Source organism: Desmospora activa DSM 45169 (assembly GCF_003046315.1).
Classification (GTDB): domain Bacteria; phylum Bacillota; class Bacilli; order Thermoactinomycetales; family DSM-45169; genus Desmospora; species Desmospora activa.
This window is the reverse complement of the sequence record NZ_PZZP01000001.1, coordinates 2,477,018-2,592,360: the sequence shown is the minus strand read 5'-3', so window position 1 is coordinate 2,592,360 and position 115,343 is coordinate 2,477,018. Positions and strand designations below refer to the sequence as shown.

The 115,343-nt window shown below is 49.8% G+C and carries 113 protein-coding genes, 1 tRNA gene, 1 riboswitch and 1 other annotated feature (2 of these 116 running past the window's edge); of the genes, 86 read left to right on the top strand and 28 right to left on the bottom strand.

What is annotated here, in order from left to right; genetic code table 11:
* The 4 genes from C8J48_RS12475 to C8J48_RS12460 form a co-directional block, all read left to right on the top strand.
* Positions 1-520 carry the end of an aminopeptidase gene (locus C8J48_RS12475; protein ID WP_107727300.1) on the top strand. The gene continues 596 nt to the left of window position 1, outside the view, so 520 of the gene's 1,116 nt are visible here — the last part of the coding sequence; the start codon falls outside the window, past its left edge; the stop codon is at positions 518-520.
* Positions 521-890: 370 nt separating this feature from the next.
* On the top strand, positions 891-1,145 hold the full coding sequence (locus tag C8J48_RS12470; protein WP_107727298.1) for an AbrB/MazE/SpoVT family DNA-binding domain-containing protein: 255 nt from the start codon (positions 891-893) through the stop codon (positions 1,143-1,145).
* Positions 1,146-1,441: 296 nt separating this feature from the next.
* Positions 1,442-2,494: a M42 family metallopeptidase gene (locus C8J48_RS12465; RefSeq protein WP_107727297.1), complete on the top strand. Its 1,053-nt coding sequence runs from the start codon at positions 1,442-1,444 to the stop codon at positions 2,492-2,494.
* 34 nt (positions 2,495-2,528) lie between these two features.
* A complete protein-coding gene (locus C8J48_RS12460) occupies positions 2,529-3,011 on the top strand; it encodes a PaaI family thioesterase (protein WP_107727295.1) in 483 nt (160 codons plus the stop codon).
* 68 nt (positions 3,012-3,079) lie between these two features.
* Here C8J48_RS12460 and C8J48_RS12455 read toward each other — a convergent pair whose 3' ends face one another.
* On the bottom strand, positions 3,080-3,445 hold the full coding sequence (locus tag C8J48_RS12455) for a hypothetical protein (RefSeq protein WP_107727293.1): 366 nt from the start codon (positions 3,443-3,445) through the stop codon (positions 3,080-3,082).
* A 117-nt stretch (positions 3,446-3,562) separates the two neighbouring features.
* On the opposite strand from C8J48_RS12455, the gene glsA reads away from it, so the two are divergent.
* Together glsA and C8J48_RS12445 are read left to right on the top strand one after the other, a co-directional pair.
* Complete coding sequence (gene glsA / locus C8J48_RS12450; protein ID WP_107727291.1) at positions 3,563-4,474, top strand: glutaminase A; 912 nt, start codon at positions 3,563-3,565, stop codon at positions 4,472-4,474.
* A gap of 193 nt (positions 4,475-4,667) precedes the next feature.
* Positions 4,668-4,982 carry an Fpa/YlaN family protein gene (locus C8J48_RS12445; RefSeq protein WP_107727289.1) on the top strand — a complete coding sequence of 105 codons (315 nt, stop codon included), beginning with the start codon at positions 4,668-4,670 and terminating at the stop codon, positions 4,980-4,982.
* Positions 4,983-5,038: 56 nt separating this feature from the next.
* On the opposite strand, the gene C8J48_RS12440 is transcribed toward C8J48_RS12445, so the two are convergent.
* Entirely contained in the window at positions 5,039-5,929 is an 891-nt protein-coding gene (locus tag C8J48_RS12440) for a LysR family transcriptional regulator (RefSeq protein ID WP_107727287.1), read from the bottom strand.
* Between the two features lie 105 nt (positions 5,930-6,034).
* On the opposite strand from C8J48_RS12440, the gene C8J48_RS12435 reads away from it, so the two are divergent.
* The 3 genes from C8J48_RS12435 (at position 6,035) to C8J48_RS12425 (ending at position 8,815) form a co-directional block, all read left to right on the top strand.
* Complete coding sequence (locus tag C8J48_RS12435; RefSeq protein WP_107727285.1) at positions 6,035-7,135, top strand: citrate synthase/methylcitrate synthase; 1,101 nt, start codon at positions 6,035-6,037, stop codon at positions 7,133-7,135.
* Positions 7,136-7,541: 406 nt separating this feature from the next.
* Positions 7,542-8,357, top strand: a complete 816-nt coding sequence (locus tag C8J48_RS12430; protein WP_107727283.1) for an NYN domain-containing protein — start codon at positions 7,542-7,544, stop codon at positions 8,355-8,357.
* An 83-nt stretch (positions 8,358-8,440) separates the two neighbouring features.
* Positions 8,441-8,815: an Asp23/Gls24 family envelope stress response protein gene (locus C8J48_RS12425; protein ID WP_107727280.1), complete on the top strand. Its 375-nt coding sequence runs from the start codon at positions 8,441-8,443 to the stop codon at positions 8,813-8,815.
* An 84-nt stretch (positions 8,816-8,899) separates the two neighbouring features.
* Here the strand turns inward: C8J48_RS12425 and C8J48_RS12420 are convergent, their stop codons facing one another.
* Positions 8,900-9,241 carry a YugN family protein gene (locus C8J48_RS12420; protein ID WP_107727278.1) on the bottom strand — a complete coding sequence of 114 codons (342 nt, stop codon included), beginning with the start codon at positions 9,239-9,241 and terminating at the stop codon, positions 8,900-8,902.
* Between the two features lie 141 nt (positions 9,242-9,382).
* Here C8J48_RS12420 and C8J48_RS12415 point away from each other — a divergent pair, with 141 nt between their 5' ends.
* The 7 genes from C8J48_RS12415 to C8J48_RS12385 all read left to right on the top strand — a co-directional run bounded on the left by C8J48_RS12415 (position 9,383) and on the right by C8J48_RS12385 (position 15,782).
* Positions 9,383-10,585: a M20 metallopeptidase family protein gene (locus C8J48_RS12415; RefSeq protein ID WP_107727276.1), complete on the top strand. Its 1,203-nt coding sequence runs from the start codon at positions 9,383-9,385 to the stop codon at positions 10,583-10,585.
* A 138-nt stretch (positions 10,586-10,723) separates the two neighbouring features.
* Positions 10,724-11,191, top strand: a complete 468-nt coding sequence (locus C8J48_RS12410) for an SRPBCC family protein (protein WP_107727274.1) — start codon at positions 10,724-10,726, stop codon at positions 11,189-11,191.
* 166 nt (positions 11,192-11,357) lie between these two features.
* Complete coding sequence (locus tag C8J48_RS12405) at positions 11,358-11,888, top strand: class I SAM-dependent methyltransferase (protein ID WP_170105455.1); 531 nt, start codon at positions 11,358-11,360, stop codon at positions 11,886-11,888.
* A 298-nt stretch (positions 11,889-12,186) separates the two neighbouring features.
* Entirely contained in the window at positions 12,187-13,068 is an 882-nt protein-coding gene (locus C8J48_RS12400) for a phosphotransferase family protein (protein ID WP_170105453.1), read from the top strand.
* Between the two features lie 160 nt (positions 13,069-13,228).
* On the top strand, positions 13,229-13,771 hold the full coding sequence (locus C8J48_RS12395; protein WP_107727268.1) for a GNAT family N-acetyltransferase: 543 nt from the start codon (positions 13,229-13,231) through the stop codon (positions 13,769-13,771).
* A gap of 147 nt (positions 13,772-13,918) precedes the next feature.
* Complete coding sequence (locus tag C8J48_RS12390) at positions 13,919-14,785, top strand: aminoglycoside 6-adenylyltransferase (protein ID WP_107727266.1); 867 nt, start codon at positions 13,919-13,921, stop codon at positions 14,783-14,785.
* Positions 14,786-14,921: 136 nt separating this feature from the next.
* Positions 14,922-15,782, top strand: a complete 861-nt coding sequence (locus C8J48_RS12385) for an aminoglycoside 6-adenylyltransferase (RefSeq protein ID WP_107727264.1) — start codon at positions 14,922-14,924, stop codon at positions 15,780-15,782.
* Positions 15,783-15,906: 124 nt separating this feature from the next.
* Here C8J48_RS12385 and C8J48_RS12380 read toward each other — a convergent pair whose 3' ends face one another.
* Both C8J48_RS12380 and C8J48_RS12375 read right to left on the bottom strand, forming a co-directional pair.
* The gene (locus C8J48_RS12380; RefSeq protein ID WP_107727262.1) at positions 15,907-16,860 is read right to left on the bottom strand and encodes an ABC transporter permease; all 954 of its coding nucleotides are present in this window, start codon (positions 16,858-16,860) and stop codon (positions 15,907-15,909) included.
* Positions 16,853-17,785, bottom strand: coding sequence for an ABC transporter ATP-binding protein (locus C8J48_RS12375; RefSeq protein WP_107727259.1), 933 nt, complete (start codon positions 17,783-17,785; stop codon positions 16,853-16,855). Before C8J48_RS12375 ends, C8J48_RS12380 begins: the two co-directional genes overlap by 8 nt.
* A gap of 286 nt (positions 17,786-18,071) precedes the next feature.
* Here C8J48_RS12375 and C8J48_RS12370 point away from each other — a divergent pair, with 286 nt between their 5' ends.
* From C8J48_RS12370 to C8J48_RS12330, 8 genes are all read left to right on the top strand, one after another.
* Positions 18,072-18,503 carry a CBS domain-containing protein gene (locus tag C8J48_RS12370; protein ID WP_107727257.1) on the top strand — a complete coding sequence of 144 codons (432 nt, stop codon included), beginning with the start codon at positions 18,072-18,074 and terminating at the stop codon, positions 18,501-18,503.
* A 115-nt stretch (positions 18,504-18,618) separates the two neighbouring features.
* Positions 18,619-19,017 carry a YhjD family protein gene (locus tag C8J48_RS12365; RefSeq protein WP_107727256.1) on the top strand — a complete coding sequence of 133 codons (399 nt, stop codon included), beginning with the start codon at positions 18,619-18,621 and terminating at the stop codon, positions 19,015-19,017.
* Between the two features lie 39 nt (positions 19,018-19,056).
* The gene (locus C8J48_RS12360; RefSeq protein WP_107727253.1) at positions 19,057-19,251 is read left to right on the top strand and encodes a hypothetical protein; all 195 of its coding nucleotides are present in this window, start codon (positions 19,057-19,059) and stop codon (positions 19,249-19,251) included.
* A gap of 261 nt (positions 19,252-19,512) precedes the next feature.
* Positions 19,513-19,989 (top strand): stage V sporulation protein AC, encoded by a 477-nt coding sequence (gene spoVAC, locus C8J48_RS12355; protein ID WP_107727251.1) that lies wholly within the window; start codon positions 19,513-19,515, stop codon positions 19,987-19,989.
* A 10-nt stretch (positions 19,990-19,999) separates the two neighbouring features.
* Positions 20,000-21,034, top strand: a complete 1,035-nt coding sequence (gene spoVAD, locus C8J48_RS12350; protein WP_107727249.1) for a stage V sporulation protein AD — start codon at positions 20,000-20,002, stop codon at positions 21,032-21,034.
* Positions 21,031-21,681, top strand: a complete 651-nt coding sequence (locus tag C8J48_RS12345) for an SGNH/GDSL hydrolase family protein (RefSeq protein WP_107727247.1) — start codon at positions 21,031-21,033, stop codon at positions 21,679-21,681. Before spoVAD ends, C8J48_RS12345 begins: the two co-directional genes overlap by 4 nt.
* A gap of 81 nt (positions 21,682-21,762) precedes the next feature.
* Positions 21,763-22,003: a binding site (T-box leader), on the top strand.
* 42 nt (positions 22,004-22,045) lie between these two features.
* On the top strand, positions 22,046-23,056 hold the full coding sequence (gene aroF / locus C8J48_RS12335) for a 3-deoxy-7-phosphoheptulonate synthase (protein ID WP_107727243.1): 1,011 nt from the start codon (positions 22,046-22,048) through the stop codon (positions 23,054-23,056).
* A 73-nt stretch (positions 23,057-23,129) separates the two neighbouring features.
* Positions 23,130-23,582: a DUF2642 domain-containing protein gene (locus C8J48_RS12330; RefSeq protein ID WP_107727241.1), complete on the top strand. Its 453-nt coding sequence runs from the start codon at positions 23,130-23,132 to the stop codon at positions 23,580-23,582.
* Between the two features lie 106 nt (positions 23,583-23,688).
* Here the strand turns inward: C8J48_RS12330 and C8J48_RS12325 are convergent, their stop codons facing one another.
* The 5 genes from C8J48_RS12325 to C8J48_RS12305 form a co-directional block, all read right to left on the bottom strand.
* On the bottom strand, positions 23,689-24,774 hold the full coding sequence (locus tag C8J48_RS12325; RefSeq protein ID WP_107727239.1) for an ABC transporter ATP-binding protein: 1,086 nt from the start codon (positions 24,772-24,774) through the stop codon (positions 23,689-23,691).
* A gap of 12 nt (positions 24,775-24,786) precedes the next feature.
* A complete protein-coding gene (locus C8J48_RS12320; RefSeq protein ID WP_107727237.1) occupies positions 24,787-26,442 on the bottom strand; it encodes an ABC transporter permease in 1,656 nt (551 codons plus the stop codon).
* Between the two features lie 156 nt (positions 26,443-26,598).
* Positions 26,599-27,642, bottom strand: coding sequence for an extracellular solute-binding protein (locus C8J48_RS12315; RefSeq protein ID WP_245891143.1), 1,044 nt, complete (start codon positions 27,640-27,642; stop codon positions 26,599-26,601).
* 175 nt (positions 27,643-27,817) lie between these two features.
* Positions 27,818-28,912, bottom strand: a complete 1,095-nt coding sequence (locus C8J48_RS12310) for a HupE/UreJ family protein (protein WP_107727235.1) — start codon at positions 28,910-28,912, stop codon at positions 27,818-27,820.
* 113 nt (positions 28,913-29,025) lie between these two features.
* Positions 29,026-30,381, bottom strand: coding sequence for a purple acid phosphatase family protein (locus C8J48_RS12305; RefSeq protein ID WP_170105451.1), 1,356 nt, complete (start codon positions 30,379-30,381; stop codon positions 29,026-29,028).
* 178 nt (positions 30,382-30,559) lie between these two features.
* Here C8J48_RS12305 and C8J48_RS12300 point away from each other — a divergent pair, with 178 nt between their 5' ends.
* The gene (locus tag C8J48_RS12300; RefSeq protein WP_170105449.1) at positions 30,560-31,633 is read left to right on the top strand and encodes a S8 family peptidase; all 1,074 of its coding nucleotides are present in this window, start codon (positions 30,560-30,562) and stop codon (positions 31,631-31,633) included.
* A gap of 77 nt (positions 31,634-31,710) precedes the next feature.
* Here C8J48_RS12300 and C8J48_RS12295 read toward each other — a convergent pair whose 3' ends face one another.
* Positions 31,711-32,640, bottom strand: a complete 930-nt coding sequence (locus C8J48_RS12295) for an RluA family pseudouridine synthase (protein ID WP_107727229.1) — start codon at positions 32,638-32,640, stop codon at positions 31,711-31,713.
* A 637-nt stretch (positions 32,641-33,277) separates the two neighbouring features.
* Here C8J48_RS12295 and C8J48_RS12285 point away from each other — a divergent pair.
* The 7 genes from C8J48_RS12285 (at position 33,278) to yfkAB (ending at position 38,952) form a co-directional block, all read left to right on the top strand.
* Positions 33,278-34,000: a DsbA family protein gene (locus C8J48_RS12285; protein ID WP_170105447.1), complete on the top strand. Its 723-nt coding sequence runs from the start codon at positions 33,278-33,280 to the stop codon at positions 33,998-34,000.
* 13 nt (positions 34,001-34,013) lie between these two features.
* Positions 34,014-34,430, top strand: a complete 417-nt coding sequence (locus C8J48_RS12280) for a disulfide oxidoreductase (protein WP_107727222.1) — start codon at positions 34,014-34,016, stop codon at positions 34,428-34,430.
* A gap of 181 nt (positions 34,431-34,611) precedes the next feature.
* On the top strand, positions 34,612-35,706 hold the full coding sequence (locus C8J48_RS12275) for a hypothetical protein (protein ID WP_107727220.1): 1,095 nt from the start codon (positions 34,612-34,614) through the stop codon (positions 35,704-35,706).
* 195 nt (positions 35,707-35,901) lie between these two features.
* Complete coding sequence (locus C8J48_RS12270) at positions 35,902-36,201, top strand: helix-turn-helix domain-containing protein (protein WP_170105445.1); 300 nt, start codon at positions 35,902-35,904, stop codon at positions 36,199-36,201.
* A complete protein-coding gene (locus C8J48_RS12265) occupies positions 36,188-37,414 on the top strand; it encodes an MFS transporter (protein WP_107727216.1) in 1,227 nt (408 codons plus the stop codon). Before C8J48_RS12270 ends, C8J48_RS12265 begins: the two co-directional genes overlap by 14 nt.
* 12 nt (positions 37,415-37,426) lie before the next feature.
* A complete protein-coding gene (locus tag C8J48_RS12260; protein ID WP_107727214.1) occupies positions 37,427-37,777 on the top strand; it encodes a hypothetical protein in 351 nt (116 codons plus the stop codon).
* A gap of 32 nt (positions 37,778-37,809) precedes the next feature.
* Entirely contained in the window at positions 37,810-38,952 is a 1,143-nt protein-coding gene (gene yfkAB, locus C8J48_RS12255; RefSeq protein ID WP_342748247.1) for a radical SAM/CxCxxxxC motif protein YfkAB, read from the top strand.
* Between the two features lie 86 nt (positions 38,953-39,038).
* On the opposite strand, the gene C8J48_RS18945 is transcribed toward yfkAB, so the two are convergent.
* The gene (locus C8J48_RS18945) at positions 39,039-39,374 is read right to left on the bottom strand and encodes a hypothetical protein (RefSeq protein ID WP_211316623.1); all 336 of its coding nucleotides are present in this window, start codon (positions 39,372-39,374) and stop codon (positions 39,039-39,041) included.
* Between the two features lie 163 nt (positions 39,375-39,537).
* Here C8J48_RS18945 and C8J48_RS12245 point away from each other — a divergent pair, with 163 nt between their 5' ends.
* The 19 genes from C8J48_RS12245 to C8J48_RS12160 all read left to right on the top strand — a co-directional run bounded on the left by C8J48_RS12245 (position 39,538) and on the right by C8J48_RS12160 (position 57,857).
* Positions 39,538-40,236 carry a DUF3891 family protein gene (locus C8J48_RS12245; protein ID WP_170105443.1) on the top strand — a complete coding sequence of 233 codons (699 nt, stop codon included), beginning with the start codon at positions 39,538-39,540 and terminating at the stop codon, positions 40,234-40,236.
* 25 nt (positions 40,237-40,261) lie between these two features.
* Positions 40,262-40,930, top strand: a complete 669-nt coding sequence (locus C8J48_RS12240) for an HAD family hydrolase (RefSeq protein WP_107727208.1) — start codon at positions 40,262-40,264, stop codon at positions 40,928-40,930.
* A complete protein-coding gene (locus C8J48_RS12235; RefSeq protein ID WP_107727206.1) occupies positions 40,927-41,319 on the top strand; it encodes a VOC family protein in 393 nt (130 codons plus the stop codon). The genes C8J48_RS12240 and C8J48_RS12235 overlap by 4 nt, the downstream gene beginning before the upstream one ends.
* A gap of 191 nt (positions 41,320-41,510) precedes the next feature.
* Positions 41,511-41,681, top strand: a complete 171-nt coding sequence (locus C8J48_RS18785) for a hypothetical protein (protein ID WP_170105441.1) — start codon at positions 41,511-41,513, stop codon at positions 41,679-41,681.
* 53 nt (positions 41,682-41,734) lie between these two features.
* A complete protein-coding gene (locus C8J48_RS12230; RefSeq protein WP_170105439.1) occupies positions 41,735-42,292 on the top strand; it encodes a GNAT family N-acetyltransferase in 558 nt (185 codons plus the stop codon).
* Positions 42,289-42,822: a GNAT family N-acetyltransferase gene (locus C8J48_RS12225; RefSeq protein WP_245891142.1), complete on the top strand. Its 534-nt coding sequence runs from the start codon at positions 42,289-42,291 to the stop codon at positions 42,820-42,822. Before C8J48_RS12230 ends, C8J48_RS12225 begins: the two co-directional genes overlap by 4 nt.
* Entirely contained in the window at positions 42,812-43,138 is a 327-nt protein-coding gene (locus C8J48_RS12220; RefSeq protein ID WP_107727202.1) for an antibiotic biosynthesis monooxygenase family protein, read from the top strand. Before C8J48_RS12225 ends, C8J48_RS12220 begins: the two co-directional genes overlap by 11 nt.
* A gap of 256 nt (positions 43,139-43,394) precedes the next feature.
* The gene (locus C8J48_RS12215; RefSeq protein ID WP_107727200.1) at positions 43,395-43,940 is read left to right on the top strand and encodes an RNA polymerase sigma factor; all 546 of its coding nucleotides are present in this window, start codon (positions 43,395-43,397) and stop codon (positions 43,938-43,940) included.
* A 269-nt stretch (positions 43,941-44,209) separates the two neighbouring features.
* Complete coding sequence (locus tag C8J48_RS12210; RefSeq protein WP_107727198.1) at positions 44,210-44,506, top strand: recombinase family protein; 297 nt, start codon at positions 44,210-44,212, stop codon at positions 44,504-44,506.
* Positions 44,490-45,647 (top strand): RNA-guided endonuclease InsQ/TnpB family protein, encoded by a 1,158-nt coding sequence (locus C8J48_RS12205; protein WP_107727196.1) that lies wholly within the window; start codon positions 44,490-44,492, stop codon positions 45,645-45,647. The genes C8J48_RS12210 and C8J48_RS12205 overlap by 17 nt, the downstream gene beginning before the upstream one ends.
* A gap of 134 nt (positions 45,648-45,781) precedes the next feature.
* Positions 45,782-46,417 (top strand): N-acetylmuramoyl-L-alanine amidase family protein, encoded by a 636-nt coding sequence (locus C8J48_RS12200; RefSeq protein WP_245891141.1) that lies wholly within the window; start codon positions 45,782-45,784, stop codon positions 46,415-46,417.
* A 548-nt stretch (positions 46,418-46,965) separates the two neighbouring features.
* Positions 46,966-48,660, top strand: a complete 1,695-nt coding sequence (locus C8J48_RS12195) for a choice-of-anchor I family protein (protein ID WP_107727194.1) — start codon at positions 46,966-46,968, stop codon at positions 48,658-48,660.
* Between the two features lie 637 nt (positions 48,661-49,297).
* Complete coding sequence (locus tag C8J48_RS12190; RefSeq protein ID WP_107727192.1) at positions 49,298-51,223, top strand: glycoside hydrolase family 127 protein; 1,926 nt, start codon at positions 49,298-49,300, stop codon at positions 51,221-51,223.
* A 28-nt stretch (positions 51,224-51,251) separates the two neighbouring features.
* Positions 51,252-54,395, top strand: a complete 3,144-nt coding sequence (lacZ, locus tag C8J48_RS12185; RefSeq protein WP_107727190.1) for a beta-galactosidase, LacZ type — start codon at positions 51,252-51,254, stop codon at positions 54,393-54,395.
* A 201-nt stretch (positions 54,396-54,596) separates the two neighbouring features.
* A complete protein-coding gene (locus tag C8J48_RS12180) occupies positions 54,597-56,087 on the top strand; it encodes an alpha-N-arabinofuranosidase (RefSeq protein WP_107727188.1) in 1,491 nt (496 codons plus the stop codon).
* Positions 56,088-56,100: 13 nt separating this feature from the next.
* Positions 56,101-56,370 carry a DUF6171 family protein gene (locus tag C8J48_RS12175; RefSeq protein WP_107727186.1) on the top strand — a complete coding sequence of 90 codons (270 nt, stop codon included), beginning with the start codon at positions 56,101-56,103 and terminating at the stop codon, positions 56,368-56,370.
* Between the two features lie 511 nt (positions 56,371-56,881).
* Positions 56,882-57,232: a VOC family protein gene (locus C8J48_RS12170; RefSeq protein WP_107727184.1), complete on the top strand. Its 351-nt coding sequence runs from the start codon at positions 56,882-56,884 to the stop codon at positions 57,230-57,232.
* A 149-nt stretch (positions 57,233-57,381) separates the two neighbouring features.
* Complete coding sequence (locus tag C8J48_RS12165) at positions 57,382-57,744, top strand: hypothetical protein (protein ID WP_107727181.1); 363 nt, start codon at positions 57,382-57,384, stop codon at positions 57,742-57,744.
* A 14-nt stretch (positions 57,745-57,758) separates the two neighbouring features.
* A complete protein-coding gene (locus C8J48_RS12160) occupies positions 57,759-57,857 on the top strand; it encodes a DUF4272 domain-containing protein (protein ID WP_107727179.1) in 99 nt (32 codons plus the stop codon).
* Positions 57,858-58,125: 268 nt separating this feature from the next.
* On the opposite strand, the gene C8J48_RS19225 is transcribed toward C8J48_RS12160, so the two are convergent.
* A complete protein-coding gene (locus C8J48_RS19225) occupies positions 58,126-58,248 on the bottom strand; it encodes a hypothetical protein (protein WP_281261208.1) in 123 nt (40 codons plus the stop codon).
* Positions 58,249-58,432: 184 nt separating this feature from the next.
* Between C8J48_RS19225 and C8J48_RS12155 the strand changes: the two genes are divergently transcribed.
* The 8 genes from C8J48_RS12155 (at position 58,433) to C8J48_RS12120 (ending at position 70,020) form a co-directional block, all read left to right on the top strand.
* A complete protein-coding gene (locus tag C8J48_RS12155) occupies positions 58,433-59,167 on the top strand; it encodes a YwaF family protein (protein WP_107727177.1) in 735 nt (244 codons plus the stop codon).
* A gap of 368 nt (positions 59,168-59,535) precedes the next feature.
* Positions 59,536-63,339, top strand: a complete 3,804-nt coding sequence (locus C8J48_RS12150) for an AAA domain-containing protein (RefSeq protein ID WP_107727176.1) — start codon at positions 59,536-59,538, stop codon at positions 63,337-63,339.
* A gap of 245 nt (positions 63,340-63,584) precedes the next feature.
* Positions 63,585-64,577: a beta-ketoacyl-ACP synthase III gene (locus tag C8J48_RS12145; RefSeq protein ID WP_107727175.1), complete on the top strand. Its 993-nt coding sequence runs from the start codon at positions 63,585-63,587 to the stop codon at positions 64,575-64,577.
* Positions 64,567-65,811 (top strand): ATP-grasp domain-containing protein, encoded by a 1,245-nt coding sequence (locus C8J48_RS12140; RefSeq protein WP_146160487.1) that lies wholly within the window; start codon positions 64,567-64,569, stop codon positions 65,809-65,811. Before C8J48_RS12145 ends, C8J48_RS12140 begins: the two co-directional genes overlap by 11 nt.
* Positions 65,714-66,700 (top strand): NAD-dependent epimerase/dehydratase family protein, encoded by a 987-nt coding sequence (locus tag C8J48_RS12135; protein ID WP_107727172.1) that lies wholly within the window; start codon positions 65,714-65,716, stop codon positions 66,698-66,700. Before C8J48_RS12140 ends, C8J48_RS12135 begins: the two co-directional genes overlap by 98 nt.
* On the top strand, positions 66,672-67,532 hold the full coding sequence (locus C8J48_RS12130) for an MBL fold metallo-hydrolase (RefSeq protein ID WP_107727170.1): 861 nt from the start codon (positions 66,672-66,674) through the stop codon (positions 67,530-67,532). The genes C8J48_RS12135 and C8J48_RS12130 overlap by 29 nt, the downstream gene beginning before the upstream one ends.
* Complete coding sequence (locus C8J48_RS12125; protein WP_107727168.1) at positions 67,529-68,872, top strand: F390 synthetase-related protein; 1,344 nt, start codon at positions 67,529-67,531, stop codon at positions 68,870-68,872. Before C8J48_RS12130 ends, C8J48_RS12125 begins: the two co-directional genes overlap by 4 nt.
* Complete coding sequence (locus C8J48_RS12120) at positions 68,860-70,020, top strand: hypothetical protein (protein WP_107727165.1); 1,161 nt, start codon at positions 68,860-68,862, stop codon at positions 70,018-70,020. The genes C8J48_RS12125 and C8J48_RS12120 overlap by 13 nt, the downstream gene beginning before the upstream one ends.
* A 4-nt stretch (positions 70,021-70,024) precedes the next feature.
* On the opposite strand, the gene C8J48_RS12115 is transcribed toward C8J48_RS12120, so the two are convergent.
* On the bottom strand, positions 70,025-70,912 hold the full coding sequence (locus C8J48_RS12115; RefSeq protein ID WP_107727163.1) for a hypothetical protein: 888 nt from the start codon (positions 70,910-70,912) through the stop codon (positions 70,025-70,027).
* Positions 70,913-71,383: 471 nt separating this feature from the next.
* Between C8J48_RS12115 and C8J48_RS12110 the strand changes: the two genes are divergently transcribed.
* On the top strand, positions 71,384-72,736 hold the full coding sequence (locus C8J48_RS12110) for a VWA domain-containing protein (protein ID WP_107727160.1): 1,353 nt from the start codon (positions 71,384-71,386) through the stop codon (positions 72,734-72,736).
* A gap of 186 nt (positions 72,737-72,922) precedes the next feature.
* Here C8J48_RS12110 and C8J48_RS12105 read toward each other — a convergent pair whose 3' ends face one another.
* Complete coding sequence (locus C8J48_RS12105; protein ID WP_107727158.1) at positions 72,923-75,064, bottom strand: ATP-dependent Clp protease ATP-binding subunit; 2,142 nt, start codon at positions 75,062-75,064, stop codon at positions 72,923-72,925.
* 262 nt (positions 75,065-75,326) lie between these two features.
* On the opposite strand from C8J48_RS12105, the gene C8J48_RS12100 reads away from it, so the two are divergent.
* Positions 75,327-75,605, top strand: coding sequence for a hypothetical protein (locus C8J48_RS12100; protein WP_107727156.1), 279 nt, complete (start codon positions 75,327-75,329; stop codon positions 75,603-75,605).
* Between the two features lie 327 nt (positions 75,606-75,932).
* On the opposite strand, the gene C8J48_RS12095 is transcribed toward C8J48_RS12100, so the two are convergent.
* A complete protein-coding gene (locus C8J48_RS12095) occupies positions 75,933-77,033 on the bottom strand; it encodes an SDR family NAD(P)-dependent oxidoreductase (protein ID WP_107727154.1) in 1,101 nt (366 codons plus the stop codon).
* A gap of 68 nt (positions 77,034-77,101) precedes the next feature.
* On the opposite strand from C8J48_RS12095, the gene C8J48_RS18780 reads away from it, so the two are divergent.
* Both C8J48_RS18780 and C8J48_RS12090 read left to right on the top strand, forming a co-directional pair.
* Positions 77,102-77,173 (top strand) — tRNA-Ala (locus C8J48_RS18780).
* Between the two features lie 226 nt (positions 77,174-77,399).
* The gene (locus tag C8J48_RS12090) at positions 77,400-78,653 is read left to right on the top strand and encodes an MDR family MFS transporter (RefSeq protein ID WP_107727151.1); all 1,254 of its coding nucleotides are present in this window, start codon (positions 77,400-77,402) and stop codon (positions 78,651-78,653) included.
* A gap of 83 nt (positions 78,654-78,736) precedes the next feature.
* Here the strand turns inward: C8J48_RS12090 and C8J48_RS12085 are convergent, their stop codons facing one another.
* Positions 78,737-79,150 carry an acyl-CoA thioesterase gene (locus tag C8J48_RS12085; protein WP_245891140.1) on the bottom strand — a complete coding sequence of 138 codons (414 nt, stop codon included), beginning with the start codon at positions 79,148-79,150 and terminating at the stop codon, positions 78,737-78,739.
* A gap of 132 nt (positions 79,151-79,282) precedes the next feature.
* Here C8J48_RS12085 and C8J48_RS12080 point away from each other — a divergent pair, with 132 nt between their 5' ends.
* Positions 79,283-79,720: a hypothetical protein gene (locus tag C8J48_RS12080; protein WP_107727147.1), complete on the top strand. Its 438-nt coding sequence runs from the start codon at positions 79,283-79,285 to the stop codon at positions 79,718-79,720.
* 129 nt (positions 79,721-79,849) lie between these two features.
* On the opposite strand, the gene C8J48_RS12075 is transcribed toward C8J48_RS12080, so the two are convergent.
* Positions 79,850-80,707: a LysR family transcriptional regulator gene (locus C8J48_RS12075; RefSeq protein WP_107727145.1), complete on the bottom strand. Its 858-nt coding sequence runs from the start codon at positions 80,705-80,707 to the stop codon at positions 79,850-79,852.
* A gap of 122 nt (positions 80,708-80,829) precedes the next feature.
* Here C8J48_RS12075 and C8J48_RS12070 point away from each other — a divergent pair, with 122 nt between their 5' ends.
* The gene (locus C8J48_RS12070; RefSeq protein WP_107727143.1) at positions 80,830-81,414 is read left to right on the top strand and encodes an NAD(P)H oxidoreductase; all 585 of its coding nucleotides are present in this window, start codon (positions 80,830-80,832) and stop codon (positions 81,412-81,414) included.
* A gap of 243 nt (positions 81,415-81,657) precedes the next feature.
* On the opposite strand, the gene thiC is transcribed toward C8J48_RS12070, so the two are convergent.
* A complete protein-coding gene (thiC, locus tag C8J48_RS12065) occupies positions 81,658-83,406 on the bottom strand; it encodes a phosphomethylpyrimidine synthase ThiC (RefSeq protein ID WP_107727141.1) in 1,749 nt (582 codons plus the stop codon).
* Positions 83,407-83,618: 212 nt separating this feature from the next.
* Positions 83,619-83,729, bottom strand: a riboswitch (TPP riboswitch).
* A gap of 227 nt (positions 83,730-83,956) precedes the next feature.
* On the opposite strand from thiC, the gene C8J48_RS12060 reads away from it, so the two are divergent.
* Positions 83,957-84,766, top strand: a complete 810-nt coding sequence (locus C8J48_RS12060) for an ABC transporter ATP-binding protein (protein WP_170105437.1) — start codon at positions 83,957-83,959, stop codon at positions 84,764-84,766.
* A 288-nt stretch (positions 84,767-85,054) separates the two neighbouring features.
* Positions 85,055-86,470, top strand: a complete 1,416-nt coding sequence (locus tag C8J48_RS12055; RefSeq protein ID WP_107727137.1) for a M28 family peptidase — start codon at positions 85,055-85,057, stop codon at positions 86,468-86,470.
* A gap of 280 nt (positions 86,471-86,750) precedes the next feature.
* Here the strand turns inward: C8J48_RS12055 and acnA are convergent, their stop codons facing one another.
* A complete protein-coding gene (gene acnA / locus C8J48_RS12050) occupies positions 86,751-89,468 on the bottom strand; it encodes an aconitate hydratase AcnA (protein ID WP_107727135.1) in 2,718 nt (905 codons plus the stop codon).
* A gap of 209 nt (positions 89,469-89,677) precedes the next feature.
* Here acnA and C8J48_RS12045 point away from each other — a divergent pair, with 209 nt between their 5' ends.
* Together C8J48_RS12045 and msrB are read left to right on the top strand one after the other, a co-directional pair.
* Entirely contained in the window at positions 89,678-90,421 is a 744-nt protein-coding gene (locus C8J48_RS12045) for an IclR family transcriptional regulator (protein ID WP_107727133.1), read from the top strand.
* Positions 90,422-90,437: 16 nt separating this feature from the next.
* Positions 90,438-90,896 carry a peptide-methionine (R)-S-oxide reductase MsrB gene (gene msrB / locus C8J48_RS12040; protein WP_107727131.1) on the top strand — a complete coding sequence of 153 codons (459 nt, stop codon included), beginning with the start codon at positions 90,438-90,440 and terminating at the stop codon, positions 90,894-90,896.
* 526 nt (positions 90,897-91,422) lie between these two features.
* Here the strand turns inward: msrB and ptsG are convergent.
* Both ptsG and C8J48_RS18775 read right to left on the bottom strand, forming a co-directional pair.
* Positions 91,423-93,369, bottom strand: a complete 1,947-nt coding sequence (ptsG, locus tag C8J48_RS12035) for a glucose-specific PTS transporter subunit IIBC (protein ID WP_107727128.1) — start codon at positions 93,367-93,369, stop codon at positions 91,423-91,425.
* A 240-nt stretch (positions 93,370-93,609) separates the two neighbouring features.
* Positions 93,610-93,906, bottom strand: a complete 297-nt coding sequence (locus C8J48_RS18775; RefSeq protein ID WP_170105435.1) for a cytochrome C oxidase subunit IV family protein — start codon at positions 93,904-93,906, stop codon at positions 93,610-93,612.
* A gap of 193 nt (positions 93,907-94,099) precedes the next feature.
* On the opposite strand from C8J48_RS18775, the gene C8J48_RS12025 reads away from it, so the two are divergent.
* A complete protein-coding gene (locus tag C8J48_RS12025; RefSeq protein ID WP_107727124.1) occupies positions 94,100-94,540 on the top strand; it encodes a BrxA/BrxB family bacilliredoxin in 441 nt (146 codons plus the stop codon).
* Positions 94,541-94,647: 107 nt separating this feature from the next.
* Here C8J48_RS12025 and C8J48_RS12020 read toward each other — a convergent pair whose 3' ends face one another.
* Positions 94,648-95,571, bottom strand: a complete 924-nt coding sequence (locus C8J48_RS12020; RefSeq protein WP_170105433.1) for an amidoligase family protein — start codon at positions 95,569-95,571, stop codon at positions 94,648-94,650.
* A gap of 466 nt (positions 95,572-96,037) precedes the next feature.
* The gene (locus C8J48_RS12015; protein ID WP_107727119.1) at positions 96,038-96,763 is read right to left on the bottom strand and encodes an alpha/beta hydrolase; all 726 of its coding nucleotides are present in this window, start codon (positions 96,761-96,763) and stop codon (positions 96,038-96,040) included.
* A gap of 123 nt (positions 96,764-96,886) precedes the next feature.
* Between C8J48_RS12015 and C8J48_RS12010 the strand changes: the two genes are divergently transcribed.
* The 11 genes from C8J48_RS12010 to C8J48_RS11960 all read left to right on the top strand — a co-directional run bounded on the left by C8J48_RS12010 (position 96,887) and on the right by C8J48_RS11960 (position 107,247).
* Positions 96,887-98,830, top strand: a complete 1,944-nt coding sequence (locus tag C8J48_RS12010) for an AMP-binding protein (protein WP_107727117.1) — start codon at positions 96,887-96,889, stop codon at positions 98,828-98,830.
* Positions 98,831-99,099: 269 nt separating this feature from the next.
* On the top strand, positions 99,100-99,915 hold the full coding sequence (sigI, locus tag C8J48_RS12005; protein ID WP_170105431.1) for an RNA polymerase sigma-I factor: 816 nt from the start codon (positions 99,100-99,102) through the stop codon (positions 99,913-99,915).
* Entirely contained in the window at positions 99,857-101,020 is a 1,164-nt protein-coding gene (locus tag C8J48_RS12000) for an anti-sigma factor domain-containing protein (RefSeq protein ID WP_107727112.1), read from the top strand. The genes sigI and C8J48_RS12000 overlap by 59 nt, the downstream gene beginning before the upstream one ends.
* Before the next feature lie 92 nt (positions 101,021-101,112).
* Positions 101,113-101,364: an AbrB/MazE/SpoVT family DNA-binding domain-containing protein gene (locus C8J48_RS11995; RefSeq protein WP_107727732.1), complete on the top strand. Its 252-nt coding sequence runs from the start codon at positions 101,113-101,115 to the stop codon at positions 101,362-101,364.
* Positions 101,365-101,520: 156 nt separating this feature from the next.
* Positions 101,521-101,730 (top strand): helix-turn-helix domain-containing protein, encoded by a 210-nt coding sequence (locus C8J48_RS19375; protein ID WP_107727110.1) that lies wholly within the window; start codon positions 101,521-101,523, stop codon positions 101,728-101,730.
* Positions 101,731-101,893: 163 nt separating this feature from the next.
* Complete coding sequence (locus C8J48_RS11985) at positions 101,894-103,039, top strand: Leu/Phe/Val dehydrogenase (protein ID WP_211316621.1); 1,146 nt, start codon at positions 101,894-101,896, stop codon at positions 103,037-103,039.
* 15 nt (positions 103,040-103,054) lie between these two features.
* Positions 103,055-104,122 (top strand): pyruvate dehydrogenase (acetyl-transferring) E1 component subunit alpha, encoded by a 1,068-nt coding sequence (gene pdhA / locus C8J48_RS11980; RefSeq protein ID WP_107727108.1) that lies wholly within the window; start codon positions 103,055-103,057, stop codon positions 104,120-104,122.
* The gene (locus tag C8J48_RS11975; RefSeq protein WP_211316620.1) at positions 104,115-105,092 is read left to right on the top strand and encodes an alpha-ketoacid dehydrogenase subunit beta; all 978 of its coding nucleotides are present in this window, start codon (positions 104,115-104,117) and stop codon (positions 105,090-105,092) included. Before pdhA ends, C8J48_RS11975 begins: the two co-directional genes overlap by 8 nt.
* 15 nt (positions 105,093-105,107) lie before the next feature.
* Positions 105,108-106,352 (top strand): dihydrolipoamide acetyltransferase family protein, encoded by a 1,245-nt coding sequence (locus C8J48_RS11970; protein ID WP_107727106.1) that lies wholly within the window; start codon positions 105,108-105,110, stop codon positions 106,350-106,352.
* 15 nt (positions 106,353-106,367) lie between these two features.
* Complete coding sequence (locus C8J48_RS11965; RefSeq protein WP_107727105.1) at positions 106,368-106,775, top strand: VOC family protein; 408 nt, start codon at positions 106,368-106,370, stop codon at positions 106,773-106,775.
* A gap of 160 nt (positions 106,776-106,935) precedes the next feature.
* On the top strand, positions 106,936-107,247 hold the full coding sequence (locus C8J48_RS11960; RefSeq protein ID WP_107727103.1) for a cytochrome C oxidase subunit IV family protein: 312 nt from the start codon (positions 106,936-106,938) through the stop codon (positions 107,245-107,247).
* Positions 107,248-107,347: 100 nt separating this feature from the next.
* Here the strand turns inward: C8J48_RS11960 and C8J48_RS11955 are convergent, their stop codons facing one another.
* The 3 genes from C8J48_RS11955 to C8J48_RS11945 form a co-directional block, all read right to left on the bottom strand.
* Positions 107,348-108,130: an undecaprenyl-diphosphate phosphatase gene (locus C8J48_RS11955; protein ID WP_107727729.1), complete on the bottom strand. Its 783-nt coding sequence runs from the start codon at positions 108,128-108,130 to the stop codon at positions 107,348-107,350.
* 30 nt (positions 108,131-108,160) lie between these two features.
* Positions 108,161-108,586 carry a TlpA family protein disulfide reductase gene (locus C8J48_RS11950; protein ID WP_107727101.1) on the bottom strand — a complete coding sequence of 142 codons (426 nt, stop codon included), beginning with the start codon at positions 108,584-108,586 and terminating at the stop codon, positions 108,161-108,163.
* A 133-nt stretch (positions 108,587-108,719) separates the two neighbouring features.
* Positions 108,720-109,586, bottom strand: a complete 867-nt coding sequence (locus C8J48_RS11945) for an EamA family transporter (protein WP_107727099.1) — start codon at positions 109,584-109,586, stop codon at positions 108,720-108,722.
* Positions 109,587-109,841: 255 nt separating this feature from the next.
* Between C8J48_RS11945 and C8J48_RS11940 the strand changes: the two genes are divergently transcribed.
* From C8J48_RS11940 to C8J48_RS11915, 5 genes are all read left to right on the top strand, one after another.
* Positions 109,842-110,021 carry a hypothetical protein gene (locus tag C8J48_RS11940; RefSeq protein WP_107727097.1) on the top strand — a complete coding sequence of 60 codons (180 nt, stop codon included), beginning with the start codon at positions 109,842-109,844 and terminating at the stop codon, positions 110,019-110,021.
* A gap of 114 nt (positions 110,022-110,135) precedes the next feature.
* Entirely contained in the window at positions 110,136-110,828 is a 693-nt protein-coding gene (locus C8J48_RS11935; RefSeq protein ID WP_107727095.1) for a hypothetical protein, read from the top strand.
* A 223-nt stretch (positions 110,829-111,051) separates the two neighbouring features.
* Positions 111,052-112,032 (top strand): NAD(P)H-quinone oxidoreductase, encoded by a 981-nt coding sequence (locus C8J48_RS11930; protein WP_107727093.1) that lies wholly within the window; start codon positions 111,052-111,054, stop codon positions 112,030-112,032.
* Between the two features lie 216 nt (positions 112,033-112,248).
* A complete protein-coding gene (locus C8J48_RS11920) occupies positions 112,249-114,042 on the top strand; it encodes a M3 family oligoendopeptidase (protein ID WP_107727089.1) in 1,794 nt (597 codons plus the stop codon).
* 142 nt (positions 114,043-114,184) lie between these two features.
* Positions 114,185-114,781, top strand: a complete 597-nt coding sequence (locus tag C8J48_RS11915; RefSeq protein WP_245891222.1) for an N-acetylmuramoyl-L-alanine amidase — start codon at positions 114,185-114,187, stop codon at positions 114,779-114,781.
* A gap of 266 nt (positions 114,782-115,047) precedes the next feature.
* Here C8J48_RS11915 and C8J48_RS11910 read toward each other — a convergent pair whose 3' ends face one another.
* On the bottom strand, positions 115,048-115,343 hold the 3' portion of the coding sequence (locus C8J48_RS11910; protein ID WP_107727085.1) for a 2-hydroxycarboxylate transporter family protein. The gene runs 1,027 nt beyond the window's last position; 296 of the gene's 1,323 nt are visible here — the last part of the coding sequence; the start codon falls outside the window, past its right edge — the gene reads right to left on this strand; it ends in the stop codon at positions 115,048-115,050.

The following is a 115,343-nucleotide window of genomic DNA, read 5'->3' as shown; positions in this document are numbered from 1 at the left end:
AGGAATGCCCGCCATCAAATGCGCAGGCGAGCACAACATCCCCGACGGCGAAGTGTTTACGGCGCCGGTTCGCAACTCCGTCAACGGTGTGCTCACTTATAATACGGCCAGCGTTTACCAAGGAACGACCTTTGAAAATATTCGCTTTGAATTTCAAGATGGAAAAATCATTAAGGCGACCGCCAATCAGACCGAGCGCCTCAACCAAATTTTGGACACTGACGAAGGCGCCCGCTATATCGGTGAATTCAGCCTAGGAGTAAATCCCTATATCAATCATCCGATGAAAGATACCCTGTTTGATGAAAAAATCAACGGCAGCTTTCATTTTACGCCGGGACGTGCTTACCAAGAGTGCAACAACGGCAACCAATCCGCCATCCATTGGGATATTGTCAATATTCAGCGGAGTGATTACGGTGGCGGTGAAATCTATTTTGACGGTGAATTGATCCGTAAAGACGGACGTTTTGTCGTTCCGGATCTGGAACCTCTCAACCCAGAGAATTTAAAGGGATAACGTTTAAATCAAATGTCTCGTTGTATCCGCTTTTACACAAGGGTACAGCGAGATATTTTTTGTGTATAGATGTGCTGTCGATGGCTGACGATCCTGGAATAATCCTTTCCGCTCTATCTGCCGGTGTAGCGGTGTGGGGGAAGCAGGAGCATGATCACCATCAATAATCAGTAAATATCAGTGAGAACACGCCAGTATTTCCAAAAAATTAAGCAGGATTACGGTTAAGCTACCCAGAATATAGAAAACAGTTATAAAGGGAGTTTATGCTAACAGGGTGTGTGGGTGGTTGCGATTGTTTTACGATTACGGAAGGAATAAAAGTGGTAACAGGAAAGTAGCAGTTCATTAATCAAACGGAGGTGTGACGATGAAAGCCACAGGTATTGTGCGCAAAGTGGACGAATTGGGGCGGATTGTATTGCCGGTTGAGCTGAGGCGCACCATGGACATCGATGTGAGGGATCCTCTGGAAATATATGTGGATGGGACAAACGTCATCCTAAAAAAATACAGTCCATCCTGCCTTTTTTGTGGTCAGGTGGAAAATGTGGTATCCTACCGCAATAAAAATGTGTGCGAAAATTGCCTGAGAGAATTGTCCTCGGCAATTGAACAGCCTTGATTTTTGATGAGATAACAGTACCAATCAGGAAATCCTAATCTTCTCTTTTCACTTTATTCGGTGAGCGACTTTGCTAATCGATGGCGATCCTTGAAGCCCAGCACGAGGGCTTCTCTTTTTTCTGTTTCCGCTTCACTTCTCCCGCATCTGCAGGTGCGGGATTCTTGCAGCAGCCTCCAATAGTTGGAGGGAGAATCACTCCCTTCCTCGTCCATCCCAACGAAGTTGGGTTTTCTCGCTCGTATTCTTTATAATGAAAAAGAATCATTTTTCGTATGTAGAAAGTGGTGATCCAGTTGCATACATGGCCTGAGAATAAAGTGATTGATACGTTGCTTGATTTGGTTCGTATCCCGTCCCCAACCGGATATACCGACTCCATCATTCAATACCTAGAGGCCCGCTTGCAAGCGGCAGGAGATCGGATTCGGCTGCGCCGTAATCATAAAGGGGGGCTTTTGGTCACCTTGCGCGGCGAACAACGGGCTCCTCAGCGATTGTTGACCGCCCATGTAGACACTCTCGGTGGAATGGTAAAAGAGATTAAATCAAACGGTCGGCTTCGTCTTACCCGTATCGGAGGCTATACCTGGAATTCGATTGAAGGGGTGTATTGCACAGTACATACCCGTAACGGAGACGAGATAAAAGGAACCGTTTTGCCGACACATACTTCTGTCCATGTTTACGATGATGCCGGTAAGCAAGAGAGAAATCAGGAAAATATGGAAATCCGCCTCGACCTGCCGCTGACAGATGCGGTAGGCGTTCGAGCTCATGGGATTGAGATCGGGGACTTTATTTCATTTGATCCCCGTGTGGAACGATTGCCCAGCGGTTATATTAAGGGGCGTCATATGGATGATAAAGCGAGTGCCGCGATATTGTTGGAGTTGATCTTGCAACAGGTGGCGAGGGGGGATCCAATTCCCTGCGACACCCATGTGATCTTTAGCACTTATGAAGAAGTGGGCTTCGGTGCCAACTCCAACATCCCGACCGGAGTAAAAGAGTTTCTGGCGGTGGATATGGGGGCGATCGGGAAGGGGCAAAACACCGATGAACATTGTGTGTCCATCTGTGTAAAAGATGCCAGCGGCCCGTACCATTATGGCTTTCGTAACCGTTTGGCGGATTTGGCTGAAAAAGAAGGCCTCTATTATAAACTGGATATCTATCCCCGTTATCAATCAGACGCTAGTGCGGCTGTCCGTGCCGGTTACGATCTGATCCACGGTTTAGTCGGCCCCGGTGTTGACGCCTCCCATGCATTTGAACGGACCCATCGGGATGCATTGGAAAATACGTACCGACTGTTACAACATTATATCCACAGTCCGCTGTTATAAGCGATCGTTTTATTATTTCCGCAGGAGGTGGACGATGTCACTACTAGAAGATTTAACCGCTGTTGTTCACAATGGGGCGGATGAGGAACGGGAAATCCTTGCCCTCGCGTTGCAGGCGATCCGGCAGAAACGGGAGCGCAACAGCGCTTATCCTTCCGGCTTTCTCGGCTTGTCGGGAGAGTTAACAGAGTCAAACGGTTACCGTTTTCGCGTTCCGATCACGCCTTATATGCTGAACCGAGCCGGAATGGTTCATGGTGGAATTACCGCTACCTTGATCGATTCCACCATGGGCTCCCTAGTAAATCGCCGCTTACCGGAAAACCGTTTTGCCGTAACGGCGGAAATGAAGGTACACTATTTGCTGCCCGGTTTAGGACAGGAATTGATCTCTACTGCCCACCTCTTACGGATGGGACATACATTGGCGGTGACGGAATGTCGGGTGGAAAACGAGCGCGGCAGTTTAATCGCCATGGCCACGGCTACCTTTTCCCTCCAGAAAAAGCGGTCGTGATAAAACTAAAACCCGGCTCAGCGCATTCCGCGTAGAGCCGGGTTTTAGTTGATTGATCGGAGAGATGATCAATGGATTTCCATCCGCTCGATATGGCCGATCGGATGATTTTGGTTGCTGCCGTCGGCTAAATACAAGAGAGCGGGTCCATCCGGCCGAATTGGTTTTCCATTGCGGGAAAATTGAAGAACCGCTGACATGGCTTGCTCTATAGAGAGGAGTACCGGACTTCCTTCGCGACGGTGAAGTACCACTCTAGATGCGTCCGGGTTTGGACGGGCGTGTTCCAAAAACGGAGCCAGCTCCATGCCTAAACCATCCACACCGGTGAAACGCTCTTGCATATCAAAACGCCGGTCATCAAAAATCCAGATGGTTGGGTCTAAGTTGATTTGAAACGTGACGTTGCCACTGATTAGAATAACATCATTCATTTGTAAGCCCCTTCAACTCATCATTCCTTTCCATTATACAGAAGGAGTCGATTGAGAAAAATAGAAAAAGCGATGCTTTCCAGGTGCTCGCAATTTCCATTTGATAGGAGAATATTGATGCAGACGATGTTGGAGGAAATGGTCGAGAAATACCGGGAGGTGGGCCATCAAGGAAAGTTGGCTGATTATATCCCTGAGTTGGCTAAGCAGGATCCATTGTCCCTCGGGATTGCCATTCGCACGGTGGATGGAGAAGAATATTCCGCCGGCGACTGCCCGCTCACTTTTACATTACAGAGCATTTCTAAGGTGATCACCTTGATCCTGGCGTTGATGGACCATGGTGAAGACGTCGTTTTTAGTCGGGTCGGGATGGAACCGACTGGGGATCCCTTTAATGCCATCTATAAGCTGGAGATGTATTCACCGGGAAAGCCACTCAATCCAATGATCAATGCGGGTGCTTTGGTCGTCAGTTCCTTGATCGGGGGCAATACGGTTGATCAGCGGTTACAGCGGGTGCTTGCCTTGGTGCGAGATATGGCGGATAATCCCAAGATTGAAATCAATACCGCCGTCTACCATTCGGAACGGGCGACGGGACATCGGAATCGCGCGATGGCTCATTTTTTAAAAGAATTTGGTATGATCGATGATGTGGAATCCACGTTGGAGTTGTATTTTCAACAATGTTCCATCGCGGTCAATTGCCGCGATTTGGCTCGCATGGGATTATGTTTAGCCCAATATGGAGTCAATCAATCCGGAAAACAAGTGATTCCCCAGGAGTTGGCCCGCCTGGTAAAAACGTTTATGGTCACTTGCGGCATGTATAACGCCTCGGGTGAGTTTGCCATCTATGCTGGTATACCGGCTAAAAGTGGCGTCTCAGGAGGCATTCTGGCATCAGTTCCGGATAAGATGGGGATCGGTGTATTTGGTCCTGCCCTGGACGAGAAGGGAAACAGCATCGCTGGTAGTGCCCTATTAAAAGGGTTAAGTCGCTCGTACAATCTCTCCATTTTTTAGTGTTCTCAAAACTGAGGTGATTGCGCCAGGTCGGCTCCTTCTTCATTGCAAACAGCAAGAGCGGGCAGCCTTAAAAATCCCCTCCCCCCTTCATACGATAGCTAATCGATGAGCTTGTGCGCCGGATTCCTTTGCAAATGCGCGGAGCTCGTGTTACACTTGGGTTGATGTAAGTTGATCCGAGGATTTGCTAATGGGGATTGGGGGGGTTCCATTGTCTACGCCGACTCAGCTTGAATTAACCCAGCGCGCTGAACAATTGTTGCGGGAAGACGCTAAAAAAATTGAGCAATTGATTGCAGTCCAGCTGGATAACTTGACGGCGCCCAAATGCCCTCTCTATGAGGAAGTGTTGGATACCCAGATGTTCGGCCTATCCCGGGAGATCGATTTTGCCGTACGTGCCGGGTTGATAACCCGTGAGCAGGGTAGGGAAATCATCAGTGAACTGGAGCGGAAGTTAGCCCACTTATATTCACTTGTTCTTCCATCTCCCAACCAAAGCTAGGGCTGAACAGCAGAAACCAACAAGACTCCGTGAGGGGTCTTTTTTTGTATGCTCGATCAGTCATTCCAAGGGGAAGGGTAGATTCCACGGATATCTTCTAAAAAGTGGTGCAGGGTTGGCGAGAGATGCTGATCCCGGGGGCGCAATAAAACAACGGGAAATTGTTCGTCGGAACCGGTGAGATAAATCCAGCGCAAATCCCGATCCAATTCATCATCCAAACTGAGCCTGGGAACGATGGCAATCCCGAGTTTGAGGCGTACGCTCCGCTTTACTTCCTCGACACTGGAAAGTTCGATCGCAGTTTCCGGTTGAATCCCTTTTACGGAGAATAAGCGATTCAGCAATTGTCGTTCTGGTGTTTCCGGTGTAAGGGAGATTAGCGGCGTCGTTTTTAATTCATCCATGGAAAGATAGGAGTGTATAGCCAAGGTGTGATCATAGGGAGTGATTAGCACAAAACGATCGTAAAGAAGTACTTGGCGCACCAGCTCGGTATCTTCCAGTGATCCGTAAAGAATTCCCGCGTCTAAGCGCCCTTCGTGCAGACCATTGATGATTGTTGATGCTGGTAAAGTGTGGACCGAGACGCGCACATCCGGTTGATTGCCGTGGAAATAGCGCAACATTCGCGGCAGTACGGCCAAAGCAGCGCCGGAAGATGCGCCGACGGTAATGGAACCTCGTTGTGTGGTCTGGCTATCCTGTACCGCCCGTCTGCCGGTTTCGGCCAAGGCGATCATTTGGCGGGCATGGGGAAGAAACGCTTTTCCGGCAGCGGTAAGTGAGACAGGTTGACGGTGGAATAATGCTGAACCCAAGCTTTCCTCTAGGCTGCGGATTTGGGCGCTGACCGCTGGTTGCGTCAGATTGAGCCGACGGGCGGCTTCGCGAAAGTGACCGGTTTTAACGACTTCCAAAAAGGTAATCAGTTGGTTGATTTGCATGGAAGAGCCCCTTTGATAACAATTATTAATCAATCATATTAAAATGATAAATTAGATTTCTCGTAATGGAAAGCGTATGATGAAAAAGGGAAAGGAGTGATAAAAATGGGAGCTGCAATCGGGATGGAAGGGGTTTATGTTGCTGATACCGCATTATCGTTAGTAGACGGACAAAAGGGTGCTCTCATCTACCGGGGACATGGGGCGAAAGATTTGGCTCTTTCCCATAGCTTTGAAGAGGTTGCTCATCTCTTGTTGCTCGGTCAACTGCCCGAAGGCAATAAGGCGGAAATATGGCGGAGCGCTCTGGCGAGTAAACGGGCGCTGACGGCGGAGGAACATCGACTTCTGGATGCATTGCCGCCCAATATGGATATGATGGAGAGCTTACGGACCGGGGTGTCGGCTTTGTCATGGGATGGAGCGATGTGGCCGCCGACTCCGGAGGCGGTGGCTACTGTACTGGCGCGGATTCCTACTTTAGTAGCTTATCGTTGGCACCGCTTACAAGGGACGCCGTTTATTCAACCGCGAGCAGATTTGTCCCATACGGCCAACTATCTCTATCTATTGACGGGAAAGGAGCCAAATCCGGCACATGTGCGGGCATTGGATGCGTATCTGGTGTTGACGGCGGAACATGGGTTAAATGCTTCCACTTTTGCGGCCAGGGTGGTTACATCCACCCAATCCGATGGATTGTCGGCGTTAACTGCGGCGATTGGCGCCTTAAAAGGGCCTCTGCACGGTGGAGCGCCGGCAGAAGTAGAGGAGATGCTGGAGCAGATCGGCTCCAGTTCACGGGCTGCTGATTGGCTGCAACAGCGCCTACAAAACGGGGAGCGGCTAATGGGGTTTGGGCATCGGGTGTACCGCACACGGGATCCACGGGCGGAAGCATTACGGGAAGTGGCACAGCAACTGGCGTCGGAAGAACCGTGGTTTGAGCTGGCGTTGGAGGTGGAAGCAGAAGCGTTGCGCTTGCTGCAACAATGGAAGCCGGAGAGAAAGCTATACACCAATGTGGAGTTCTACGCAGCGGTTGTTTTGCGCGCGGTCGGTCTGCCGCGAGAGTTGTATACTCCCACGTTCACCGTGGCGCGGATGGCGGGGTGGTGTGCACACATATTGGAGCAGGCGGCTAATAACCGCATTATTCGTCCCCAATCGCGTTATGTGGGGCCCTTACCGGAGAAGAGCAGTTGAGATCCTGGGGAGTCTTCCGTTAAGATTGTGTTTGAGATCAGCATAGGGATTTCCGTATTCAGGCTACGCTTGGCGCAAGGGAGCGTCGTTCATTCATGTAACTCTACGGCAAATCGTATATACTGAAGGGGCACTGGTAACCAACGGAAGTTTGTGGTATGCTGGTGTCCTTGTTTTATTCCCACGTGGAGAAATCGGATCCCATCCGGCTTAAGATCTATCATGATGAAACAGGAAAGAAAAGTTCGTGTGTAGAATTATTAATAATAAAGTAGGGATTTGTATGAACCTCTCCCGCCTACGCTAACGCTAAGTGGGAGACTTCTGACGTATAAAGGTTAAATATTCTCGACGTTAGCTGGGGAAATGTTACTTATTATTACAATAATAGGAGGAGCTTATTGCAATGAGAGCCAATAGATCGATCTCGATATGGATTGACCTGGAGAATGTTTATTATGGGTTAAAAAAATATCACATGGACCCTGATCATCCTGAACCGCAACATAATCTGTTCTTACGTTTGCAAGAACATTATGGAAAACAAGCAATCCGCATGATGGAAGTTTATGCTGACTTTGAACAATTGGATCTCTCTTTGCATCACTTACAAAAAAAGCATGTTCACCCTCACCAAGTATACGGAAACGGTCGCGGGGGAGAAGAGCGCAAAAATGCTGCGGATATCCAACTCTGTCTCGATGCGATGGATGTTTTGCACACGGTGCCCGAAGTAGATACATTTGTGATCGTAAGTGCGGATCAGGATATGATTCCATTAATGGATCGGTTGTGGTCCAGAGGGAAACGAGTGGAACTTTTTTGTCTACGGGATGAGAGTCTTTCCAAAAACGCCCAAATGGAAGCGTTTTGTGATGTTTCGCATAATTTATTCGAATTTTTAAATATACCGCAATTCCAAAATCTATCCCAGATGGACCGATTGTTACAAGATGCTCTGATCCAGATTTATGAATGGTATGAGGATCCGAATAACGCCGATAAGAGTTATGGCAGTACCTGGATCAAAAAAGACTTACAACGTAAAATCAATCTGACGGAAGGGGATGCCAATCATCTGTTTACGAAAATGGTGCAAGGAAAATATCTGCTTCCTCATGAAATAACGGTGGATGGAAACACCTATTATGGATATCGCGTTAACTTGGCACATCCCCAAGTACGGACGGTGATCCGGATCGCCGGTTACCGGGTCAGTTAAAAAAGGATGACACCTGTTGGGTTTATTGGTGGGAATGCTATACTATAAGTGATGGAACACGTTGCAAGGGGGGTATAACAGGGATGGCTGAATACGGTTCCGAAGGAGCGATCCGGATTGCCGACGATGTGGTGGCAGTGATCGCCGGACTGGCAGCGACAAAGACAAAAGGGGTCGCCAGCATGTCTGGTGGCATCACCGAAGGTTGGGCCAAACGAGTCAGCGGCAAACACGTCACCCGCGGTGTTTCCGTGGAAGTGGGAGAGGTGGAAACCGCCATCGATCTCCGGGTGATCGTCCATTACGGCGTAAAGATCCCAGAAGTTTCCCGGGCGTTGCAGCAAGCGGTAAAAGAAGCAGTGGAAACGATGACCGGTCTCCAAGTGGTGGAAGTGAATGTAAAAGTGGAGGGAGTAGAGATCAAGGAAGAAGAGTCCGAGGTGGAACGGACGAAGTGATGATAGCTCTGCACTCTCATGGCTTTATACAGAAAAACTGCCGACGGATAGCGGCAGTTTTTCTGTATAAAAGAGGAGAGTTCCTCAACCCAGTTCCTTTTTTACTTGTTGGATCGCCTTGTTGATGGTTTCCTGAAATTCTGTCGGGATTTCGGTGTCCGGATCTAATCCGTGGGGAAAGATATGGCGCAAAAATACGGGGTCTTCCAGCTGAACTTTGGCCTTGGGGCTTTCCAGTACGCCTTCAATGACATGACTTTGCACCCGCAAATAATAAGCGGAATCCTTTCCTTCCAATCGCATGTCAAAACTGGCTTTATTGTAGTCCCATGCACCGCCACGATCAAAACCCGCTTTGTGCATGACTTGATCCACATGACCAAACTCACCGGTAATTCCCTTTAATCCAGCATCTGTCAATAGCATGGTGATGCTCCTCCTTTTGCCGATTCCGATGGATTCGCTACAATAATAGTATGTTCCACGGCAGGGTGCAAGTTGAAAGGCGTGACAGATTGCGCAAAACTGTTTCGGGTTTGGTAAGATAGAAGAAAAGGGGGGCTAAACATGCAACAAGGTTGGCGTGAGCGGATTGAAGCAATTTTCCCGCAAATGGTGCGGTGGAGACGAGATTTTCACCAATATCCGGAGCTCTCCTTTCAAGAGGAGCGGACGGCCAAAATCGTGGCCGATTGGTTGAAACAGTGCGGTCTGCAGGTACGTACCGGTGTGGGTGGGAATGGAGTGGTCGCCGTACTGGAGGGCGGATCGACCGGGCCAACGATTGCCCTGCGTGCGGATATGGATGCGTTGCCGATTTATGATGAAAAATCGTGTGCTTATCGTTCTCAGGTTCCCGGTGTGATGCATGCTTGCGGTCATGATGCCCATACTGCCACCCTGATGGGAGTCGCCTCCTTATTAGCGGAAAAGCGGAAGGAGATCGCAGGAAGGGTCGTTTTTATTTTTCAACATGCGGAGGAACAGATCCCTGGGGGTGCTGCTGCGATGATTGCAGACGGTGCCCTTGACGGGGTAGATGCGATCTATGGTGTTCACCTGTGGACACCGCTTCCCCGTGGGGTGGTTGGTCTAAGAGAGGGTCCACTCATGGCGGCTGCTGATTCGTTTAAACTGGAAGTAGTCGGAAAAGGCGGACATGGAGGGCTTCCCCATGAAGCGGTAGATGCGGTAGCGATCGCTTCTCATGTGGTTGTCAATCTACAAACCATTATCGGACGCCAGGTGGATCCGCTTAAATCCGGTGTCATCTCTGTCGGCCGTATCGAGGGAGGTCGTGCTTTCAATGTGATCGCCGAACGTTGTGAACTGGAAGGAACGGTCCGCAGCTTTGACCCGCAGTTGCGCAACCGTCTTTATGAGCGCATCGAGGAAGTAGCGACCCAAACCTGCCGTATGTTTGGGGCCGATTGTCGCTTGGAGTACGGTTGGGGTTATCCTGCTGTCGTCAATGATCCGATGGAAACCCAGCGGTTGGCACAAGTGGCCCGTATGGTATTGGGGGATGAGCAGGTTTGGGAAGTGCCGGAGATTATGGCGGCAGAGGATTTTGCGTACTATCTGCAAAAGAAACCGGGAGCCTTTTGCTTGGTGGGTGCGGGCAATCAGGAAAAAGGGTTTTCGCATCCACACCATCATCCCTTATTTGACCTGGACGAAGAGGCGATGAAAGCTTCCGCCGAGGTTTTGATCGAAAGCGCCTTAGCCTACTTACATGCAAATCGGAATCCGCTTCTTTCTAAATCATGATGAGCATTCATTCTGGCTGGGAAGTTGACCCCGGCCATTACTTTTGCAACGGCATCATATCGCAATCCATAAGAAATCATTGTATTGATACGCGGGTATAATCGAGTCAATGTTTGTGCGAGGACAGGAGGAATGAAAATGTTAACCTTGGATCAAGTGCCGGTTGTAAAGGCAGAAATGTTGATTCGCAGACCAGTCGCAGAGGTATTTGAAGCGTTTATCGATCCTACGATTACGACAAAATTTTGGTTTACCAAAAGCAGCGGCAGGTTGGAAGCGGGAAAACATATCCGTTGGGAGTGGGAGATATACGGTGTTTCGGATGAGGTGTATGTGAAAGAAATTGAGCAAAACAAGCGAATTCAGATTGAATTCTCAGACCCAAACAGGGTTGAGTGGATATTTACTTCCCGAGCCGATAACGAAACCTTTGTCACGATTACGAGTTCAGGGTTTACGGGTAATGGAGCGGAGATCGTCAAGCGAGCGATAGACGAAATGGGAGGATATACGATGGTACTCTGCGGGCTTAAGGCGTTGCTTGAGCATAACATTGTCTTGAATCTTGTTGCGGATCATGCTCCTGACGCCCATGTAGCTCGTTAAGAATCGACCCTGTTAATATTGCACCAGCGTGCAAAGCGGAAGGTGGGCGTTTTAATCTCTACAGTTCGAACTCTTGCCATCTTCACATGGATAACACGGAATGACAACAGCAAATAAATGCGATACCTTTACCTCGATCCGGTGCATTTTTGGGGAGGATACATGCATGCTGACTCTCGATCGGCACCGATGGGCAGCTGAAATATTGGCGCCTGCACCTTCCGATCACCTTCTTGAAATCGGTTGCGGACATGGCGCCGTCGTTTCTTTGATATGCAAAAATTTATGCAACGGAACGATAACTGCCATCGAGCGCTCGGAAACCATGATCTATATGGCGAAAAAATTGAATGTTCCTTATCAAGAGGCAGGGAAAGTGCGTTTTCTTACCGCATCATTTCATGAGGCCGATTTGGGGCAGAGCCGATTCAATAAGATATTTGCGGTAAATGTTAATTTGTTTTGGATGAAGGCAGCACGTGAGTTGGAAATCATCCAGGAGCGATTGTTGCCGGGAGGTGCGGTCTATCTCTTTAATCAGCCGCCTATCGCAAGTAAGATCAGTCATATCGCGGAACATACCCGCAAAAATCTGTTGAACGCCGGTTTCGCTGTTCGACCAATTGTCATCGGGGAGCAGAAGCCGGTGCCTGTCGTGTGTGTGATAGGAGAGCGAAAGGACGAGGGCCGTGGGTAGAATCCAAGTTTTAGTCTTCGATCATGTTTTTGAGCCGTAGCAAACGCGCCTCCCACTTGTCACCGATCGTTTGGATCCATTGTTCTGTCCAAGTGGTTGAGGCGTTAGAAAGTAGTGTTTTTCCCGCCCTGCTGTTGAACGGTTATAAGACCCGACTGCTCAATACATTCAAGTGCTTCGGAATCGGCACGAATGGATGGTGGAATGATTGACTCCTAACCCCTTTGTTGTTGGGAGGGAGACTGTTAAACTATAATAAAAGGATACAGCAATTATTTTTGTCAAAGGGAATGATGGCGTGGATCACAAGGTGTTAGAGTCGATTCGAAGATTTTACCCTGATATCCCCTTCAGCAAAGTGGAGCGGCTCGGTTCCGGACAAAATAACGATGTCTGGGTAATCGATTCAACATTTATCTTTCGGTTCCCCAAATATATGGAAGGGATCGAGCAAATCAAACGTGAGGCAATATTTTTGAACCGGATAGCGGACCTTGTTCCGCTTCAAGTACCACGCCCGCTTTATTGTGGATTTGACTCAGGTGTGGTTGGGCACGCCTTTATCGGGTATAGGAAAATCGACGGCGTACCGCTAGAGGCAGAGAAGCTTCATCGGATCAAGGAGGTTGCCATCCTTCGTCAGATGGCGGGCCAACTTGGCGAATTTTTGCAAGGGCTGCACCGAATTAACCCGGATGAATATTCCAAAGGTGCAAATGCGGAGTACGATCCTTTCTTGGAATGGCGAGAAATGTATGAACGCATTCAAAGTAAGCTGTATGGCTTTATGAAGCACGAGGCATGTCAATGGACAGACCGGCATTTTACTGAATACCTTGAATTGGACGCAAATGCCCGGATCACTCCGACACTGATTCATGGCGATTTTGGTACCGAAAATATATTGTACGATCCGGAAAGTAATCGGGTAACCGGTATCATCGATTTTAGTTCGGTCCAGATCGGGGATCCAGCCATCGATTACGCGGCGTTGTTGGCCTCTTACGGTGAGGGCTTTTTCCAGATGGTCATGGATCATAACCCGAACATCCAGGGCATGATGGAGCGGGTGATGTTTTACAAAGGGACGTTTGCGCTTCAGGAGGCGCTGTTCGGTCTGGAACACGACGATCCCAAAGCTTTTCGCGCCGGAATGGCAACAGTAAATGAACTCGCCTAGGTTGAAATCAAACCAATGACTGATTTAAAGAATAGATACATAAGAGACATACAGGGAGGTCGTATCCGGGATGACAGCACAAACCGTTTTCCGTTAGGTCCGTGCTCCTCCGTCCAAAAATAAAGCGAATCTTTATTTTTGGATAAAAAGGAGCGAGACCATGGACATCCTTATCCGAAAAATGACGGCAGCTGATCAAGGGCGATGGGCGGAGATCGACGATTCGTTTACCGTTGATTCTACTCTTGTCCTAACGTTGAAAGAGAATGAAATCGGATACACGGTAAAAGAACTGCCGGCCTATGAGAAAAGTTATGCGAGTGATGTGGAGGATACGGATTATTCCAGGTATATCGATAACCCAGATCAAGCGGTTTATTTGGCGTTCGCGGCTAATCAGGCAGTGGGCCAAATGGTATTAAAACGTAATTGGAATCAATATGCTTACGTTGAAGACCTCAAAGTGGATAACGATTTTAGAGGATATGGGATTGGGCGCCAATGTATCGAACAGGCCAAGCATTGGGCGCGCGAGCGAGGAATGCCCGGAATCATGCTGGAGACGCAAAGCAACAATGTTAGCGCATGCAAGTTTTATGAGAGTTGTGGTTTTATCATTGGTGGTTTTGATTTGTGCCTGTATAAAGGTATACACCCACAAAGCGAAGAAGTAGCCGTGTACTGGTATTTGATGTTTGAATGATACGGGTATGAAAGAATGGAGGGAGCGGCGATGAAGAAAAGGTTGGATCATTTGTAACGGAACCGTAGCGCTTGTTCGATTCGTGGACCTCCTGCCACATTCTAAAGCCGATCGCTTCTAAAAAGAATGTGGAGGTTGAGAAACGATATGCGAAATGAACGGGAAATGCTTGATTTAATCCTCGGATTCGCCAAAAGAGACGAGCGAATTCGAGCCGTAATGATGAACGGCTCTCGTCTCAATGCTGAAGCGCCTAGGGATATCTTTCAAGATTATGATATCGTCTACTTCGTGACTGCCGTGGATGATTTTGTTGCTGACCGCAGTTGGATTCGTTCTTTTGGAGATATTTTGATGATGCAAACGCCAGACGAGATGGAAATTCCACCTGCTGATGGAAACGATAGTTTTGCATATCTAATGTTGTTTACAGACGGGAATCGGATCGACCTGACGTTTTATCCCATCAATCAGATCACGCGTTTCAAGGCGGAAAGTTTGAGTATGGTGTTACTGGATAAAGATAATAAAATGGAAACGCTACCGCCGCCAAGTAACCGTGATTTCCTGCCGATGCCCCCGACGGAAAAGCAATTTTTAGACTGCTGCAACGAGTTTTGGTGGGTTAGCACGTATGTCGCAAAAGGCTTATGGCGCGGGGAACTCGGGTATGCAAAGGTGATGTTTGAACGTCCGGTCAGGGATATGCTTATGGTCATGTTAAACTGGTATATCGGGATTCATACGAACTTTTCGGCAGATCCCGGCAAGTGTGGCAAGTATTATAAAAAATATCTCGATCCGGAAAAGTGGAATGCGTTTGTAAAGACGTTTTCCGATGCAGAGGTTGAGAATATGTGGCAGGCGCTTTTTGTCATGTGTGCGTTATTTCGGGAGACAGCTCAAGCGGTCGCGAACCAGTTTGGCTATCGCTATCCGCTTGAAGATGACAAACGGGTTACCGCCTATTTAAAACGAGTGAAAGATCTCCCCAGAGATGCATCCCGATTTTGAAGGAATGGAGGAAAAGGCGATGAAGAAATTGTTGGATCATCTCTAACAGAATCGTAAAGCCAATCCAATTCGTGGACCTCCCCCCACATTCGAAAGGATCGATTTCCAAAAAGAATGTGGGAGGTTGAAAAGCAGTATGCGAAATGAACAAGAGGTGCTAGAGCAAATCCTGCAATTTGCCAAACGAGATCCCAATATTCGCTGTGTCGTCATGAATGGATCACGAACCAATCCAAACGCCCCCAAAGATTTTATGCAGGATTATGATGTTGACTTTTATCTGGCGGATGTAAAAAATCATCCCTATAATACGGATCGGGCTTGGATCGACGGATTTGGCGATCGTGTCGTTGTGCAGTATGAGTATTTTGAAGAAGACGGCTCTTCCATTTTTATGATGCAGTTTCAGGATAGTGTCAGAATCGACCTCAGTTTTAAAGATGTAAAAAGTATCCGTGAGGTTTTTGATGATTCCTTAAGCAAAGTATTGCTGGATAAAGACAACTTGAATTTGGAGTTGCCGGAACCTAGCGATCGTTCCTATCTCGTCAAGCAACCTTCCAAGTATTTGTGGGATCTTCACATGGTGGAGTTATGGTGGCTACAAGTGTATATTGCAAAAGAGTTGTGGCGGGATGAATTGCCGCGAGTGAAGAATCTTTACGACTATTATTTTATGGAGTCGCTTCAATATCTCTTGGAGTGGCATGTGGGTGTAAATTATGATTGGAATGTGAATGTTGGGAGTTCTGGCAAATGGTTGAAGCGGTTTCTGGAGCCGGACATCTACGAGGAGTATCTCTCCTTGTATTGTGGTGCCGACCCGGAAGAGCAGTGGGAGAAGCTGTTTCAAGCGGGGGCGTTTATCCGCAAAGTTGGAGTGCCCCTGGCGGAGCGATTAGGCTTTGACTATCCGCTGGAGGATGAGCGCCGTGTAGCGGCATATATCGAAAAAATCCGGAAGTTGCCGTCGGATGCGCAGTCGTTGGATGGTTAGGTTGCTATAGAATCAGTGAAGCAAGATAGGGCATAAGGGTGCGGTGCAGGCATTCTTGCACCTGCAATGAAAGCCACCTGTCGGTGATCCCGAAACAGGTGGCTTTTTGTGGTGTATTCCTCTATTATGCCGTCACATCCCGGCTATTAAAGCTGATCCAGGAAATCGCCTGAAACAGGATAAAGTGAACAGCCAAAACGGTGATGGAAAACGGAAGGGTCATACCGGGAAGCGGGGCGGATCCGTTTAAGTAGTAGGAGAGCTCAGTGTTGGCGAACAGGAGATATTTCACCCAATCATAGCCCAATTGAGCCAGGATAAAAGTTGCTTGTGTTCCTGCGAACATCAGAAAGATCGATAAGCCGATGGCGAGGGAACTGGAGCGGAAGACGGAAGAGATCATAAAAGCAAAGGTGGCCATCATCAGTAGTTTGACGCTGGCTAATCCAAATAGGCCGATGATGTGAAGTAGCATATTTTTCTCCGTTACCTGGCCGTCCACATAAGCGAGATGAGGGATGGTCGCATCGCTAAATCCAAATAAGAGTCCCCCGGCAAGGAAGGAAGTGACGAATAAAACAGCCAGCATCGCCAAAGCGAATAAAAAAGAGGCCAAGTATTTGGATAGTAGGATTTTGCTGCGGCTGACGGAACGGATTAAGAGCAGTTTAATCGTCCCCCAGGAAAATTCTCCAGCCACACTGGTGGCACCGACAATGATGGTAAACAAGGTGATGAGCGAGGTAAAATCGGTCGACTCTGTGATAAAGCCCCATAGGGTTTGCTCTGTGGGAGGGATATTGTGATCCAGCCGATATTGATTCATCGCAATCTCTTTTTCGATTTCAGCGTGATAAAAATCGGGGACGTCCGCTTGTTGCAGCATGGCTTGGTTTTGCTGGTTGGCGCTTTCCAGATTTTGTTTCCAGTCCTGATTTTGTGTGGCCGCTTGATTGAAATGGGTGATTAAGGCATAGCCGATTACGACCAACACCAACAACCCCGTCATCACCCAGGTACCGATACGCCGAAAAATTTTCATATTCTCGTTTTGGATTAAACGGGCAAATTTAAGCAATATGACTCCCTCCCGTCACTTCCAGATATTTGTCCTCCAGCGTTTTGGATAGCGAATGGATGGCGTAGACACGGACTTCCGCTTCCACTAAGCGAGTGTTAAGTTTAGGTACTTGTTCCCGTGTCAGTGTAATCTCTACACCGCGAGAGGTGGATTCAGGTTGTAGTTCGGTAAAAGAGCGGATCACTTCCAGCGCTTGTTCAAGTGGCTCCACTGTCCAAATAGTCGTCAAGCGGTCATTGACGTCAGAAGTTCCTACAAACTCTTCCACCCGCTTCACATCGATCAACTTGCCTTGTTGAATAATGCCGATGCGGTCACACATTAACTCCATCTCCGACAAAAGGTGACTGGAAACCATCACCGCCAATCCTTCTTCCTTCGCCAAGCGTCGCAAATGATCCCGAATCTCACGAATGCCGGAGGGGTCGAGGCCGTTGGTCGGCTCATCCAGGATCAAGATTTTGGGAGAATGAAGAAGCGCCTGTGCCAGCCCCAAGCGTTGCCGCATCCCCAGGGAGTAGGTTTTTACTTTATCGTGAATCCGTTGTTCCAATCCCACCAGCTTTACCACTTCGTCGATCCGTTCCGGCCCCACGTTGTCACACATACGGGCATAATGAAGCAGATTTTGATATCCGCTCAGAAATTTATATAATTCAGGGTTTTCCACAATGCCGCCGACATGGCGAACCGCCTCTTCAAAATCTTTTTTTAAAGAGGTACCCAAAATGCTAACCTCTCCTTCACTGATGGACATTAACCCGACCAACATCCGAATCGTCGTCGTTTTACCGGCGCCATTGGGGCCGAGAAAACCGAATACTTCACCGGGGTACAATTCCAGACTGACGCCGTCTACAATCGTTTTGTTTCCAATCCGTTTTGTCAGGTTTTGCATACGTAATACCGGTTCTTGGCTCATAACAAACCTCCTGTTTTTAGTGGGAAATGGGTGATATCCTCTGCCGGTTCACATGACGAGAATATCCATCATATCAATCGTGACGCCAGTATATTTGATTTCGTCTTGTACAACGGGTGTACATAGAAAAGAGCGGGTCTCCCTCGGTTCGGAGGTGTACGCTTTTCCCGCTCATCTATGTTAAACGTCCCTTGTCCTCTTCTCGTTTCGATCATTCTCCTCCTGTCGCTCGGTATAAAAATCCTTTTGATGGAAAACCATAACACCAGAAAAGGAGGGTGAATACATGAGTCAATTAGGTGAAATCATGTCCACCAATGTCGCATCGGTGTCGCCCCAAGATCCGATTCAGCAAGCGGCTATGTTGATGAAGCAGTATAATGTGGGTATTATTCCCGTCGTAGAAAACGGGCAGCTGCAAGGTGTGGTGACGGACCGAGACGTAGTCCTACGCTCTGTCGCCGATCAAAACGGCGCCTCACTTACGGTGGGTGACGTTATGACAAATCAGAATTTGATCACAGGTTCCCCTAATATGTCGGTGGATGAAGCTTCCCAGCTGATGGCACAACATCAAATCCGTCGTTTACCGGTAGTAGATAACAATCAGTTGGTGGGAATTGTCGCCCTAGGCGATTTGGCGGTTAGACAGCAACATTCGGATGAGGCGGGACAGGCACTAGCCAATATCTCCGAGCAAGACAATATCCAAATGTAACACCAAAGGATCGAGCCCTCGCTCGATCTTTTTTTCAAAGTATTACCAAGGGATTTCGAACGTGTGATCGCATATAATGAAAAGCAGTATTATAGCGGAGAGGGGATGGAGACGGATGTTATCGGCTCCGGATGAGTATCGACAGTTTGCCCGTTCCATCAAGCGGGTGGTACTGATGGATGTCCTTTACCGTGCCCTCCAGTGTGATATCCGTCAGTTGGAATTACAAACGTTTAAGTTAAAACAGAGCGTGTTACAAACACTTTCCTACACATCGATACAAGTGGAGCGCGAGTTGCAAGGAGCGAAGCGACAATTGCGTCAAAGTGGCGGCCATATTATCGAGGTGAAACAAAAACGTGATTACCGGGAAGTACGGGCCCGCTTTCGCGGCTTTATCTACACCCAGCGCTTTTTTAACGAGTGGATCAAAGCGGAGTGTGAGGAGTGGTTGGTGCGTTTGTGGACGGGGAAAACTACCAGTCAAACTTTTTCCGCCTTCCGGTCAAGCTAAAAGGGATTCAACTTGTAAAAAGGAAGGGGGAGTCCCAGTATGGGTAGGCGTAATTTATGGACGATCTTGATGGGACTTTTCATCAGTCTTATCGGTGTTTCCTGTTTATACTGCGGTGAAAAGGCACGATCTAGACATCAGATGGAAATGTGCTGTGGATGGGGGATTCTTGGCTTCGGATTAGCCCATATTTTGATGGGGGGCATTGTCACCGTGATCGGAGGAAAGCGATAAAACCCCACCGATGGAGTTTCACTTTAGGAAATGCGAGCGACTCTAGGACGCAAAGCGAGACCCGGAGCGAAAACGATCAAGGCGAGACTTGTGCTTTGGCGTGCATGGAGCGGAGACGGATAACTACCCGACCGTCCCGCGACTCGTTTATCAGCAGCCTGAACCCGCCGATGCGGGTTTTTTGTGTGGAATAATCGCATAAAACCGTGCGGTTAATCGAAGGATAAAGAAGGGAATTTTGGCGCGATTGGAGGGATGATCATGGATACCAGTCAACAATCAGCACAAGAACAGGCACAACAAAAACAGCAACAGCAATATCAACAACTAGCTAAAAACTACCAACCGAAACCGCCGGTTTTCGTCAACTGTATCAAAGCGTTTTTGGTGGGGGGAGCGATTTGTTTATTTGGACAGTTGTTGCAGCTCATGTATATACGATTGTTTGACTTTCCGCAGGAGAAAGCCGGGGATCCAACAGTGGCAACATTAATTTTTATCGCCTGCTTAATGACCGGTTTTGGTGTTTACGACAAAATCGGGCAATGGGCCGGGGCGGGGACGGCGGTGCCGGTAACAGGATTTGCCAATTCAATCGCCTCTGCCGCCTTGGAGCATCGATCGGAAGGCTATGTTCTGGGTGTAGGAGGAAACATGTTTAAACTGGCGGGAGCTGTAATCGTATTTGGAGTTGTAGCCGCTTTTTTCATCGGCATCGTAAAGACGTTGATCAGTTAGGGGGAATAATATGGCTTCCAAACGAGTGGGAAAGCACACATGGTCCTACAGCGGTCAAGTGCGAATATTGGCGGGGGCAGCGGTGGCCGGACCCAAAGAAGGCGAAGGGCAGTTGAAGGGAAAGTTTGATCATACTTATCCTGATTTATATGCAGAACAGGACAGTTGGGAAAAAGCGGAGCGAAAAATGATGGAGGATGCCGTCAACAAGGCGGTAGAAAAAGCAGGTCTACAGATGAATCAGATCGATACTTTTTTGGCCGGGGATTTGTTGAATCAAAATATTAGTGCATCCTTTACCGCACGGCAAAATCAGCTGCCTTTAATCGGGATGTTTGGTGCCTGTTCCGCTTCCATGTTGACCCTGTCTACCGGTGCTGCCCTGGTGGATGCCGGTTTTAGCGATCATGCGGTGGTTGCGGTCAGCAGTCACAACGCCACGGCGGAACGACAGTACCGGTATCCGACGGAGTACGGAGGACAAAAGCCGCCAACGGCCCAATGGACGGTGACCGGATCAGGGGCGGGTGTGGTGGGACGAGGAACGACGGGTCCCATCCTCCGTTATGCGACTATGGGGAAAGTGGTGGATATGGGTGTGAAAAATCCTTTTGACATGGGAGCGGCGATGGCACCTGCCGCTGCGGAAACGATTGAAGTTCATTTTCAGGATACGGGTTTGACCCCTGCGGACTACGATCTGATTATAACCGGTGATCTGGCTGGTGTGGGTCATCCGATCGCTACGGAACTGTTGGCGAAAAAGGGGTTAGAGTTAGGCGATATCTTTCAAGACTGTGGCCTGATGATTTACAACGATGAACAGGAATCCTTCGCCGGTGCCAGTGGATGTGCCAGCAGCGCCTTGGTGATGTATGCACATATTTTGGAGGAAATGAACCAGGGGCGATTGAGCCGGGTGATGGTGGTAGCCACCGGTGCGCTGATGAATCCGGTCTCTTATCAACAGGGAGAATCGATTCCCTGCATCGCCCATGCGGTTACATTGGAGACTGATGTTGTGTCGGGAGGGGAAAAAGGATGAATCCGATTACCTATCTAGCATTAGGAGACTCGTTGACAGAAGGAATCGGCGCCTCCGGTCCCGATCGGCATTTGGTGGCGCAATACTTTACACATATGCGCAACAGCGATCAATGCCGTGTGATCAACATGGGCATCTCCGGCCTTACCTCGGCGGAATTGTGCCACTTGGTGCAATCCCCTGCACTGGAAAAGTTGATACCGCGGGTGTCTCATATTACCGTCACCACTGGTGGATGTGATTTTATCGCTTGGTATGAGGGAGAGGGAGTCAACTTACCTGGGCTAGCCCGCACCATGAAGCGGGTGGTGAAGCAAGTGGAACAACTGTTGTCTCATCTGCGCCGTCTCAATCCGGAGGCGACGATTGAGATCTTGGGATTTTATATGCCTGTGCCTGCCTATAAGCATAGCGTTGCCATCGCCAGCCGTGCGGTTCGTACCCTCAATCGTGCCTATCGTTATTTATCCAAACGATATGGGGCCGTCCTAATCGACCCGTTTGAACTGTTTTTCAATCGAATCGATTATTTTGCGGATGAAGTTCATCCCAACCAACAGGGTTATGATGCGCTGGTACAGTTGTTTTTACAGACACAGGAATCAAAAGTTGCATCACCGACCACGGATGATCCGATCTATACCTAGGGTGGAGGGATTTGCGGAAAATCTCCATTGACAGGACAAGGGGTGCCATGTTACTGTTATCCACAAATCAAATTTTCACACTTAGACGCGTTGAAGGGGCAAAGTAGTCAGCGGAAATCCGATCCCAGAGAGCCGGTGGGGGTGCAAACCGGTATCGGACCGTTTGGTGAATTACACCTTGGAGCGTGAGATGAACCGCTTATGTTTAGGGTTGGTCACTCCGGCTTCCGCCGATATCGGAAGATGTACACGAAGTACGTGCTGGAGTGGAATCGATATCGATTCAAAAAGGGTGGTACCGCGAGCAAACCTCGTCCCTTTATTGGGAGGAGGTTTTTTATTATCCAAAGAGGAGGTTTTTTAGTTGATTATTGTATTGGAAAAACAGGCGACAACAGCACAAGTGGATCATATCGTCCAAACATTAAAGGAAAAAGGGATCCAGGTTCATCATTCCCAAGGCGTGGATAAAACGATCCTCGGTCTGATCGGCGACAAGCAGTTATTGGCAGGCTTGGCGGTTGAGCGCTTTCCCGGCGTTGATAAAGTGGTCCATGTGAGTGAGCCTTTTAAATTGGCGGGACGCTCCTTTCATCCGGAAGATAGTCGCATTCGTGTAGGTGAGCTGGAGATCGGTGGCGATCATCCGGTTGTGATGGCGGGACCCTGCTCGGTGGAAAGCCGGGAGCAGATCTTGGCGAGCGCACACGCCGTCAAAAAGGCAGGCGGTCATATTTTGCGAGGGGGAGCGTTTAAACCCCGTTCGTCCCCCTATTCCTTTCAGGGAATGGGAGAGGAAGGGTTAAAGCTGCTGGCCGAGGCGCGGGAGGAAACGGGGTTACCCATTATCTCTGAAGTGATGGACCCAGAAAACCTGGATCTGGTAGCGGAGTATGTCGATATTTTGCAGTTGGGGGCACGCAATATGCAAAACTTCCATCTGCTGAAAAAAGTGGGCCAAACCAATAAGCCGGTCATGTTGAAACGGGGGCTTTCCGCTACCATCGAGGAGTGGTTGATGTCTGCGGAATACATTATGGCGGAGGGAAATCCCCATGTGATTTTATGCGAGCGGGGGATTCGCACGTTTGAAACCTATACCCGCAACACGTTGGATCTGAGTGCGGTGCCGGTAGTCAAACACTTGAGCCATCTACCCATCATCGTCGACCCCAGCCACGGCACAGGGAAATGGCGTTATGTCGCACCGATGGCCAAAGCAGGCTTAGCCGCAGGTGCTGACGGGTTGATGGTGGAAGTGCATCCCTCGCCGGAAAAAGCATTCTCCGACGGTCCCCAGTCCCTCACTTTCGATAACTTTGCAACGATGATGGATGAACTCAGAGGAACACCGGCAGCTCTTCTCTCCAGATAAATTGAATGGGTGGGTATCCCTTTTCGGTGGAGCTGCATAGGCTGTCAAGAGATCAGATGAAGGGGTGACTCCGTTGAACCCTTGGTACGGTCAGGCAATGCCACCCAATCCTTATAACCAACAGTTTGGAGCGCCGATGTTTCCACCGGAATTTCCTCTGGAAAGTCCGCCCTACATGGGGCAGCAGTATCCGCAGTACCCACCACAACCTCCCTATCCGCCCGTATCCCCGGAACAACCGCAATTGCCGGAACAACCGCAGTTTCCCCGTCGACCCCAGGGATGGGGACGACGTTCCCCGTTCCAAGGATTGCAGGGACTGTTGAGGCGCCGCAACCGTGGTCCTGGGCTGCTGGCACAGCAGATGGCGGATTCTTTGGGCCAGTCGGTCCAAGTATCCACCTATGTGGGCGAAGTGAGAGGAGAAGTGGCCGGAGTATATCCGGATCATATGTTGCTGCAGCAAGAGGATAAAAAGTATCACGTCCGTTGGGACGGCATTGTCTATGTTAGCCCGACGGAATAAAAATGAATACTTACAGGTGACAACACTGCTGACGGATGTAAAAGTCGGCAGTTTTTTTTGTTAGATGTATCCATTTCAAAGGAGACGATTGAGACGAAACATAGGCTTAAGGTTGCCCCACTAGCTCTTTTTCCGTTGGGATGATTGTAACCCGATCAGGAACAATGTTAAAGCGGATTTGTTGATCGGGCTCGATCGGTTGATGGGGGTCGATGTAGATTTTCATCTCGGTCGCTTCCCCCACATCTTCGTTTTTGCGGATCGAGACGGTCACTTCCTGGTATTCACCACTGTATTCCACTTCCTTCACCTTCCCGACGAAACAACCGTTTTGGTCGAGACGGCAGATCTCGGGGCGGACGGACAATAATACCTGTTCGTAATTGTCCGCCGGTTGCCTCATTTTGCACGGCATCTCACCGATTTCTGTACAGAGGCAGTTTTTAGACACTTCCGCCCGCAGCAGATTGGTTTTGCCCAGGAATTCGGCGACAAAGGCGTTGACCGGATGCTGATACACCTGTTGGGGCGTATCCCGCTGTAACAGTTGGCCCGCTTGCATGACTGCCACTTGATCGGACAGCGCCAGTGCGTCTTTTTGATCGTGAGTGACAAATATCGCGGTGATCCCGGTTTCCCGGATGATCTGCCGGATTTCCCGCCGCATTTGTGATTTGAGATGGACATCCAAGTTGCTAAAGGGTTCATCCAACAAGATGACATGGGGATGCGGCGCTAGTGCCCGGGCAAGAGCGATCCGTTGCTGCTGCCCCCCTGACAGTTGATGGGGATACCGTTTGTGGTAGCCTTCCAGCCCGACTAAAGCCAGAACCTCCTGCACCCGTTTACTCCGCTCGCTCCTTTTTAATTTTTGCAAGCCGAAAGCAACGTTTTTTTCTACAGTCAAATGGGGAAACAAAGCGTAATCCTGAAATACCATCCCGACCCCTCGGTCTTCCGGTGGAATCCAGGTATTTGGGTCAAAGACCGTTTTTTCGCCGATCCGGATGCGACCGAAATCCGGCTTTTCAAACCCGGCGATCATGCGGAGAGTGCTGGTTTTGCCGCATCCACTGGGACCCAGGAGGGTGAGGATCTCTCCTTTTTCTACGGTAAAGTGTAAATCCCGAACTGCGGGTTGCGTTTGTCTGGGGTAGTTTTTTGTGATTGCTTCAAGAGAGATAACAGACATTGACCCAACCTCCTAGTATCGATTGAGAATCCAGCGCATGGGCAGAATGGAGACAAGTATTAACAACAGGGCCGCCGGAGCAGCTAAGTGATACATCCCTTCGCTAGCTTGGATCCAGACGCGGACAGACAAGGTGTCATACCCTGCCGGGCGCAGCAGCAAAGTGGCGGGAAGTTCTTTCATGGAGCTGACGAAAACGAATGCGGCTCCCGCCAGAACGCCCGGCATCATCAGTGGTAAGGTAACTTTCAACAGGGATTGCCAAGGTGAGTGGCCTAAACTTTGTGCCGCTTCGTCCAAGCGAGGTGACACCAGGCTGATGGCCGCTTCCCCCGCTTGGGTAGCCTGGGGCAGAAACCGCATGACATAGGCGGTGATTAACAAGGCGATGGTTCCATAAAGAAATGGTAGGTACTGATTAAAAACGAATACGATTCCCAGGGAGACGATCACCCCCGGCAACGCATAGCCGCTGTAAACGATTTTGTGCAATAGACTGGTAATGGAGGAGGGGCTTCTTGCTTTTAAATAGACCAAGGGCATCGCGAATAGGATCGATAAAAGGGCGGAAATCCCGGAGACGACAAGGCTGTTTACCGCGTATTCCCAGAATGAGGAATCTAATGCCCCCATTTGCCATCCCTGGTGTGACCAATAGATCAGGACGACCAAGGGAAGAAATACACCGATGACAGAGATGAAGATCACAAATGCGAGGGCCAGCGGTTTCCATCTACCCAATGGGATGGTCAACGGGCGGCGATAGGTACCGTTTTGTTGCGAATAGCGAATATGTTTGCGCGTGCGCGCTTCCATCCAAAGAAAGACCAGGGTGATAGCGATGAGGACGACGCTTAACATGGCTGCACTCATGCGGTCGAAGCTGCCCATTTGATAGTAGATGGCAGCGGTGAAAGTAGTGTAGCGCAGCATGGAGATGGCCCCGAAATCCGACAGGACATAAAGAGAGACGAGAATGGCGCCGGCACCGATCGCCGGGCGCAACAACGGCAACACCACTTTCAGAAATACGTGCCGGTAGCGCTGGCCGCAGGACAACGCCGCTTCTTCGAGGTTGGCGTTTAATCGGCCCAATGACGATGCAGCGATCAAGTATACATAGGGGTAAGTAAACATGGTCATCACCAGGGTGACACCCCAGAAACTGTAGATCGGGAGAGGGGATGAGCCGAACCAGTCGCGCATCCAGCCGGTGGGACCAAAGATCATAATGTAGGCCATCGCTCCCACATAAGGCGGGATCATCAAGGGTAGGGCGGTGATCAAGCGCCACCATTTTCGCCCGGGAAGATCGGTACGCACCACTAAAAAGGCGAGGGTGACACCGATTAAAATCGCTCCGGTCGTCACGACAGTGGTAAGAGAGATTGTGTTCCACAATAGCGCGGGAAGGCGGGAATCCCATAGCTGAACCCAACGCTCACCCTCTGCCTGCGCTCCCTGCACAATCACATACAAGATGGGAATCACCATGATCAATGCCGTCAACATCGATAGCAACAGGAGGAGAGGATTGGGTGGCTTACCGAGCCACAGCGAATGCCAAAAGCGAGGGACAGCCTGAAACAAATACGGTTTCCGGGACTGATCCTGAGTAGATTTGTTGTGATCACTGATAGATTGTGCATGTAAGCGGGGTTTGGTCATGCGGTTTTACTCCCTGTTTAAAGATCAAGATGGGTAGGCAGTATGATTCCTATTTTCAGTGCCGTAGGGCGGATTACCGTCCGTGAATATCCCGGTCGGTTTAACGGCAATCAGTGGGGGGATGCGAGCTTCCCTCCACTGATCGGTCTTCGATTATCACTTTACTTCTAAGTCTAATCCGCTTTCTTCGATCAACTTCTTGGCATCCACCCATACCGGGCCGATCTCTTTCAACGGCAACTCCATCACTTGGTATTCGCTGAGCGGTTTGGCTTCGGGCGGTGTTTCGATTCCTTCCACCAACGGAATCTCTTTGCTCTCAAAGGAGAAGAGCTTCTGCTGTTCTTCCTCCGTCAAAAAATCGATAAATTTCTTGGCGTTGGTTTGGTTGGGCCCACCTTTGATCAACCCCACCCCGGCGGCATTAACGAAAACACCCATCCCATCTTTGCCTTGATCGGGATAGACGGCATCCACATGGTTGTCTTTGGGCTCATCTAATTGCTGATGGAAGTAATAGTTGTTCACCAAGCCGAATTCCACTTCCCCGGCACCTACCGCCTGTCGGATATCACCGTGGCCGTCTGTGATGATGGCGGCGTTATCCTTTACTTTTGTCAGCCACTCTTTGGTTTTCTTATCGCCCCATTGGGCGCGCAGGGCTGCCACTTGCGCCACCATTGAGCCGTTGCCGCCGCGGGTGATGGCGAATTTTCCTTTATATTTGGGGTCGGTCAGGTCCCACATGGTTTGGGGTACATCCTTCTCCGAGATCAAATCCTTATTATACATAAAAATACGGCTACGTGCGGACAAGCCTACCCACGATCCGTCATCAGCCCGGTATTTCTCGTCGATCACCTGGATCTTGTCGGAGTCGTTGGGAGCCAGCGCATTCTCGATGCGAAGGTATTCCAGTGCGCCGGTATCATTGGAGAAAAAGATATCTGCCTGTGGATTCTTTTTTTCTTCCAATATTTTATTGACCAGGGTCTCATCGGCGGCCATCAGTTTCACTTTCATGCCGCTTTCTTTTTCAAATGCATCGATCAACGGTTTCACGAACTGCTCTTTACGGGCGGAGTATACGACCAACTCATCGCTCTCCCCTTTTGCTCCATCGGATTGTGGGGAGCAACCGGTCACGACAAGTGCAAACATTATAACGGATAAAGTAAGATACTTAAACCTCGACGCCACGCGCCATCATCCTCCTCTGTAGGGATCAGTCGATTTTTCTAGTTCATTTTACATAGAATGAGAATCATTTTCAACTTTTTCGCTTTTGCGGATCATGATTTTTTCCCCAGGAAGTATAAAAGCAGTCAGGCTATATACTAGCTCACCTGACTGCTTTTTAATGGATGATCGGTTTTTAAAACACGATGGAGCGTTGAATAAACCAGTACAGGCCAATGGCGATCATGGCGATGGAACTCGTAGCGGCGATGCGGGGATAGATTGGATAGCGCCGGATATAAGCCAGTAGGGGAAAAGCGACGGCGATGATGGCGATTTGGCCCAGTTCCACCCCAACGTTAAAAAAGAGAAGGGAAGAAGCAATACTGCTATGGGAGAGTTCCATTTCCTGCAAAATGCCTGCAAATCCAAATCCATGTACAAGGCCGAATAATAGAGCGACAATCCATTGATGTGGTAAATGGCGCTTGAACAGAATTTGTGAGGCGACAAAAACAATGCTGAGAGCGATTATGGACTCAACAATCCGTTCAGGGAAGGTGACTACACCCAAAGTTGCCAGGCCGAGTGTAATACTGTGACCGAGTGTAAATGCGGTGGCGATCTCAACGGTCTGTAGCAATCGGGTGGCGATCAACAGCAGGGATAGAACAAATAGGATGTGATCATATCCAGTAAAAATATGTTTGCCGCCTAGACTGATAAATTGCCATCCTTGCCGCAACCAGTTCCGTTCTCCCACTTCCAATTCCCGATCGGCAATGGTAAAAAGAAACTCCTGATCGACACCCTCACCTTTAATTTGTGCGATATTGAGGTGTGAGCGGTTGATGTCCTCAAAAAATAGATCATAGCGGATCCGGGTTGCGTCGCCGTCACAGGGATATAACAAGCCGATTTCAGCCAGGGGGTGTTCATCCAATGTACTGACAACGGTGTTGACAATCTGAGGTGTACAGGGAACTTCATCCCGATATACCCGTACCCCGGCAGCCAGTGGTTGATACAACGAATCTTTTCGATCGGCCAAGATCTTTTCCAGTTCAGAAGTAGAAGCGGTTTGCCACTCAATCGGTATATCGACTAATTGGCTCAACTCTTCGAAATCGAGAATTAAGTTGATATGAGCTTCCCCCGGCTTTAGCGTAATATCCATATAACCGTGGTTATTGTTATGGGCAGAAGTCGGAGATGCAAACAGCACCGTGAACGAGGTGGCGATTGTAAAAACGGTTAAGCTGATCAAGAGGAGCGATACATAACGTTGCATGGTTTTCTCCTTCTTTTACACAGAAATGGATCGATTTTGATTGACAGCAATAGAGATGGAGGCTTGATGCTCCATCTCTATTGCTTAAGAAAATTAGTGGTTAATTGCGCTGTTTATTTGTCTTTCATCTTTAAATCTTTAATCTCTTTCTCACCATTGGCAGACTTTTTCAGTTCAAATCCGTCAAACAAACTGCCGGTAGCGGTCCGTGCCTCATAGCGTATTACATTGCCGTCTACACGGATGAGCTGGTACAACTGGGTGTTTTTAACGGATTTACGAACCTCTGCTCCGTTTTCTTCCCAGTTTTTATGGGTAAGATCATACATCTTGGGACCGGAGACAGAGACGACAAAAACAGTATTGCTCTTGGGGTCTTTTGCCGTTACCCCAGTGGGGAGGTTGCTGACATGGCCACGGGCATAGCTATGGTCATGGCCTTGCAGTACGAGATCTACGTTGTACTTCTGTACAATCGGGAGCAGTTTTTCACGGATTTCAACATTGTCACGTCCCGGCGAATTGGCGAAGATCGGATGGTGGAAAGTGATGACGGTCCATTTATTGGGATTGTTTTTTAGTGCCTCTTCCAGCCAGGCTGCCTGTTTATCAAGCTCAGCTCCCTTTTTGTTGGTGTCGAGGGAGATGATGCGCATGCCTTGGTAGTCCGTATAGTATACCGTTTCTTCATGGCCTGCCGGCCCATTTTCCGGTAAGGCAAACTGCGGACGCCAGTATGGGGAGAGACTGCTGGGGGTATTGGGCACAATTTTGGCGTATTCGTGGTTGCCGGGGGTAGGAATGCTGGGGACCATCCCATTTAACCAGCCGCCGGCTTCAAACCATTCTCCCCACTGTTCATCCGCGTCACCATGGTTGATCAGATCACCGGCATGAATGATAAAGCGGGCATCAGGCAGATCGGAATAAGCTTTACGGATGACACGGGACCAGTGTTCCAGGATATCGTTCTGAGCATCGCCGACATACAGGAAGGCAAAGGGTTCATTTTTGGTGGAAGCGGTCGTGAACTGAAACCACTCGCTCCAGTTGACGCCATCGCCGACACGATAGAGATACTTGGTGTTGGGAGTCAGGTCTTTAAACTGAACGGTATGAAATTTGGCGGTGTAATTTTGGTTTCCTTTTACATCGGTGCTGCTCTCAGCGGTAACCGTCGTCGCGTTCTGTTTAAAGTTAGGGCCGTCTTCCGCTACGGCAATCTGGGCCTGGGGAGTGAGAACACTCGTATCGGTACGCCAGGATACAGCTTGAGTGGTAGTGGGCTCACCCTTCCAAGTGAGGACGATACGATCCGGAACCGGAGTGGGCTTGTACTTTTCGGCATCGGGATACTTGATGGCGGTCTGATTAGCCAGGGCGATATTGATGCTGGGCACGACCACAAAAAGAGCGAGTAAAAACAACGAGATACGGATCCAACGGCTGTTGAGCAATTTTTTGTTCACAGTCCATTCCCTCTCTTCAATTTTTTGCATCTAATGCTACCAAAATAGTAATCCGGTTGTTTGGTCTAACTGTTACATTCATTTTAAGGTGCTGTGAATAAGTGAAGAGAATAAGGGGGTAAGGACACAAACCAATCGATCTATCACTTCATATTCTGAGAATAAGAGGTGATAGATGATGAATGGAGCATATGGTAGTTACACTTTTTCGCTCCGTCGTTGGTCGTTGTTGAAGCGGATTGAAAAAGCGGGAGGAAATATCCGGTATATTAGTCGTCACTGTGGCATTGTATCTGCTTATGTTCCTAATGAGGAAATAAGAGGAATTTTAGAGGACCCCGCTTTGTTGACGGCAGAAGTGGATCAGCAGGTGCTCCTCCCAAAGCCGAAGTTGATCGGGGTGATCAGCCGGAATAGGATGATTCAAAAAATAAAACCCACCAGTCAAGTGGTAACGTGGAATGTGAAAAAGGTGTGGAAAGGAAACCCCGATCCACGAGCAGGAGCAGGTGTCCGTGTGGGAGTGGTGGATACCGGGATCAACCTAAATCATCCCGATTTACGCAAAAACATCAAAGGGGGAATCAATATTGTGGAACCGAAGCGTCCCCCTCATGATGGAAACGGGCACGGCACCCATGTAGCGGGAATTATTGCCGCCCGCAGCAATTCCATTGGTGTAACCGGGGTGGCGCCTGCGGCCAGTCTGTATGCGATCAAGGTTTTAAGCGATCGGGGAGTAGGGAGTATTTCCACCTTGGTACGCGGAATTGACTGGGGCATCGACAATGGGATGCATATTCTCAATTTGAGCTTAGGTGGTGGCAAAAATATTCCCGCTGCTCTCGCTCGTGCCATTAGAGTAGCCAACAGCCGTGGTGTACTGGTGATTGCGGCGGCCGGAAACAGTGCCAATGCAGATGGAAGCGGTGATACGGTAGAGGTGCCCGCCAGCCTGCCTACTGTGGTAGCAGTGGCTGCTCTGACCCGCGGAAACAAGCGAGCCCCATTTTCCGCTACCGGTCCCACCCTCGATATCGCCGCACCTGGGGTTAGCATTTTAAGCACATACACCGGCAATCGTTATGCGGCTTTAAGCGGAACGTCCCAGGCAGCTCCTCATGTGAGTGGGGTGGCGGCGATTTTACGACAACAGGGAATGTCTTCAGCCGCCATTAAACGGACTTTAAGTAAACGGGCGCTAACCTTGGGTTCCCGTCGCCTGTACGGCGCGGGACTAGTACAGGTTTGATGTCGGATGGGACCAAATTTTTTCGATATGGTGAGATAACGGTAACGCCTTAGAAAAGAGATAAGGCGTTTCTTTTTTTATTTACCATCGCCGGCTGTGTACAATCCTAGCTTTTCCAGCAAATCGGTTAAATCTTGTGGGAGAGGAGATGTAAAAATCATCTTCTCTCCTTTTAATGGGTGGGTAAAGTGAAGTTGTTGGGCATGCAGGGCTTGGCGCCGGATGTAAGCGGTGGATCCTCCGTACAGTTTATCCCCTGCCAGCGGGTGGCCCAGATGTGCCAAATGAACGCGAATCTGATGGGTACGTCCGGTATCCAGTTCCAATTGGAGCAACGTTGCTTTCTTTGATCGATCCAGCACCCGGTAGTGGGTGACGGCATGATCGCCACCGCGATCCACCCGCCGTCGCAACGGATGATTGGGCTCCTTAGCGATGGGCGCGTCAATGGTGCCTGTGGTTCCCACTTCACCCATTCGGCCACAGGCGACAGCCCAATAAATACGGCGAATTCGCTTCTCCCTCAGTTCTCGGTCCATCAACTGGTGGGCATAAGCATATTTTGCCACCAGCAACAATCCGGATGTATGTCGGTCCAATCGGTGCACGGGTCGTACGATGCCTTCCATTCCGTGAGTTTCTTTCCAATGGTACAAGATACCATTGGTCAGTGTTCCACCTTCAGCCGGTTGGGTGGGGTGCACTTTTATTCCTGCGGATTTGTTTACCACCATCCAATCCTCATCCTCGTAGATGACATCAACCGGGATCGGTTCTGGCTCTTGGTCGGATCGCTCGCGCGGGCGCACAGCTACTTGCAGCCGATCTCCCGTTTTTAATACGCGATTGAGCCACGGCATACTACCGTTGAGGCGGATGCCACGGGATCGGGTTAACCGGTTGATCATTCGATTGGAGAGAAGGAGGGGTCCTTTTAACACTTCAGTAACCGTTCGCTGGTTCCATTCGGAAGGAACGATATACGTCATCCATTTATTGTATTTCATGTGAGATCACCTGATCGATTAAATTCAAAGCCTAAAAGCCTATTGTAGAGGAAAACGGAAGAAATGGCCATATTTCAGTTGGCTTTGTCCTACTTTGGCGCACCTACCCTCTAGGGAAATAGGGTAAGTCTGATCAACAGCGATAATCAGGGCTGAAACCATTGATGTAGGATGTGACAATGGCCCGTTCCAAATCAGTGCCGGATTCATACATTATAAAAGATTGTTATTGGAGGGATGCAAGTGGTAACGGAAAAAAAAGTATCTCCTGCTTGGATACGATCATTGATCGGTACGATCGTCGCTGTCAAAACCGTGTCCCGATCACTGACCGGATGTTTGGTTGCGGTTACTCCTAAGTTCATTTTTTTGCGTGTATTCATTCATGGTCGGTTTGTCATCATTCGGATTCCGCGACGTAAAATCATCCGTATATTCCGGTTTCCGTGCGGGCTGCTAAAATAAAAAAATCAATCGTAATGCGCCGCCCTTCTTATAGAAGAGGGCGGTTTTTTGTTGTTAAACCAAAAATTTATAATTATTTCACTTCCCCCGATCCGTATTCGTTGAAAAAAGATGGGAAACAAGGGTATGATGGGAGTGGTAGTTTTTCAGAATGGGACCAGGGGGTTTATTCATGGCAAAAAAGAATAGGAGCTCCAAAAAACAACAAGCACAAGCCCGGGCTGAACGGATGAAGAATCTGACAATGATCACAGTGATTGTGCTCTTCCTGGGTCTGGGTATATTTGCAGTGGTGCGCACCTTTGTCGGAGGGGCGGAAGTGGTTCGCGTATCAGAGGATATTTTTGAATATGAAAATCAACCGGTTTTGGGTGATCCCGATGCACCGGTAAAAATTGTGGAGTTTGGTGACTATAAATGTCCTGCCTGTAAAGGATTTAAGGATCAGATTTATCCGCAGTTGAAAAAGGATTATATCGATCAAGGCAAAGTGGCGTTTTACTTTATCAACCATGCCTTTATCGGTGAAGACTCCATAACGGCGGCTATGGCTGCAGAAGCGGTATTTGATCAGGATCCGGACAGCTTCTGGCCCTACTTTGAAGCGATTTACGACAATCAAAGGAACGAAAAGATAGAATGGGCTACACCGGAGCTACTGACGAAACTGGCGGAAGAAAATGCGCCAAAAGTGGATCCGGATCAACTAAAGGAAGATATTGAGCAAGAAGCGCACAGGGAGCAGTTGGAAAAAGATCGGGAAATTGTGAGGAAGGCAAAAGTGAAATCCACTCCGACCCTGTTTGTCAACGGACGTAAGGTGGATGCAGCGGAAGCCTTCCAGTACGATGGCTTAAAAGAAATCATCGAGGAAGAGATGGCAGAAGCGAAATAAGGGAGAGAGTGCCGTGATCTGGGTGCGGAGATACCACCGATATCTGGCGTGGCTGGTATCATTGATGGCTGTGGGTGGCAGTCTTTACTTCAGCGAAGTGATGGAGTTTATCCCCTGTGAATTGTGTTGGGTACAGCGCATTTTTATGTACCCCTTGGCGATTATACTGGGAATTGCGACCTATTTTGACGATGATAAAATTATTCGCTATACCTTGCCTCTCAGTATAACCGGGGGATGTGTCTCCATTTACCACTATGCAAAACAGAAAGTACCAGGTTTTGATGAATTGGCTCCCTGTACCCAAGGAGTTCCCTGTAGCGGAGAATATATCAACTGGTTGGGCTTCATCACCATCCCTTTTCTCGCTTTAATCGCTTTTTCCTTGATTTCGCTCTTATTGTGGCTAGGGAGAAATCAAGCGGATTAACTTCGGGTGCCTGATGTCCAGGCACCTTTTCCTTTGGATCTTTTTGTAATTTTTTTCATATTTGTTGATGACACGATTTCTCTTTGGTACAGTTGATTTACCATCCTCGGGAGCGTGAAAAGCGGATTCAATGTCCGGTTTATAGAATTGATTAAACTCAATTAAAAGGAGAGGTTGAAAAGTGAGCGATCAGCTTTTAATATCCGTGATTCGTGTTGCGGACTTTGACACATCACTGATCTTTTACAGGGACAAGTTGGGCTTTCGCGTCGACTGGATCGATGTTGAAATCCGGACTGCACAATTGGTGGGGCCGAAAGAAGAACTGTTGGTTTTGACGGATGATCCGGAGCTAAATGTGTTGGATCTATATCCTGCTGAACAGGTGGCTGCAGCGGTTGAAGATCCGGCGATCGCGATGGTAACATCGGTCCCACCGGAACAGGTAGCGGATGTCCAGGCGATCTCAGGGGATGGAGAAGGGACGATGCAACCGCCGGCAGAATGGCCGAAAGAAGAGTTGGAGGAAAACGAGGAAGGATGGACGGGCAAACCGCTGGTAGAAGAGGTAGAAGGGGAGGAAGAAAGGGAAAAAGAGAAGAAAGTAGAAGCGGAAGCTCGCTGGCAGTTTCGTGAGGTGGAATCGGGAGGTACGCTTTCTTTCCAAGGGGAAAATCTGTTGATGTTCCAGGAACATTTGTCCGTGTTGGCGGTTCCCGATCTGCTCTTGGAGGAAAGTCCTGGGGTGGATCAGGTGCTTACGCTGAGTGATCCCGACGGGTACCGTGTGGCATTTTATGAAGATCTGCGCATGAGTGAGAGCGAATTGATCGATCTGTACCGCAAAGGTCCTGACCTCCTCGAGGGAGCGATGTTGGGATTGACTGAAGAAGATCTCGACCTTCCAGTAGATGAAGAGATGACGATTCGGCAAGTGGTATTGCAGATCATCGATTTTGATATGGAAATGATGCAACGGATTAAATGGGCTTTGGCTGAATCAGGCCGCTCCTATCCGATTCCCCTGTATGACGCCGATGAGTGGGTGGAAACGTTGGCTTACCAGCATCGCCCAGTCCATGTGGAGCTATCGATGCACCGTTTGATCCGGGATCACGTCTTAACCTTGTGTGAGCGAGTAGAAAATGCCCTTGAACGCCATCTCGTCTCTGAACAAGGGACCGTGGAAGTGCGGACGATGATGCAGGTGGTGGCGGAGGCAAGCCGGGAGCAAATCCAATCGATTTTGGAAACCCGCCATCAACACGGCAAATGATCTGCAAAGTGGAAGCATTGATTGAAATTATCAATCCGTATTTCTAAGTTAAAATATCTCCGATTACACCCCCGTAACGATTGCGGGGGTTTTTTCGTTGCCGAGATTGAAACGGGATTGTACGAAATTTATTGAACGACTTATTCGATAAATATAGCCCGTATTGTTTATTATCCGGTGGATGATGCCAGTTTGGTGGAGGATCGTGATCCAAACCAACCTCACTCCCGTTGGACGCAGATCTATAAAGCGCTGGCGGATGAAAAAAGACTCCGCATTCTGCGCGCAATTCAGCAAGGTGTGGACACGCTTCCGGCCCTCTCGGCGGATATCGGGATGCCGAAAACAACGCTACACCACCATCTCACCCTGTTGCGGTCGGCGCGGTTGGTAACGATGGAGGGAAGTCGATATCGGTTTGATCAATATACATGGTCGGTCTGCCGTGAAGAATTGGAACAATACCTTGGAATCGAGAGCGATGATGTTTCATAATAAAGAGAGAGTAATGCCGTTATCGTTTTATCGTTTATGGGTGGGAGAAGGGATATCGGCATTGGCGGGTTCCTGGGGGACGATGGCCAACGCCTGGCTCGTGTTCCACTGGACAGGATCAACTACCGCCATCGGTACAATGTGGCTGTTCTATTTTATCCCGTCTTTGTGTATTCAATGGGGGTTGGGGCCTTTTCTCGACCGATGGGATCGCGCGCGGATTCTCACTTGGTGCCAGTGGAGCCGCAGTGCCGCTTTCCTCATCATTTTGGGATGTCTGTTTTTCCAATGGGAAGCAGCAGGGCTATTGTATCTCGTGGCCGCCTGGACGGGGACGATTCAGGCTCTCTACACCCCAACGACGCAAGCGCTATTGCCCGCTTTGGTATCGAAGGAGATGCTGACTCGTGCCAATGCGCGTATCGATGCGACTTTCCGCGTGATGAACATGGCAGGGCCGGTTTTAGGCGGATGGGCGGTGGCTGTCGCCGGTGCAGAGCTAAATGTGGCTGGAGTGGTCATGTTTTACGCTTTTGGAGGGTGGCTGGCATCGGGCTTGCCGTCGATCCGCGGTAGGAAAAAGGAAGAGCAATTGTCTTGGAAGGAAGCGATCCGGGAGGGGATTCACTTTTTTAGCCGCGACTCCCTCTTGATCTGCCTGACGGTTTTAATGGCGGTAATCCAGTGGGCGGTGGCGGTGTTGCTGGTGCTGGGCTTGCCCTATGTAACGATGGAATTAGGGCATAATACCTTGGCATATGGCTGGTTTTTGGCGGGTTACTCCAGCGGTTATCTACTGGGTTCGCTGGGAGTATCACGCTGGATGAGAGGGCAACCGTTGCCGGCAGTTATGATTGGAGCCAATGTGATCGGAGGGCTTTCCTTTATTGGCTTGGCGCTGTCTCCTCATCTGGGTTGGGCCTTGGTGATGGAGGTAATGGCGGGGGTGTGTGCACCGTTCTTTCACGTTCTTAGCCTGCGCCTGTTCCAGGAGCGGGTGCCATCGCCGCTGATGGCGCAAGTTTTTTCACTGCGGGTGCTGGTGATGCGGGTGGTGATGCCTGTGGGAACAGTTGCGGCGGGTTGGATGGGAAGTGCATGGGGGATTCGTCCCGCCTTGGCGTTGACGGGAGGAGTGGTGATTATGATAACGCTGGTGGGAGGGGGCTGGTTAGCCGCCCAATGGTTGCGGAAATCATCCGATTCATCGTAAAGGGGGGTGCTTATGGGCAGACAGTGGATTGTATTGTGTATGAGTTTGTTGCTGTTGACCGGTTGCATTGATCAAGGAGTGCCGGCGGAAAAGGCTGACGTGATCGGAACTGTTACTGAAGTCCAGGAGCAAAGATTTTTACTGCGGGCGAAGGAAGATGTGATTCGGTCAGGGGATGTTTACGCAGTGGCGATCACCGACCGCACTTCTGTCTACCTGCAAAAAGCGGGAAAAGCGACTGCGGCGAAAATAGAAGATATTCAACAAGATCAACAGGTTTCCCTGTGGGTGGACGGTAGGGTACGTGAATCCGATCCCCCTCGCGTCAGTGCCAAAGTGGTTTTAATTCAAGAGGAAGAGTGAGATTGTCGAAAGGGAGACGAGGGATACACATGATGCAACTGAAACAAAAAAAATCGTTATCACCGGCGTGGGATCCGTGGGATCCTTGGTTTACACGGAAAGAAAAGGGGCGCTATGAGCTAACTAGTGTAGAATTCACGGTCACACAACTGTGCAACTTGCGCTGTGAACATTGTGCCGTCGGTGAGATGTTGGTACGGGAGGAAGGGGTTTCGTTGCCGGTGGATCAACTGATCCGCCGCGTAGATGAAGTGGATACGTTACAGACGCTTAGCATCACCGGGGGAGAACCAGTCTTAAATCCGCAAGTCTTCAAAGAGACGATTCGCCCCTTGTTGCGTTATGCTCGATCCCGCGGGTTGTATACCCAAATCAACTCCAACCTAACATTGCCACTATCCCGCTATGAGGGTTGGATCGAAGATGTGGACGTTTTACATATCTCCTATAATTACCGTGATGCAGCCGATTTTCATCGCATCGCCTTTGAAAAATACGGGCGGGAGGTGACACCCGCCGCAGCGGAAGCGCTGTTTAACCGGATGGTGGATAATGCCAAGGCGTTGTCGCAAGCAGGTGTATTCGTATCTGCCGAGACGTTGCTCAGTCCTTTTACTGCGCCGCATATCACGGAGATGCATCGGGATATTGCTGCGATGGGTTGTTGCCGCCATGAGGTACATCCGTTGTATCCCAGCGACTTTGCCCAGGGAATGGATTTGCTTTCGTTGGATGATTTCCGGAAAGTAATCCTTAAACTAGTGGAGCAGCGCGATCCAGCAGTATGGATCTTGTTTGGCACGCTTCCTTTTTATCCTTGTAGCGATCATGCTGCCGATCGGGAGTGCTGGCTTCGTTTACATCAGGAGGAGAATGTAACGATCCGCCAAGACCCCGATGGACGCAACCGTCTCAATATCAATGCGTTTACCGGCGATGTGATAGTAACCGACTTTGGGGATGTGCCTCCATTGGGCAATGTGGATCACGATCGCTTGGATGAGGTATTCCAACGTTGGTTGGAACATCCCATGGCCAAACGGCATCACTGTTTCTGTCCCGCTGCCCGCTGTACCGGCCCCAATATTTTGGTGGCGGATGCATACTACCGGGACTGGAATTTTCAACAGCGTCGGGCACAGGTTACCCTGGATGAGCACATACTCGTAAAGTAACCCCAATGATAAAAAGGGAAGAAGCCGGAGACGGCAACAAAAAGGATCCGGGTAAACGCCCGGATCTTTTTGCGCCATGATCGGGTTTAATACGGAAAAGGCGGATAGGGGCGATAGGGTGGATAGGGCGGATAAGGGTACTGAAGCGAATAGGGCTGATAAGACGGATAATAGGGATAGTGAATGGGATAAGGGGGGTAGTAGGGTGGATAGACACGGCGGCGATCTGACACGTTTACATCCTGCCCTTGATCCGGAAACTGTTGCACTTGGGCTTGGGGAAAGGGATCATATCCGTAACCGTAACCGTATTGGCTGGCGGCGGGATGTGCCCATTCATATCCGTGGGGGAAGGGGGCTCCAAATTCTTGTGAATCCTTCTTTTCTTTTTCCTGATATTGGTCAAAATCTTTGTCGGTCATCAGGCAACCTCCTTTGTCGGTCAAATGCCTACGCCACTAAATATATGTATCAATCGACTGATATTGTTTGTCCTACTTGATCTCTTTTGGAAAAAGGTATGGAAAAGGACCCGTCAATCCGTTATGGTGAAAGAGAATGGGGCTGTTACAAGGGGGGGAGAGCATGATCCTGCGTAAGATAGAAGACGGGTTGGATCTGATTCGGCAACATGACCATGGATGGGTGTCAGGGGATTTTGCCGAGCATTGGAAAGAGCGTCCCTCGTCCTCTGTTCTGTTTGCCATTCGCTACCATGATGTGGGTTGGGAAAGCTTAGATCAAACGATTACATGGAACCCAAAAACCGGACAACCGTACACGTTTGAGGATTATCCGATGCAAGCAAAAATTGACGCCTACCAGAGCGGGGTTGGCTGGGTGCAGGCACGAGACCCATATGCGGCCTGCCTGTGTAGCAGACACTATACTTCTTTTTTTATAAACGCGTCAGGGGAAGCGGAACGCCGGTTTCTCGCAGAGGAACAAAAGCGGCAAGAGCGATTGAAACGGCAGTTGGATGAAGAGACTCGTTCCCGTTTGGCCAGTGATTGGGCACTGTTAAAATTATGCGATGATCTATCCTTGTTTCTCTGTCTCAATCCCCCCGGTGAAAATCGCCATCCTTGGTATCAGGAAGGTTTTCATTTTCAGGGAAAACGGCTCAATCCAAGCTGGGAGGGACGGGATACCCTTTTTATTGAGCCCAATCCCTTTGCCTCTTCTTTTACTGTCCGTATCCCGTATGAGCGTTTGACAGAAGCGGGCCAACCGGTGACGGTGGGCACCAATGTGATTACGATACAGAGTGGGACCAGCGTTTAGAAACTGATTTGGGGAGAGGGAAGCGATGAGAGCGGTTGTATTTGATTTTGACGGACTGATTCTGGATACGGAGAGTCATGAGTATCGAAGCTTTCAGAAGCTGTATCGCGACCATGGAGTGGAACTGCCGGCGGAACGCTGGCAGGAGGTGATCGGCAGCTCCGACAGCACCTTTGATCCATATGCCCATTTGGAGGAACTGGTAGGAACAAAACTGGATATTCCTACGCTGATGGAAGAGCGGCGTCGCGATCACTTGGAGGGGATCGCCCGTGAACAAGTGCGTCCAGGGGTGGTATCCGTCCTAGATCAAGCCCGGCGCCTAGGGTGGGGGATCGGTTTGGCTACCAGCTCAACGCGGGAGTGGGTGACGGGACATCTTTCCAACCTGGGATTGTTGGATCGCTTCCATGTCATTTGCACACGGGACGATGTGGAACGTTCGAAGCCGGACCCCGCCCTCTATCGACTGGCGGTAGAAAAGCTAGACGTAGAAGCGGCAGCGGCCGTCGCTCTGGAGGACTCCCCCAACGGCGCCTTGGCAGCGAAGCGGGCGGGGCTGGCCTGCATCGTAGTGCCCAATGAAGTGACAGCAGGAATGACCTTCGGTGAGGTGGACGAACGCCTTCACTCGCTGGCGGAGCTGGATTTGGAAGCTTTTGCGGCGCGGATGGCGGCGGTCCGGCACTCATGAAAGTGACCGGTATCAACCATGTGACGGTGCGGGTGTCCGATTTGAACTGCTCGCTGTCGTTTTACCGGGATGTTCTGGGAATGGAGCTGGTTCATCGGGGGCGTACCGACGCTTATCTGGAATGGGGAGGGGTCTGGATCTGCCTGCTTCAGATTACTAACCCTCGTCCCCATGATGCGCAAGTGTTGGCAGTGGATCACATCGCTTTCTCCATCGCGGATGATCATTTTCCGGCAGCGGTTCAGTCGCTACAAGCGGCAGGTGTTTCCATTGTACGCGGACCGATGGAACGCGGCGGAGGCCAGGTGATCAACTTTCTCGATCCGGACGGGAATCAATGGGAACTGTACACCGGCAGCTTACATGAACGGATGAAAAGTTGGCGGTGATTGAGAGAGGACGGGGTCGCCCAGTTCGTCCTCTTGTTAGATTTGAAAAGGACGATAGAGGGTTTGTAGTCCCTATCGTCCTTTTTTGTCGTGATCATACCACGAAATTTTGATTTTTCCCCTCAATAATGATTGTTTAGGACGTCAACTTCAGATAGAATGGAAAAAATTATTTGCTGAGGGGTGAGGGTGTGGCGAACGAATATCAGCTGGAAAAGGCGACGACCATTGCCGTAAAAGCGGCGCAAGCGGCTGGGTCGATGGCTCGGGAGCGATTTAGTACTCAGATTGCTGGGAGAGGATGGCGATTTGGTAACCGGGATGCGGGAAAAGCCGTATCTGATCGCTTGCCACCCGCATAAGCACCCGATTTGGTTGGATTGGATTCATCAAGCTCAAAAAGGGAGAGAGAGGCGTGTTTGAGAAACGGATCGATGAGGAATTATCACTGCGATTACTGGAAAAACATCATGCAAACGCGTTGTTTCAGCTGGTGGATGTTAACCGGGAACGACTTCAGCGTTGGTTTCCATGGGTGGAGACCACTCGGGAACCGGCGGATAGTGAGAAATTTATTCAAGGTGCACTACAGGGCTTTATCGACGGCACCAGTCTCAATTGTGGGATTTGGTATCGAAAAAAGTTGGCGGGAGTGGTCGGTCCCCATTCGATTCGGGAGATGAACAACAATGCCGAGATCGGCTATTGGCTTGGCCAAGAGGCGGAAGGAAACGGAGTGATTACCCGTTCATGCACGGCTATCATCGATTATTTGGTAGAGGAGCGCGGGATTAATCGCATCGAAGCGCGCTGTGTTCTTGCCAATGATCGCAGTCGCTTGGTGATGGAGCGGCTGGGGATGCAGCGCGAAGGGCTTTTGCGCCAATGGCTAAAGCATGATCACGGCTATGAAGATGTATATATATATGCCGTTTTGGCTGGGGAGTGGCGAGAGAGGAGAGGGCGGGGTTGATTCGGTTGCAACCGATGGAGGCGAAGGATTGGATGCGTCTGATTGAGTGGACGGATTCACCGGAATTTTTGTTGCAATGGGCGGGTCCCAAGTTTCGTTTTCCCTTGGACGAAACGCAATTTCTGCGGCATGTGGAAGAAGAAGGGGTGTTTCGCCGCAATTTTAAGGCGGTGTTGCCGGATCGTGATGAGATGGTTGGTCATGTGGAACTGAATCAGATTGATTTACAAAATTGCTCCGCCACCGTATCCCGTGTGCTTCTGGATCCCCATCGGCGTGGGGGCGGATGGGGCCAGGCGATGGTGGGCGAAGTGGTGCGTATTGGATTTGAAGAGCTGCGCTTGCACCGTTTGGACCTGTATGTATTTGACTTTAACCGTTCCGCCATCGCCTGTTACGAAAAAGTGGGCTTCCGCCGGGAGGGGTTACTGCGTCACGCCCGCAAGGTGGGAGAGAAGTATTGGAACCTGTGTGTGATGGGTTTGTTGGAGGATGAATGGAGGGAAGGAGTGGGAAAACATGCCGATTAGTCCAACCCCGAAACCGCCATACTATGCCGTTATCTTTACCTCTCAGCTTTCTGACAAAGGGACGGAAGCCTATGGGAAAATGGCGGAACAAATGGTGAAACTGGCCCAGGAACAACCCGGCTTTCTCGGTGTGGAGAGCGCCCGTGATGCCGTGGGATTTGGAATCACTGTTTCATATTGGGATTCGGAGGAGGCCATCCGTCGTTGGAAAGAAGACAGTAGACACAAAGTGGCACAGGATAAAGGGAGAACGGAATGGTATGATCAGTTTTTCACCCGTGTATGCTTAGTTGAACGGGATTATGGAAAACGTTGACTCTACACGCCTAAGGCGGATTCTTGTGAATTTGCATACTCAGACCTTATCTGTTTTGGACCGCTCCCGAGTTTAGGGCGTTTTATCAACCCACCGCTGAAAGGTGTAAAAAGAGGACGTTTGATTGACGCCCATACGTGGGCGTCTTTATCTATTTTTAAAATTTCACAAAAATAAATCTGGCATCTTTGTCGGGCTTGTGCTAATATAGGAACAAATGTTCCTGTTATTCGTGTAAAAGAGGGGGGAGGAGAGGATGGTTTCAATCAGTAAGTCGGATAAGCGGATTTTTGCTACTTCGCCATGGCTGGATCGATTTTTAGCAGTGGAAGAACACCGTAAGAGGTGGGATCAAGTTTGGACTAATCCTGACCCCGTACGGGTGGAAGAGTTGGAGCGACTGTTTATTCACTATGTGACCGGAGTGCAGTGGCGAAGCTATTGTATGCGACGCCTTCGTCGTCGGGCCCGCGATTATCTAGCACAAGAACGGAGAAGGAGAAGCCGTTTTCCATTGTTATGGGATCAAGCGATGGACGAAGACGGAAACACGTGGGGGGCGAATCGGCCGGATCCGTTTGCATTGAAGCCGGAAGAGGTGGGAACAGGGTGGAATCATCCCGGCTTGGATATGGCGTGGAGACAGTTGACCGAGCAGCAACAACGCACCCTACTGCTTCATTGCCGCGATGGCTGGACCGATACCGACATTGCTCGCTTCCAGGGGGTATCGCAACAAGCCGTCAGCCGTACCCGTTCCCGTGCCCTTCGCAAAATACAGAGGTATATGCAATCAAGTTAAGGAACCCTATAGTGGTTGCGACAAAAGGGAAAATAGCTGGTTATCGATTCCGGTGAGTTGCTGTACGGACATCGGAAAATCTTTTTAGCAGCTAACCCAGGCTAGGGCAGACAAAATTGTAAATGTGTACCGCCTCATATGATATGAAATAAGCAAACGGAAGGGAGTAGCTATTCATACTGCTGACTACAGCAACAACCCCGACAGAAAGAAGGTATTGCACGTATGAACAGTATCTTGCGTACATCGGGGCATCTTTTGACAAAGAAATGAGCGGAAAGACGGGCATTTACACGAGGGTTTCCAATCGAGGTCAAGCAAACGATTGGTACAACCAAGAAACATTTTTGCGTGATTTCGCCAACGCAAAAGGATGGATTGTTGACGAAGTCATAAGCGATATTGGCAGCGGCCTGAACGACAATCGAAAAAACTGGAACAAGTTGTTGGATGAAGCGAGTAAACGCGAGGGAACTCGGATCATCATCGCTCACAAAGATCGGTTCATTCGCTTTGGCTACGACAGGAAAAAAATAAAGGAAGATCAAGATGTTGCGCGCGTTTAAAACAGAACTGCACCCAACTCCGGAACAATGCAGCAAAATCGCCCAGACGATCGGCGTCTGCCGCTTTTTGTACAACCGCTTTTTGGCCATGAACTTCGAGCGTCACCAAGCAGGGAAGCCGTTTATGAGCGGCTACGACTTTGACAAATACGTCAACCACGAGCTGAGCAAAACATTACCGTGGATCAAGCAAACGTGCGGGAGCAAGGCGAGGAAAAAAGCGATTATGAACGCCCAGAATGCCTTCAACCGCTTTTTTCACGGGCATTCTCGGCGACCGCGCTTGAAGAAAAAACAGCGCCAAGAGACAGGTGCCTATTTTCCAAAAAACAACAAAGGCGATTTACTTGTCGAACGTCATCGCATCAAAATTCCGACCCTTGGATGGACGAGACTGAAAGAGTACGGCTATATCCCGACAAACGCCAAAGTCGTCAGTTGCACGCTGACGAAAAAGGCGGATCGGTATTATATTTCGGTGCTCGTTGAGGTTGAAGAAACATCCATTGACGTTCAACCCAATGGCTTGGGAATCGGTGTCGATCTTGGCATTAAAGGCTTCGCTTTTACAAGCGAAGGGAAAACATTTCGCAACATAAACCAGTCTTCCACAGTCAAACAGTGCGAGCGACGTTTGAAGCGCGCCCAGCGCGCGTTGTCTCGTAAATATGAAGCAAAGAAGCGAGGTGAAAAGCCTGCTACTGAAGGTGGAAGCAACATCAGAAAAAACATCCTGCGCGTGCAAAAGCTACATCAGCGCTTAGCCAATAAGCGCAAAGCGTACCGCGCCTGGGTGGTGAGCCAGCTGGTGAAAACCAAGCCAGCCTCCATCACCATCGAGCACTTGAATGTGCGCGGCATGATGCGCAACCGACATTTAGCGAAAGCGATTGCCGCTCAAGGGTTTTACGACTTTAAACAGAAACTCATCCAAGCTTGTCAAAAGAGAAAAATCCAATTGCGTGAAGTTGCCTTGTTTTACCCTTCGAGTAAATTGTGTTCATGCTGTGGTGCAAAAAAGGTCACACTCTCGCTGTCTGAGCGGATTTTTCACTGCGACCACTGCGGCTATGAAGGCGATCGCGATGTCAATGCAGCAATGAATTTAGCGCAAGCGCGCGAATATGCAGTGCTCACCTAACGAGCACGCCTATATGTACCGTGGGCTACACGGGAATTTACGCCTGTGGAGTGTCATACGAACCGCAGTAGCGAGCTTTTGGCGAGACGGGACACGTTGAAGCAGGAAAAATCTAGACATAGGGATGTTTTTCTATGTTTTTAGTAGCAGCTGGTAGCATGGCAAAAATCGTCATTGATCCCGGACATGGAGGCAGTGACCCGGGGGCGGTAAACGGGGGTTATCAGGAAAAGGCGTATACCTTGGATATCGGGTTGCGGGTGCGTAATTGGCTCCAAGCCAATACCAACGCACAGGTGTTGATGACCCGCACCACTGATGCTACGGTCAGCTTGGAACAACGGGCCAACCTGGCCAATGCCAATGGGGCTGACTACTTCTGTTCCATTCACATCAATGCAGGGGGAGGAACGGGCTTTGAAAGCTTCATCTACGACGGCACGGTTTCTCAGCCCACCTTTGATGCACAAAATCGAATCCACGCTTCTGTGATAAATACGATTGGGCCACGATATGGTGTACGCGACCGCGGAAAAAAACGGGCCAACTTCTACGTCCTGCGCGCAACCGCCATGCCGGCGATTTTGCTGGAAAACTTGTTTATCGATACGGCGGCGGACCTCGCTTTGTTGAACAATAGCGCCTTTATTCAGGACCTATCCAATGCGATTGGAGCAGGAATTGCGCAATCCTATGGCTTAGCGGTCACAGAAGAGGAGAAAGTAGCTGTTTTCGCCAACGGTGAGCCCCATGAAGATGGGGAAAAATAAAACATTCTCCTTCACCCAGGGTTCAGGAGAAATCGGTGATGGGAAAGGGTGGAGGGAGTGAAATGTGATCGGGGACAAACAGGCCGGGGCGTTGCCCCGCCTTTTTTGTGCAACTGCAACGGTAACTCTTGATCATGTTTCGGGATATCCCCATTCGACCGGCGTTGTTCCAGTTGTGGATATCGAAACGACGAAATAAAGAAGCTAAACGGAAGCGAACCGACACATCCAGGGGCAACGAACCTCATATTTGAGATGTCAAGCAGCAAAGAATATCTTGCAAGAAGGGTTGCGATTGATCACTGTGGGGACCCCAGTCTATGTTTGATTCGTTTCCGCAGTTACGGAGAAATCCCGAGAATCCTCTAGACATGGAGACTGTCAACTCTTTCAACATCAAATCTTATCTTGATTTTAACAATCCTTCCGTACAATCAAACGATAAAGTGATACTTTCATTCAATCGAAGATTTTGCATTTGTTGAGCTGATTCAGCCGAACAGACAGAGCCTATTGAATGGAGCTTGACGATACAAGGAGGGATTATAGTGAAAAAATGGATGGGAGCGATTGCGGCGGTAACCATATTTAGTTTGATTCTGCCTGCTGCCGATTGGGCAGGAGCGGCACCGCAGCAACAGGATCGTTTGGTACAGGGTACGGAAAAGCTGCAATTGGACTTATTGAAGCGTTATTACAGCGGTGCCGATTTTGATAATGGCGGTGCGGAAATCGTCGCTGTTGACACCCGCCACCAACTGGCTTATTCCGTCAACGGAGCGGCCAAAGCGGTTGATGTATTGGATCTAACCGCATTGACGGAGAACGGGGCTCAGTGGAAGCAGAAGCGACGGATCACATTGCAATCCTTTGATTTAGGGGAATTTCAACCCAGTGATATTACCAGTGTAACGGTACATCCCGAGGGAGAATGGGCAGCGGTGGCGATGCCGGCAGAGCCGAAAACGGATGCCGGTGTGGTTGTGTTTGTCGATGCGGAGGGTCGCTATCTCCACCATGTTCAGGTGGGTGCTCTCCCTGATATGGTGACCGTATCCCCGGATGGAACCAAAGTGCTCTCCGCCAATGAAGGGGAGCCGAGCGATGACTATACTATCGATCCGGAGGGTTCTGTCTCCATTATCGATGTCTCGAACGGTGTGGAGCAGGCGACGGTAAATACCGTCGGATTTAACGATCTCCAGCCTTCACAAATTGATCAAGATGTGCGCGTCTTCGGTAAAGGGGCCACCTTTGCTCAAGATATGGAGCCGGAATATATTCAAGTGACGCCGGATAGTAAAACTGCCTACGTCGTCTTGCAGGAAAACAATGCGATCGCTGCACTGGATTTGGAAAACGAAGCATTTACCCGTGTGTATGGATTGGGTGTCAAGGACCATTCCGTCAATGGGAATGAGCTGGATGCTTCCGACAAAGACGGGCGCATTAATATCCGTAACTGGCCGGTGTTGGGTATGTATCAACCGGACGGGTTCCAACTGTTTCAGGTACAGGGAAAAACGTATCTGATTACCGCTAATGAAGGGGATGCTCGTGATTATGATGGCTTCTCCGAGGAAGCGCGGGTAAAAGACCTCGTTAACCCGGATAAGGTAGGGGCGAAAATTCGCTTAAACGCCAAGCATTATGCGGGGTATAACCAGAAGGAACTGGATCGGATGTTGCAAGAGGGATTGTTGGAGGATGATCAGCTGGGCCGCTTGACCGTCAGTGCCGTCGAAGGAGAAAAAGAGGGTGTCTATGAAGCTCTCTATAGTTTCGGTGGACGTTCGTTTTCCATTTGGGAAGTGACGGATAAAAAATTAAAGCGGGTATACGACAGCGGTAGCGATTTTGAACGCATCATCGCTGATGCGCTTCCGCAGTACTTTAACTCCAACAACAACGAAGCTTCCTTTGATACGCGCAGTGATGACAAAGGGCCTGAACCGGAGAGCGCCATCGTCGGTCAAGTAGGTGAGAAGTTGTACGCCTTTGTTGGGCTGGAACGGGTGGGCGGCGTTATGGTATACGATCTGAGCCAACCGCAAAAACCGCGCTTTGTTACCTACTTTAATAGCCGTGACTTTGAAAAGGGGACTTCGGTTGAAGCCGGTGACGTCGGACCGGAAGGTTTGGCCTTCCTCTCGGCTGAACAAAGCCCCACTGGAGAACCGATTCTCTTGGTTGCCAATGAAGTTTCCGGTACCGTCGCAGCCATTTCAATTCAGGAGAAGTAAAGGCAACCCGCAACAGTGATTAAGGAAGTCGGGAAAGTTTCTTCCGCCCGGGCCTGTTCAGACGAAGCCACGGCCAGTGGGGTATTCACGGAGTCAAGTGATGACCGCGGTGTCTGAGGCCGCTGACAAACGTATTATGAAATGTTTAGGGTGGTTATCCCTCTTTAGCTCCGTAGCAGAGCTGCTTATTGGATAACCACCTTCCCTTTATTTTTTACGCAATCCAACTTGTACGTACATAAGATTTTTTAAATACTAGCGATTTACCCGTTTAAGGAACTATCTAGAGCGATCATTTTTGCTTTAAATGGCCAAAATTGCGCATTGAACAAAAGAAAAAGAGCTGATATAGTATAGGAAATTAGATTAAATATACTGATTAGACTGATGAATGGGAGTTATTAGCCTTGTATTTGTACGTACAATAGAGGGTGAGTCTTCCTGTTCTTCAGGTGTGGAGGCAAGAGAGTGTAAGTAAAAAGGTGAATGGCCTACAAGGGGTTGAAGAAGAGCGAAGCCGGGTGAAGGATGTAATCGACAAAGCGTTATCTTGATGATTGAGCAGTTACCCTGTCGTGCTGAGTCTATTTCAAACCACAGAAATGTAACCGTTTTCAATCGAGGAGGAAATACCGAGATGTTACGAAAACTCACCCCGCTAAAAATCAATCATGTCCGCCTGCAAGATTCCTTTTGGTCCCCTCGCGTGCAGCTGTTGCATCAAGCCATTCTTCCGTATCAATGGCAGGCGTTAAACGATGAAATCGATGGCGTAGAAAAAAGCGGCTGTATCGACAATTTTAAAATAGCCGCCGGAGAACTGGAAGGATCTTATCACGGTTTTGTCTTTCAGGATTCCGATTTGTATAAATGGTTGGAAGCGGTCGGATATAGCTTACAGACAGAGCCTGACCCCGAGTGGGAGAAGAGGGCGGATGAAGTGATCGACCTGATCGGGAGGGCACAGCAGCCTGACGGCTATATCAATACGTACTATACCGTCAAGGAGCCGGGTAAAAGATGGACCAATTTAATACACAATCATGAGCTGTACTGCGCCGGACACTTTATCGAAGGTGCCGTCGCGTATTATAAAGCGACGGGAAAAAGAAAAGTACTGGATATCGCATGCCGGTTTGCTGACTATATCGCATCTGTATTTGGTGACGGGGAAGGGCAGCTCAAAGGTTATGACGGCCATGAAGAAATTGAATTGGCGCTGGTAAAACTTTATCATGCGACAGGGGATCAGCAGTATTTAGATCTTAGCCGATTTTTTATTGATGAAAGAGGGCAAGATCCTTCGTTTTTCTTAGAAGAGTGTGAGCGACGAGGGGAGAAACGACGAAAAGAAGATCTGGAATATCATCAAGCGCATCTCCCTGTTCGCAGTCAAATGGATGCGGTCGGTCATGCGGTGAGAGCGATGTATTTATACGCGGGTATGGCGGATGTAGCTGCGGAAACTGAGGATCACACGCTGTGGGAAGCGTGTCAAACGCTATGGAAAAGCGTGACGGAAAAAAGAATGTATATCACCGGTGGTGTAGGGTCCAGCAGCCATGGTGAATCGTTTACGATCGATTATGATCTACCCAATGATTACGCCTATACCGAAACTTGTGCGGCCATCGGTCTCGTTTTTTGGGCTCATCGGATGTTACAGATTGAACCGAATAGCATCTATGCCGATGTGATGGAGCGGGCGTTGTACAATGGCGTCCTCAGCGGGATGGCGGAAGACGGGAAGTCGTATTTTTATGTGAATCCGCTGGAGGTGTGGCCGGAAGCGTGTCATCATCGCCATGATAAAAACCATGTGAAAACGGTGCGCCAGGGGTGGTTCGGTTGTGCCTGCTGTCCGCCTAATATTGCCCGGTTGCTGGCATCGCTAAATCAGTATCTTTATTCCTATTATGATCAGGAAATCTATGTACACTTGTATATCAGCAGTGAAGCCGAAGCGGAGTTATCAGGTGGACGTGTTCGGATTACGCAGGTAAGCTCCCTTCCATGGGACGAGGACGTAAAGTTGACGGTCTCCGTGCCGGAGCCGGCTAAATTTACCTTGGCCCTGCGCATCCCAGCCTGGTGCCAGGGAGCTCAACTTACGATCAACGGCGAGACGGTCACATGGGAGTCCGTAAATGGCTATGCCAAAATCAACCGCCGCTGGTCGGATGGGGATCAGCTTGAATGGAGACTGCCGCTGACGGTTGAGCGTCTTTATGCAAATCCCAATGTCCGTGTAAACGCCGGTAAAGTGGCACTGCAACGGGGGCCGCTCGTCTATTGTTTGGAAGAAGTGGACAACGGTCCGACGTTAACCGATCTCTGCCTCCCGGTAAATGAGGAATTAACCGTTCAGGTTGAAGCGGATTTATTGGGAGGGGTAGCGGTCATTTCCGGAAATGGGGTTCGTTCCAATCCCTCCGGTTGGGAGCATGCGCTCTACCGTCCCGCCCCGCTTGATTCCGTTTCCGCATCGATAAAGGCGATTCCCTATTATGCCTGGTGTAACCGCGAGCCTGGTGAAATGTTGGTATGGATTCGTGAATGCTAAACCCTTTTCCGAAAGGAATGAGGACTTCATGTTGAAAACGTCTAAAACGTTTGCTTACGCGCCGCCGCAAAACGGTTATCCCGAGTGGAACAACAATCCGCACATTTTTCAACAAAACCGCATGGCTGCCCATGCAACCCTGATGTCGTACAAAACGGTGGAAGAAGCGTTAACAGGGGATCGCACCGCTTCTGATTTTTATCGCTCTCTCAACGGTTCCTGGAAATTCGCCTTTGCAGAAAATCCGGAAAAACGGAATCGATCCTTCTACCAACTCGATTTTGATGATCGCGACTGGGACGAGATCAAGGTCCCTGCCCATTGGCAATTGCAGGGATATGATTATCCACACTATACCAATATCCGTTACCCATGGGAGGGAAAAGAGGACATAAAACCTCCATTTGCCCCTACCCAATATAATCCCGTCGGCCAATATATTCGCACTTTTACCATTCCAGAGGAATGGAACGATCAGCCGGTTTATCTCAGCTTCCAAGGGGTTGAGTCCGCGTTTTATGTATGGGTAAACGGTGACTTGGTCGGATATAGTGAAGACAGTTTTACCCCAGCGGAATTTGATATCACCCCTTTTCTCGAAAAAGGAGAGAATAAGCTGGCGGTGGAGGTTTATCGGTGGAGCGACGCCAGCTGGCTGGAAGATCAGGATTTCTGGCGTATGAGCGGGATTTTTCGCGATGTTTATCTGTATTCCACGCCAACGACCCACCTCTATGACTTCTTTGTTTGTACCGAGCTGGATCAGCAGTATCAACATGCAGAGCTAAAAATCGAAGCAACGGTGACCAATTACGGCAAAGAGAACGTCGGTCCGGTTACCTTAGAGGCGACACTGCTGGATCAAGCGCAGAAACCGGTTCGAGATGCACCGCTGACGGTTGTGATTGACCTCAATGGAAAGGACGAAGCGGTAGTCAACCTGGCTTCATTTGTGGAAAATCCGTTGAAATGGAGCGCAGAGCATCCCCATCTATATACCCTTGTCTTCAGCTTGAGCGATGAAAAGGGAAATCTCTTGGAAACGGAAAGCTGTCGTGTCGGCTTTCGCACCTTTGAACTCAAAGACGGCCTCATGCAAATCAACGGCGAACCGATTCTGTTTAAAGGGGTGAATCGCCACGAATTTGCGGCGGATAAAGGGCGCGCCATCGGTTATGAGGATATGGTTCACGATATTCAGCTTATGAAAAAGTACAATATCAATGCGGTGCGTACTTCCCACTATCCCAACCATCCCTTGTGGTATGACCTGTGTGATCAGTATGGGCTGTATGTGATCGATGAGACCAATCTAGAGACACACGGGACCTGGAGTTATGGTCAACAGGAAGAAGGGGACGCCATCCCTGGCAGTAAGCCAGAGTGGACGGAAAATGTGCTCGATCGCTGCAATTCCATGTTGCAACGGGACAAAAACCATCCATCCGTCGTAATCTGGTCCCTGGGGAATGAAGCCTTCGGCGGTGATAACTTTCTTAAAATGCATGCCCATTTAACGGAGAAGGACCCGACAAGAATCGTCCACTATGAAGGGGTTGCCAATTATAGAGCATCTGAAGCCGCCTCTGATATGGAAAGCACCATGTATACCCGTCCCGACGCAGTGGAGCGATATGCAAAAGAGGCGGAAGGGAAGGAAGAGAAACCGAAGCCGTATCTTCTGTGTGAATACAGCCATGCCATGGGCAATTCCTGTGGAAATTTGTTTAAGTATACGGATTTGTTTGACCGTTATCCCATTTTGCAAGGGGGATTTATCTGGGATTGGCGCGACCAAGGCTTACTGGCGAAGACGGCGGAGGGAGTGGAGTATCTGGCATACGGCGGCGATTTTGGCGATGAGCCCAACGATGGGAACTTCTGCGGAAATGGCTTGCTGTTTGCGGATGGATCCGTCTCACCAAAATTAGTTGAGGTGAAGAAGTGTTATCAAAATGTAGAGTTTCAGGCGGTTAAGCTGAAAGAAGGCATCCTAGAGGTGATCAACAAACACCTATTTACAAACCTGAACCAATATCGACTCAAGTGGGAAATTACCCGTAACGGCGAAGTGATGGAATCCGGTTTGAAGGAGTTGGATGTGAAGCCGCAAACGTCACAACAGATCAAACTCCCTTATTCATCACCACAAGCACACAAGCCGGAAGACGAAGTGATCCTTACGCTTAGCCTCCAGCTAAAACAAGCGACTCTTTGGGCGGAAAAAGGGCATGAAATCGCCTTTGAACAGTTTATCATCCCTCCCGCCCGCAATAAAGGTAAGGCGGTACAGCGCAAACCGAAACCCATTCGCACCAGCGATGATGAAAGCACCCTTGTTGTTGAGGGGGATGACTTTGCCGCTACTTTTGAGAAAGAGAGCGGTGATCTAAAATCGTATACCTTTAAAGGTGTGGAGCTGATCCATTCGGCACCCATCCCTTATTACTGGCGGGCGATGACGGATAATGACCGTGGCAACAATCTGCCAGCAAGAAGTGGGACCTGGAGAGAAGCAGGGGAAAATCGTCAACTGCAATCTTTTGCTTATGAGCGGACGACACATACTGTAACGGTTGTGGTGGATTACCAGCTACCGACAACGACATCCTCCGCTTGCCGTATTCAATATTTGATCAGCGGTGATGGGCAAATCAAAGTGGAACACGTGCTGACACCGGGTGCCAATCTCCCGGAAATTCCGGCAATTGGGCTTCTATTTACCATGGATCGAGCCTTTAACCAGCTCGCCTGGTATGGAAAAGGGCCCCATGAGACCTACTGGGACCGATCCACTGGGGCCAAGGTCGGTGTCTATCGCGGAACGGTTCAGGATCAATACGTTCCTTACCTCAAACCGCAGGAATGTGGCAATAAGACTGATGTCCGCTGGGCGACCATAACCGATCACAACGGAATCGGGCTTAAGATTAACGGCTTACCGCTGGTAGAGTTGAATGCGCTTTCCTATACCTCATCCCAACTGGAGGAGGCCAGTCACGGTTATCAATTGCCACAAAGCGATCAGGTGGTTGTCCGCATCAACGATAAACAGATGGGAGTCGGCGGAGACGATAGTTGGGGAGCGAGAACTCATCCGGAGTTTACGCTATATGCTAATCGTTCCTATTCTTACTCCTTTACCCTTGCGGGGATAGAAGCGAAAGATTGACCATTCCAGACGGCTAAAACCGTGGGATTCTTGGGTAGTTACGCCCTCAATTCATTTCTGCTTCGAACAACTCCCAAGTTCAGGGGTGTGGCATCACCATCACCCCGTCCCATACAGTTCTACGGTCAAGGTGGACTGCTGAGTGTGTGCACCTTGACCGTCTTATAGGGTTGTCCATTAACTTTGCAAGGAGGAACATAAATGAAAGGAACTATCGTCATCCAGACGGATGTGTCAACCGGTCGCATCAATCGCAATATTTACGGACAATTTGCCGAGCATCTGGGAAGGTGTATTTACGAAGGGATGTGGGTGGGAGAGGATTCTTCCATCCCCAACACCAACGGCATTCGCACAGATGTGCTGGAAGCGTTGCAGAAGCTGAACATTCCGGTTTTGCGCTGGCCGGGAGGCTGCTTTGCCGACGAATATCATTGGAAAGACGGTGTGGGACCGTATGAATCCCGCAAGCGGATGGTAAATACCCATTGGGGCCGCGTCGTTGAGAACAACCATTTTGGTACACATGAATTTTTGATGCTATGTGAGTTGCTGGAATGTGAGCCGTATATCTGTGGAAACGTCGGCAGTGGAACGGTGCTGGAAATGCAGGAATGGATCGAGTATATGACTTTTGACGGCGATACGCCCATGGTGGAATGGCGGAAGCAGAACGGCAGGGAAGAACCGTGGCGTCTGACGTATTTTGGTGTGGGCAATGAAAACTGGGGTTGCGGCGGCAATATGCGGCCGGAATATTATGCCGACCTTTACCGGCGTTATCAGACCTATGTTCGCAATTTTGGCGATAACCGTATCTACAAAATCGCCTGTGGTTCCAATGGCTTCGATTTTCGTTGGACGGAAGTACTGATGCGGGAAGCGGGACGTTTTATGGACGGGTTAAGTCTCCATCATTATTCGATTGGGGGACCAAACTGGAGTGAAAAGGGTTCCGCCATCGATTTTACAGAAGGGGATTGGTTTTTAGTTTTAAAAAATGCGCTGCAGATGGATGAACTGATCCAGCGCCATTCTACCATTATGGATCAGTATGATCCCGATCAGCGCGTCGGCTTGATCGTAGACGAATGGGGAACCTGGTATAACGTGGAGCCAGGAACCAATCCAGGCTTTTTATACCAGCAAAATACCTTGCGCGACGCCCTGGTGGCGGCGGTTACCTTTGACATTTTCCACCGTTATTGCAACCGCGTGCAGATGGCTAATATCGCGCAGATGGTCAATGTGTTGCAAGCGATGGTATTGACCGAAGGGGCCAAGCTATTGTGCACACCGACATACCACGTATTTGAGATGTTTAAGGTTTATCAAGATGCGGAAGCGTTGGCCGTCGACCTGCAAACCCCGGACTATGCGTGGGGTGAAGAGAAAATTCCGCAGTTTAGTACCTCTGCATGTAAGGATGACAGCGGTCGAATTCATCTCAGTCTAACCAATCTGCATCCTCATCAGGTCGGTGACCTCTCTGTTGCATTGCGCGGATGGAAAGGGGCGAAGCCGCAGGTGAGCGGACGCATCTTAACCAGCTCTGAGATGAACGCCCATAACACCTTTGCTTCGCCGGAACAGGTCCAGCCGGAGCCCTTCGACGATGTGCAGGTGAGCGAAGACGGCCTTTCGCTCCAGCTGCCCCCGAAGTCTGTCGTCGTCATCACACTGCAACCGTGAGGGGGAGATATTGTTGACAGACCCCGATCGTTTCTGTCGCGGCTGTTCTTCCGAAGCGGTGGCGACGGAAGTAAAGATTCAACAGTTGTTAGCTGAGGTGGAATTGCAAGGTTCTGTCGTCACGGAAGAGCTGTATCGGAAGAGGCTAGATACCTGCTTCGAATGCTCTTCCCTGCTCCACGGTCATACTTGCATCCATTGCGGTTGCCTTGTCGCCGTTCGGGCCAAGCTGTCGGAAAAAGATTGTCCCCATCCAACAGCGTCCAAGTGGAAGTTCGATTAAATGGGAAACACCAAAAACCCGGTATCCCTAAGGAGCCGGGTTTCATTTTGTCCATCAACTTTTAGTTCAAAGGGAATGTACGGCATTGCGCAGGTAATTTCGCTTACAAACTGCATAAAAAGGTTGAATATGGTACATTATTTTTAGCAGCATTGTTGGTTGCACGTTATCACTGTTGGCGGATGGTTGACAGTTTCCCTTAAAGGCCAGATTGTGGAGTAAGTTCAAAATATCCTGGAGGTTTGACTGCTCCCCATGCGTAAACGCAGGGGATTTCTACGTACACCAGTCCAACGACCAGTTATCTTAGTAGGCTCTACCCGTGGGCCTCACGGTGAGAATGCTCTGCTATACTCTCCTACTTTCGCTTGGTTTTTGCAACTTTGGAGAGCTGGGTGGTTAAAGATTTTACACAACAGACCGATTTCCTGTAGCAACTCGATATAATCAGCTTTCAATGAGCGAATATGATTCCACCAAAAAATTGTCAAACTTGCGAGAGGGGATATAAATGAAGGTCAAGCGAATTGTTGCCAATATTGAGACGCAGGACATTTCCAAAGCAAAGCACTTCTACGGGGAAATACTAGGACTTGATCAATTAATGGATCTTGGATTTATTGCAACCTACGTTTCACATGAGAAAATAGCCACTCAAATCAGTTTCCTTACAGAGGGAGGATCCGGAACACCAGTACCTGATTTGTCAATTGAAGTTGATGATCTCGACGATGCGCTCACTCGCATAAAAGAAGCTGGAGTTCCAATTGAGTATGGACCAACGAATGAACCATGGGGGGTTCGGCGTTTTTACGTTAGGGATCCGTTCGGGAAACTCATCAATATTTTAACTCATCTATAATCGGCATTGGATGTTTGATCCTTTCCTTGTCAGGGGAAGACTCAAACCGAAAATAAAAAATGGTTTATCGGAATTGATGCAATTAAACGGATAGGCAGTGATTAAACGGATAACCTACCTTTGATACAACAAGAGGAGGTTATCGATCGATGGGTGAACGAAACATCTTGGCATACTTCCGCACGGAGAGCCGCGCCAAAGAAGCGGTTCAACGCTTAAAGGAAGCGGGATTTAATACAGTTGATCTTTCCCGCTTCTCCCTCGCTCCCGAAGATCACAGCGATCTGGACAATCCCATCGCGGAGCCGTTTTCGTCCTTGGCTTCCGCTACCGGTGCGGATGTATCCAGCCGTGATGCCGGCATCCTTGTAGGGGCTCACACCGAATCCAGCGGCATGGCGGACGGGATGCACCAATTTGGTGCGGAGGATTTATGTGTGACCGTGGTGACCACCGCTGATCGCTATGAACAGGCGGAGTCGATTTTAAAGGAATTAGGGGCCAATATTTAAGGTTGGGGGAGCCGATGAAACCATTCATTGACACAGCCCGTTTGCGCTCATCAGAGGAAATCCTGGATGAAGCGGACCTAATCTACCGATTGGCATGGGTGTTGCAAGCGTAGGAAGAACAGGAGCTACCGGATTCGGTCAATGAGTTGATTGTGTATGAACGGTATGTAGCCTTGCAATAGTTGGTTCGAGATCAGAGCTGAGCTGAGATCGCAGATTGATTGTGCAAAAGAGCACCGCGATTATTGCGGTGCTCTTTTGCTGATCAATCGATTGGTGGTTAAAGCAAGGAGGGTGTTGTCCGTCGAACGACTTTCCCGTGTATGTAGGGAGATAACCCGTTTGTCAATAACCTCAGTCCACGATTATGCGGTGTTCCGTTTATTGTGATTCCCCTTCCAGATAGCGCTCCAGCTCCTGGCGTGCTCGGTATTTGCTCCATGTTTGTGCCGACCATGTTCGCCCAAAGTCCGATTGCAGAAAGTTTAATTCATACAGAAGCATCTCCCGCAGTCCTAACCAATACTAGCTCTTAAGGATATGGTTGAGCCGATTAGGGATATCTCTTTTCACCAAGGATCAGTAATTGTGACGTTTTTATTCAACGAGAAAATTTGTGAATACCTTGACACAGGTTTAAACCGAAGTGACGGCGAATAAATGGAAACCTGCTGAAGGGAGGAAAAAGATGAATCGCTATTTTAATGCGGATCCGGGACCGTTTCCGTTTGTATTGTTTTCACTTGCACATTTAGTGGTTTTGGGAGTGCTGCTTCTGCTCTTTCTCTGTTTTTTTTACTATATCTCCACGACCAAGGGAACGCGATTGGAAGCCGTTATTCGCTTCAGCTTGGCAGGAATGTTGATTTTATCGGAAATCGGGTGGCATGTTTGGAATGTGTGGAATGACCAGTGGACGCTCCAATACAGCCTCCCCCTGCAATTATGCAGTGTCACGCTGTTGCTGGCCGCTGTCATGCTGTTGACGCGAAGTTTTCGCCTCTTTCCCTTTGTTTACTTTTGTGGATGGGCGGGAGCGTTACAGGCTCTGTTGACACCGGTGTTGGAGTTTTCCTTTCCTCATTTTCGTTTCTTTCACTTTTTTCTCGCCCATGCCGGAATTATCTTGGCGATTCTCTATATGGTGCGGGTAGAGGGCTTTCGTGTCGGGTTTCGTTCCATTTTCCCGGTGTGGATCCAGCTCAATCTATTGGCGTTCATCGTATGGGTGATCAACAGTGTCACCGGTGGCAATTACATGTTTGTCAGCAGCAAGCCTGATTATCCGTCGCTGTTGGATTGGTTGGGACCATGGCCCTGGTATCTACTCTCGTTACAAGGGGTGGCGGTAGGGATGTTTGTGTTGTTGTGTTTGCCGTTTGTGAGGGAAAGAAAGGGTGCCGGTGCGGTTCGTAACTTTTGAAAAAAAATAAGGCGGCTTAAGTACCGATCACCCTTGTCGTTATCGGTTTCATTTATGTAGTAGAAGCATACTTTTCGTACGAGATTGCCAGGATTTTTAACCATAAAAGCGAATAGTGCAATATATGATCCCATTTAGAGAGGAGAGAGATGGTTTGGCCTCCAATGAAAGCTCCATATCCCTTCCCCTTGCCCAACTTCACACTGATGATCCTGTTCATCCGATTCAAAATACCCGTCGCTATTTGATGCGAGGATTAAAACAATGATTCATCCGTTGGTGATATATCCACCGCGGCTTAATAAATAAGACACAAGGAGGGGAGGAACCGTTACGAGAAAGCTGAGCGTTTTTTCGTAATCGTTGCGATGAAGGAACAATTAATCCGACTAAAAGACCGCTTAAACGATCTCAGTCTGCGCAACCGCTCCATTCGATTGGTAAGGATCAATCAAAAATGGGGCATGGATCTGTTACAACTGGACGCAATCCGCGGGGAGGGTACCGCTCAAAAGATACTGGACGGGGTGATGACACGGCGGCAGAAGGTGTCGCTACTGCGCGTCACCAGCGATGATCCACAGGCACATGCGCTCAGTCGCTCGCTGACAACCTTATACCGCAACCATCGTCAAATCGAGGAAGAGAGCGGGCTGTATGATTTGTATGTTGGTTATCCGTTTTTGTGTGGGACCTTATCAGACGGTGTAAACGAAACCTATATTCAAGCCCCTCTCTTTTTATATCCCGTTCGCCTGGAGCGACAGGATACGAGCAATCGCTTGTGGGACCTTTATCGCGGAGAGGGAGAGCCACAATTAAATCGCCCGTTGATATTGGCTTTTCGGAAGTTTCATCAGTTTCAGGTAGATGAATCGATCTATACGGAAGCAGAAGAGCAGGCGCGAAAAGGAGAACTGGAAACATGGGTTTCTTGGCTGAAGCGATATGGTCTCAACCTTTCCTTTGAGCGCTCTGCCTTAAAACCGTTGTCCCTCTATCGTGCCGATGAAATTCCGACAAATATGCCGCTCGGCTTATACCGCTATGCGGTTTTAGGCAACTTCCCTCAAGGAAATTCAGCCATCCTGCGGGATTATGACGAGATGATTGAGGATAAAGAGGATTCCCTGGGAATTGTCGCTGAATTGCTTGATGCTGGGGAAGAGCGGGGTGAGGAAGCAACGGGGCAAGAGACGAGCGAAGCAAAAGAGTCTGCCGCCTTGCCGGAAAAAGAGCGTATCTACTTGTTGCCCACCGATTCCTCCCAGGAGCGCATTTTGCAGGAGGCTCGCTTGAAAAAGAAGCTGGTGATTGACGGCCCACCGGGAACGGGGAAATCGCAAGTGATTGTTAATCTGATCTCCGATGCACTGGCTCAGGGTAAAAAAATTCTGGTCGTCTGTCAAAAACGAGCTGCGTTGGATGTGGTATACCAACGATTGGAAGGGCTACAGCTGGCTCATTACGCTGCACTGGTTCACGATGAAAAAAGCGATCGCCGGAATGTATATGCCCGTATTCACGATCTGCTGTCAACATCCCGCAATATGGAGGGGGAGCCGGATGTTCATCTGGAATCAGTCTGTCGGCGCTTGACGGATCACGAAGCAAAGTTGAATACGATTAAACAAGGGCTGTATGAGCGGCACCGCTGCGACTATAACGCTTTTGAACTGTATTCTCGCGCCAAGCCCTTTGATCAGGTAGAAGAGACCGTCGATTTGTCCGGCGTTTTGCAGGAGCTGGACCGCCACAACTTGGAGGATGTGCTGCGGGAAGTGGGAATCTACGCTTCCTATTACGCCCGCTTTGGCCGGGAAACGTATCCGTTGCGGAAGCGGAAGTCGTTTGCCGAAGCCGATATGCAGACACTCTCCTTTATGCGTGAACGGTTGGAAGAGACTCTGACAAAAGCGCAACAGACTGAGCGTTATCTAGAATCCCTCCCCCATGAAAAATTGACTCCCGCTTATACATGGTTGGTGAGTAAACGGCTGGAAAAGATTGTTCCAGAACTAAATGCCGAAGAGAAAAATGTGATCCAAAAAATGCGGCTATGGTGGTGGACCTCTTTTACCGGAAAAAAAGTGATCGCCGAAGTGATACAGGGAGAAAAATTTGCAGGGATCGATTCCACCGCCTGGCCGCAAATCCGGGAAAGTTTGCGGATATTGTATGAGATGGCGCAGACGACGGAAGCGATGGGGCAGGAGCTAGAAAAGCTGCGTCCTTATTTGCAGGATGAGACGATCGATCGCTTAAAAAAAGAGATCGGGGAGGGGGCCATTCCCACCCAGTGGTTGCTGTGTCTCAGTGAGCATTTGGTGTCAGACTTTGATGATTTGCGGGAGATGGATCGCTTTTTGGCTCAAGCCAGCCCCTTGGTACAGACCTTGATCAGTCGAGTGGAAGCACGCATCGGTTGGCGGGAAGGGGATTTGGCACTGATTTGGACCGATGCGATTCGACAGACCGCCTATATGCAGTGGATCGACGAAATCGAGCGAAAACACCCCTTGATCGCCAAGGTTTCGTCTGCTGAATTTGAGGAGATTCGCCGCTCGTATCAAGCCTTGATTCAGGAAAAGCGAAGGGTGGCCAATCAGGTCTTAATTCATGGGTTGCAACAGACGGTGAATCGAATTGAGACGGAGAAACCCCGAGCCTGTAAGGAACTTCTCCACCAAGTGAGCAAAAAACGGCAGATCTGGCCCTTGCGCCGTTTGGTACGTCACTTTTCCCAAAGTGGATTATTGGATTTGATTCCGGTATGGCTGACGTCTCCGGAGACCTTATCCTCCATCTTTCCGCTGGAGCAAGAGTTGTTCGATGTCGTCATCTTTGATGAGGCGTCTCAATGTACGGTGGAAAACGGAATTCCCGCGATCTACCGCGGCAAGCAAGTGATTGTGGCGGGTGATGAGAAGCAACTTCCTCCTTCTACCCTTTTTCAGGGCAGAGTGGAGCTGGATGAGGAGGAAGAGGCACAATTTGAGATGGAAGAGTCCGACAGCCTACTCAACTTGGCCAAACGCATTTTCCCTGGGCAGATGTTACAATGGCATTATCGCTCTTATTCCCAAGAACTGATTCATTTTTCCAACCACGCCTTTTATCGCGGTATGATGGAAGTGGCTCCCAATGTGCGCCCTTATCAACAACCCCCCGCTATCCAATGGACGAAAGTAAATGGGCAATTTATCAATCAGCAAAATGAACGGGAAGCTAACGTCGTCGTCGATCTGTTGAAGGAACAATTTCAATCTGCTCCTGAGGAGTCGGTGGGTATTATCACATTTAATGCGCCGCAACGGGATCGGATCGAAGAGCTGATCGACAGCCATGTGGAAAAAGATCCGGAGTTTGCGGGTTTTTATCAAACGATGCAAAAGCAAGATCCGGACCGGCGGCTGTTTGTAAAAAATATTGAAAACGTCCAGGGAGATGAGCGGGACGTTATCATTTTTTCCGTTGGCTATGCTCCCAATGAGGAAGGGCAAGTGCGGGCTCATTTCGGCAGCTTAAGCCAACAAGGCGGAGAAAACCGGCTCAATGTCGCCATCACCCGGGCCAAAAAGCGCATCCGAGTGGTATCCAGTATCAATCCCCATGAATTGAAGGTTTCCCACACTAAAAATCGTGGCCCGAAGCTGTTTCGCCATTATCTCGAATATGCGGAGGCGGTTTCCAAGATGGAGCGGAAACGGGTAGATGCCATTATCGCTCGCATCCATGAACGGCAATCGTTGGGGCGGCAGGAGAGTGCGGGGTCATTTGATTCTATTTTTGAGCAGCAAGTGTGTAATGCACTGATGAATAGGGGATATCAGGTGGATACCCAGGTAGGGGTCTCAGGATACCGGATCGATTTGGCGATCGTTCATCCGCAAGATCCGGAACGGTATCTATTAGGGATTGAGTGTGACGGTGCGATGTATCACAGCTCTTCTGATGCACGGGAGCGGGATGTTTACCGGCAGGAGTTTTTAGAAGCGAAAGGGTGGACCATCACCCGCATCTGGAGCCGAAACTGGTGGCGAAATCCCGCGCGGGAAATGGAGCGGATCGATCATACGATTAAACGCATGCTGCAACAAGAAACCGGTCAACACCGAGATGGGTCGCTTACAGAGGAGAAACCGGAGGATCTGTCGCTGATTGAGACATAAGTGGTCTTACCATTGGAAAATCCCTTCCGTATAGCAGGAGGGATTTTTTTATTGACGCATCTCTCGAAATGTTTGTTATTTTGTCGAAAAAAGGTCGATTTTGTAAGATAATGTGTTATGATTACACAAGATGAATCGGATGGTTTCCTAAGTTGGGAATATTTTTCATAATTTCAAAGCTGATATTGGGGTGAAAAAAGAGAAAGTCCTTTTAAGAGAGTCTTGCATCAAAAAGGGAGAGAAAAATGGAGCGAGAGATACAGATCATCACGACGGGCAAATATTTGCCGGAGCGGGTGGTTACCTCCGCCATGTTGGATAAAAATTTGGGATTGCCTCAGGGGTGGAGTTATAAAGCCTCCAGTGTGCGTACCCGGCATTATGTCACCAGTGAAACCGCTTCGGAAATGGGAGCGTTAGCCGCGGAGAAGGCACTTTCCCAGGCGGGGTTGACGATACAGGATATCGATTGCTTGATTGCAGTCAGTGGAACGATGGAACAGGCGATTCCCTGTAATGCGGCACTGCTGCATCGGCGCTTGATCCCGGACGGCAATCATCCCATTCCCGCTTTTGACATCAATGCCACGTGTTTAAGCTTTTTAACCGGATTGGATCTGGCTTCCCATGCGATCCATGCAGGTCAGTATCGGCGTGTATTGTTGATATCCAGTGAGATTGCTTCGATTGGATTAAACTGGGATCAGCAGAAAAGCTGTGTCCTTTTTGGCGACGGGGCGGCGGCAGTGGTGGTACAGGCAACACCATTGGGGCATTCATCCCGCATTTTGGCGACCCATATGCAGACATACAGTCAGGGTGCCGATTATACACAGATTCGGGGAGGCGGCACCAAGCACCACCCCCGCACCAATCCGCCGCCGGGATATTTTTTATTCGATATGGATGGAAAAGGGGTTTATCGCCTCGTTTCTCGCTATCTACCCGCCTTTGTGGAGCAATTATTAAACAGAGCGGATGTGGACATCGCCGATCTCGATCTGGTGATTCCCCACCAGGCCAGCGGGATGGCGATGGAGTTGTTACGGAAAAAGCTTGGCATTCCAGGGGAAAAGTATATGTCCATTTTGGAAAACCACGGCAACGTTATCGCCGCCTCTCTTCCAATGGCTTTACATGAAGCGATTCAACAAGGGCGCTTACAACGGGGTTCTCGCGTCATGATTTTGGGAACCTCCGCCGGGACATCCCTTGGGGGTGTGGTGCTTGAGTATTAAACCGACCGTCCTTCTAACAGGGGGGCGTGCGCCAGTGGCTCTTCATTTGGCGCGGCTGTTTAAACAAGCCGGGTGGCGGGTGTTGGCGGCGGAAAGCATGGCGTATCCGTTGCTTTCTTTTTCCAATGCGGTGGAGCGTTGCTTTTCCCTGCCGGGGCCCAATCAGGATGAAAACGGCTTTATCCAAGGGCTTGTCTCTTTGATTCAGGAATACGAAGTGGATTGGTTGATCCCCACCTGTGAAGAGACTTTTTTTATCAGTAAACACTATCGCCGCCTCTCCTCTTATTGCCGGGTATTGGTGGGAGAATGGGACATCCTGCAACGGTTTCATCATAAGGGGAATTTTATCGCTGATTTACAACAAGCCGGTGAATGGGTGCCCAAAACAACGGTTATCCGTCACCCGCAAGAATGGAGACGGCAGGTGCAAAATATCCCGTTTCCTGCCATATTAAAACCGGTATATTCCCGCTTTGGAACCCAGGTGCGATTTTTAAATAAGCCGTCAGATGAGCCGCCGGTTTCGTTGAAGCGGGGGTGGGTGTTGCAGAAACGGATTGCGGGATCACAGATTTGCGCCTATGGGGTGTCCCAGCGCGGACGTTTGACGGCGTACAGCTGTTATCATTTACAGTTTGCGGCTGGGATTGGATCTGCCATTACATTTTGTCATGCGGAGGAGCCTGAGGTATTTGCATGGGTGAAGCGATTTGTAAAACGGCATCGCTATACCGGCCAGATCTCCTTTGACTTTATCCGTTCGACCGAAGACGGTCGGCTTTATCCCTTGGAATGCAACCCACGTACGACCAGTGGCGTTCATTTGTTTACAGGGGAGGATTTGGTGCAGGCCATGGTCGGCGATCCTCCTTTTGCCATCGTTACCCCGGACCCGCGTACAAAAACAATGCTGGCGCTCCCATTTGCCTTATACGGTTGGAAAAAAGGAAATCTAAGGGCGTGGTTGACAACCTTTGTCACTCATCGGGATGTCATTTTTGACTGGAACGATCCCAAGCCTTTTTTTGGACAAGCCCAGTCGTTGCGGCATCTGTGGAAAGAAGCGCGTAAACAAGGGGTACCGTTGTTGCAATTCACTACCCGTGATATTGAATGGGAAGGAGGAGAAACGGATGGCACTGGTGACGGGGGGGACCGGATTTCTAGGACAAGCCTTGGCACGTCGTCTGCGCCGCTTGGGGCGGGAAGTAACCGTATTGGGGCGAAATGAGGCGATTGGTGCGCAATTGGAAACGGAGGGCATCCGATTTGTGCGGGGTCATTTGGAGGATATGGCGACGGTGACGGAGGCGATCCAGGGGCAGAAGGCAGTTTTTCACTGTGGGGCGTTGTCTTCCCCTTGGGGACGCGCTCGCGATTTTTACCGGAGCAATGTAATTGGAACGGAAAATGTGATCGCCGCTTGCCACAAGCATGATATTCAACGGCTGATCCATGTATCGACGCCTTCCCTTTGCTTTTATTTTGACGAGCGCTTCGATGTAAAAGAAGACGATCCCTTGCCCTCCCGTTTTGTCAACCATTACGCTAAAACAAAATACCTGGCAGAACAACGGGTGGATGACGCTTATCAAAAGGGTCTACCTGTAATCACCATCCGCCCACGGGCTTTGTTCGGTCCGGGAGATACCACCATTCTCCCCCGTCTGATTGCCGCTAATCAGCGCCGGTTTATTCCGTTAATCGATGGAGGAGATATCCACATCGACCTTACCTATATTGACAATGCGGTCGATGCCCTCCTTCTCTGTGAGAGCGCTCCTTCCTCTTGTCTGGGTAGAAAGTACCATATTACCAATGGGGAACCGGTTTTACTGCGGGAGATGTTAGAGCAGTTGTTTCAAAAGCTGGAGATGCCGTTTCAAAGCAGACCCGTCTCCTATACACAAGCGTTTTATCTGGCACAAGCGCTGGAGTGGATTGCCCTTTCCCTCCCGTGGATCAAGGAACCGGCCTTTACCCGTTATACGGTGAGTATTCTGGGAAAAAGCCAAACCCTTAATATTGAGCGGGCACGGTCGGAACTGGGATACCAACCCCGGATCAGTATTGCCGAAGGAGTGGATCGATTTGTCCAATGGCAGCGAAAACACAGTTGAATCGACGCTGTTTACTACCGGCTATTGTCGGCAAATCGAACGATTCACCCGCCGGGATGCCCCTTGGCGAATGAATACTTTTGATGCGTTGGTCGTCTTGATTCACCACCCACGTATTGGTTACCTGCTGTTTGATACCGGATATGCGACCCACTTTTTTACGGAGACTTCTTGTTTTCCCTATTCACTTTACCGCGCGATCACCCCTGTGATCTTCTCCAAACGGGATGCGCTTGTGTCACAGCTGAATGAACGAGGGATCCCTGCGACTGCTATTCGCTTTATCTTTCTATCCCATTTTCACGGCGATCATATTGCGGGCGTGCGTGATTTTCCCGACGCTGTTTTTATCTGTTCACAGGAAGCGTATCAACACATCCGAGACAAACGCGGATTGGCGGCGGTACGAAAGGGGTTTGTCCCCGGTTTGTTGCCGCCAGACTTTTCCAAGCGCGTCCGATTTATTGAAGACGGCAAGCGGTATCCGTTTCAAGAGGTGTATGGCGTCTTTGATCCGGTTTATGACTTGTTTGGGGATGAGTCACTATTGGCCGTCCGGCTGTCGGGGCACGCTCCCGGACAATACGGGCTTTTTTTTACGGATCGCATCGCGGGTCCCACTTTGCTGTGTGCCGACGCCGCCTGGTCGATGGAAGCAATTCGAAATCAGAGTGAGCCTCATCCATTTACATATGCGGTCATGGGGGGGAAGAAGGAATACCGCCGTCACTTTCAACAACTGGTCGCGTTCCACCAGACCCAGCCACAGGTGCGAATTCTTCCTTCTCATTGTCCGGAAGCGAGATCGATTGCCAAAGGAGGGGAAAGATGAACCTTTTTCGTCTATTGCATGCATACATACAAACGAAACAAGCGATGGGCATTCGCTCCCGTCGTAGCTTGGAAGCCCGCCAGCAGCGATTGTTGACACGTCATTTTCAGTGGGTACTCAAACATTCCCGTTTTTATCGCCGTACCTTTGCAGATGCCATCGCCGACTGGGATGAAGCGGTTGTAACCTTTGAAAGGCTGGAGAAACTCCCACTACTGGATAAAGAAACGATGATGGCTCACTTTGATGAGTTAAATACCGTCGGCATTCGGAAGGAGGAGGCATTCCGCATCGCAACCCAAGCAGAGGAATCGCGGGATTTTACACCCAATATCGGCAAGGTGACGGTTGGACTTTCCTCCGGTACTTCCGGCAATCGGGGGCTATTTCTCGTCAGTGCAAAAGAGCGCGAGCGTTGGGCGGGTGTAATCTTGGCCAAAGTTTTGCCGCGGGGGTTGCAATCGAAGGAGAGTGTCGCCTTTTTTCTACGGGCCAACAGTAATCTATACACAACGGTTCAGCAACGGCGGTTGACGTTTCAGTATTATGATCTCTTCCATCCTTTGTCTGCACATGTGGAACGACTAAACCAGCAGCAACCCACCATCCTGCTAGCCCCTCCCGCCATGCTGCTCTTCCTCAGCCACGAAAAAAAAGAGGGGCGATTACAGATCGATCCAATCAAGGTGGTCTCCATTGCCGATGTACTGGATGACCGTGATCGGGAGACGATTGCAGCGCAGTTTGGCCAACCGATCCATCAGATATATCAATGTACGGAAGGGTTTTTAGCCGCTACCTGTTCCCATGGAACCCTTCACCTCAATGAGGACCTGGTCCATATTGGGAGGGAGTGGATCGATCGCGACAGCGGCCGCTTTGTCCCAATTGTGACCGACTTTTCCCGCACCATACAGCCGATTGTCCGCTACCGCTTAAACGATGTTTTGGTGGAAAAAAAGGAACCGTGCCCCTGTGGTTCTGTATTTACCGCCATTGAGCGGGTGGAAGGGCGTTGTGATGATATTTTTTATTTGAAGGAACGAAAGGTGCAGGCTACTCGTGCGGTTTTTCCCGACTTGATTCGGCGGGCGGTGTGGCAGGCGGGGGAGCGAGTCCTCCAATACCGCGTGGTACAGCAGGCTTCCAATGTGATCACTGTCGCCTTTCAAGAATGTCGTGGAAGTGATCGAAGAGAAGCGGAAGATCGCATTCGAGCTGCTTTTTTCCAATTGTTTGAGCGGTTGGATGTGCAGCCGGCGATGATTCGTTTTACTCCTTACCAAGCTCCTGTGTTGCATAAGAAGATGCGACGGGTGGAACGGATGTGGTCCCCATAACACCCATCCGTCTGCATGATGCGAAATCGGCCTCCCGGCTCGATTTTACAAAGTATATCCATGGCGAGGTCGTTCGTGATTACTGGCTTCCGTTTTTAAACCAGCCTTCCGTCCATTGGATCGACAATGTGGATACTGACTGTTGGTTGTTGGAAATGGACCGACATTTGCTGCCGCTTACCGTCAATGATGGGGGAGGCGACAATTCTTATGTTTGCTCTCCCTACACCCAATATATCCGTTATGTGCGGGATGAGTTGCGCGTGGTGGAGCAGCCGCTGCTACAAGCTACCCTTCGAGCTGGAGTGGCCCCTCTTGCTTTCGGGTTGCGCCTTGCCCGTATGGACCGGGTAGTTTATTTCAATAATTGGCTGGTTTCTACCAATCTCCATCAACCTCTCTCCCAAGAGCAGACTGAGCGAGTGACCCGTTTTTTACAGGAGCGTTTTCCTACCCATGCCATTGCCATTCGTTCCTTAACACCACCCCTACATAAGCAATGGATGCAGGATTTGACGGGAGCGGGCTACACACTGATTCCTAGTCGCCAAATTTATCTCTTTTACCCAAAAGATGTTTTTCACGGACCCAGACGTAAGCGAAAATCGTTGCTTCAAGATATCCGTCTGTTGCAAACCAGCGGCTATGAAATAGTGGATGCCGATAACATCAGGATAGAAGATGCGCTTCGTCTCGCCGACCTGTACAAACAGCTGTATATCCACAAATACTCCCACCACAACCCACAATTTACACCGGCATTGATCCGCTTGGCGTTAGAGAAGAAGGTTCTCCATATTCGCGCCTTACGCAAGAATGGGAGTATCGACGGAGTAATCGGTTATTTGGTACGTGACGGCTGGATGACTGCTCCTCTGCTCGGCTATGATTTATCCCGTCCCAAGGAGGAAGGCCTGTATCGCTTGTTGACGGCTCTTCTTTCTCTGGAAGCCGAACGTCGTGACTTCAATCTGCATCGCAGCGGCGGTGCCGGTCACTTTAAAGTCAACCGTGGCTCACAAGCAGCGATCGAATATACCGCTGTTATGCTGGATCATCTTCCCCTCTACCGTCAAGCCGCTTGGCGCGGGTTGAAAGTCGTATTGGACAAAGTGGCGGTGCCGTTGGTGCGGAAGGTTCAAGCGTGAGTTTTTAAGGACGGTGATTGGGATCAAAGCGAAAAGAACTCAAGTGGTGGCGGACTGAATTAGAAAAAGAGTGACAGTAGAATTTAGCAGTCATTTGGATTTCTGTCTCCGCCATTCCTTCCGTCTGTAGCGATAGTAACCATGGATGGAATTGGGTTTTGTAAAAGGGCATCTCAATCGAGAAAGGAAGCGTTTCCCCAAAGCGAACTTGATATAATCGTTCGATTTTGCTCCATGTTTGGGATGCTTTTATGTGTTGTTTTTTTAGTTGCTCATTTCTTTGCTTTTTTTCCTCATGTTCCTTTGCGAATCTTTCTGTTGCAGTTGATATCCCTCGCTTGTACAAAAGTGCTATCTCAAATAAAGCGATCCTTTCCTGCATGGCGATGATTATATTCCAATAGCATTCAAGTGTATCGGTAATGAATATTTCATATGCAATATTTTCTGGCATTGTAAGGTCAAGATCTTCGCTTCGATAGGGATTATTCAACAAAAAAGTTTTGATCTCATCAAGTTGTTGCTGGTTTAACTGCGAAAGCAAGTTATATAATTCATCTCCTATAAACTGGGAGGTTTCTCTCTCTAAATCGGCGGCAAAAGTCTGGTGAGATAAGCCGCAGCCGCTCACAAAGCTTGGAAGGGAGTTTCCGTTGTATTCCTCTAAAAATTGTTCCAAGGTTTGATAATCCTCTGTTTGCAGGTTTTGATTGGTTGAGATTAATCGTCCAGAGGAATCCCAGGGTGGATCAAGATTATGATCCACTTCATATTTGTTTTTTGTCAAAAATTGATAAGCCATCCATTTGGCGATGTGGTCAAAATATCGAGGAAACGCTTTCTCCATATGGGCTTTTACCTGCGGTTCCAGCCAAGTGGGTAAGGTATCCATATAAATACCTCCTATAACAATATATATAATATTTTCGCTAAATAGAATATATATTCCTTTTTTAGATGTCTTTATGTAAGATAGTGAGTAGAGAACAACGATTTAAAACCTTCCCGGTATCAACAGGAAAGGATGATTGCGACTTGCTCACATGGGATCGATCAAGAACTTCTGCGATTTAAATGGAATAAGTGGGAAAAACAGAGGGAACATGGGAGGTGCATTGCCCGCTGATTATGTTCGTTGTATCTTAGAACGGTGCTAGCCCTGAAATCAACGGATCGACGCCTACGTTTGCGTTCGATTATAACCGTCGGCGCAGATGGGACGAGTTTGCGGAAGTACCGGGATTCAGCTCAAGGGGGAAAGTGTGTTGTATCCGCAGGAAATAACGTTTCAAAATCTAGCGAAAACCGTTGGTCGCATTGAAGAGAGAACAACGCTTTTATCATATAGAAGGAGTGATGCCATTTGCATCGTTTTGGGATCATATGGTTGGCTTTTGTACTGGTGTTGACCGGATGCAGCAGTGGAGCCTCAGAGCCGCAAGCCGATACAAAAAAGAAGTTATCAGAAGCGGAAGAGAAAGAAGAAATGACGATCGATACTTTTGTTGCTTCACAGGATGCGAAGGGGATGTTGACGGATGGGCCGGGTAAATACGGTGGTGATCGTTATGATCTGGCAAAAGTGAAAGCGGAGATTGATCAATTTCCGGATGATCTAACGGCGGAGGAGTATTTTAATCGTTTGGTCTTTTTAGTGGCGGAAGATTATCGCCCTATCATGAAAACAATCGATGAATTTGATACGGATATTAACTTTCGTGAAGTGGAAGCGCCGAAAGGGCCACAAGAAGCCAAATTGCAGGAGCGCAATGTGGTGATCCTGCTTGACGCCAGCGGCAGTATGAAAGAAAAGGTGGACGGCGGGGTGAAGATGGATTTGGCGAAAAGAGCTGTGACCCGTTTTGCTTCTCAACTGCCGGAAGGGACCAATGTATCCCTACAGGTGTACGGACACAAAGGCAGCAATCAGGAAAAGGATAAACCGCTCTCCTGTGAAGGAATTGAAGAAGTTTATCCCTTGGCTCAATATGATCAAAGTAAGTTTGCAAAATCCCTCAACTCCTTTCAAGCCGCGGGCTGGACTCCTTTAGCGGCAAGTATGAAGGCGGCGAAAAAAACATTGGAGCAGGAAGCGAGCAGTGATGCGGTCAATGTGGTATATGTCGTCAGCGATGGGGAAGAAACCTGTGGCGGCAACCCGGCTCAAGCCGCACAAGAATTGCAGCAATCCAATATGAAAGCCGTTGTCAATATTATTGGATTTGATGTGGACGACGCTGGCGCGCGAGCACTAAAAGAAGTGGCACGCTCCGGTGGCGGTGAATATGTGACGGTGAATACGGAGGAGCAGTTACAACAATATTGGACAAGAGAACAGCTGCGTCTATATAAGGCATGGCGGAAATGGGGATGGGATACTCGCGGGAGTATGATGCGTTCATTTAACGATAAGATGGACGAAGCGCGTAAAACGATCTGTTGTTCATCTAGTGGTGAGCTGGCTGTCACATACAAGCAAGAAGAAGCCCGCTTAAGGGAAGCAAAAAATTATTTGGTGGAAACTCATGATCTACCCGCCCGTATTGCAGTTGATCTCAATTCCTTTATCTATCAACGATGGAGTTCGATTTTTAAACATGGAAAGAAAAGGTTTGAAGAAAAGGCAGAAGAGATAAGGAGAAATAAAGATCATTTAGAGAAAGAGATCAATGCCATTCGCGATATGAATCTGGAAAAATATGATCCTGGGTCATAAAACGGTTATCGCTTCTTTTAACCCCATATTAGGCCTGCCAAGTCGCGTGGAGCCGGATGATGAGCTGTCAAAGCCAGCTTCATCGAACACTATCCAATTCAACTTCTATTTATACGGTCAAAGTCAACTCTTTTGAGTAGCAATAAAACCCCCCGCCCGGAATCAATCCGCTGCGGGGGGTTATCGTTACACGCTCTTCACGATGATCTCACTATCTTCCACATCTACTTTAATCGTGTTTACATCCTCTATTTCCAACATGAGATCGGCGATGCCGTCTTCTACCTTCTCTTCGATGACGCGGCGAAGGGGGCGGGCGCCAAAGGCGGGATGGTGGCCCAGTTCCGCCAGTTTGGCTTTGGCCGCTGTGGTAACGGTAAGGGTCAGCCCTTGTTCTTGTGCGGCTTGATACACATCCGCCAGCATCAAGTCGACAATGGTGACCAAATCCTCCCGGTCAAGGGAGCGGAAGGGGATAATCCCGTCAAAGCGATTAAGAAATTCGGGACGGAAGAACTCGGATAGGGATTGCAACCAATCGGTCCTCCGCTCTTCTGTTGGATCGTTGCCGAAGCCGATCGCCGCTTTGGCTTTGCCGATACCGGCGTTACTGGTCATGATTAGGATCGTATCCTTAAAGCTGACGGTGCGTCCCTGGCTATCCGTGAGACGGCCATCCTCCATGATTTGCAAAAAGAGATGCTGTACATCAGGGTGTGCTTTTTCGATTTCATCCAGCAGGACGATGCTGTAGGGTTGACGGCGCACTTTTTCCGTCAGTTGGCCCGCTTCTTCATGGCCAACGTAGCCCGGAGGAGATCCGATCAGTTTGGAGATGGAGTGTTTCTCCATGTATTCGCTCATATCGAGGCGAATCATGGCTTTTTCCGTGCCAAACAACTCTCGTGCCAGCGTTTTGGCCAGTTCGGTTTTCCCAACCCCGGTTGGTCCGACAAATAGAAAGGAGCCGATGGGTCGAGTTCCTTTACGCAGTCCGGCGCGGTTACGACGGATGGCGCGAGTCACTTGGCGAACGGCGTCTTGTTGCCCGATCACTTGCGTGTTGAGACGCTCCGGCAAGCGCTTCATATTTTCCCGTTCGTCCTGATGCAGTTTGCGCACGGGAATCCCTGTTTTTTCCTCCACCAGCCGCTGGATAGTGCCCACATCGACGATCGCTTCTGTTGCGGCTTCTGCGGTAGTTTGCCTTAATGTTTGCTCCAGCTTCCGCTCTTCATCACGCAAACGGGCGGCACGCTCATAATCCTCCAGCTGGGTTGCCTCTTCTTTTTCCGCTTGGATACGCGCCAGCTGTTCACGCAGGTCGCGATCATCGCTGGTTTCATGAAGTAGGTTTACCTTGGAGCCGGCTTCATCCAGCAAGTCGATCGCTTTATCCGGCAGATGGCGGTCCTGGATGTAGCGGTGGGACAGATGGACACAGGCATTTACGGCATCCTCGGTGTAGCGTACGCGGTGGTACTCTTCATAATGGTTGCGTAGTCCTGCCAAAATCTGAATTGCTTCTTCTACGGACGGTTCTTTTACGATAATCGGCTGGAAACGGCGTTCCAAAGCTGCATCCTTTTCTATGCGACGATATTCTTTCAGTGTAGTGGCTCCGATCACTTGCAGCTCACCCCGGGCCAACGCTGGTTTTAAAATATTACCGGCATCGGAAGAGCCTTCAGCTGAACCGGCTCCCACCAATTGATGGATTTCATCGATAAATAGGATTACATCGGTTCGTTGTTGCAGTTCATGAATGAGTTGCTTCATCCGGTCTTCAAATTGCCCCCGGATGCCGGTATTGGCAACGAGGGAGGAGACATCCAACAGGTAGATCTCTTTCCCTTTCAGTTTTTGGGGTACTTGTCCTTGTACGATTTTTAACGCCAACCCTTCGGCGATGGCGGTTTTCCCGACACCGGGCTCACCGATGAGGACAGGGTTGTTTTTATTACGCCGGTTTAAGGTTTCAATCACCCGTGCGACTTCCGCATCCCGGCCGATTACGGGGTCGATCCGTCCGGAACGAGCAGCGTCGGACAAGTTTTTACCCAATTGGTCCAACAGCCCGCCGCTGCTTCCAGTGGTAACGGTCTGGGTTTGTGGCCCTTGTGCTTGGAATCCCTCTCCCGTGTTGGAGTTAAACATGGAACCAAACAGATCCGCAATCGAGGGTCCGCCAAAACCGGAGGAGAAGGGAATCTGATTTTTTAACTGTTGATGACAATTCGGGCATAGGTACAGCTGCCGTGTCTGGTTGTTGATACGCACACGCAGTTGCACTGTCGCCGGTTGTTGTTGACATTGTTCACAATGCATGACGATAACCTCCTTTAACATGGATATCTAATAAAAAAAGTTTGTTTGTGGTTTAGGTTTGACATTGACTATATTTGACCTTTATCTGTTTTTCATTATAACCTGACCTTCTTTGACTTTCAAGGGGGTGACAAAGTCCTGAACTTGTAAGGTTTTATGTGATCAAAAAGCTAAGCGACTACCTTGCTGTGGAAGGAGAGCGGGATAATATGATCGTGGTTGGAGCAGAATAGCCATGGAGTTAGTATGAGGAGGGAGCCCGATGCAATCGGAATCGACAGAGCGGGAAGTTCAGCTGCGCAGTGTAGATCAGGCGGAAATGGATTATTGGGTTAATCAAGTGCGGAACGGTTACCGTGAGATGACGGCGATCGCGTTGCGGGCGATACAGGGAGAAGAGAATATGGATGTGGAGATGAGCCAACCTCTGGGGGAAGAAGCGGAGTCATTGCATGATCAAGAAGTGGTTTGGCCTTTGGATGCAGAGAAGGAATGTTGTTATCGCAAAGATGGTGGACACGTAGTGGTACGATCTCGGTAGGGTTGGGAAATAGGAGTACAAGCAATAGATGTGGGGTTGGGGAAAGTTTGTATCTCCATTCCCTTTTTTATCCTTCGATGGAGGCTGTATTGTCAGTGATCCCTTTTAAGGAAACTGAACAACACTCCGTTGCGACTGACTTGGAGGTAGAGGGGGAGTATATTTGTATTCCCGCCGTCCAAAAGCTTACGATACAGTGGGCTTTTGGACGGCAATGAACAGCAATTTGCTATAGGTCACAAGGCTGCCGATCGTGCAGCGAAGTGAAACTTAAGTCGATGGTTCGCTGATTGATTGAACTTCGCGCGGAGAAGCCTTCACTCCGTTTTACCAATCGATCGGCTGATAATCCTTAAAAAACAAGCCGGTAGGCGGTTTATCCGCCTCTTTGCTCATATAGATCGGATCGCAGATACGAGCGGCGGCATCGTGAAAATCAAGGGGAAGTTGAATGGCGGCCTTGTTTGCTTTTTGTGGAATTTGATCAGATACCCAGCCGGGATCGACTGAGGTAATGTAGATGCGATCTTTTTTGTATTCCTTTGCCATCGTTAACGTCATCATATTGAGCGATGCTTTTGCCATGTTGGTGTGTACATGATAGGGATTTTTTCGTTTCATACTAAATTTCCCCTCGATTGAAGAAACATTGATAATAAAACGGTTGCGGCGGGGACTTCGCACCATCGCCGGTTTTAATTGTGTATTTAACAAAAATGGAGCCGTCACATTAATCAGTTGTACTTCCAACATCTCCACCAGGGGAATTTGATCAGCCTGGGCAGTCCAGGAATGGTACTCCCTTGATGTGGTAGTGATGGCATCGCCTTCACCCTGAACGGGTTGCAAGGGCTGCAATTGTAGTGGTGGTGAATCCGTTTGTTCAAAAGAAGTAACGGCAATCTCGCGGCTGCTGAGCTGTGGGGAGTGATTTCTGCCTAATCGATTTTGTAAACTTTGCTCGTTTTGAGCGAGTGCCACGTATTCTTCTTCCCGCATACGTACCGTTTGAGCCGCGTTATTGATAATGATGTCGATGGAGGGAAACTGTTTATCCAAAAAACGAGCAAACGCTTCTACTCGTTCAATCCGGCGAAAATCCAGACCATAGATATGGATGCGATCCTGCCAGTCACAACAGTCAGCTTCTTGCAAATAATGATGGAGGGCGGTATAAGGAAAACGGCTGGTTATAATCACCTGGGCACCGTCACGCAATAGGCGCAACGCAGTATAATACCCGATCTTGGTTCTTCCACCGGTGACCAGGGCGGTATAACCGTGTAAATCATGACGGGCTAAGCGCTTTTTTTCATTAAAATCACCACACTCCAGGCAGAGTAGGGGATAATGGGCGTGTTTTTCCAGCAAGGGTTGTTTACATACATAACATTTGTTTGGTTTGGGTGGTTTTTGCGAATGGGGCATGAGATCACCTATCATTCAAAAAAATAATAATTGCATTGCAATGTATCATACCATGGGTTAAAATGATTGTACATAGTAGCTTAAACAAAGCGCCTGTTTGGCAAGCAGCGAGATGAAGGTTTTAATCCTTCCTGTGTACTGCGGTAGTTTAATTCAAAATACCTGCGCTACGGGCAGGAGACAAAGGTTCCAATCCTTTCCGCAGGCAAGCCCCCACTTCGCGCCAAGCGAAGACTGGGGGCTTTATTTTGTGGAAATACTCGTTGAAATGTGAGAATAGAGAGGCTTCTCGTTGACATTTCCTAAAACGATCAAAAGCTGTTATATTATATGGAATGAAAAAATAGAGGAAGAGAAGTGGAGAGAATGCCGGGACGTTTACGACACTTGTATCAGGAGTATCACCCGCTAGTGTGGGTGTTGGCGGGAGGAACAATGTTTGCACGGGCGGCCTCTTTTATGAGTCTGCCTTTTTTAGCCCTTTATCTGGCCCGTTCATCGGAGTTGCCGCCGTGGTTGATCGGGTTGGTGGTGGGGATGGGGGCATTGGCAGGAACCTTTGGTGGGTTTGTGGGAGGTTATTTGTCCGATCGGTGGGGCCGAGGCGTGGTGATGGTAACCACCCTCTATGGATGGGTGGTGGTCTTTATCGGCTTTGCTCTGGCGACAGAAGTATGGATGTTTCTCCTGCTTAATACTTTAAATGGCTTGTGTCGCTCTTTTTTTGAGCCGACGAGCCAAGCGCTGATGGCTGACTTGACACCTCCGGAAAAAAGGATGCGGGTATTTGGGATTCGCTATATGGCCATCAATGTGGGTGCGGCACTGGGACCGCTCATTGGGGCGTATCTGGCGTGGATGTCCGGTACGGCGGCGTTTTGGCTTACCAGTGCCATTTATCTCGCTTATGCCGTAGTGTTAACCGGGTTGATGACCCGGTATCGAGCGGAGCTATCTTCCCAAAGCGGGGGTGCTGATCGCATTCGCGTGGGCGAGGCTTTTGCGGTGATTCGCCGTGATCTGGCCCTCGGTTTTTTTATTCTGGGAGGCATCTTGGGCCATATCGGCTATGCTCAGAATGAAAGCAATTTGCCTCTTCATCTGGATCAACTCTTTGGAGAGCACAATGCTTGGTATCCGACATTACTGGCACTTAATGCAGTAACCGTGATTCTATTGCAAATGGTGATCACCCGTTGGGGAGAGAAGCGGTCTATCCTCAGCAATATGATGCTGGGAAGCGGTTTGCTGGCGGCGGGGCTGCTCTTTTTTGCCTTTGGCGGGAGTGGGTGGTGGTTTTTAGCGGGGATGTTCATTTTGACACTGGGTGAGATTTTACTTTTTCCCAGCAGCAGTCTCTTTATCGACCGTTTGGCACCGGAACATCTTCGCGGAACGTACTTTGGCGCCAGTAATTTTCGCTCCATCGGCTTCTTCATCGGTCCAGCTATGGGTGGCTGGATGTTGGGCGAATGGGGTGGAATGGCAATGTTCACCTTTGTCGCCGTCATTGCCGGCGGTGGAGCCGTGTTTTTCTGGTGGGGCCATCGGGCATGGCTGCGGCAACAAGCAGCAAAAGCGAAAGATGCCCCTCTGCCGCAAGCGTTTGTGGGTAAATAACGGATGCTGGATTGATAGACCGGGCAGTCATCCTTCTGTTTTGACTCGTAAACGAGAGGAGGGTTACTGCCCGGTCTGTCGGTTTATTGATGGACGGAATCGTTGTTTAAGGATTGTAGGGTTTGCACCATTGTTGAGGTGAGGGGGACACTTTTTTGTTGGTGATAATCAAAGTGGACCATAACGGCGTGTCCAAGTGCGATCAGCTCTCCGGTGTCTCGGTCCAGAATCCGGTGCAGTAAGGTGAAGCTGGTGTTGCCGATTTTCTCCGTTTCGGTAGTGATGGTCAACCACTGGCCAAAAGTGGCTTGCGCTTTATAATCACAGCTGGTGGAGGCGACGATCAGCTTCCAATTGTGCAGATCCATGTCGGGGTCCAATAATTGAAACAACTCAATACGGGCGGCTTCCATATAGGTGTAGTAGACAGCGTTGTTGACATGTCCCAACCCGTCACATTCGTTGAAACGTACTTGTATGGTTGTGGAAAGCGGCATCCTTTTCCCTCCAGGTTCCGGTTTTGATGATTGCTTGATCCTCTTCCAAATCATAATCTATCGATATCGACGGTTCAATCGGGTTTCGATGGATGGTATTCTGAAGGAAAATGGAAGAGAGGAAGAAACCCTATGGAAAATCCGAGTTGGTTGTTTGCACTTGCAAGTATCATCGCGGTAGTGGGAATCGTAATCGTTTTTAAGTCATTTATCGGCCGTTTGCAAGCAAAGGGGGAAGAGGCGGAGGAGATCGATCTGCAGCGAGAATTTGCCCCTTTTTTGTTGAGAGTATCCCTGGTGGAAGTGGTTCCCCTCGTTCTAATCGCTGTTGGTACGATGCAAATCTTCGATGGTACCGGTAGCGACATTATATTTCCGCTTGTTTTGATATTAGGTGCCCTACTGTTTGGTTGCATCAATATTTTCCTCACTCGTCAGGAAGTGATCAACAATCCCCGTATTTCGGAAAAGGGAAAGATGTTGCTCAATCTTTTCTGTATGGTTGCTATCGCATTTGTTACCGCGATTCCGTTGATATCGGTAATCATTATTTTGACGATGCAGCTTTGACAGATGTTGTTGCCTGATTATCGGCTCTGCGCGATTAGGAAGGCCATATACAGGTCGGAGCTCCATGGCAATTGCAACATTTGTCCCAATATCATACTTAGAATCGAGTTGACGCCGGCCTGACAGGTGTCAACTTCTTTTCGTTAGGACGTTTAGAAAGGCGTCCAAGCTTCTGGTGATCCATTTGTTTTTGTGAAAAGCCGCATAGAGGGCGATTGCATTGTTGGGTACGTCCGCTTCAATCGCTTTCAATTCCCCGCTTTCCAGTTCATCTTTCACGGTAAAGTGAGGCAATAAAGAGGTGCCGAGACCACAGGAGACACACTGTTTAATCGCTTCAATACTGGCGAGTTCCACTTTTGTGATGGATGTTTTCCCTTCGATCTGCACATGATTTTCAAAAATCGAGCGCCAACTACATGCTTGCTCCATATACAGCATGGTTCGGTCTTTTATCGCCGTTCCGTTTTTCGCCGATTGCACCAATACAAGCTTCTCCTCTTTTAACTTTTTGACGGTTAATTCTTTGGGAGACCATGGGGAGGTTTCAACCAAGATGGCAAGATCGATATCCCCTTTGCTCAATTGAGCCGATACATCGGGATAATCGAGTGATTTTAAAATTAGCTCTACCTTGGGGTAGTCTTTCATAAATGTTGAGATTACAGTAGGAATCCAGTGGATCATCGCTGATTCGGAAGCGCCGACGGTTAGTTGGCCGGAGGGTTCATCGGTATCATCGATCGTTTCTTTCGATTTTGAATAAAGTTGGATGATGTCCACAGCATAAGGGAGAAAACGCTTACCGGTTTGTGTTAAGGTGATATTTTTCCCAAAGCGATCAAACAAAGGAGTACCCAGTTCTTTTTCCAGCTCTTTGATGTGAGTCGTGATGGAAGATTGGGCATACCCCAGTTCCTCTGCCGCCTTTTTAAATCCACCAACATCGACAATGGTGCGAAAAGTGATCAGGTGACGGAGTTCCATGTTATCATCCCTTTTACTATCGTTTTTATTGAACTGTATATTCAATAATATCTATTTTACTGAACTCAAGCGTCATCATACACTATAGATATACTTGATTCAAGAACATGGAGGGGAACAACATGAATGTCCTTACCGTTGTTACACATCCCAGGAAAAACTCTTTAACCTTTGCCGTGGCGGATCGATTTGTACAAGGTTTAAAAGATGCCGGGCACGAGACGGAAGTATTCGATTTGTACCGTAGTGGCTTTAATCCCGTATTGTGGGAAGCGGATGAACCGAATTGGTCAGCTGATCAGCAGCAATTTTCAGTAGAAGTAGAAGAAGAGATGAAACGATTGCAGCGGCATGAAGCGTTGGCTTTTATTTTTCCGTTGTGGTGGTGGAGCATGCCGGCGATGTTAAAGGGGTATATCGACCGTGTTTGGAACTATGGTTTTGCATATGGTCCCAATAAGCTCCACCATCGATCGGTATTGTGGTTGAGCTTGGCAGGCGCTCCGATTGAACGTTTTGAGAAGCGGCAATACGATGAGATGATCTCCCATTATTTTAATGTGGGTTTAGCCCATTATTGTGGCATCCCCCGTTCCAGCGTTGAACTTTTTTATGAGACGATTAAGCCAAATCCGGTACTGATAGAAAAAATGCTTACCCAGGCTTATCAACTAGGATTGCATTATGCCGATCGAGACTGGGACTAAATCGGCATCAATTTACGGGTAGTTATCCTCTATTGGGTGTGCTCTCTCGAAATATTAAAAGTTGACGCCTGTAAATACAGACGTCAACGTGATATCTATGACTAATATCGGTAATTGTGATAAAGGTTGTATCTATGCCTATTGTGGGGGAGGATGGAGTGTGGGACTTATAACATAAATTTATAATGCTCTCTAGATATGGCGGATTTAAAAAAGGAGCCTCATAGGCTCCGTTAAAAATATTTATCGATAAATTTGTGCACCGCTCTGCTTAAATTCTTCCGCTTTTTCCTGTAAGCCCTGTTCGAGTGCCTCGCGGGTATCCAACCCCCGTTCCGCTGCATATTCTCGAATATCTTGCGTGATGCGCATCGAGCAAAATTTCGGTCCGCACATGGAGCAGAAATGAGCGGTTTTGGCCGGTTCGGCGGGAAGGGTTTCATCATGATATTGGCGGGCGCGGATGGGGTCCAACGACAGATTGAACTGATCTTCCCAGCGAAATTCAAACCGCGCTTTGGAGAGGGCGTCGTCCCACTGTTTGGCCTGAGGGTGACCTTTGGCCAGATCAGCAGCATGGGCGGCGATTTTGTAGGTGATTACGCCTTCTTTTACATCATCCCGGTTGGGCAGGCCCAGATGCTCCTTGGGCGTTACATAGCAGAGCATAGCGGTGCCGTGCCAGCCGATTAGCGCCGCCCCGATGGCAGAGGTGATATGGTCATAGCCGGGGGCGATATCCGTTGTCAGCGGTCCCAAGGTGTAGAAAGGCGCTTCACGGCATACTTTTTGCTGAATGTCGACGTTTTCTTTGATCTGATGCAGGGGGACGTGACCGGGCCCTTCCACCATTACCTGGACATCGTGTTTCCAGGCGATCGCGGTCAGCTCGCCCAAGGTTTCCAGCTCGGCAAATTGTGCCTCATCATTGGCGTCGGCGATGGACCCCGGTCGTAGACCGTCACCTAAGGAGAAGGCAATGTCATAGGTACGCATAATTTCGCAAATTTCCTCAAAATGCGTGTATAGAAAGCTTTCCTGGTGGTGAGCTAAACACCAGGCGGCCATGATCGATCCACCGCGGGAGACGATTCCCGTCAATCGGTTAGCGGTTAAGGGAATGTGGTGCAGTCGGACCCCGGCGTGGATAGTAAAATAATCCACCCCTTGTTCCGCCTGTTCGATCAGGGTGTCGCGATAGATTTCCCAGGTGAGTTTTTCCGGTTCTCCGTTCACTTTTTCCAAGGCTTGATACAGCGGAACCGTGCCGACAGGAACGGGACTGTTGCGAATCACCCACTCCCGGGTAGTATGGATATCCTTGCCGGTGGAGAGATCCATGATTGTGTCCGCTCCCCAGCGAGTGGCCCACATCATTTTCTCCACTTCTTCTTCAATGGAGGAAGAGACGGCGGAATTGCCGATATTGGCGTTGATTTTTACGTGAAAATGCTTGCCGATCACCATTGGCTCACTTTCGGGGTGATTGATGTTGGAGGGTAGGATGGCTCGGCCGGCGGCGATTTCACTGCGGACAAATTCCGGGGAAACCCCTTCGCGGATAGCGGCAAACTCCATCTCAGGGGTGATGATGCCTTGTCGTGCATAATGGAGTTGCGTCACATTATGGCCGGTTTTCGCTCGCAGGGGACGGCGGCGTAATTTTGGATATTCCGGGGTGTGATCGCGATCGGAGCGGCGGCCGTTGTCGATCGGCTTTACCGGTCGTCCTTCTGTCTCCTCCACGTCACTGCGTTCGTGGATCCAGCGAGAGCGTAAGCGTGTCAGTCCTGCAGTCACATCGATGTCCATATCCGGGTCGGTGTGGGGACCACTGCTGTCATAGACGCGTAGGGGTGCGTTGTCCTCGTTTCCAAAGCGGCCTTGGGTCGGGGAAAGGTGAATCTCCCGCATCGGTACCCGGATATCCTCCCGTGATCCGGTTTGATACACCTTGTGGCTGTTGGGAAAATGATGATGGATCGGTTGCATGGTTAATCCTCCTCACTTTGTTGGCAACCCCACCAACAGCAAGAGGGTCAGACGGGGGCGGTGATACTGCAATCAATAAAAAAAGCCGTACGGCAGCGTACGGCTCCTTTGCTATGAACGAACCCACCGGTGATGGTGAGCCTTTGCGTCGAATCTTCACCGCCCTCTTGTTTGAGGTTCGGTCCGAATTCGACATTCCGCTCAAGATCATACAAAGGATACTTTCCATTTCCTACGCTGGCATTACCCAGATCAGGTTTAACGGTCGGCGTTGATTACCCGCCCTCTCAGCCTGGCTCCTCCAAGCTCCCGTTTGTATGAGGTTGCTTGCCCAACAACTTATCATATCCGGATGACATTGGCAACGGAAAAATTGAATTTTTTTTATGTGATCACCGCAACTTTTTGTCGATTCCATCTGTCTATAAAAAGGATAATCACAACCAAAGTTGTCACCGTTTCCGGCAGAAACCGGGGTTGTGCCTTTCCATTACTCCTATAGATAGGGTATGCTGGTGATAGCGGATGGGTTGGAAAGGATGATGGTTTCTTGCGCATTGAATGGTCTCATGTGAACAAAGTGTTTTATGGAAAAGAAGAGGGCGATCGTTTTTCCTACCAACGCCAAGCGCAGACCGGACTGCTGGACTTCACAGCTTCCCTAAAACAGGGAGTGACTGTCATACTGGGACCGGAAGGCTCCGGCAAGAGCACACTGCTGCGGGTGACTGCGGCGGCGGCTGTCCCGGATGACGGAAGGATCACCTACCAAACCCACCGCAGTGAAGTTCATGTATGGTCAAAAAGCATCGCTGCCATGGGCAGTGCTTCCCCGATGGAAGCACTGCGACAGCGTATCGGTTATGTCCCCCAGCGAAAACGGTTGAATCATGACACCCCCTTGGATGAGTCTCTTCTGTATCTGGCTCAATCCTATCAGCTTCCACAACCGAAAAAACGTGCCGCGGAGCTGATTGCCCGGTGGGGGTTGGCTGGTGTTCGAAAACAGCCGTTAAATGAATTGTCTCGGGATGTGGCAGCCCGTTACATAATCGCTCGCAGTCTGATCAGCGAACCACCCATTTGGTTGCTGGACGAACCTGCCCATGGATTGGATGATTGGGGCTGGCAATTGTTTATGCAGGAATTGACTCGCCGTCGTCAACACGGGATTACTGTACTGGCTACCAACGATTTGGAGCTGGCAGAAGCGGCGGACCACCTTCTCTTGATGGAAGCGGGATCTTGCCGCCGGATTGGCCCACGCAAAATTTTAACCGCCGGTGTTCCTGACGGTACGGTTGCTTCCTGGTACCGAACGATGCAAACTTTTTCAAAGGTAAAAACCCGGTCTCCATAGTTTCCTCCATCCACGACTCACTGGTATGCTTAACACTATCCAGTGATGTGTGAACCCTACGCAAATGAATGGATAAGTCCTTCCGGTCGACAATTCTCATGAAATCATGGTCTCTGGTCCCCCGCCATCGACGGCGGGTTTTTTTGATCTTATGCGATTGCTTACCTAAATTCCTTCTTGTCCACTTCCAAAAGCATCGCTATAATTATGATCGCAAACTAGTCATCAGATAATTTTAAATGTTATCCAAATGATTGGTTCGCCACATTGATCTTGGGGAGGGTCACGATGGGGAAGCGTTTTTTGCCATTATTGTTAACGATCGTTTTGGTGTGGGGCGGACTTGTGGTGGGATTATCCGCTGCGGCGGCAGAAGCAGCACCGCATTCTGCTTATGATGAAAAAATCGTTGCCCGCTTTGATTCCGGGCGTGCATTGGATCACATCCGCCATCTGAGTGTCGATATCGGGCCACGGGTGACAGGCACTGATGCGGAAAAGGAATCGTCTCGCTATATTCAACAACTGTTGAAGCGATACGGATACGAGGTGGAGATACAGGAATTTGATATCCCGGATCGTCTGGAGGGAAGTTTAACCGTCGATCTTGAGGGTGAGCGGGAACTTCCGATTCGAATCGCCACTGGCTCTTCTCCAACGGAGGAGGAAGGGCTGAGCACCGGTGTAGTGGATGCGGGTTTAGGCGGGAAGGATGATTTCTCCGCTGATGTTGCAGGCAAGATCGCTTTGATCCAACGGGGTGAATACACCTTTGTTGAGAAAGCCCGCAATGCCGAGGAGGCGGGAGCGGTGGGAGTCATCATTTACGATAATGTGGATGCCCTCGTTCCGCCGAGTCCCAGCCTAGGGGGAGAAGAAATATCGATTCCGGTGGTGGCGGTGACAAAAGAAAACGGAGAAGCGATGTTGACCGCGATGGAATCGGATGAAGTGATAGTGAAGCTGGTGATCCAGGCCCATACAAACCAAACCTCGCAAAATGTGATCGCTGTCAAAAAACCAAAAGGAAAAGAGAAAAAGGATGCGGATATCGTCTATGTAACCGCCCACTATGACAGTGTTCCGTATTCTCCGGGGGCGAACGATAACGCTTCCGGCACCGGTGTGATGCTGGAGCTGGCCCGGATTATGAAAGGCTTGCCCACGGATAAGGAAGTGCGCTTTGTCGCTTTTGGGGCGGAGGAGATCGGATTGCTGGGGTCGCGTCATTATGTCGGTCAGCTGTCCCCGGATGAGATTGAGCGTAGTATCGCCAATTTTAATATGGATATGGTAGGCACCAAATGGGAGCAAGCGACCCAACTATACCTCAATGTGGTAGATGGAGAGCCCAATACGGTAACGGAATTCGCGTTTGCGGCAGCAGAGCGGCTGGGGAACGACAGCGTCGTGCTCTACCAGCGGGGTTCGTCGGATCATGTTGCCTTTTATGAGGCAGGAATCGATGCAGCCAACTTTATCCGGCGCGAGCCTGGAACCGCTAATTTGGAGCCGTGGTATCACACTCCGGAAGATACATTTGACAAAATCGACCGGAATCGGTTGCAAGAGGCCGGTGAGTTAGTAGGGGCGGCCGTCTACGACCTGGCGCGGAAACAAATCCCGCATGGAAAGAAAAAGAGCCCGCAACCGGTGAGCGAAAGCCAGCTTCATGAAGAGCATGAACATGAAGTGACTCGTTAAGATTTTACACGGTCGACTTATAAGGGCTGGTTTCGACACTAACAATTCAGTATGGGTAGCCGCTTAGTCAAGGCGAATCAATCTTTGGAGGGCTCATAAAGACAAGTGAAACAGCCTTCGATTGACGAAATGGTAGTTAAGGCAATAAAATAACCACTTGCAAGTGAAAGAATAAAACTCCCCCGCCTCATGTTGAGACAGGGGAGTTTTTCATATTTACCGTTTCCGCTCGATCAATTCCAGCCGGTTCCACCGTGGTGTAAGCCTAAAATGGCAGCCATTAGGCGTTAACTTCTTCTTTGTTGTCCAGGAACTGACGCAAAACGGTTTGCAGGATGCCGCCGTTTTTGTAGTATTGGATATCCACTTGGCTATCCAAGCGGGTGATGGCGTCAAATTCAACGACAGAGCCATCTGCTTTGGTCGCTTTTACTTTTAAGGTTTGGAACGGTTGGATGTTATCATCCAGACCGAGGATGTCAAAGCTCTCCTCACCGGTTAAGCCAAGGGATTGCCAGCTGTCCCCTTCGGAGAATTGCAGTGGCAGAACACCCATACCGACGAGGTTGCTACGGTGAATCCGCTCAAAGCTTTCCGCGATGACGGCTTTGACGCCCAGCAGGTTGGTTCCTTTAGCCGCCCAGTCACGGGAGGAGCCGGTGCCGTATTCTTTACCGGCCAAAACCACCAGTGGAGTGTTTTCTTCTTTGTACTTCATAGCGGCGTCATAGATCGCCAATGTTTCACCGGAAGGCACATGTTTGGTAAATCCGCCTTCTGTCCCCGGTACCATCTGGTTGCGGATGCGGATGTTGGCAAAGGTACCCCGGGTCATAACGCGATCGTTTCCGCGGCGGGAACCGTAGGAGTTGAAGTCACGCGGCTCGACACCATGATCTTTTAGGTATTTTCCAGCCGGGCTGCTGGGTGCGATGGCACCGGCAGGAGAGATATGGTCCGTGGTGACGGAATCCTTCAAAATGGCCAATGCGCGGGCGCCATTGATTTCCTGGATCGCTTCCACTTCCGGGGAGAGATCCACAAAGAAAGGCGGCTCTTGGATGTAGGTGGAGTTTTCGTCCCACTCGTACAATTCCCCTTCAGGGGTATCCATTTGGTTCCAGCGCTCATTGGCGTCAAAGACACGAGCATACTGCTCCCGGAACTGATCGGCGTTCATTGACGCCTCCACCGTTTTTTGCACTTCTGCGTTGGAGGGCCATAGATCTTTAAAGTAAACTGCGTTACCGTCCGCATCATGTCCGATCGGGTCGGTAGCGAAGTCGATATCGACGGTTCCGGCGAGGGCATAGGCCACTACCAAGGGAGGTGATGCCAGGTAGTTGGCTTTGACGTCAGGATGAATCCGTCCTTCAAAGTTGCGGTTTCCGGACAAAACGGAAGCCACGGTCAAGTCGTTATCGTTGATCGCCTGCGAGATTTCCTCCGGCAGCGGACCGCTGTTTCCGATACAGGTCGCACAGCCGTATCCAGCCAAAGTGAAGCCCAGTTGATTGAGCGAGCTCATCATACCGGATTTCTCCAGATACTCGGTCACTACTTTGGAACCGGGGGTGAGACTGGTTTTGACATAAGGGGGCACAGTCAACCCTTTTTGTACCGCTTTATGGGCAACCAAGGCAGCACCCAGCATCACCGACGGGTTGGAGGTGTTGGTACAGCTGGTGATAGCGGCGATGACGACAGAGCCGTTGTCCAGCTCAAAGCGTTTGCCGTCCATTTCCACCGCTACTTTTTTGGAGGCCTCAGTGGCACCGAAACCGCCTTCTTCAATCGGCTTCGTCAGCGTCTCATCCCAAGTTTTCTTCATATCAGTCAGCTCGATGCGATCCTGGGGACGACGCGGACCGGCTAAGCTGGGTTTGACGTCGGCCAGATCCAATTCAATCGTATCAGTAAATACCGGATCCGGGGTATCGTCGGTACGGAACATCCCTTGTGCAGTGTAGTATTCCTTCACCAGCTCCACCAAATCGTTGTCGCGACCGGTGTTACGCATGTAGTTGAGGGATTCTTCGTCTACCGGGAAGAAACCGATGGTGGCGCCGTACTCAGGGGCCATGTTGGCCACGGTGGCGCGGTCTGCCAAGCTGATGTTGGAGAGACCAGGGCCGTAGAACTCGACAAATTTGCCCACTACCCCTTTTTGCCGTAGCATCTGGGTAACAGTAAGGGCCAAGTCGGTAGCGGTGGCACCTTCAGCCAGCTGGCCAGTCAACTTGAAGCCGATTACATCTGGGGTAAGGAAGTAGAGCGGTTGTCCCAACATGCCGGCTTCCGCCTCGATCCCACCTACGCCCCAGCCGACGACGCCCAAGCCGTTGATCATGGTGGTGTGGGAGTCGGTACCGACGAGGGAGTCCGGGAAGACTTCCGTTTCACCGTCCACTTCGCGGGTAGCGGCCACTTTCGCCAGATACTCCAGGTTTACCTGGTGCACGATTCCGGTGGCCGGAGGGACGGCGCTAAAGTTGGCAAAGGCTTCTTTGGCCCAGCGCAGCAAGCGATACCGTTCTTCGTTCCGTTCAAATTCGCGGTTCATGTTGTACTCAAGGGCATCTTCGGTTCCGAATTTATCCACCATCACGGAGTGGTCAATTACCAGATCCACCGGAATGAGGGGGTTGATGCGGTCCGGGTTTCCGCCTACCCGTTGCATCGCGGAACGGAGTGCCGCCAGATCCACGACAGCGGGTACACCGGTGAAATCCTGCAATACGATACGGGCGGGTTTAAACGCCACCTCATTTTGCTCCGACCGATCGGCCCAGTTGGCCAATTGTTCGATGTGATCCTTAGTGACGCCAACACCGTCATGTTGACGGATGGCCGCTTCCAACAGTACCTTGATGGAAAAGGGAAGACGAGAGACAGGCCCCACACCTTGCTCCTCCAAACCGGCGAGGCGATAGTAATGATAATCGTTGCCGGCGGCGGAGAGCTTGGTGCGCACGCCAAACAAATCCTTTTTGGACATGTGGAAAACCTCCTTGGAAAAGGATGAGTACCAACGCATTGTTTCGCTTATTGAAACCGCGTTTCTTTTTCGTTTTCATTATACAATGGACTCCTTCTCTTTGTATACCCCTGATTCGTCTAATTCTCTCTTTCAAACTGGAAAAAATACGGGTATAATTGAACGATAAAAATAATTTTCAATAAGTGGAACTAAAGGGGCAATCCGCGATGGAAACGAAAAAAACCGTGCGCGCCGCCGAGCGTGCTTTGGACATCCTGCTCTGCTTTACCCAGGAGCCGGAACTGAGCCTGACGGAAATTGCGCGGATGACGGAGTTAAATAAAAGCACAGTGTACCGTCTGTTGGCCACCCTAGAAGAGAAGGGGTTTCTTATTCGCGACGGTGACACCGAAAAATATCGCTTAGGCTTTCGCATTTGGGAGTTGTCCGCTCATCTTTCCCAATCCGACGATCCCGCTACGCTGTTTCTGCCGGAGATGGAAAAGTTGCGCGATACGATCGAGGAAACGGTCAGCCTATACATCCGTGACGGATTTGAGCGGATTCGGGTACAAGCGGTGGAGAGCAACCAAACGATTCGCCGCATCGCTCCGATCGGGGCGCGCATGCCGCTGGCGGTGGGCGCATCCAGCAAAGTGCTGACGGCTTTTGCCGAGCCGTCGGAGCAAGCCTTGATCTTAGGCGATCCGGCTTGGCCGCAGTCGGTGGATCAGGGGGAGTACTTGCAACAATTGCAAGTAATTAAGAAAGAAGGTTACGCTACCAGTGTAGAGGAACGAGAAGCGGGCACCTCCGCTGTCGCCGTCCCCATCTTTAACCGCTACGGCAAAATTATCGCTGCACTGGCCGTCTCCGGTCCGGTGGGCCGCTTAACCTTGGAGCGAATGTGGGAAGTGATCCCCTATGTGATTGAGGCGGCCAACCGGATGCAGAAGATGTTGAAAAAGTAAAGAAGGAGAGATCCAATTGGCTGACTTTCAGAAGCCGAATCAACAGGAGTTAAAAGAGCGATTGACACCGCTACAATATCAGGTAACCCAGGAAAACGGCACGGAACCGCCCTTTCACAATGAGTATTGGAATAACAACCGAGAAGGGATCTACGTCGATATCGTCTCCGGTGAACCGTTGTTTAGCTCCGTGGACCAATACGATGCCGGTTGCGGCTGGCCCAGCTTTACCAAACCGATTGCTAAGGAAGAGATTGAAGAGCATGAGGACAAGAGCCATGGTATGATCCGCACTGAAGTCCGCAGCAAAACCGCCGACTCCCACCTGGGCCACGTCTTTCCCGACGGCCCTGGACCGGAGGGTTTACGCTACTGCATCAACTCTGCCGCCCTGCGTTTTATTCCAAAGGAGGAGCTGGAGCAGGAAGGATATGGGAAATATTTGCGCTTGTTTGGGGATAAGGACGGGGAGTGAGTGAAAGACCACCGGTTGAGCCGGTGGTTTTTGTTTGTTGGCGTGTGAGGGTGTGTCCCTCCCCACCGAACTAAGAAAAAAGGCTCGTCGACATCTGGGATGAGATTGAAATTGACTTTATAGATTAGAATCGATCAACGAGGTGAGAAAAATTGGACCAGGCTAACGGTCATCTACTCCAGTTTTTAAAGCGAAACTTTCCTACACAGCGTTCTCTTGTCGATCTCATAGATCGTCCGTTCATTTGCCGAATACCAGCCTATGACACCAATGATTGAAACCGTACGTTCCTTGTTGATGAGTAACTCTGTTGGAAACAGCGCATGGATTACCTTGTTATGTTGGGCGTGTATTCTCCTTGCTTTCTCCATTGCTGCTATTCAAGTTTACAAGCGTAAGACGCCTTAAACCACAATTGGATCTGTATCGGTTGGTGGGATTTGTCGACGGTTTCTTCATACTTGTGTATATAAAAAGGCTGCTGAATAAGATCAGCAGCCTGTGGCCATATTGACCGATTTTCTATTTACTCCGTGCTGATAGCGACAATCCCTGTTTCCCCGGAGCCAACGTCTCCTTCTTTGAGTAGATCCACCTTTTCCCCTTCAGATAGATTGGTGATGACGATGGGGGTGATGGTGGATTTTGCTTTTTTCCGGACGAGATCCAGATCTACCTTTAGGAGTTTCTGACCGCGTTTGACGGTTGCTCCTTGTTCCACATGGAGTGTAAAGCCTTCCCCTTCCATCTTGACAGTATCAATGCCAACATGGAGCAGGATTTCAATGCCGTTGTCGGATTGGATGCCGATGGCGTGTTTGGTAGGGAAGACATTGATTACTTTGCCGTCTACTGGGGAGACGACGGTACCGTCGCTGGGTTCGATAGCAAAGCCTTCACCCATCATTTTGCCGGCGAATACTTCATCCGGCACCTCGGTGATGGATAGGATTTTCCCTTTCATCGGTGCCCCGATTTCATCCCGACCGTCACTGACGCGGATACTTCCGTCCGCTTCGGTTTGAATCGGTTCAGCGGCGCGTGGTTTCTTTCCGCGCATAATATCCTGCATCTGTCCTTTAATGATGTCAGATTGGGTACCAAAGATGGCTTGCACACTTTCGCCGTAAACCAACACACCGGATGCACCCAGCTTCTTTAGGCGATCTTTGTCCACTTGGGAGGCGTCTTTTACATTGATGCGCAGACGGCTGATGCAGGCGTCCAGGTTGGTGATATTTTCTCCGCCGCCAAAGGCTTCCAACACCTCATGCGCCAATTCGCCTCCACCGGTGGATGTATCTTCGTCGCTCTCTTCGCTTTCATCTTCGCGGCCAGGGGTCTTTAAGTTAAATTTGCGGATGGCAAAACGGAAGCCAAAGTAGTAGATAACGGCAAAGGCGATACCGACCGGGATGATCATCCACGAATTGGTGGAAAGATTCCAGTACAAAATGTAATCGATGACGCCGCCGGAAAATGTCATTCCCGCTTTTACGCCGAGCAGATCCATCAGAGCAAACGAGATCCCGGCGAAAAAGACATGGATAGCATAAAGTACCGGAGCGACAAACAGGAACGAAAACTCGATCGGTTCCGTGATCCCGGTTAAAAAGGATGTTAGTGCCGCCGACAACATTAATCCGCCCACGATTTTTTTCCGCTCTTTGCGCGCTTCATGGTAGATGGCCAGCGCCGCAGCTGGCAGACCGAACATCATAAAGGGGAACTTACCAGTCATAAAAGTACCGGCGGTGGGATCACCGGCAAAGAATCGCTGTACGTCTCCCCGTGCAATTTCGCCGCTGGCATTTTGAAAGGTGCCGAAATCAAACCAGAACGGCGAATAAAAAATGTGATGCAATCCAATCGGAATCAACGCCCGTTCAATGATGCCGAAGATAAAAGCAGCCAATAGCGTGTTCTGTTCCGTTACGATCAGGGCAAATGCATCGATGACATTCTGGATGGGAGGCCAAATAATCGTAAATGCAATCCCCAACAAAAATGAAGTGACGGCCGTGATGATGGGAACAAAGCGGCGCCCTCCAAAAAAGCCGAGATACTGGGGCAGTTCAATATTGTGAAAGCGACTGTATAGTCCGGCTGCCACTAGTCCCATGATGATGCCGCCAAAGACGCCCATTTGAATCGTATCGATTCCAAGTACTTGGATTGTCTCAACCCCAGAATCTTTGGCTAAAATCCCCATGGTGGTATTCATAATCAAGTAACCGACGACGGCGGCCACCCCGGCGGTTCCTTCGCCACCGGCCAAGCCGACCGCCACCCCGATAGCGAAAAGAAGGGGAAGGTTGTCAAAGATCACGCTTCCGGCCTGTTCCATCAAAGGAAGGTTGAGAACGTTTTCATGACCCAACCCCAATAATAGACCTGCGGCGGGCAATAGCGCGACAGGCAACATCAACGCTCGTCCCACCCGTTGCAAGATGCCAAACAGTTTTTTGAACATAAAGGTTCCTCCTTCAGAATATACCCATGAAAAACTGCACCCGGAAAAATATATGCAAAAACCGTGCCAATGAAACGATGGCGGGTGCGGTTAAAAAAAGAGGCGCATGTTTGGCTGTTTGATCTTTGATCGTTGATTCTTTAGATGGAAGGACTTAATACTGTGCAATATCTGTGCAGTCATGGATTACACAATGATGGCCCCTGAGTGAAGATTCACCGCAGGAGCCGCTATTTGCTTCTATTTCATCCACCACAGTGCAACCGCGATGATGGCACTAAATCCGAGACCACTAGCCATAAATAAAATGGGAAGCTGATGGCGGCGATCCAAGTGCATAAATGTCGTCAGCTGCAATACGGTTTGAATTACAGCCAGAACCAGAATGACGGTCAAGGTGAGGGGGGTTGATAAGGTTCCGGTTGCAACAGCGGCAAAAGCGATTGCCGTCAGTAGAATCATCCAGCCAAACGCGCGCAGATGTTGGCCAGATGTCTCCTGTGGTCGGGTGTTTTCGCGATGATCGGTATCGGTCATAGAAGATTCCACCTCTTGGCGTTGGGTGAGTGGGTTACATTTTGCAGGTTGCGCTTTTGCGAGCACCTTTATGCAGGAGCGACGTTCTTTCAGTAATGTTACCCGTCGGATTTGTTGCGGCAAACGTGGAATTGTTAAGGTTGTGGACGCCGATGGTTGCATTGGATACAATACAGTCAAGGAGGGATTTGGAATGGCACAAGATTTCTATATTCAACAAATGCAAATGATGGTCCAACCGATGCGGGATGAGCTGACTCGGATCGGTTTTACAGAATTGACGACACCGGAGGAAGTAGCGCAAGCATTGGAAGGAGAGGGAGCTAAAGGGACAGCGTTGATCGTGGTCAACTCCGTGTGCGGATGTGCAGCTGGGTTGGCTCGTCCTGCGGTTGCGCACTCGCTTAACAATGACAAAAAACCGGATCACCTGTATACGGTTTTTGCCGGACAGGATAAAGAAGCGACGGCCAAAGCACGGGAATACTTTACCGGTTTTCCTCCGTCCTCCCCCTCGTTTGCCCTGATGAAAGACGGGGAGTTGGTCCATATGGTACAGCGTCATGAGATTGAGGATCGCTCCTTGGAGGAGATCTCCGCCAATCTGACCAGCGCCTATGATCGATATTGCTGATCTATCACTGAGGCTACTGGATAAAGCCTGATGATGGGAAATCGGGACTCGGTCCAATTTAATCATTAAATACGAAACCCGCACAGTGTGGGTTTTTTTGTTAGCGGTTATACAATTGAATGATCATTCGAACGAAGGCGCGTCGCATCCCAACCTGTGCTAGGGAGTTGAAGACGGTATGGATGGGGCTTTCCCTTCGCATCTTCGATTACAACCAAAATTCCATCTGCGTCAGGTCGGATATGAAGGATTTCACCACCCTGAACAAGGCTGGATGCAAGCGGGGCCAAGACCGGAACAAACGCTTCTTCCAGCCACATTCGTTCCCGATACCAACGCGGAGCGGGAAGGGGGCGCGGATAACCGCTGATTGGGGCGCCAAGTTCAGAGGCCATGGCCTGAGGATCGCAGGGAAGCTTCCGCCCTGTACCGATGGCGGCGACGAAACGAAGACAAAATTCAACGGTGTTGATCACTTCATTATAGTCTAGGGAGCCGTTTGCATAGCGAATTTCAACCGTTTTGTTCCAAAACCATGCGGCCAGGTTAATGCCGCAGCGGTGGGATTGTGGGCGTCCCTTATGGCAAAGTGCCGCTTCCGTAGGATCAGACTGGTAGCGCTCAAGCAGCTCCCTCGTAACAGGCGGGCAGTAGATCAACCGGTCTGCGCTCGTTTGCAACAATTGCTTGACGGCTTCTTGATAACGTAAAGCCGCTTCGATCAACTGGAGGATCGCTTCTTTTCCCCAAGGTTCCAAACTAACATGGACATGAAGTCCACAGCTCCAATTGGCGATCGCCTTTTGCGCTTGAAGTCGGGCCAGCATCACACGGATTTGTTCCCGATCCTTCCACTGCAGTGGAGGCGGCTTTAATTCACTGCCGGATTCCTCGCCGCTATCATCCGTTTGTCGTTCATCCAATGACATCGTCCAGCCGGGCAACCGCTCCAATCGTTCGGGGGTACCGCCGACAAATTCAATTTCGACGCCGAATCGAAGATGTTGCCAATCCGTTTGAATCGGTTTCATCACTCGCCATCCTCTCTTTTTCATTGTGAATCGTGTCTGTGAAATGAAAAAGAAAGGTGGAGGGGCACGGGGTTACCGAGGGATATTTTTGGGGGTCATGGTTACACCTCCGTCTAGATTTGGGTGAATCATATAATCAGCATTTAGCTGAAAAGCATTTTTACCAAAAACGGCAGGTTAGAGAAGCATCCTGAAGCTGTTATTGGATCGATACTTTCAGTATATAACTGACGCTACCTTGCTTCCAAATAGAATGATTGCAAAAGCCACTATCATGATCCACTGATTGCTCATCATATGGCCAACTTTATTCTGGGGTTTTGGCTCCGCATTTTCTAAAAAATGCCGTGCTAGGTTATAAGCACGACATTTGCGTCTTGGTCAATTTCTCCGGGTTACTGGAGATTACCCAAGTACCGTAGGAAGTGTCTGTGGTGAATCTCCAGCGTTTACGCATGGGGAGTAGTCAACCGAAAAAGAATGCCAAAGCTTGGGGCAGATCTTTTTGCCAAAATCCCCAGGTATGATTACCGTCCTGTTCACTGTAGTGAACGCGGGCGTCTTTTTCCTGCAAGGCCCGATGAACTTCTCGGTTGCGGGCCAACAGATCCAGGTTTCCTAAATTGGTGGGGACGGCGGTTTCCGCTTTGCCGATGGATTGGTAAATCTCCAGATGGGAGAGGGTGTCGACGTGACGGATTGCCTCCAATGTCGCCTCCAAAAAAGCTCCCGACTGTGACATGATGCGCTGAAACTGTTGGGGATATTGCAAAGACAGATGAAGCGAGACGGTTCCACCAAGAGAGGAGCCGCCTAGGATCCGCTCTTCTGGCGCGATGGTAACAGGAAACTCCCCTTCTACAAAAGGAAGGAGTTCTTCGACAAAAAAGCGAAGATATGAAGCGTGACGCGAGCCGATAGGGGCATATTCCGCGATTCGATTTTGTTTATCGACCGGAATAGCCACTGCTGCAAAGGGGCGGATCTCCCCGTCCAAAATCATCCGGTTGGCTTGGGTTGCCAATCGACCCAGGTTAAAATAATCATCCCCATCTTGCAGATAGATGACGGGATAAGCGGCGTTTTCGTCATGTTCAGGTGGAAGGTATACCTGGATGTCCCGGGTTTCACCCAGGTGATGGCTATCCACTTCACTTTTTACAATTGTTCGTTTTAAGTATCGTTGGTCCATACCCACCACTCACTTTTTCGATCGTGTCACTTATTGTACCCTATTTTTAGGCTGGTGTGTCATATTTATTGAAAAACGATTGATTGCACTCTTACATTAATCCGATGATCGGGGTGAGTATCGATGGGAAAAGCGGTTTGGTTTCCAAATAAGGAGCTAACAGAGCAGTCACGTTTGGGACGGTTGATGGCGAAGGTCGGGATCACGGATGTGGATGAATTTTATCGCCGCTCCGTCTCCGATGTCGGTTGGTTTTGGGGAACGGTGGAACAAGATTTGGGTCTGGTCTGGGATCGCCCCTATCAGAAGGTGCTGGACACTTCTCGCGGGATTCCGTGGGCGCGCTGGTTTGTCGACGGTAGTTTTAACGTATCAGTCAATGCGCTTGATCGGTGGGTGAATGATCCTTCTTCCCGACAGCGACTGGCGCTTATCTGGGAGGGGGACGATGGCACGGTTCAAAAATGGACGTATCGGGAGTTGTGGACCGAGGTAAACCGAATCGCCCGCGGCTTGCAAGAACTGGGTGTGGCCAAAGGGGACCGGGTGGCCATCTATTTGCCGATGGTAGCGGAAAATGTGATTGCGATGTTGGCGGTTGCCCGAATCGGAGCTGTATTTACGCCTTGCTTCTCCGGTTATGGTGCGGAGGCGGTAGCGGTACGTCTACGTGATAGTGAAGCCAAGGTGTTGATCACTGCCGACGGCTTTTTGCGCCGGGGAAAAACAGTGGCGATGAAGGAAGAGGCGGACAAGGCGGTAGATCAGTCCCCCAGTGTTCAGCGGGTGGTAGTGGTGCGTCGGTTGGGGCGGGAGATTCCAACCACTTCCCGCGATTTGAACTGGACCGAATTACGCTCCAATGACCGCCAACCGCTGACTGCTGCCCCGACGGATGCCGCTGATCCCTTTATGATCATTTATACCTCAGGTACCACCGGCCGCCCCAAAGGGACGGTTCACGTTCATGCCGGCTTTCCGATTAAAGCTGCTTCCGATGCCGCTTACGGCATGGATTTGGATGATGGGGACGTTCTTTTCTGGATGACGGATATGGGATGGATGATGGGGCCGTGGATGGTGTTTGGTACACTGTTGACGGGAACCACGATGCTTCTGTTTGAGGGGACACCAGATTATCCCCATCCCGATCGGTTGTGGAAGCTGGTAGAGACGCACGGAGTAACCCATCTGGGCCTTTCTCCGACAGTGGTGCGGGCACTGATGAAACATGGGCCCCAATGGTTGGAGGGGCGCCACTTGGACGATTTACGCGTGTTTGGCTCTACCGGTGAACCGTGGAATCCGGAACCGTGGCAGTGGCTATTTGAAAAGGTTGGAAAGAAGCGCGTCCCGATCTGGAACTACTCCGGTGGTACGGAGATTTCAGGTGGCATTTTAGCTACCAACCTGATGAAACCGATCGCTCCCTGCTCCTTTAGCGGTCCGATGTTGGGGATGGATGTCGATGTGGTCGATGAACGCGGTGAAAGTATCCGAGGTGAAGTGGGAGAATTGGTGATTCGACAACCCTGGGTTGGGATGACACAAAGTTTCTGGCAAGATTCGGATCGTTATGAACGAACTTATTGGAAGCGTTTTCCCGATGTGTGGGTGCACGGCGATTGGGTGGAGGTTGAAAAGGAAGGCTTTTGGTATATTACCGGTCGCTCCGATGATACCTTGAAGATTGCCGGCAAGCGTTTGGGTCCAGCTGAAATAGAGTCGATCCTGGTGGATCATCCGGCGGTATTGGAGGCGGCCACCATTGGAGTGCCGGATGCCGATAAAGGAGAGGTGGCCATTTGCTTTGTTGTGTTAAAACCGGATGTCGATGAAGCAGAGGAATTACGCGGTGAATTGTTGCGTTGGGTGGGAGAAAAGATGGGCAAGGCCCTTCGCCCTCGTGTCGTCCATTTTGTACGTGAGTTGCCCAAAACCCGCAACGGCAAGATTTTGCGACGTGTGCTCAAAGCGGCTTATCTCAATCAGGATGCGGGAGACCTTTCATCATTGGAAAATCCTGATGTGCTCACAGAAGTTCGATCATCCTCCGTGAATCGATAAAAGTTTCATGGTAGGATAGAAAAGAGGAAAAACAAGAGCCCGATTCTCCTGAATCGGGCTCTTTTGTACAATCAATTTGGCATAACGGTGCAATTCAATCCATAAGTAACTGGCTTTCCGTGTGTGCTCGTTTATAATGAATATGTTGCTGATTTCGTTCTTTTTTGCATTTATTCTTCCCTCTAACTTATTTCATATGGAAAATAAAAGAAAATGGACAAAAAACAAACCGCAGTTACGAATATATAGAGTAGGGAGAGGTGTCGGCATTGCAAGTCCTGGGGGACGGTGATAACCAGGAAAGGCGAGAGTTGGAAGAGCGCGTATTAACAGCCCAAGCCGACGAGTCTTCCGGGCAGCGTGAAGCGCTGTTGGGCGAATATCAATCCTATATCATCAGAATCGCCTCACGCATCTGTAAGCGAAGCATAACGTTACAGGATGATGAATACACAATTGCACTGGCTGGATTTAACGAGGCGATTACGCAGTATCGTCGCAGCGAACCGTCGTCCTTTCTGACTTTCGCCTATATGGTGATTCAGCGAAGGTTAACTGATTACTATCGCAGGGAGCAAAAACATCAAAACCAAGTGCCGTTGATTCCTCCCGATGCCAGGGAAAACGAGTCTGTCCACAAGGAAGTGGTGGCGGAATCCTTTGAACAGTTTCGGGAACGGGAACTGGCTGAAATACGCCGATCTGAGATTGAGCAATTTACCCAAGCATTGGCCCGTTTTGGAATCAAACTGACCGACTTGGTTAAAGCTTCTCCCAAACATCGGGACACGAGGGAAAACATGTTGTCAATCGCGTTAGAAATCGCGGCAAATCAACAATGGATGGAAGAATTTTTGCATCAAAAGAAGATTAAGAAAAGCTTTGCTGAACAGATCGGCTGCCATCGGCGCACATTGAAGCGGCATCGGATCTATTTGACGGCGTTGGTCCTAGTTTTGGTTGAGGACTTGCCTTTGATGAGAGATTATCTAGGTTTGCCAATTGACAGGAAGGGAGGTGGAATTCGTGCAGAAGGGGATGGTAATGGAAGTCAGTCGGCGGCATTATGTGGTGCTGACTCCTGAAGGACGATTTATTAAGGTGCCGAAACAGGATGCCGCGGCGGAGATCGGCCAGGAAATCACCTTTGAACTGGAGAAACAGTTTTTCCTCCCATTGAATCTACCCAGAAAAGCGATCTTGGCTGGTGGTGTGGCGGCTATGATGGTGATTATGACCATTTTGCTGCCATTGATGTGGGCTCCCACCCAGGCCCATGCTGAAACCTATATCTATATCGATTTAAACCCTAGCCTGGAACTGGGATTGGATAAGAAAAGCCGTGTGGTGGAAGTAAGGGCTTTTAATTCAACCGGTGAACAATTAATTCAGGAGTTGGACTGGAAAGGAGTTCCCGCCAAGCGGTTGGTGGTTCAATTATTAAATCGAGCTCGCCAACAGGGGTATCTGGAACCCAATGAACGCATTCTAGTCTCGCAGATTGCAATAGAACCCAAAGATGCTGAAGTATCCAGAAGCACCTTGAGTGAGATTGAAGAAAGTATCGGTACCGATACAGAGCTAAGCCAATCAAAAGTGGATCTGTATACCTTGCCATTGCCGGATATGTTGAAAGCAGAGGCGGAGAAAAACGACCTATCCCCCTCAAAGTATGCGGTATGGCTTTTGGCGAAGCGAAATGGTCTTGATCTGCCGCCGGAGGAATTGGTGGGTCTCTCCATGACCGAACTGATGGAATTGGTGGACTTGACCCCTATTTTGCGCAATCCACCTTCAAAAGAAGAATGGGAAGAATGGATTCAAGAAGAGAAGGAAATCGAGCAAGAGAATGAGAAAGATCAGTCTCCCTCTGATAAAGAGGATGAAAAGGAAGAAGAACAAATTGATTCGCCTGCTGATGAGCCGTCTGACAAGGATGAGCAAGATGTAGAAGAAGGGCAGGAGCCAGAAGAAGAAGAAGAGACTCCTAAAAACGATTCTTCCGATGAACCTGCAAAAGAGGATCCTTCTAAGGAGAACCCGGCTTCTACCCAGCCTGATTCGGATGAAGAGGAGAACGAATCCGATAAACCGGAGTCTGAAGATCCGTCTAAAGACCCACCAGCAGATCCGGAGAGGGAACATGGGCCTTCCGCTCATTCCAACCATGAAGAGTTGAGCTTGGAGTGAACGGAAATGCGATCGTTTTTACTGGTGTTTCCCCAGAAAGCAAGCTGACACCTCCCATATTGGCTTGCGAATTCGAAGGAATGGGGGAATCACTGATGAGAGGGATCGGGATCGTTCGCAAAGTGGATCACCTCGGCCGGATTGTGTTGCCGAAGGAACTCAGGGACACGATGAACATCAACCCGCACGATGGTGTGGAGATCTTTGTCAACCAAGACACCATTGTGTTACAAAAATATAATCCATCCTGTATTTTCTGCGATTCCAAAGACGGTCTCTTCTATTTCAAAGAGAAAATCATCTGTGAAAGCTGCCTAGAAGAAACCCGAAGCCATGTTTCGTAAAAAAAGCCCTGTCGCCATTTGGCGCAGGGCCGTTCTTTTTACTTTATGCTGTGTGGATGGAGGGATTGGTTAAAGTTATATCATACAACTTTCTTTATTGTTCGCGCATCGCCCGACACCGACACGGGGCAAAAGGCTTAGTGCCCCTGCCATAACATCAGTTCAGTTCGAATTTACCGTGGATTGACACAGGCAGAACTCGCACGTCGACTGAAAGTCTCTCCCTCTCAAGTTTCCATGGATGAGTCTAATGAATACCATGGAATCAGTGTACAGAAGCTGGAGCGGATCATGAAAGTACTAAACATTGAAGCCGCTTTTCGGCCTAAGAATACAGAAGACGGAAATCGATATGTGGGTATTTAAAGAACCGGTTTGCCTAGCCCTATTAAGGGCTTTTCTTTTTGAGGGAGGTACGAATATTCAAAATCCCTCTCTCCATCCATAGCTAATCAACACACTTGAAAAGCACGCCCGATTCTCCTTTGACATAGCATAGGGATAATCGCCTTATTCATCCCAAAGGGGAATGGTGGCTGTGAAAGTGATAAAAAACGAAGAGATGCAAACAGATGCCGAACCGTTGATGGAAGACGTATTCGCCCTGATGGAACGCGACGGGCATGAGCAGGTGGTTTTTTGTCTTCATCAGACCTCAGGGTTAAAAGCGATTATCGCCATCCATGATACGACATTGGGACCGGCGCTGGGCGGTTGCCGCATGATTCCTTATGAGTCCACCGATGCCGCAGTCAAAGATGTATTACGTCTCTCCAAAGGCATGACCTATAAATGCGGGTTGGCCGATGTGGACTACGGTGGCGGAAAAGCCGTTCTTATCGGTGATCCGCAACGAGATAAAAGCCCTGAACTGTTTCGTGCGCTGGGTCGGTTTGTCGGCGGTTTAAACGGTCGTTTTATCACTGGGACAGATATGGGAACCAACCCGGAGGATTTTGTGCATGCGGCACGGGAGTCACAATCGTTTGTCGGTTTGCCCGTCAGTCACGGCGGCAGCGGAAATACGGCGATTCCCACTGCTTTTGGCGTGATGCAAGGATATCGGGCCACTGCAGAACATCTATGGAGCGACCCCAGCCTGGAAGGAAAAAGGATTGCCATCCAAGGCGTGGGCAAAGTGGGAGGACGCTTGGTCTCGCAATTGGTGGAAGCGGGTGTACAGGTGATGATCGCCGATCCCCATCCCGATCGGTTGGCGGAGTGGAAACACCATCATCCCGAAATTACGATAGTGGACGTCGATGAGATCCATCGCCAGCCCTGTGATATTTTTTCGCCTTGTGCCATTGGTGGAGTGATCAACGATATCACGATTGATCAACTTCGTTGTCGGGCGATCGTGGGTTCCGCCAACAATCAATTAGAACGGGATGAGCATGGGGATGCTTTACATCAGTGCGGAATCTTGTATGCGCCTGATTATCTGGTTAATGCCGGTGGATTGATCCAGGTGGCGGATGAACGGAACGGATTTCATCTGGAGCGGGTGATGGCACAGACACAAGGGATTTATGAGATGTTGCTCAACATATATCGATTATCCCAGGAAGAGGATCTGCCCACGTGTCGGGCGGCGGATCGTCTGGTATTGGAGCGATTGCGACGAGTGAGTGATTTAAAACGAATCTTGCTCGGAATGGAGTGCAAAGGGTAGGGAGTGAGGAGGCCGATGTTGCAACAGTCAGATCAAGCCGTACAGTTTCTGCAACCGGATGGAAGTTTGTCGGACCAAGGGCGTCCGGTTTGGGAGAGTTTGTCGTCGGAAATGAAGCGGAAGTTCTACGAGGGGATGGTATTGGCCCGTACCATGGATCGTCGATCCGTCATTTTACAGCGCCAGGGACAAATCGGCACTTATGCCCCGCTGGAAGGGCAGGAGGCAGCTCAAGTGGGAAGCGCGCTGGCGTTGGCAAAAGAGGATTGGATTTTTCCCAGCTACCGCGACCATGGTGCCGCCATGATCGCCGGGATGCCGTTGGATCGGATTTTGTTCTACTGGATGGGGCGGGTAGAAGGGAACATCGCACCAAAAGGAGTGCGTATCCTTCCACCCTGTGTGCCAATCGCCACCCAATTGCCGCAAGCGGTTGGCACGGCATGGGCGGCTAAATGGCGTGGGGAATCTTCTGTTGCTGTCGCTTATTTTGGTGACGGTGCCACCTCAGAAGGGGATTTTCACGAGGCGCTCAATTTTGCTGGCGTGTTTCGCCTACCTTGTATCTTTTTTTGCCAAAACAACCATTACGCCATCAGCGTTCCCTTCTCCCGCCAATCCGCCACAGCGACGGTAGCGGAAAAAGCGCGGGCTTATAACCTCCCCGGCGTTCGCGTTGACGGCAATGATGTAGTGGCGGTGTATGATGTGATGCGCAAAGCGCTCAATCGGGCCCGCCGTGGAGAGGGAGCGACGCTGATCGAAGCGGTTACCTACCGAAAAGGCTCTCATACAACTGCCGATGATGCCAAGCGTTATCGCAACCGAGATGAAGTAAAGGAATGGGAACGACGCGATCCGCTTCAGCGGTTGGAAAAACGATTCCTCATCGATGGCACGTTGACGAGGGGGCAAGTGGAAACCTGTCACCGGCGCTGCCGCGAAGAAGTAGATAAAGCCTGGAAAAAAGCATCCCAGGCGAAGAAAGCGCCACCGACGCATCTGTTTGCCCATGTGTATCAATCCTTACCGGCTGAACTAAAGCGGCAGCGGGCACAGGTGGAGGGAGAAGCCCATGGCTGAGCTCACTATGATACAGGCGATCTGCGATGGATTGGCTACCGCATTACGCCAAGATAAACGTGTTGTGGTCCTGGGAGAGGACGTCGGTAAAAATGGAGGTGTATTTCGAGCCACGGAGGGGTTGTGGCAGGAGTTTGGAGATGAGCGGGTGATCGATACACCCTTGGCTGAAGCGAGCATCGTCGGAGCGGCGATCGGCATGGCGATCAACGGGATGCGACCGGTGGCAGAGATTCAGTTTATGGGTTTTATCTATCCTGCTTTTGAACAGATTGTTTCTCATGCTGCCCGCCTGCGCACCCGCACACAGGGGCAATATTCCGCCTCCATCGTCGTGCGGGCACCTTATGGAGGCGGAATCCGGGCGCCGGAGCTTCACTCAGATTCCACTGAGAGCTTGTTTGTACACATCCCTGGATTGAAAGTGGTGGTCCCTTCCACTCCAGCTGATGCCAAAGGGATGCTGCTGGCGGCAATTCGCGATCCAGACCCTGTCATCTATTTGGAACCGATGAAATTATACCGATCGACTCGGCAACAGGTTCGGCAGGAAGCGTATGTGATTCCGCTGGGACAAGCGCGGCAGGTACGGGAGGGAGAAGCACTGACGGTGCTGGCATGGGGAGCGATGGTGCCTTTGGTGGAGCAAGCGGCAGAGCGGTGGGCGCAGCGTGGGGTGAGCTGGGATGTGCTGGATCTACGCAGTTTATATCCATTGGATGAAGAAGCGATTCTGTCCTCGGTGCGAAAAACGGGTCGGGTGCTAATTGTCCATGAAGCGCCCAAAACAGGCGGCTTAGGTGCGGAATTGACCGCGTTGATCAATGAACATGCCTTTTTATGGTTAGAGGCTCCCATCACTCGAGTGACCGGTTATGATGTACCGGTGCCGATGTTTGCGTTGGAGGATGATTTTCGACCCAATCAAGAACGCATTGATCGTGCAGTAGAAAAGGTGCTGGCTTTTTAATGAGGAGGAAAGCCCATGACAGTCCAATTTAAATTGCCGGATATCGGAGAAGGTGTAGCGGAAGCAAATCTGGTACGCTGGTTGGTACAGGAAGGGGAAAGGGTTGATGTGGATCAGCCTCTGGCTGAGGTGCAGACCGATAAAGCGGTGGTACAGCTTCCCTCCCCAGCGGCCGGACGTGTAAACAACTTGCCTTGGCAGGAAGGGGCTACCGTACCGGTTGGAGAAGTATTGGTCGTGATCGCTGCTACGGAAGAGGAGCCATTGATCGAGCAGACTCTCTCTCCCCCACCCTCCCCCAGGAGAGGGGAGAAGGACTCCCAAGAGCGTCGGGTGCTGGCGGCTCCCTCCACCCGCCGCCTGGCACGGGAATTGGGGGTGGCGCTCACACATTTAGAAGGAAGCGGTCCCCAAGGACGGGTGATGGATGAGGATGTGCGTCGGGTTGCTGCTTGTGCTGAAACAATGGAAGCGAAGGCGAATTCAAATAAACCAGGAACAAATGAAGGCGGATCGCTTACCCATCCCACCGCTTCCTCCTCTGCGAGCGATAAGCCTGCGAGTGAGGATTATACGGAAGAGCTTCTTTCTCCCATCCGCCGAGTGATTGCAGAACGCCTCACCTTTTCCCTCAGCCATAAGCCACACGCGACCCATTTTGATACATTGGATGTCTCTGCTCTTGTCGGGTGGCGACAACGGATCAGAGCAGCCGGTGAAAAAAACATAGGTTACCTCTCGGTTCTGATCAAGATCATCGCCATCAGCTTGCGGGATCATCCTCGATTAAACGCCCATTATGACGAGGACCGCAGGGTGGTGCAAAAATTTCAGCCGGTTCACATTGGCGTAGCGGCGGATACCCCACAGGGACTCTTGGTTCCGGTCTTACATCATGTTGAAGAAAAAAACATCTGTCAATTAGCGGATGAGCTAAAGCAAAAAACAGAGGTAGCCCGTCAGGGAAAACTGATACCGACAGAGATGAGCGGAAGTACCTTTTCTGTCAGCAATACCGGCCCCCTGGGTGGACAGCGAGCCACCCCCATTATTAATCCGCCGGAAGTGGCGATTCTCGTCATTCACCCAATCGAGCAACGTCCGGTGGTAAAGGAAGGGAAACTGGATATCGGTTGGCGTATGAACGTCTCTCTTTCCTTTGATCATCGCGTGTTGGATGGCGGTGACGCAATTCGTTTTACACAAACATTGGAGTCGTATACCACTTGTATGGATAAGCTGCTATTGGAATTGAAGTAAAAAGGAGCAACCGTTGTGATCCAAGTTCACTTTTCACATCTTGACTACAATGTAGCGGATTTAGAAGAGGCACTTTCCTTTTATAAACCGCTGATGGCGTTTTTAGGATTTCAAATGGAGGTGCGTCAGCCGGAATGGGTTCTTTTTGGCAATGGACGGATGAAGCTCTGTTTGGTTCAGTGTGAAGAGCGGTATCGGGATGCCGGATTTCATCGTAAGCGACCAGGGTTAAACCATATCGCCTTTCAAGCGGACAGTGCTGTTGCTGTGGATCAAGTTGCCGATTTTCTCAGGCAGAGGGGAATTTCGCTCCTGTATGATAGCCCGGGCAACTTTGATTCACAGCGGGAATATTATGCCGTCTTTTTTGAGGATCCGTTTCGACTGAAGTTGGAAGTGGTGTACAGTCCGGATTATCTCTAAAAAATGCGGAGGAAACTCCGTTTTTTTTTCTTTCAGAGTGGATTCAGGATTAAGATCAAGTCTTCATCGGCCACCGGTATATGGGTGATATTGACAAACAAATCGCACTTGCGCCATAATATTCATACAATTAACACTCCAAATTAAAGGGGTGAATATAATGGCACAATTGGAAAAACCACAGGCCCAAGAACAGCGGATTAAACAGCCAGGAACCCCGGAAGTGAAGTATCTGTTTTCGTTTTTGTGGATGATTTTACTGACTAGTGTCGCTTTTGTTCTCGTTGTGATGGAGTGGTTTTCGCCGGTTTGGACGATTACTCTGATCGTATTGTTGGCCTGTTGGCAAATCGTGTTGCAATTAGCTTCCTTTATGCATTTACGGGAAAAAGGAAACGGCATTACCGTTACCTTTATTGTGATGGGTGGCATCGTGTCTGCGACGGTGATTGTAGCCTTGTGGTTGTTATGAGAGGTCGGTTTGTTGTGTTTAAAGGGGCTGTTGAGCTGTTTGCCGGAGCTGCCGCCATTGATTGGTGCGGCGGCTTTCGATTGGTTAAGGGCTCTTTCCGCTAGAATAAACCGGCCCATTGCGAAAACAGAACCACACTCCCTAAAATCCATACATAAACGGCAAACCCTTTTAACGATCCCTGCTGCAACAGATGGATCATCCAGCGAATCGCCACATAGCCACACAGTGCTGACAACGTGATGGCCAGGAGCAACGACGATAGCGGCAAGCGGTGAACGTGACCGCTAAAGAGATCCACTCCTAGCAACAGGCATGCACCCGCAATCGCAGGGATCGACAGAAAGAAGGAGAAGGATGCGGCTGTTCCTTTGTCGATTCCCCGCATCAGAGCGGCGGCGATTGTGAGGCCGGAACGGGAGATGGCAGGTAGAATAGCAGCTCCTTGAAAGGTACCGATTACGACTGCATCCATGGGGCGGATCTCTTCCAGTTGTTTATGGCCCTGATCTTTGATGCGATCGGACAGCCACAGGATCGTACCGGTAGCGAGGAACTCCCACCCGATGGTGACGCCAGTGCGGGAGATTTCTTCAAAGAAATCCTTAAACGTCAGGCCGATGACGGCAGTGGGAATCGTTCCTATGAGCAAGAGCCGTCCCAAATGTCCAAACGGGCGCCGCACCACTTCCCACAATTCACGATGGTAGACGGCCAGCACCGCCAACAGGGTGCCGGTGTGAAGAACCGTATCCAAAAACAAGCCCGCTTCATCCAATCCAAACAGATGCCTGCCCAAATAGAGATGACCAGTACTGCTGATGGGCAAAAATTCCGTCAACCCCTGAATGACGCCCAATATGAGCGCTTCCAACCAATCGATGGGAACCACCTCCATCCATGTAGACAAGCGTTAGAGAAGCAGCTTTCCTGCCTCTGCGACCACATTGACAAAGGGGACAGTTTCATCGAAGATTCCACGGATGTTTCCTTGTGCATCGATCAGCACAGTTGCTGGTACCGATGTGAGACCAAAGGCGTCGTAGGCGGTTCGCCCTTTGTCTGTCAGTACAGGTAGGGCGAGTCCAAGTTGATGGACGAAGGGTGCTACCCGCTCTGGTTCCACCTCCCGTCCTGTCACGTTGATGCTGTACATGACCAGAGGAGCATCCGTAGGCAGCGAACGGTAAAAGCGATCCTTTGTGGGTAAATCCTGTTGACACGCCGGACACCACGTCACCCAAAAGGAGAGGATGACGGGACGGCCGCGCAGCTCCCGCAGGCAGACCGTCTCTCCGGTTAAGCTTTCCAGACAGAGATCAGGGATGGGGCGGGACATGATTTTTCCTCCTTGTCCGTGTTTTGTTTTGTTATGGCAGGAACCTTGTCGATATGATGTTCACGGTCTTTTGCGCACGTAGGGCCTCTCTATCGGGTGATATTTGGGGTTACTCTTGGGGCATCTTTTGTGGTTACAGACGCGTCAGTACCAAACCCGTAAACAGAAAGAGCAAGGAACATTTTTGGATCAGAGAAAGGCGCTCCCGGAAAAACAGGATCGATAAAAGTGCCACAACAAGGCTGTTGGTGGCGAAGAGGGGGGCGACGATGCTGGCGGGCCCATCGATAAGCGCAATGGTGTAAAGTTGCATGCCGATAAAGGAAAAAATACCTGCCGCTCCACCCCATATCAATCCCTTCCGGATGCTGACGGGAGTGCGGTCGGAATCATTTGTCGTACTCCTCCGTCGCCTCCACACTTCTACGGACATCCAAATCAGGCTAAACAGGTAGCCGTAAAAAAGAACGATCTCCCCAGCCAATCCCGCTTCTTCCGTCACCTTTAACCCACCGTTTCGAAAGGTAAAAAGAAGAGTAGCAGCAATGACGAGCACATACCACCGGCGGTTTTTAACGGCCAATTTTTCATCGGGATCAATCGGGATCAGGAAAACCGCTGCCACCAATAACGTTACTCCAATCCCCTCCATCAAAGAGAGCCGCTCACCGTAAAACAAGATGGAAAAGAGAATGATGAGGAGAATATTGGTATTAACTAGTGGTGAGGTAAGGCTGGCAGGCCCTTTCTTTAAAGCCAGCATAAACAACCAATTGCCGGCGGCTGAACCGATCCCAATGACCAACCCGCCCAATAAAACAGCGCCATCGAAGCGAAATTGGCCAAATGCCCACACCCACAATAAAAAACCAATCGTACCTGTTAAATAGAGTGCCCACAAAGTTTCAATCACTGCACCACGATGATGGGAGCTGGCTTTCATCAAAAAACCGGACATACCAAATATAATGGAACTTAATAGGGCCCATACGAACCACATCAATTACTGTCGATCCTTTCTGGGTAATTCTGCTTTTACGATAGCCATTTTACCCTATCACATGCTCGTCGCTTTCGTCCATCGCCTTGTAGAAATATTGCCCCCTTCTTTCTATGGGTAGTCCAATAGTGTGACAATCATACCAATGAAAAAACGGTTCCATATAAAAAGAAGCTTAAAGCCAACTCCTCAACCGCCGACTGCATAATTCTGTTTATCCCATCGCAGTCTATGGATTATTGGAGGTGATGTCAAATGGCGCAGGATCAGTCATTTGAACGAGAAGATCATGTGGACCCCTTGGTACAGGAGACCCGTTCTCTTCCACCGGCACCGCCCGTCAAACATCGTAATCGCATGCGGGTGGAAGAGGAGGGCAAGATGGAAGAACGGAGTACACCCCATTCATACAGTGATGAACTAAAACGGTTGTAATTCGCGGCTCGACACCCACAGCAGGGTGTCTTTTTTGCATCGGCTAACATGGTACAATAGGGGCAGTATTGCCGGTTATTTGAGAATAGGCCGGCCGGTTGGGAGGGTTTTTCGTTGACAGAAATCGAAACGTTAAAAGAGGCGGCCAGAGTGCGGGTTGCCCATCTTTTACCCAATACCACTTTTCAGGATTTTGATGATTTAAACGCTCGGATGTTAATTGCGGTTACGTTGTTGCAACGTGGGGAAAAAGAGTTGGCCTACGAACTATTTGCAACGATCGCTTCTCAAGGCCCACAGGAAAATGAGAACCGACATTTTGCCTATGTGCGCAGTTTGGTGGAGATGGCAGAATTGGATGCGGAGTGGGAACGGTTTGCAGAAGCGGAGGCCCGGATGGCGGAAGGAGTGGCGCAGTTTCCGGAATCGATGAATTATATGATGAGCCGTACCCATCTACAAGTTTACTTAAGCTACTATCGGTATCGTCTGGGCAGGCAGGAAGAGGCTCACCAGCAGTTGGAAGAATTGATTCAGCAGGAAGAGGAACGATTTCGGGAACTACCGCCTGCGGACGGTTCCAATTTGGTGGGGCCGGGTCTTTGCTATGCTCTTCATCAGCGCTCCCTCTTTTTTGTGGAGGAAGGGGAGTGGCAACAGGCGGTAGAAACTTTTCGGCGGTTGCGAGGGTATGCCAGCTACACGGATGAGGACGGTTGGAAAGAAGCCGAGAGTTTAGCGGAAGCGGGAAAGTGGGAAGCGGCGTATAACCGGATGGTGGACTCCACTACCTATGATGCGGCTTAAAGAGAAAAAGGCGTATTTAGCTCTTTCAGGAGTGGCCGATCTCCAGCGCAGTATCTGTTGGCACCGACCATGAAGTGGAGTGCCGGTCCGGCCCCAACCACTTTGGTCACACATGCTTTTTCTTTGTCTGCTGGCTGAGGGGTAGAACAGCTGCTGGTGCGGAGTCGAAAATCCGGTACCGCACCTCCGCGACAGCTCTAAACCGACATTAGGAGGGTAAGCCATGCGAGCGGTGATCGTGACAAAACCGGGTGGGCCGGAACAGTTGACATTGGGGGAAGCGCCGCTTCCCCGCCATACGGACCGAGATTTGTTGGTAAAGGTGAAGGCAACCGCCTTGAATCGGGCGGATACGTTGCAACGACAGGGAAAATATCCACCACCGCCGGGAGCCAGCCCCATTCTCGGGTTGGAGATGGCAGGTGAGGTGGTGGAAGTAGGAGCGGAGTGTACCGGCTGGCAACCCGGTGACCGTGTATTTGGATTATTGCCAGGTGGGGGCTATGCCGAATACGCCGTCATCCCAGGGAAGTTGGCTATGCCGATTCCCAACGGATATCGTTTTGCAGAAGGGGCGGCGATCGCCGAGGTGTATCTAACCGCTTATCAAGCGTTATTTTGGTTAGGTGAACTGAAGCGGGGGGATCGGGTCTTGATCCACGCCGGTGCCAGCGGTGTAGGAACCGCCGCCATTCAGTTGGCGAAGCAGGCGGGAGCGTTTGTGATCGTAACAGCGGGATCGGAGCAGAAACGAGAGGCTTGTCGCCAGCTGGGAGCGGATGTCGCCATCGATTACAAGGTCACTTCTTTTGCCGCCGCAGTAAAAGAAGCTACTGCCGAAGGAGTGGATGTGGTATTGGATTTTGTCGGGGCCGCTCATTGGGAGCAAAACCTGGACTCCTTGGCAGTGGATGGCCGCTGGATTTTGATTAGCACCTTGGGCGGTTACCGGGTGAAAGAAGTGGATTTACGTTCACTGATGGCCAAACGCATCCATATCAAAGCGACCACCCTGCGCTCGCGCAGCCCCTCATATAAAGCGGAGTTAACCAAGGACTTTGTCGATCACGCGCTGCCGCTCTTTCGTGAAGGCAAGCTAAAGCCGGTAATTGATCGCATTTTCTCTTGGCGGGAAGTAGTGGAGGCCCATCGCTATATGGAGGCTGATCAGAATATCGGCAAGATTATATTGATGATTGACTGAGGAAAACGGTGATGTGAATCATCATTTCCCAGGGAATGGAGAGTATACAAACGACCTTGGCAAAGGAGGCATCCATTATGGAAAGATCGGCAATTCGGCAGGCACTACGGGAATATTAAGTCTAAATACCCTTGTAATACTTTTCGCAGTGGGTCCTGATTTTGTTCATGGTATAATGGGGCTGTTGATTCGACACTAGAAATAAAGGGTGAGATTATGGGAAGCAAATATAGTTTAACGTGGGACTTGGATGTCTTCTTTCCCGGAGGAAGTGAATCTCCAGAATTTCAGCGCTATTTGGAGCAGTTGGAGGTAGATGTAAAAACGTTTTCCGCCAAGGTGGAACAGACCGATGTGCAAAACACCAACGATTTGGATTCATGGCATGAAATTGTGGAGACTGTCCAGGATTTATCGCGTCGCTTGGGGGAAGCAAGTGCCTTTATCTCCTGCTTAACAGCCCAGGATGTAAAAGATGAAGGGGCAAAAATTCTGCGGGGGCGGCTATCACAAGTAGGGGCCGCTTTTAGTGCTGGTATGAACCAGCTGGACCATTTGATCAAGCAGACGGACCAGGAAAATTGGAACCGGCTTTTGCGTGATTCCCGCCTGCAACCCCTCGCGTTTCCCTTGGAGGAGCGGCGTCGGCGGGCATTGGAGAAGCTGCCTGCGGATCAGGAGAGCTTGGCAGGAGATTTGTCCGTCGATGGATACCATGCCTGGGGAGATTTGTACAATGCGATTGTCGGCCGGATCACCATTCCCTTTGAGGAAGATGGAAAAACGGAGCAACTATCCGTCGGGCAAGCTGCCAACAAGCTCTCCAGCCCGGATCGTCAGGTGCGGCAAACCGTTTTTCGCCGAATGAATGAAGCATGGGAGCACGAATCGGAGCTGCTCGCTTCCAGCCTAAACCATCTGGGTGGGTTTCGCTTAAATTTGTATCGTCATCGCGGATGGGATTCCGTATTGAAGGAACCCCTTGACATCAACCGCATGTCGGAACAAACCTTGACGACGATGTGGGAAGTAATTAGCCAAAATAAGGGTAAATTTTTGCAGTTCTTTGAGCGGAAAGCTTCTTTGTTGGGGGTTTCCAAGCTGAGTTGGTATGATGTGTACGCTCCTATCGGTTCCGATAATAGTACAGTCAGCTATGACCAAGCGGCTGACTTCATTCTGGAACACTTCCGGCAGTTTGATCCCAATATGGCCGATTTTGCTCGTCGTGCTTTTGCGGAGAGATGGATTGAAGCGGAAGATCGGCCTGGCAAGCGACCGGGCGGGTTTTGCACAAACTTTGCCCAAAGCGGACAGTCTCGTATCTTTATGACCTTTGCCGGATCTGCTTCCAATGTGGCCACCTTAGCTCATGAACTGGGGCATGCTTATCACCAACATGTGATGAATGACTTGCCGCAAATGGTACAACGATATGCGATGAATGTAGCGGAGACTGCCTCCACGTTTGCGGAATCGATTGTGGCGGATGCATCGATTAAAAATGCCGCCAGCCGGGAACAAAAAATCACCCTGTTGGAGGATAAAGCGCAACGGGCAGTTGCCTTCTTCATGGATATTCATGCCCGCTTCCTGTTTGAGACCCGCTTTTATGAAGAGCGAAGAAAGGGATTGGTATCCGCCGCTCGCTTGCGAGAGTTGATCGTGGAAGCGGAGAAAGAAGCGTTTTGCGATGCGCTTGATGAATATCATCCTTATTTTTGGGCATCCAAGCTTCATTTTTATATCACTGGCGTTCCTTTTTATAATTTCCCCTATACCTTCGGCTATCTGTTTAGTGCAGGCATTTATAACCGTGCATTGCAGGAAGGACCCGCCTTTGCCCAAAAATATGTCGATCTGCTCCGAGATACCGGTCGCATGACTGTGGAAGACCTCGCTCATAAACATCTGGGAGTTGATCTGACCAAACCGGAGTTTTGGCAGGGGGCTGTCGATCTGGCTAAAGCGGATGTGGATCAATTCCTGGAGCTGACTGAAGGTGATTGATATCGCTAAAGGTAAAAAATACATTTGTGACAGGTAAAGAATTTGGCGCGCCACGATAGGGTGGTGCGTCGATTTTTTTGGTTGGAGGGTAAATTTAAGGTTTGGTTTTGGTATGGGAAGGTTAAGAGGGTAATGTTTGAACATGGAGGTGGTAATTGTGCGCATCAGCATCGATCCCGGCTTGGGGGTACGGGGCGATGGCAAAGGAACCGCTGAGCATCCTCCCCAATTTGACTATAGCTTGTTTGTCGCCAAACGGATCTATGACTTACTACAGAAGGAGACGGATCTAGTTCCGTCCTTAACCCGTTGGCAAAGTGAGAGCAAAAACTGGCGGGAACGGTTGGCAGCGGTTAAAAGCCATCAAGCACAGATGTGCCTCTGTCTAAACATCGACAGTTGGCTTACCTGTGATTGCTCCAGCTTTACCAGCTATGTCAGTGTGATGGCGCCGGGAGATACCCGTCGATTGCAGGCGCTTTTGCATAATGATGTCGCTTGTCGACTTCGCCTTGAATATGGGGTGATTGACGGAGGCAAACGAAACGATACCGAGCATCGCGACTTTGGTTTGCCGTTACTGGAGTATAGTTCTTGTTGCGCGGTCTGCTTAGAAGCGATCTTCGTCTATTCCAATGGAAGCACCATCCTAGACTCCGATGCTTTTCAGGACTCTCTCGCCCGCATTATCGCCAATGGAATCATCAACCATCGCAATTTTTTCCATCATCATGAGTAAGGAAGAGGATAACAAAAACCCCCGCGATTATGCGGGGGCGTGATCACTTAAACAAAAAATCCTGTAAAGAAAAAGAGAGACAAGACGACGACAATAACCAAAATCCAAATAAAGATCGAGCCAAATCCAAATCCTATCATGATGAATCGCCTCCTTTTTAATTGCTTTTGTAATATCTTATGTAGAAATCATATGTTTGATAGTTTGCATACCTATTTCTTCCAACGAAAAAGACCGGTTCGATAGAACCGGTCTTTTGTTATGAATCAATGAAACAGCTGCATTAACAGTGTAGCCATGATAATGGTGGAGGCTCCACCGATACGAGTGGAGATCTGGGCAAAGGGCATTAGCTGCATGCGGTTGGAGGAAGAGAGAATCGCCACATCCCCTGTTCCGCCGAGGCCGCTGTGGCAGCCGGTGACAATGGCGGCCTCGATGCTGTACATTTTCATCCACTTACCCACATAAAATCCGGTCATCACCATGGTGATCACCACAGACATCACAATCGCGATGTAGGAGGGGCTGATCACTTTTAACACTTCATCCAGCGGGATAA

What these genes read in the sequence shown, in the direction of transcription:
- C8J48_RS12165 (WP_107727181.1), top strand. Translation starts at nt 57,382, where the DNA reads ATGGGTGAACGAAACATCTTGGCATACTTCCGCACGGAGAGCCGCGCC.
- C8J48_RS12295 (WP_107727229.1), bottom strand. Translation starts at nt 32,640, where the DNA reads ATGAAATACAATAAATGGATGACGTATATCGTTCCTTCCGAATGGAAC.
- C8J48_RS12405 (WP_170105455.1), top strand. Translation starts at nt 11,358, where the DNA reads ATGCTGACTCTCGATCGGCACCGATGGGCAGCTGAAATATTGGCGCCT.
- C8J48_RS12360 (WP_107727253.1), top strand. Translation starts at nt 19,057, where the DNA reads ATGGGTAGGCGTAATTTATGGACGATCTTGATGGGACTTTTCATCAGT.
- C8J48_RS12010 (WP_107727117.1), top strand. Translation starts at nt 96,887, where the DNA reads ATGGGAAAAGCGGTTTGGTTTCCAAATAAGGAGCTAACAGAGCAGTCA.
- C8J48_RS12320 (WP_107727237.1), bottom strand. Translation starts at nt 26,442, where the DNA reads ATGACCAAACCCCGCTTACATGCACAATCTATCAGTGATCACAACAAA.
- C8J48_RS12200 (WP_245891141.1), top strand. Translation starts at nt 45,782, where the DNA reads ATGTTTTTAGTAGCAGCTGGTAGCATGGCAAAAATCGTCATTGATCCC.
- C8J48_RS11970 (WP_107727106.1), top strand. Translation starts at nt 105,108, where the DNA reads ATGACAGTCCAATTTAAATTGCCGGATATCGGAGAAGGTGTAGCGGAA.
- C8J48_RS19225 (WP_281261208.1), bottom strand. Translation starts at nt 58,248, where the DNA reads ATGCTTCTGTATGAATTAAACTTTCTGCAATCGGACTTTGGGCGAACA.
- C8J48_RS12160 (WP_107727179.1), top strand. Translation starts at nt 57,759, where the DNA reads ATGAAACCATTCATTGACACAGCCCGTTTGCGCTCATCAGAGGAAATC.
- C8J48_RS12425 (WP_107727280.1), top strand. Translation starts at nt 8,441, where the DNA reads ATGGCTGAATACGGTTCCGAAGGAGCGATCCGGATTGCCGACGATGTG.
- C8J48_RS12015 (WP_107727119.1), bottom strand. Translation starts at nt 96,763, where the DNA reads ATGGACCAACGATACTTAAAACGAACAATTGTAAAAAGTGAAGTGGAT.
- C8J48_RS12205 (WP_107727196.1), top strand. Translation starts at nt 44,490, where the DNA reads ATGTTGCGCGCGTTTAAAACAGAACTGCACCCAACTCCGGAACAATGC.
- C8J48_RS12045 (WP_107727133.1), top strand. Translation starts at nt 89,678, where the DNA reads ATGGAAACGAAAAAAACCGTGCGCGCCGCCGAGCGTGCTTTGGACATC.
- C8J48_RS12135 (WP_107727172.1), top strand. Translation starts at nt 65,714, where the DNA reads ATGGCACTGGTGACGGGGGGGACCGGATTTCTAGGACAAGCCTTGGCA.
- C8J48_RS11985 (WP_211316621.1), top strand. Translation starts at nt 101,894, where the DNA reads ATGGTGGCTGTGAAAGTGATAAAAAACGAAGAGATGCAAACAGATGCC.
- C8J48_RS12240 (WP_107727208.1), top strand. Translation starts at nt 40,262, where the DNA reads ATGAGAGCGGTTGTATTTGATTTTGACGGACTGATTCTGGATACGGAG.
- C8J48_RS12300 (WP_170105449.1), top strand. Translation starts at nt 30,560, where the DNA reads ATGAATGGAGCATATGGTAGTTACACTTTTTCGCTCCGTCGTTGGTCG.
- C8J48_RS12470 (WP_107727298.1), top strand. Translation starts at nt 891, where the DNA reads ATGAAAGCCACAGGTATTGTGCGCAAAGTGGACGAATTGGGGCGGATT.
- C8J48_RS12435 (WP_107727285.1), top strand. Translation starts at nt 6,035, where the DNA reads ATGGGAGCTGCAATCGGGATGGAAGGGGTTTATGTTGCTGATACCGCA.
- C8J48_RS12265 (WP_107727216.1), top strand. Translation starts at nt 36,188, where the DNA reads ATGATGTTTCATAATAAAGAGAGAGTAATGCCGTTATCGTTTTATCGT.
- C8J48_RS11940 (WP_107727097.1), top strand. Translation starts at nt 109,842, where the DNA reads ATGGCGCAGGATCAGTCATTTGAACGAGAAGATCATGTGGACCCCTTG.
- C8J48_RS12395 (WP_107727268.1), top strand. Translation starts at nt 13,229, where the DNA reads ATGGACATCCTTATCCGAAAAATGACGGCAGCTGATCAAGGGCGATGG.
- C8J48_RS12285 (WP_170105447.1), top strand. Translation starts at nt 33,278, where the DNA reads ATGGCAAAAAAGAATAGGAGCTCCAAAAAACAACAAGCACAAGCCCGG.
- C8J48_RS12210 (WP_107727198.1), top strand. Translation starts at nt 44,210, where the DNA reads ATGAGCGGAAAGACGGGCATTTACACGAGGGTTTCCAATCGAGGTCAA.
- C8J48_RS12345 (WP_107727247.1), top strand. Translation starts at nt 21,031, where the DNA reads ATGAATCCGATTACCTATCTAGCATTAGGAGACTCGTTGACAGAAGGA.
- spoVAC (WP_107727251.1), top strand. Translation starts at nt 19,513, where the DNA reads ATGGATACCAGTCAACAATCAGCACAAGAACAGGCACAACAAAAACAG.
- acnA (WP_107727135.1), bottom strand. Translation starts at nt 89,468, where the DNA reads ATGTCCAAAAAGGATTTGTTTGGCGTGCGCACCAAGCTCTCCGCCGCC.
- C8J48_RS11975 (WP_211316620.1), top strand. Translation starts at nt 104,115, where the DNA reads ATGGCTGAGCTCACTATGATACAGGCGATCTGCGATGGATTGGCTACC.
- C8J48_RS12105 (WP_107727158.1), bottom strand. Translation starts at nt 75,064, where the DNA reads ATGCATTGTGAACAATGTCAACAACAACCGGCGACAGTGCAACTGCGT.
- C8J48_RS12150 (WP_107727176.1), top strand. Translation starts at nt 59,536, where the DNA reads ATGAAGGAACAATTAATCCGACTAAAAGACCGCTTAAACGATCTCAGT.
- C8J48_RS12245 (WP_170105443.1), top strand. Translation starts at nt 39,538, where the DNA reads ATGATCCTGCGTAAGATAGAAGACGGGTTGGATCTGATTCGGCAACAT.
- C8J48_RS12365 (WP_107727256.1), top strand. Translation starts at nt 18,619, where the DNA reads ATGTTATCGGCTCCGGATGAGTATCGACAGTTTGCCCGTTCCATCAAG.
- C8J48_RS12460 (WP_107727295.1), top strand. Translation starts at nt 2,529, where the DNA reads ATGTCACTACTAGAAGATTTAACCGCTGTTGTTCACAATGGGGCGGAT.
- pdhA (WP_107727108.1), top strand. Translation starts at nt 103,055, where the DNA reads ATGTTGCAACAGTCAGATCAAGCCGTACAGTTTCTGCAACCGGATGGA.
- C8J48_RS11915 (WP_245891222.1), top strand. Translation starts at nt 114,185, where the DNA reads ATGGAGGTGGTAATTGTGCGCATCAGCATCGATCCCGGCTTGGGGGTA.
- C8J48_RS12410 (WP_107727274.1), top strand. Translation starts at nt 10,724, where the DNA reads ATGTTAACCTTGGATCAAGTGCCGGTTGTAAAGGCAGAAATGTTGATT.
- C8J48_RS12020 (WP_170105433.1), bottom strand. Translation starts at nt 95,571, where the DNA reads ATGAAACCGATTCAAACGGATTGGCAACATCTTCGATTCGGCGTCGAA.
- C8J48_RS12415 (WP_107727276.1), top strand. Translation starts at nt 9,383, where the DNA reads ATGCAACAAGGTTGGCGTGAGCGGATTGAAGCAATTTTCCCGCAAATG.
- C8J48_RS12100 (WP_107727156.1), top strand. Translation starts at nt 75,327, where the DNA reads ATGCAATCGGAATCGACAGAGCGGGAAGTTCAGCTGCGCAGTGTAGAT.
- C8J48_RS12155 (WP_107727177.1), top strand. Translation starts at nt 58,433, where the DNA reads ATGAATCGCTATTTTAATGCGGATCCGGGACCGTTTCCGTTTGTATTG.
- C8J48_RS12430 (WP_107727283.1), top strand. Translation starts at nt 7,542, where the DNA reads ATGAGAGCCAATAGATCGATCTCGATATGGATTGACCTGGAGAATGTT.
- C8J48_RS12375 (WP_107727259.1), bottom strand. Translation starts at nt 17,785, where the DNA reads ATGAGCCAAGAACCGGTATTACGTATGCAAAACCTGACAAAACGGATT.
- C8J48_RS12095 (WP_107727154.1), bottom strand. Translation starts at nt 77,033, where the DNA reads ATGCCCCATTCGCAAAAACCACCCAAACCAAACAAATGTTATGTATGT.
- C8J48_RS11920 (WP_107727089.1), top strand. Translation starts at nt 112,249, where the DNA reads ATGGGAAGCAAATATAGTTTAACGTGGGACTTGGATGTCTTCTTTCCC.
- C8J48_RS18775 (WP_170105435.1), bottom strand. Translation starts at nt 93,906, where the DNA reads ATGACCGATACCGATCATCGCGAAAACACCCGACCACAGGAGACATCT.
- C8J48_RS12180 (WP_107727188.1), top strand. Translation starts at nt 54,597, where the DNA reads ATGAAAGGAACTATCGTCATCCAGACGGATGTGTCAACCGGTCGCATC.
- C8J48_RS12220 (WP_107727202.1), top strand. Translation starts at nt 42,812, where the DNA reads ATGCCGATTAGTCCAACCCCGAAACCGCCATACTATGCCGTTATCTTT.
- glsA (WP_107727291.1), top strand. Translation starts at nt 3,563, where the DNA reads ATGCAGACGATGTTGGAGGAAATGGTCGAGAAATACCGGGAGGTGGGC.
- C8J48_RS12455 (WP_107727293.1), bottom strand. Translation starts at nt 3,445, where the DNA reads ATGAATGATGTTATTCTAATCAGTGGCAACGTCACGTTTCAAATCAAC.
- C8J48_RS12325 (WP_107727239.1), bottom strand. Translation starts at nt 24,774, where the DNA reads ATGTCTGTTATCTCTCTTGAAGCAATCACAAAAAACTACCCCAGACAA.
- C8J48_RS12075 (WP_107727145.1), bottom strand. Translation starts at nt 80,707, where the DNA reads ATGGAACTCCGTCACCTGATCACTTTTCGCACCATTGTCGATGTTGGT.
- C8J48_RS12440 (WP_107727287.1), bottom strand. Translation starts at nt 5,929, where the DNA reads ATGCAAATCAACCAACTGATTACCTTTTTGGAAGTCGTTAAAACCGGT.
- C8J48_RS12260 (WP_107727214.1), top strand. Translation starts at nt 37,427, where the DNA reads ATGGGCAGACAGTGGATTGTATTGTGTATGAGTTTGTTGCTGTTGACC.
- yfkAB (WP_342748247.1), top strand. Translation starts at nt 37,810, where the DNA reads ATGCAACTGAAACAAAAAAAATCGTTATCACCGGCGTGGGATCCGTGG.
- C8J48_RS12390 (WP_107727266.1), top strand. Translation starts at nt 13,919, where the DNA reads ATGCGAAATGAACGGGAAATGCTTGATTTAATCCTCGGATTCGCCAAA.
- thiC (WP_107727141.1), bottom strand. Translation starts at nt 83,406, where the DNA reads ATGCAACCGATCCATCATCATTTTCCCAACAGCCACAAGGTGTATCAA.
- C8J48_RS12145 (WP_107727175.1), top strand. Translation starts at nt 63,585, where the DNA reads ATGGAGCGAGAGATACAGATCATCACGACGGGCAAATATTTGCCGGAG.
- C8J48_RS12025 (WP_107727124.1), top strand. Translation starts at nt 94,100, where the DNA reads ATGGCACAAGATTTCTATATTCAACAAATGCAAATGATGGTCCAACCG.
- C8J48_RS12215 (WP_107727200.1), top strand. Translation starts at nt 43,395, where the DNA reads ATGGTTTCAATCAGTAAGTCGGATAAGCGGATTTTTGCTACTTCGCCA.
- C8J48_RS12445 (WP_107727289.1), top strand. Translation starts at nt 4,668, where the DNA reads ATGGGGATTGGGGGGGTTCCATTGTCTACGCCGACTCAGCTTGAATTA.
- C8J48_RS11930 (WP_107727093.1), top strand. Translation starts at nt 111,052, where the DNA reads ATGCGAGCGGTGATCGTGACAAAACCGGGTGGGCCGGAACAGTTGACA.
- C8J48_RS12085 (WP_245891140.1), bottom strand. Translation starts at nt 79,150, where the DNA reads ATGCCGCTTTCCACAACCATACAAGTACGTTTCAACGAATGTGACGGG.
- C8J48_RS12090 (WP_107727151.1), top strand. Translation starts at nt 77,400, where the DNA reads ATGCCGGGACGTTTACGACACTTGTATCAGGAGTATCACCCGCTAGTG.
- C8J48_RS12190 (WP_107727192.1), top strand. Translation starts at nt 49,298, where the DNA reads ATGTTACGAAAACTCACCCCGCTAAAAATCAATCATGTCCGCCTGCAA.
- C8J48_RS12370 (WP_107727257.1), top strand. Translation starts at nt 18,072, where the DNA reads ATGAGTCAATTAGGTGAAATCATGTCCACCAATGTCGCATCGGTGTCG.
- C8J48_RS12080 (WP_107727147.1), top strand. Translation starts at nt 79,283, where the DNA reads ATGGAAAATCCGAGTTGGTTGTTTGCACTTGCAAGTATCATCGCGGTA.
- C8J48_RS12115 (WP_107727163.1), bottom strand. Translation starts at nt 70,912, where the DNA reads ATGGATACCTTACCCACTTGGCTGGAACCGCAGGTAAAAGCCCATATG.
- spoVAD (WP_107727249.1), top strand. Translation starts at nt 20,000, where the DNA reads ATGGCTTCCAAACGAGTGGGAAAGCACACATGGTCCTACAGCGGTCAA.
- C8J48_RS12385 (WP_107727264.1), top strand. Translation starts at nt 14,922, where the DNA reads ATGCGAAATGAACAAGAGGTGCTAGAGCAAATCCTGCAATTTGCCAAA.
- C8J48_RS12170 (WP_107727184.1), top strand. Translation starts at nt 56,882, where the DNA reads ATGAAGGTCAAGCGAATTGTTGCCAATATTGAGACGCAGGACATTTCC.
- C8J48_RS12070 (WP_107727143.1), top strand. Translation starts at nt 80,830, where the DNA reads ATGAATGTCCTTACCGTTGTTACACATCCCAGGAAAAACTCTTTAACC.
- C8J48_RS18945 (WP_211316623.1), bottom strand. Translation starts at nt 39,374, where the DNA reads ATGACCGACAAAGATTTTGACCAATATCAGGAAAAAGAAAAGAAGGAT.
- C8J48_RS11945 (WP_107727099.1), bottom strand. Translation starts at nt 109,586, where the DNA reads ATGTGGTTCGTATGGGCCCTATTAAGTTCCATTATATTTGGTATGTCC.
- C8J48_RS12055 (WP_107727137.1), top strand. Translation starts at nt 85,055, where the DNA reads ATGGGGAAGCGTTTTTTGCCATTATTGTTAACGATCGTTTTGGTGTGG.
- C8J48_RS12125 (WP_107727168.1), top strand. Translation starts at nt 67,529, where the DNA reads ATGAACCTTTTTCGTCTATTGCATGCATACATACAAACGAAACAAGCG.
- lacZ (WP_107727190.1), top strand. Translation starts at nt 51,252, where the DNA reads ATGTTGAAAACGTCTAAAACGTTTGCTTACGCGCCGCCGCAAAACGGT.
- C8J48_RS11960 (WP_107727103.1), top strand. Translation starts at nt 106,936, where the DNA reads ATGGCACAATTGGAAAAACCACAGGCCCAAGAACAGCGGATTAAACAG.
- C8J48_RS12310 (WP_107727235.1), bottom strand. Translation starts at nt 28,912, where the DNA reads ATGCAACGTTATGTATCGCTCCTCTTGATCAGCTTAACCGTTTTTACA.
- C8J48_RS12420 (WP_107727278.1), bottom strand. Translation starts at nt 9,241, where the DNA reads ATGCTATTGACAGATGCTGGATTAAAGGGAATTACCGGTGAGTTTGGT.
- C8J48_RS12235 (WP_107727206.1), top strand. Translation starts at nt 40,927, where the DNA reads ATGAAAGTGACCGGTATCAACCATGTGACGGTGCGGGTGTCCGATTTG.
- C8J48_RS11950 (WP_107727101.1), bottom strand. Translation starts at nt 108,586, where the DNA reads ATGTCCCGCCCCATCCCTGATCTCTGTCTGGAAAGCTTAACCGGAGAG.
- ptsG (WP_107727128.1), bottom strand. Translation starts at nt 93,369, where the DNA reads ATGTTCAAAAAACTGTTTGGCATCTTGCAACGGGTGGGACGAGCGTTG.